The sequence below is a fragment of the Gordonia sp. YY1 genome, assembly GCF_009872315.1.
GTDB classification, from domain to species: Bacteria; Actinomycetota; Actinomycetes; order Mycobacteriales; family Mycobacteriaceae; genus Gordonia; species Gordonia amicalis.
On the sequence record NZ_WXYI01000002.1, the window covers coordinates 221,235 to 336,577 of the forward strand.

At 67.6% G+C, this 115,343-nt stretch carries 110 protein-coding genes, 2 tRNA genes and 1 pseudogene (2 of these 113 cut by a window edge); 82 read left to right on the forward strand and 31 right to left on the reverse strand.

Translation table 11 applies throughout. The features are described from left to right. On the forward strand, nt 1-5 hold the final stretch of the coding sequence (locus tag BPODLACK_RS04165) for an acyl-CoA thioesterase (protein ID WP_159404780.1). 466 nt of this gene lie to the left of the window's left edge; only the last 5 of its 471 coding nucleotides appear in the window; its start codon lies off the left edge, out of view; its stop codon occupies nt 3-5. Beyond that, nucleotides 5-691: a hypothetical protein gene (locus BPODLACK_RS04170; protein ID WP_024498342.1), complete on the forward strand. Its 687-nt coding sequence runs from the start codon at nt 5-7 to the stop codon at nt 689-691. The genes BPODLACK_RS04165 and BPODLACK_RS04170 overlap by 1 nt, the downstream gene beginning before the upstream one ends. Nucleotides 692-698: 7 nt before the next feature. Here the strand turns inward: BPODLACK_RS04170 and BPODLACK_RS04175 are convergent, their stop codons facing one another. Both BPODLACK_RS04175 and BPODLACK_RS04180 read right to left on the reverse strand, forming a co-directional pair. Beyond that, nucleotides 699-2,663 carry a glycoside hydrolase family 13 protein gene (locus BPODLACK_RS04175; protein WP_024498343.1) on the reverse strand — a complete coding sequence of 655 codons (1,965 nt, stop codon included), beginning with the start codon at nt 2,661-2,663 and terminating at the stop codon, nt 699-701. A 101-nt stretch (nt 2,664-2,764) separates the two neighbouring features. Next, a complete protein-coding gene (locus BPODLACK_RS04180; protein ID WP_159404781.1) occupies nt 2,765-3,193 on the reverse strand; it encodes a globin in 429 nt (142 codons plus the stop codon). Between the two features lie 150 nt (nt 3,194-3,343). Between BPODLACK_RS04180 and BPODLACK_RS04185 the strand changes: the two genes are divergently transcribed. From BPODLACK_RS04185 to BPODLACK_RS04195, 3 genes are all read left to right on the forward strand, one after another. Beyond that, nucleotides 3,344-3,943: an HNH endonuclease gene (locus tag BPODLACK_RS04185; RefSeq protein ID WP_024498345.1), complete on the forward strand. Its 600-nt coding sequence runs from the start codon at nt 3,344-3,346 to the stop codon at nt 3,941-3,943. Between the two features lie 163 nt (nt 3,944-4,106). Then, on the forward strand, nt 4,107-4,355 hold the full coding sequence (ctaJ, locus tag BPODLACK_RS04190) for an aa3-type cytochrome oxidase subunit CtaJ (RefSeq protein WP_024498346.1): 249 nt from the start codon (nt 4,107-4,109) through the stop codon (nt 4,353-4,355). After that, nucleotides 4,342-4,836 (forward strand): DUF5130 domain-containing protein, encoded by a 495-nt coding sequence (locus BPODLACK_RS04195; RefSeq protein WP_024498347.1) that lies wholly within the window; start codon nt 4,342-4,344, stop codon nt 4,834-4,836. Before ctaJ ends, BPODLACK_RS04195 begins: the two co-directional genes overlap by 14 nt. Nucleotides 4,837-4,916: 80 nt before the next feature. On the opposite strand, the gene BPODLACK_RS04200 is transcribed toward BPODLACK_RS04195, so the two are convergent. Beyond that, entirely contained in the window at nt 4,917-5,981 is a 1,065-nt protein-coding gene (locus BPODLACK_RS04200; protein ID WP_024498348.1) for a fatty acid desaturase family protein, read from the reverse strand. 169 nt (nt 5,982-6,150) lie between these two features. Continuing rightward, a complete protein-coding gene (locus tag BPODLACK_RS04205) occupies nt 6,151-7,578 on the reverse strand; it encodes a cation:dicarboxylate symporter family transporter (RefSeq protein ID WP_024498349.1) in 1,428 nt (475 codons plus the stop codon). Nucleotides 7,579-7,737: 159 nt separating this feature from the next. Between BPODLACK_RS04205 and BPODLACK_RS04210 the strand changes: the two genes are divergently transcribed. Both BPODLACK_RS04210 and BPODLACK_RS04215 read left to right on the forward strand, forming a co-directional pair. Next, the gene (locus BPODLACK_RS04210; protein WP_159404782.1) at nt 7,738-9,306 is read left to right on the forward strand and encodes a sensor histidine kinase; all 1,569 of its coding nucleotides are present in this window, start codon (nt 7,738-7,740) and stop codon (nt 9,304-9,306) included. Beyond that, nucleotides 9,303-9,980: a response regulator gene (locus tag BPODLACK_RS04215; RefSeq protein ID WP_024498350.1), complete on the forward strand. Its 678-nt coding sequence runs from the start codon at nt 9,303-9,305 to the stop codon at nt 9,978-9,980. Before BPODLACK_RS04210 ends, BPODLACK_RS04215 begins: the two co-directional genes overlap by 4 nt. Before the next feature lie 40 nt (nt 9,981-10,020). Here BPODLACK_RS04215 and pepN read toward each other — a convergent pair whose 3' ends face one another. After that, nucleotides 10,021-12,606, reverse strand: coding sequence for an aminopeptidase N (pepN, locus tag BPODLACK_RS04220; RefSeq protein WP_159404783.1), 2,586 nt, complete (start codon nt 12,604-12,606; stop codon nt 10,021-10,023). Between the two features lie 29 nt (nt 12,607-12,635). Then, on the reverse strand, nt 12,636-13,871 hold the full coding sequence (locus BPODLACK_RS04225; protein ID WP_159404784.1) for a TetR/AcrR family transcriptional regulator: 1,236 nt from the start codon (nt 13,869-13,871) through the stop codon (nt 12,636-12,638). Nucleotides 13,872-14,073: 202 nt separating this feature from the next. Here BPODLACK_RS04225 and BPODLACK_RS04230 point away from each other — a divergent pair, with 202 nt between their 5' ends. After that, entirely contained in the window at nt 14,074-14,697 is a 624-nt protein-coding gene (locus tag BPODLACK_RS04230) for a DsbA family oxidoreductase (protein ID WP_159404864.1), read from the forward strand. Nucleotides 14,698-14,787: 90 nt separating this feature from the next. Here the strand turns inward: BPODLACK_RS04230 and BPODLACK_RS04235 are convergent, their stop codons facing one another. Further along, nucleotides 14,788-15,813 (reverse strand): M48 family metallopeptidase, encoded by a 1,026-nt coding sequence (locus BPODLACK_RS04235; protein ID WP_159404785.1) that lies wholly within the window; start codon nt 15,811-15,813, stop codon nt 14,788-14,790. A gap of 22 nt (nt 15,814-15,835) precedes the next feature. Here BPODLACK_RS04235 and BPODLACK_RS04240 point away from each other — a divergent pair, with 22 nt between their 5' ends. The 4 genes and pseudogenes from BPODLACK_RS04240 to BPODLACK_RS04255 form a co-directional block, all read left to right on the forward strand. Then, nucleotides 15,836-16,315, forward strand: coding sequence for a ribose-5-phosphate isomerase (locus BPODLACK_RS04240; RefSeq protein ID WP_127962873.1), 480 nt, complete (start codon nt 15,836-15,838; stop codon nt 16,313-16,315). 3 nt (nt 16,316-16,318) lie between these two features. Further along, entirely contained in the window at nt 16,319-17,122 is an 804-nt protein-coding gene (locus BPODLACK_RS04245; RefSeq protein WP_159404786.1) for an Fpg/Nei family DNA glycosylase, read from the forward strand. 89 nt (nt 17,123-17,211) lie between these two features. Then, a complete protein-coding gene (locus tag BPODLACK_RS04250; RefSeq protein ID WP_024498356.1) occupies nt 17,212-17,649 on the forward strand; it encodes a hypothetical protein in 438 nt (145 codons plus the stop codon). Between the two features lie 83 nt (nt 17,650-17,732). Next, a pseudogene (locus BPODLACK_RS04255) lies at nt 17,733-18,659 on the forward strand (PE-PPE domain-containing protein); the annotation flags it as partial. Nucleotides 18,660-18,763: 104 nt separating this feature from the next. Here BPODLACK_RS04255 and BPODLACK_RS04260 read toward each other — a convergent pair. Together BPODLACK_RS04260 and BPODLACK_RS04265 are read right to left on the reverse strand one after the other, a co-directional pair. Then, nucleotides 18,764-19,498 (reverse strand): L,D-transpeptidase, encoded by a 735-nt coding sequence (locus BPODLACK_RS04260; protein WP_236577599.1) that lies wholly within the window; start codon nt 19,496-19,498, stop codon nt 18,764-18,766. A gap of 254 nt (nt 19,499-19,752) precedes the next feature. Continuing rightward, on the reverse strand, nt 19,753-19,938 hold the full coding sequence (locus tag BPODLACK_RS04265) for a hypothetical protein (RefSeq protein WP_081712409.1): 186 nt from the start codon (nt 19,936-19,938) through the stop codon (nt 19,753-19,755). Between the two features lie 214 nt (nt 19,939-20,152). Between BPODLACK_RS04265 and BPODLACK_RS04270 the strand changes: the two genes are divergently transcribed. Continuing rightward, nucleotides 20,153-20,428 carry a hypothetical protein gene (locus BPODLACK_RS04270; RefSeq protein ID WP_236577600.1) on the forward strand — a complete coding sequence of 92 codons (276 nt, stop codon included), beginning with the start codon at nt 20,153-20,155 and terminating at the stop codon, nt 20,426-20,428. Between the two features lie 93 nt (nt 20,429-20,521). Here BPODLACK_RS04270 and BPODLACK_RS04275 read toward each other — a convergent pair. Beyond that, a tRNA-Gly gene (locus BPODLACK_RS04275) sits at nt 20,522-20,595 on the reverse strand. Nucleotides 20,596-20,791: 196 nt separating this feature from the next. Here BPODLACK_RS04275 and BPODLACK_RS04280 point away from each other — a divergent pair. The 17 genes from BPODLACK_RS04280 to proB all read left to right on the forward strand — a co-directional run bounded on the left by BPODLACK_RS04280 (nt 20,792) and on the right by proB (nt 39,503). Continuing rightward, nucleotides 20,792-20,865, forward strand: a tRNA-Pro gene (locus tag BPODLACK_RS04280). Between the two features lie 85 nt (nt 20,866-20,950). After that, complete coding sequence (gene tig, locus BPODLACK_RS04285) at nt 20,951-22,315, forward strand: trigger factor (RefSeq protein WP_159404788.1); 1,365 nt, start codon at nt 20,951-20,953, stop codon at nt 22,313-22,315. Nucleotides 22,316-22,574: 259 nt separating this feature from the next. After that, on the forward strand, nt 22,575-23,174 hold the full coding sequence (locus tag BPODLACK_RS04290; protein ID WP_024498361.1) for an ATP-dependent Clp protease proteolytic subunit: 600 nt from the start codon (nt 22,575-22,577) through the stop codon (nt 23,172-23,174). A 55-nt stretch (nt 23,175-23,229) separates the two neighbouring features. Then, nucleotides 23,230-23,928 carry an ATP-dependent Clp protease proteolytic subunit gene (locus BPODLACK_RS04295; RefSeq protein WP_024498362.1) on the forward strand — a complete coding sequence of 233 codons (699 nt, stop codon included), beginning with the start codon at nt 23,230-23,232 and terminating at the stop codon, nt 23,926-23,928. A 197-nt stretch (nt 23,929-24,125) separates the two neighbouring features. Beyond that, nucleotides 24,126-25,406 carry an ATP-dependent Clp protease ATP-binding subunit ClpX gene (gene clpX, locus BPODLACK_RS04300; RefSeq protein ID WP_024498363.1) on the forward strand — a complete coding sequence of 427 codons (1,281 nt, stop codon included), beginning with the start codon at nt 24,126-24,128 and terminating at the stop codon, nt 25,404-25,406. Between the two features lie 73 nt (nt 25,407-25,479). Further along, nucleotides 25,480-26,127 carry a molybdenum cofactor guanylyltransferase gene (gene mobA / locus BPODLACK_RS04305; RefSeq protein ID WP_159404789.1) on the forward strand — a complete coding sequence of 216 codons (648 nt, stop codon included), beginning with the start codon at nt 25,480-25,482 and terminating at the stop codon, nt 26,125-26,127. A 1-nt stretch (nt 26,128) separates the two neighbouring features. Continuing rightward, nucleotides 26,129-26,341 (forward strand): hypothetical protein, encoded by a 213-nt coding sequence (locus tag BPODLACK_RS23880; RefSeq protein WP_236577601.1) that lies wholly within the window; start codon nt 26,129-26,131, stop codon nt 26,339-26,341. A 67-nt stretch (nt 26,342-26,408) separates the two neighbouring features. After that, entirely contained in the window at nt 26,409-29,081 is a 2,673-nt protein-coding gene (locus tag BPODLACK_RS04315) for a valine--tRNA ligase (RefSeq protein ID WP_159404790.1), read from the forward strand. Then, nucleotides 29,078-30,604 (forward strand): bifunctional tetrahydrofolate synthase/dihydrofolate synthase, encoded by a 1,527-nt coding sequence (folC, locus tag BPODLACK_RS04320; protein ID WP_159404791.1) that lies wholly within the window; start codon nt 29,078-29,080, stop codon nt 30,602-30,604. The genes BPODLACK_RS04315 and folC overlap by 4 nt, the downstream gene beginning before the upstream one ends. Next, nucleotides 30,601-30,990: a DUF4233 domain-containing protein gene (locus tag BPODLACK_RS04325; protein WP_024498368.1), complete on the forward strand. Its 390-nt coding sequence runs from the start codon at nt 30,601-30,603 to the stop codon at nt 30,988-30,990. The genes folC and BPODLACK_RS04325 overlap by 4 nt, the downstream gene beginning before the upstream one ends. A 204-nt stretch (nt 30,991-31,194) precedes the next feature. Further along, nucleotides 31,195-31,671 (forward strand): hypothetical protein, encoded by a 477-nt coding sequence (locus BPODLACK_RS04330; RefSeq protein WP_159404792.1) that lies wholly within the window; start codon nt 31,195-31,197, stop codon nt 31,669-31,671. Between the two features lie 38 nt (nt 31,672-31,709). Beyond that, nucleotides 31,710-32,126, forward strand: coding sequence for a nucleoside-diphosphate kinase (gene ndk / locus BPODLACK_RS04335; RefSeq protein WP_024498370.1), 417 nt, complete (start codon nt 31,710-31,712; stop codon nt 32,124-32,126). A gap of 425 nt (nt 32,127-32,551) precedes the next feature. Then, the gene (locus BPODLACK_RS04340) at nt 32,552-35,905 is read left to right on the forward strand and encodes a translation initiation factor IF-2 N-terminal domain-containing protein (protein WP_159404793.1); all 3,354 of its coding nucleotides are present in this window, start codon (nt 32,552-32,554) and stop codon (nt 35,903-35,905) included. Nucleotides 35,906-36,184: 279 nt separating this feature from the next. Then, nucleotides 36,185-36,496 carry a 50S ribosomal protein L21 gene (gene rplU, locus BPODLACK_RS04345; RefSeq protein WP_006437207.1) on the forward strand — a complete coding sequence of 104 codons (312 nt, stop codon included), beginning with the start codon at nt 36,185-36,187 and terminating at the stop codon, nt 36,494-36,496. A gap of 38 nt (nt 36,497-36,534) precedes the next feature. Continuing rightward, the gene (gene rpmA / locus BPODLACK_RS04350; protein ID WP_005198946.1) at nt 36,535-36,798 is read left to right on the forward strand and encodes a 50S ribosomal protein L27; all 264 of its coding nucleotides are present in this window, start codon (nt 36,535-36,537) and stop codon (nt 36,796-36,798) included. A gap of 96 nt (nt 36,799-36,894) precedes the next feature. Next, complete coding sequence (gene obgE / locus BPODLACK_RS04355; RefSeq protein ID WP_024498372.1) at nt 36,895-38,361, forward strand: GTPase ObgE; 1,467 nt, start codon at nt 36,895-36,897, stop codon at nt 38,359-38,361. Further along, a complete protein-coding gene (gene proB / locus BPODLACK_RS04360) occupies nt 38,358-39,503 on the forward strand; it encodes a glutamate 5-kinase (protein ID WP_159404794.1) in 1,146 nt (381 codons plus the stop codon). Before obgE ends, proB begins: the two co-directional genes overlap by 4 nt. Here proB and BPODLACK_RS04365 read toward each other — a convergent pair. The 6 genes from BPODLACK_RS04365 to ectA form a co-directional block, all read right to left on the reverse strand. Continuing rightward, nucleotides 39,494-40,195, reverse strand: a complete 702-nt coding sequence (locus BPODLACK_RS04365) for a hypothetical protein (protein ID WP_159404795.1) — start codon at nt 40,193-40,195, stop codon at nt 39,494-39,496. The genes proB and BPODLACK_RS04365 overlap by 10 nt on opposite strands. A gap of 2 nt (nt 40,196-40,197) precedes the next feature. Beyond that, a complete protein-coding gene (locus BPODLACK_RS04370; RefSeq protein WP_159404796.1) occupies nt 40,198-41,247 on the reverse strand; it encodes a ParA family protein in 1,050 nt (349 codons plus the stop codon). Between the two features lie 134 nt (nt 41,248-41,381). After that, nucleotides 41,382-42,257 carry a Sir2 family NAD-dependent protein deacetylase gene (locus tag BPODLACK_RS04375; protein ID WP_201450589.1) on the reverse strand — a complete coding sequence of 292 codons (876 nt, stop codon included), beginning with the start codon at nt 42,255-42,257 and terminating at the stop codon, nt 41,382-41,384. 55 nt (nt 42,258-42,312) lie between these two features. Beyond that, nucleotides 42,313-42,747 carry an ectoine synthase gene (locus BPODLACK_RS04380; protein WP_006437211.1) on the reverse strand — a complete coding sequence of 145 codons (435 nt, stop codon included), beginning with the start codon at nt 42,745-42,747 and terminating at the stop codon, nt 42,313-42,315. Further along, nucleotides 42,744-44,033, reverse strand: a complete 1,290-nt coding sequence (gene ectB, locus BPODLACK_RS04385; RefSeq protein ID WP_024498375.1) for a diaminobutyrate--2-oxoglutarate transaminase — start codon at nt 44,031-44,033, stop codon at nt 42,744-42,746. The genes BPODLACK_RS04380 and ectB overlap by 4 nt, the downstream gene beginning before the upstream one ends. Nucleotides 44,034-44,220: 187 nt before the next feature. Next, nucleotides 44,221-44,748, reverse strand: a complete 528-nt coding sequence (ectA, locus tag BPODLACK_RS04390) for a diaminobutyrate acetyltransferase (protein WP_006437213.1) — start codon at nt 44,746-44,748, stop codon at nt 44,221-44,223. A 164-nt stretch (nt 44,749-44,912) separates the two neighbouring features. On the opposite strand from ectA, the gene rsmD reads away from it, so the two are divergent. From rsmD to BPODLACK_RS04530, 28 genes are all read left to right on the forward strand, one after another. Further along, complete coding sequence (rsmD, locus tag BPODLACK_RS04395; RefSeq protein WP_024498377.1) at nt 44,913-45,473, forward strand: 16S rRNA (guanine(966)-N(2))-methyltransferase RsmD; 561 nt, start codon at nt 44,913-44,915, stop codon at nt 45,471-45,473. A gap of 60 nt (nt 45,474-45,533) precedes the next feature. Further along, nucleotides 45,534-46,022 (forward strand): pantetheine-phosphate adenylyltransferase, encoded by a 489-nt coding sequence (coaD, locus tag BPODLACK_RS04400; RefSeq protein WP_006437215.1) that lies wholly within the window; start codon nt 45,534-45,536, stop codon nt 46,020-46,022. Nucleotides 46,023-46,146: 124 nt separating this feature from the next. After that, nucleotides 46,147-46,995, forward strand: coding sequence for a DivIVA domain-containing protein (locus tag BPODLACK_RS04405; protein ID WP_006437216.1), 849 nt, complete (start codon nt 46,147-46,149; stop codon nt 46,993-46,995). A 42-nt stretch (nt 46,996-47,037) separates the two neighbouring features. Beyond that, nucleotides 47,038-47,739, forward strand: coding sequence for a YceD family protein (locus tag BPODLACK_RS04410; protein ID WP_191834432.1), 702 nt, complete (start codon nt 47,038-47,040; stop codon nt 47,737-47,739). After that, nucleotides 47,732-48,472, forward strand: coding sequence for a ribonuclease III (rnc, locus tag BPODLACK_RS04415; protein WP_024498379.1), 741 nt, complete (start codon nt 47,732-47,734; stop codon nt 48,470-48,472). Before BPODLACK_RS04410 ends, rnc begins: the two co-directional genes overlap by 8 nt. A 12-nt stretch (nt 48,473-48,484) precedes the next feature. Then, nucleotides 48,485-49,345, forward strand: coding sequence for a bifunctional DNA-formamidopyrimidine glycosylase/DNA-(apurinic or apyrimidinic site) lyase (gene mutM / locus BPODLACK_RS04420; RefSeq protein ID WP_024498380.1), 861 nt, complete (start codon nt 48,485-48,487; stop codon nt 49,343-49,345). A 187-nt stretch (nt 49,346-49,532) separates the two neighbouring features. Then, nucleotides 49,533-50,927: an HNH endonuclease signature motif containing protein gene (locus BPODLACK_RS04425; RefSeq protein ID WP_024498381.1), complete on the forward strand. Its 1,395-nt coding sequence runs from the start codon at nt 49,533-49,535 to the stop codon at nt 50,925-50,927. A 103-nt stretch (nt 50,928-51,030) separates the two neighbouring features. Further along, complete coding sequence (locus BPODLACK_RS04430) at nt 51,031-51,489, forward strand: OsmC family protein (RefSeq protein WP_024498382.1); 459 nt, start codon at nt 51,031-51,033, stop codon at nt 51,487-51,489. A 3-nt stretch (nt 51,490-51,492) separates the two neighbouring features. Then, nucleotides 51,493-51,774 (forward strand): acylphosphatase, encoded by a 282-nt coding sequence (locus BPODLACK_RS04435; RefSeq protein WP_024498383.1) that lies wholly within the window; start codon nt 51,493-51,495, stop codon nt 51,772-51,774. 44 nt (nt 51,775-51,818) lie between these two features. Further along, nucleotides 51,819-55,427, forward strand: a complete 3,609-nt coding sequence (gene smc / locus BPODLACK_RS04440) for a chromosome segregation protein SMC (RefSeq protein ID WP_159404798.1) — start codon at nt 51,819-51,821, stop codon at nt 55,425-55,427. After that, nucleotides 55,424-56,992, forward strand: coding sequence for a signal recognition particle-docking protein FtsY (gene ftsY / locus BPODLACK_RS04445; protein ID WP_159404799.1), 1,569 nt, complete (start codon nt 55,424-55,426; stop codon nt 56,990-56,992). The genes smc and ftsY overlap by 4 nt, the downstream gene beginning before the upstream one ends. A gap of 155 nt (nt 56,993-57,147) precedes the next feature. Beyond that, the gene (locus tag BPODLACK_RS04450) at nt 57,148-58,500 is read left to right on the forward strand and encodes an ammonium transporter (RefSeq protein ID WP_006438181.1); all 1,353 of its coding nucleotides are present in this window, start codon (nt 57,148-57,150) and stop codon (nt 58,498-58,500) included. Between the two features lie 50 nt (nt 58,501-58,550). Beyond that, entirely contained in the window at nt 58,551-58,889 is a 339-nt protein-coding gene (locus BPODLACK_RS04455) for a P-II family nitrogen regulator (RefSeq protein ID WP_004572306.1), read from the forward strand. A gap of 8 nt (nt 58,890-58,897) precedes the next feature. Beyond that, nucleotides 58,898-61,534 (forward strand): [protein-PII] uridylyltransferase, encoded by a 2,637-nt coding sequence (locus tag BPODLACK_RS04460; RefSeq protein ID WP_159404800.1) that lies wholly within the window; start codon nt 58,898-58,900, stop codon nt 61,532-61,534. A gap of 53 nt (nt 61,535-61,587) precedes the next feature. Further along, nucleotides 61,588-63,150 (forward strand): signal recognition particle protein, encoded by a 1,563-nt coding sequence (gene ffh, locus BPODLACK_RS04465; RefSeq protein WP_024498387.1) that lies wholly within the window; start codon nt 61,588-61,590, stop codon nt 63,148-63,150. Nucleotides 63,151-63,152: 2 nt separating this feature from the next. Beyond that, complete coding sequence (locus tag BPODLACK_RS04470) at nt 63,153-64,262, forward strand: amidohydrolase family protein (RefSeq protein ID WP_201450590.1); 1,110 nt, start codon at nt 63,153-63,155, stop codon at nt 64,260-64,262. A gap of 426 nt (nt 64,263-64,688) precedes the next feature. Further along, a complete protein-coding gene (gene rpsP, locus BPODLACK_RS04475; protein WP_006438177.1) occupies nt 64,689-65,138 on the forward strand; it encodes a 30S ribosomal protein S16 in 450 nt (149 codons plus the stop codon). Beyond that, complete coding sequence (locus BPODLACK_RS04480) at nt 65,135-65,377, forward strand: RNA-binding protein (RefSeq protein WP_006438176.1); 243 nt, start codon at nt 65,135-65,137, stop codon at nt 65,375-65,377. The genes rpsP and BPODLACK_RS04480 overlap by 4 nt, the downstream gene beginning before the upstream one ends. Before the next feature lie 27 nt (nt 65,378-65,404). Further along, a complete protein-coding gene (gene rimM, locus BPODLACK_RS04485; protein WP_159404802.1) occupies nt 65,405-65,938 on the forward strand; it encodes a ribosome maturation factor RimM in 534 nt (177 codons plus the stop codon). Further along, nucleotides 65,938-66,657: a tRNA (guanosine(37)-N1)-methyltransferase TrmD gene (gene trmD / locus BPODLACK_RS04490; protein ID WP_159404803.1), complete on the forward strand. Its 720-nt coding sequence runs from the start codon at nt 65,938-65,940 to the stop codon at nt 66,655-66,657. Before rimM ends, trmD begins: the two co-directional genes overlap by 1 nt. A gap of 36 nt (nt 66,658-66,693) precedes the next feature. Beyond that, entirely contained in the window at nt 66,694-67,032 is a 339-nt protein-coding gene (locus BPODLACK_RS04495) for a YbaB/EbfC family nucleoid-associated protein (protein WP_024498391.1), read from the forward strand. Further along, nucleotides 67,029-67,367, forward strand: a complete 339-nt coding sequence (locus BPODLACK_RS04500) for a hypothetical protein (protein WP_159404804.1) — start codon at nt 67,029-67,031, stop codon at nt 67,365-67,367. The genes BPODLACK_RS04495 and BPODLACK_RS04500 overlap by 4 nt, the downstream gene beginning before the upstream one ends. Then, a complete protein-coding gene (locus tag BPODLACK_RS04505; protein ID WP_159404805.1) occupies nt 67,364-68,380 on the forward strand; it encodes a hypothetical protein in 1,017 nt (338 codons plus the stop codon). Before BPODLACK_RS04500 ends, BPODLACK_RS04505 begins: the two co-directional genes overlap by 4 nt. 155 nt (nt 68,381-68,535) lie before the next feature. Beyond that, the gene (rplS, locus tag BPODLACK_RS04510; protein ID WP_004572295.1) at nt 68,536-68,877 is read left to right on the forward strand and encodes a 50S ribosomal protein L19; all 342 of its coding nucleotides are present in this window, start codon (nt 68,536-68,538) and stop codon (nt 68,875-68,877) included. Between the two features lie 18 nt (nt 68,878-68,895). Continuing rightward, the gene (gene lepB, locus BPODLACK_RS04515) at nt 68,896-69,750 is read left to right on the forward strand and encodes a signal peptidase I (RefSeq protein ID WP_159404806.1); all 855 of its coding nucleotides are present in this window, start codon (nt 68,896-68,898) and stop codon (nt 69,748-69,750) included. A gap of 22 nt (nt 69,751-69,772) precedes the next feature. After that, nucleotides 69,773-70,459: a ribonuclease HII gene (locus BPODLACK_RS04520; RefSeq protein WP_006438169.1), complete on the forward strand. Its 687-nt coding sequence runs from the start codon at nt 69,773-69,775 to the stop codon at nt 70,457-70,459. After that, nucleotides 70,456-70,767 carry a DUF2469 domain-containing protein gene (locus BPODLACK_RS04525; protein ID WP_005198978.1) on the forward strand — a complete coding sequence of 104 codons (312 nt, stop codon included), beginning with the start codon at nt 70,456-70,458 and terminating at the stop codon, nt 70,765-70,767. Before BPODLACK_RS04520 ends, BPODLACK_RS04525 begins: the two co-directional genes overlap by 4 nt. 111 nt (nt 70,768-70,878) lie before the next feature. Beyond that, nucleotides 70,879-71,301 (forward strand): YraN family protein, encoded by a 423-nt coding sequence (locus BPODLACK_RS04530; protein WP_159404807.1) that lies wholly within the window; start codon nt 70,879-70,881, stop codon nt 71,299-71,301. Here the strand turns inward: BPODLACK_RS04530 and BPODLACK_RS04535 are convergent. After that, nucleotides 71,292-72,623, reverse strand: coding sequence for a DUF4185 domain-containing protein (locus BPODLACK_RS04535; protein WP_159404808.1), 1,332 nt, complete (start codon nt 72,621-72,623; stop codon nt 71,292-71,294). The genes BPODLACK_RS04530 and BPODLACK_RS04535 overlap by 10 nt on opposite strands. A gap of 151 nt (nt 72,624-72,774) precedes the next feature. Between BPODLACK_RS04535 and BPODLACK_RS04540 the strand changes: the two genes are divergently transcribed. Beyond that, nucleotides 72,775-73,443: a GIY-YIG nuclease family protein gene (locus tag BPODLACK_RS04540; RefSeq protein ID WP_232513101.1), complete on the forward strand. Its 669-nt coding sequence runs from the start codon at nt 72,775-72,777 to the stop codon at nt 73,441-73,443. Here BPODLACK_RS04540 and bluB read toward each other — a convergent pair. Both bluB and BPODLACK_RS04550 read right to left on the reverse strand, forming a co-directional pair. Continuing rightward, complete coding sequence (bluB, locus tag BPODLACK_RS04545; RefSeq protein WP_159404809.1) at nt 73,433-74,071, reverse strand: 5,6-dimethylbenzimidazole synthase; 639 nt, start codon at nt 74,069-74,071, stop codon at nt 73,433-73,435. The genes BPODLACK_RS04540 and bluB overlap by 11 nt on opposite strands. Nucleotides 74,072-74,100: 29 nt before the next feature. Beyond that, nucleotides 74,101-75,801 carry an HNH endonuclease signature motif containing protein gene (locus BPODLACK_RS04550; protein WP_159404810.1) on the reverse strand — a complete coding sequence of 567 codons (1,701 nt, stop codon included), beginning with the start codon at nt 75,799-75,801 and terminating at the stop codon, nt 74,101-74,103. Between the two features lie 206 nt (nt 75,802-76,007). Here BPODLACK_RS04550 and BPODLACK_RS04555 point away from each other — a divergent pair, with 206 nt between their 5' ends. Both BPODLACK_RS04555 and dprA read left to right on the forward strand, forming a co-directional pair. Next, a complete protein-coding gene (locus tag BPODLACK_RS04555; protein ID WP_268895949.1) occupies nt 76,008-77,558 on the forward strand; it encodes a YifB family Mg chelatase-like AAA ATPase in 1,551 nt (516 codons plus the stop codon). Next, nucleotides 77,555-78,691 (forward strand): DNA-processing protein DprA, encoded by a 1,137-nt coding sequence (dprA, locus tag BPODLACK_RS04560; protein ID WP_159404812.1) that lies wholly within the window; start codon nt 77,555-77,557, stop codon nt 78,689-78,691. Before BPODLACK_RS04555 ends, dprA begins: the two co-directional genes overlap by 4 nt. Nucleotide 78,692: 1 nt before the next feature. Here the strand turns inward: dprA and BPODLACK_RS04565 are convergent, their stop codons facing one another. Further along, nucleotides 78,693-79,286 carry a TetR/AcrR family transcriptional regulator gene (locus BPODLACK_RS04565; protein WP_159404813.1) on the reverse strand — a complete coding sequence of 198 codons (594 nt, stop codon included), beginning with the start codon at nt 79,284-79,286 and terminating at the stop codon, nt 78,693-78,695. A 181-nt stretch (nt 79,287-79,467) separates the two neighbouring features. On the opposite strand from BPODLACK_RS04565, the gene BPODLACK_RS04570 reads away from it, so the two are divergent. Next, nucleotides 79,468-80,334 carry a siderophore-interacting protein gene (locus BPODLACK_RS04570; RefSeq protein WP_159404814.1) on the forward strand — a complete coding sequence of 289 codons (867 nt, stop codon included), beginning with the start codon at nt 79,468-79,470 and terminating at the stop codon, nt 80,332-80,334. An 81-nt stretch (nt 80,335-80,415) separates the two neighbouring features. Further along, on the forward strand, nt 80,416-81,300 hold the full coding sequence (locus tag BPODLACK_RS04575; protein ID WP_159404815.1) for a tyrosine recombinase XerC: 885 nt from the start codon (nt 80,416-80,418) through the stop codon (nt 81,298-81,300). On the opposite strand, the gene BPODLACK_RS04580 is transcribed toward BPODLACK_RS04575, so the two are convergent. After that, nucleotides 81,301-81,828 (reverse strand): M23 family metallopeptidase, encoded by a 528-nt coding sequence (locus BPODLACK_RS04580; RefSeq protein WP_159404816.1) that lies wholly within the window; start codon nt 81,826-81,828, stop codon nt 81,301-81,303. Between the two features lie 264 nt (nt 81,829-82,092). On the opposite strand from BPODLACK_RS04580, the gene rpsB reads away from it, so the two are divergent. Beyond that, nucleotides 82,093-82,911, forward strand: a complete 819-nt coding sequence (gene rpsB / locus BPODLACK_RS04585; protein ID WP_006438158.1) for a 30S ribosomal protein S2 — start codon at nt 82,093-82,095, stop codon at nt 82,909-82,911. A 54-nt stretch (nt 82,912-82,965) separates the two neighbouring features. Then, a complete protein-coding gene (gene tsf / locus BPODLACK_RS04590) occupies nt 82,966-83,790 on the forward strand; it encodes a translation elongation factor Ts (RefSeq protein ID WP_159404817.1) in 825 nt (274 codons plus the stop codon). Here the strand turns inward: tsf and BPODLACK_RS04595 are convergent. Continuing rightward, the gene (locus BPODLACK_RS04595; RefSeq protein WP_268895947.1) at nt 83,762-85,489 is read right to left on the reverse strand and encodes an MFS transporter; all 1,728 of its coding nucleotides are present in this window, start codon (nt 85,487-85,489) and stop codon (nt 83,762-83,764) included. The genes tsf and BPODLACK_RS04595 overlap by 29 nt on opposite strands. Continuing rightward, the gene (locus tag BPODLACK_RS04600) at nt 85,486-86,907 is read right to left on the reverse strand and encodes a condensation domain-containing protein (protein WP_159404818.1); all 1,422 of its coding nucleotides are present in this window, start codon (nt 86,905-86,907) and stop codon (nt 85,486-85,488) included. The genes BPODLACK_RS04595 and BPODLACK_RS04600 overlap by 4 nt, the downstream gene beginning before the upstream one ends. Nucleotides 86,908-87,212: 305 nt before the next feature. On the opposite strand from BPODLACK_RS04600, the gene BPODLACK_RS04605 reads away from it, so the two are divergent. The 4 genes from BPODLACK_RS04605 to BPODLACK_RS04620 all read left to right on the forward strand — a co-directional run bounded on the left by BPODLACK_RS04605 (nt 87,213) and on the right by BPODLACK_RS04620 (nt 90,587). Further along, nucleotides 87,213-88,238: an alpha/beta hydrolase gene (locus BPODLACK_RS04605; RefSeq protein ID WP_159404819.1), complete on the forward strand. Its 1,026-nt coding sequence runs from the start codon at nt 87,213-87,215 to the stop codon at nt 88,236-88,238. Between the two features lie 73 nt (nt 88,239-88,311). Next, entirely contained in the window at nt 88,312-89,082 is a 771-nt protein-coding gene (pyrH, locus tag BPODLACK_RS04610; protein WP_006438142.1) for a UMP kinase, read from the forward strand. 66 nt (nt 89,083-89,148) lie between these two features. Continuing rightward, nucleotides 89,149-89,706, forward strand: a complete 558-nt coding sequence (gene frr, locus BPODLACK_RS04615; RefSeq protein ID WP_006438141.1) for a ribosome recycling factor — start codon at nt 89,149-89,151, stop codon at nt 89,704-89,706. Further along, nucleotides 89,703-90,587, forward strand: coding sequence for a phosphatidate cytidylyltransferase (locus BPODLACK_RS04620; RefSeq protein ID WP_024498411.1), 885 nt, complete (start codon nt 89,703-89,705; stop codon nt 90,585-90,587). The genes frr and BPODLACK_RS04620 overlap by 4 nt, the downstream gene beginning before the upstream one ends. 10 nt (nt 90,588-90,597) lie before the next feature. Here the strand turns inward: BPODLACK_RS04620 and BPODLACK_RS04625 are convergent, their stop codons facing one another. After that, nucleotides 90,598-91,026 (reverse strand): LapA family protein, encoded by a 429-nt coding sequence (locus BPODLACK_RS04625; protein WP_024498412.1) that lies wholly within the window; start codon nt 91,024-91,026, stop codon nt 90,598-90,600. Nucleotides 91,027-91,056: 30 nt separating this feature from the next. Here BPODLACK_RS04625 and rlmN point away from each other — a divergent pair, with 30 nt between their 5' ends. Further along, nucleotides 91,057-92,163, forward strand: a complete 1,107-nt coding sequence (gene rlmN, locus BPODLACK_RS04630) for a 23S rRNA (adenine(2503)-C(2))-methyltransferase RlmN (RefSeq protein WP_024498413.1) — start codon at nt 91,057-91,059, stop codon at nt 92,161-92,163. A gap of 82 nt (nt 92,164-92,245) precedes the next feature. Here the strand turns inward: rlmN and BPODLACK_RS04635 are convergent, their stop codons facing one another. Then, a complete protein-coding gene (locus BPODLACK_RS04635; protein WP_006436372.1) occupies nt 92,246-92,527 on the reverse strand; it encodes a DUF2631 domain-containing protein in 282 nt (93 codons plus the stop codon). A gap of 114 nt (nt 92,528-92,641) precedes the next feature. Between BPODLACK_RS04635 and puuE the strand changes: the two genes are divergently transcribed. The 6 genes from puuE (at nt 92,642) to BPODLACK_RS04665 (ending at nt 100,156) form a co-directional block, all read left to right on the forward strand. After that, nucleotides 92,642-93,655 (forward strand): allantoinase PuuE, encoded by a 1,014-nt coding sequence (gene puuE, locus BPODLACK_RS04640; RefSeq protein WP_024498414.1) that lies wholly within the window; start codon nt 92,642-92,644, stop codon nt 93,653-93,655. A gap of 12 nt (nt 93,656-93,667) precedes the next feature. Continuing rightward, nucleotides 93,668-94,840 carry a 1-deoxy-D-xylulose-5-phosphate reductoisomerase gene (gene dxr / locus BPODLACK_RS04645; protein ID WP_035760349.1) on the forward strand — a complete coding sequence of 391 codons (1,173 nt, stop codon included), beginning with the start codon at nt 93,668-93,670 and terminating at the stop codon, nt 94,838-94,840. Between the two features lie 17 nt (nt 94,841-94,857). Continuing rightward, nucleotides 94,858-96,084: a M50 family metallopeptidase gene (locus BPODLACK_RS04650; RefSeq protein WP_024498415.1), complete on the forward strand. Its 1,227-nt coding sequence runs from the start codon at nt 94,858-94,860 to the stop codon at nt 96,082-96,084. A 64-nt stretch (nt 96,085-96,148) separates the two neighbouring features. Then, the gene (ispG, locus tag BPODLACK_RS04655; protein WP_006436376.1) at nt 96,149-97,336 is read left to right on the forward strand and encodes a flavodoxin-dependent (E)-4-hydroxy-3-methylbut-2-enyl-diphosphate synthase; all 1,188 of its coding nucleotides are present in this window, start codon (nt 96,149-96,151) and stop codon (nt 97,334-97,336) included. A 63-nt stretch (nt 97,337-97,399) separates the two neighbouring features. Then, on the forward strand, nt 97,400-98,236 hold the full coding sequence (locus BPODLACK_RS04660; protein WP_024498416.1) for a GNAT family N-acetyltransferase: 837 nt from the start codon (nt 97,400-97,402) through the stop codon (nt 98,234-98,236). 81 nt (nt 98,237-98,317) lie between these two features. Next, entirely contained in the window at nt 98,318-100,156 is a 1,839-nt protein-coding gene (locus BPODLACK_RS04665) for a penicillin-binding transpeptidase domain-containing protein (protein ID WP_035760350.1), read from the forward strand. On the opposite strand, the gene BPODLACK_RS04670 is transcribed toward BPODLACK_RS04665, so the two are convergent. From BPODLACK_RS04670 to BPODLACK_RS04680, 3 genes are read right to left on the reverse strand one after another with little or no spacing between them, the layout of a single operon-like run. After that, nucleotides 100,153-100,941 carry a heme ABC transporter ATP-binding protein gene (locus tag BPODLACK_RS04670; RefSeq protein ID WP_024498418.1) on the reverse strand — a complete coding sequence of 263 codons (789 nt, stop codon included), beginning with the start codon at nt 100,939-100,941 and terminating at the stop codon, nt 100,153-100,155. The two genes, BPODLACK_RS04665 and BPODLACK_RS04670, sit on opposite strands and share 4 nt — an antisense overlap. Next, the gene (locus tag BPODLACK_RS04675; protein WP_024498419.1) at nt 100,938-102,038 is read right to left on the reverse strand and encodes a FecCD family ABC transporter permease; all 1,101 of its coding nucleotides are present in this window, start codon (nt 102,036-102,038) and stop codon (nt 100,938-100,940) included. Before BPODLACK_RS04675 ends, BPODLACK_RS04670 begins: the two co-directional genes overlap by 4 nt. Beyond that, nucleotides 102,035-103,042, reverse strand: a complete 1,008-nt coding sequence (locus tag BPODLACK_RS04680) for a heme/hemin ABC transporter substrate-binding protein (RefSeq protein ID WP_159404866.1) — start codon at nt 103,040-103,042, stop codon at nt 102,035-102,037. The genes BPODLACK_RS04675 and BPODLACK_RS04680 overlap by 4 nt, the downstream gene beginning before the upstream one ends. Nucleotides 103,043-103,186: 144 nt before the next feature. Between BPODLACK_RS04680 and map the strand changes: the two genes are divergently transcribed. Next, the gene (map, locus tag BPODLACK_RS04685; RefSeq protein WP_006436382.1) at nt 103,187-104,050 is read left to right on the forward strand and encodes a type I methionyl aminopeptidase; all 864 of its coding nucleotides are present in this window, start codon (nt 103,187-103,189) and stop codon (nt 104,048-104,050) included. Nucleotides 104,051-104,067: 17 nt separating this feature from the next. Here map and BPODLACK_RS04690 read toward each other — a convergent pair whose 3' ends face one another. After that, a complete protein-coding gene (locus BPODLACK_RS04690; protein ID WP_159404820.1) occupies nt 104,068-106,266 on the reverse strand; it encodes a protein kinase domain-containing protein in 2,199 nt (732 codons plus the stop codon). Between the two features lie 143 nt (nt 106,267-106,409). On the opposite strand from BPODLACK_RS04690, the gene BPODLACK_RS04695 reads away from it, so the two are divergent. Then, entirely contained in the window at nt 106,410-107,987 is a 1,578-nt protein-coding gene (locus BPODLACK_RS04695) for a cobyric acid synthase (protein WP_201450591.1), read from the forward strand. Between the two features lie 13 nt (nt 107,988-108,000). After that, on the forward strand, nt 108,001-108,804 hold the full coding sequence (locus BPODLACK_RS04700; protein ID WP_006436386.1) for an alpha/beta fold hydrolase: 804 nt from the start codon (nt 108,001-108,003) through the stop codon (nt 108,802-108,804). On the opposite strand, the gene mtr is transcribed toward BPODLACK_RS04700, so the two are convergent. Both mtr and BPODLACK_RS04710 read right to left on the reverse strand, forming a co-directional pair. Further along, nucleotides 108,801-110,198, reverse strand: a complete 1,398-nt coding sequence (gene mtr, locus BPODLACK_RS04705) for a mycothione reductase (protein WP_159404822.1) — start codon at nt 110,196-110,198, stop codon at nt 108,801-108,803. The genes BPODLACK_RS04700 and mtr overlap by 4 nt on opposite strands. After that, the gene (locus BPODLACK_RS04710; RefSeq protein WP_159404823.1) at nt 110,195-111,271 is read right to left on the reverse strand and encodes an alpha/beta hydrolase; all 1,077 of its coding nucleotides are present in this window, start codon (nt 111,269-111,271) and stop codon (nt 110,195-110,197) included. Before BPODLACK_RS04710 ends, mtr begins: the two co-directional genes overlap by 4 nt. Nucleotides 111,272-111,421: 150 nt before the next feature. On the opposite strand from BPODLACK_RS04710, the gene mqo reads away from it, so the two are divergent. The 3 genes in view from mqo to BPODLACK_RS04725 are tightly spaced (at most 32 nt apart) and all read left to right on the forward strand, a layout consistent with a single transcriptional unit that may run on beyond the window. Then, nucleotides 111,422-112,948 (forward strand): malate dehydrogenase (quinone), encoded by a 1,527-nt coding sequence (gene mqo / locus BPODLACK_RS04715; protein WP_159404824.1) that lies wholly within the window; start codon nt 111,422-111,424, stop codon nt 112,946-112,948. A gap of 32 nt (nt 112,949-112,980) precedes the next feature. Next, nucleotides 112,981-113,472 (forward strand): GNAT family N-acetyltransferase, encoded by a 492-nt coding sequence (locus tag BPODLACK_RS04720; protein ID WP_024498426.1) that lies wholly within the window; start codon nt 112,981-112,983, stop codon nt 113,470-113,472. After that, nucleotides 113,469-115,343, forward strand: the 5' portion of a protein-coding gene (locus BPODLACK_RS04725) for a VWA domain-containing protein (protein WP_159404825.1). 18 nt of this gene lie beyond the right edge of the window; the window shows 1,875 of its 1,893 coding nt (coding positions 1-1,875); the start codon lies at nt 113,469-113,471; its stop codon lies off the right edge, out of view. Before BPODLACK_RS04720 ends, BPODLACK_RS04725 begins: the two co-directional genes overlap by 4 nt.

The window sequence follows — 115,343 nt, forward strand, 5'->3', positions numbered from 1 at the left end:
GCTGATGGAACGGTTCATCCAGATCGCGGAATCGGATCGGTCCAACGCATCGGCGTTCCTCGCGCATGCCCGAAGGCTCGACGACGCCGCCGTGGTGCGGGTCGTGGCGCGCTCCGACGGCCTGGTCGGCCTCTGGACCCACACGGGGTTCGAGGTACTCGCGACCCGCGCGGTCTCGGGACGCGTTGCGCCGGCCGACATCGTCTGCGATGCCGCGTCGTTGCACTCGGCGCTCGCCGTCGCACCCGCGGGCGCGCAGATCGATCCCGGGTTCTCCCTCGACAGTGCCTGGCGCGGTGCACTTCCCGCATCCGCCGGCTACCGGCACGTCGACGACGTGCCCGCGCGCAGCATCGTCGGTCTGGCACGTGACGGTGCCCGTGTGGCGCGCGACGAGGGCAGCGCTCATGGACCCGCCACGGGATTGCTCGACCAGGACGTGCTCGAGGTCTCGACCGAGGACGGCGCGTTACACGCGGCGGTCACCATGCGGTCGCTCTTCGCCCTGACCGGGATGGGGTTCATCCGTGACCGCGAAGGGCGCGCGGTCACCGAGACCTCGCCCGTCGAGGACATCGATGCTGCCGAGCCGGTCCGGATCCGATTGTCGGCGGCGTGGATCCGGATCGACGCCCGGTACGGTTCGGTGTACCAGCGTCGTCATCGCGACCTGTCGGTCACGGTTCTCTGACCGGTCCTCAGACCAGCCAGGCGGCGGCGTCGGGTGCCAGCATGCCGTCCACCAGCGGCGAACTGATCAGCAGCAGTTCACCCGGTGGCAGCGGCACCGGCACCTCGCCCGCGTTCAAGGCGCAGATCAGGAATCCCTCGGACCGCCGGAATGCCAGGCAGCCCTCCGGGGCCTCGTACCATTCGATCGATTCGCCGGCGAATTCCGCTCGGTCATAACGCAATTCGATGGCTGCCCGGTACAGCGACAGCATCGAGCCGACGTCCTCGAGCTGTGCCTCGGCGGTCAGCGAATGCCACGACTCCGGCATCGGCAGCCAGGTGTCGGCCGACGAGCTGAAGCCGAATGGTGGCTCGGTGCCCTGCCACGGCAACGGGACACGGCATCCGTCGCGGCCGCGTTCGGTGTGACCCGACCGCTCCCACACCGGATCCTGGAGGACCTCCTCGGGTAGGTCGTCGACGTTGGGGAGGCCGAGTTCGGAGCCGTTGTAGAGGAAGATCGTTCCGGGCAGGGCCATCTCGACGACGAGCATCGCCCGCGCACGCCGCGTCCCGCGTGCGAGGTCGGGTTCACCGGTCTCCGGGTCGACGGGGGCGTAGCGCGTCACCTCTCGTTCGACGTCGTGGTTGGACAGCGTCCACGTCGGGGTGCCGGACACCGAGAGGACGGCGTCGAGCGAGTTCTCGATGGCCTCGCGGATGGCGCCGGACTCGAAGGGCGCCTTGGCGAGACGGAAGTTGAAACCAAGATGCAGTTCGTCGGGACGGAGGTACTCCGCGAATCGTTCGTTGTCGTTGACCCAGATCTCGCCGACGTTCGCCGCGCCCGGGTACTCGTCGAGCACCTTGCGGATCTTGCGGTGGATGTCGTGTACCGCATAGTTGTTGAACCGCGGATCGTCGTCGTCGTTGGTGAGCAGAGCGGTGGTGGTGAGATCCATGTCGGGCAGATCCGCGGGCTTTGCCATCCCGTGCGCCACGTCGATCCGGAAGCCGTCGACGCCGCGGTCCAGCCAGAACCGCAGCGTCTTCTCGAGATCCTCGAAGACCTCGGGATTCTCCCAGTTCAGGTCGGGCTGTTCGGCGGCGAAGATGTGGAGGTACCACTGTCCGGGGCTGCCGTCGGCCTCGGTGATCCGGGTCCATGCCGGCCCGCCGAAGATGCTGTGCCAGTTGTTCGGTGGCTCGTCGCCGTTCTCTCCGCGACCGTCCCGGAAGATGTAGCGGGCGCGCTCCGGACTGCCCGGACCGGCGGCCAGTGCTGCGCGGAACCACTCGTGCTGATCGCTGGTGTGGTTCGGGACGAGGTCCATGGTGACGCGGATGTCGCGCTCGTGGGCCTCGGCGATGAGCGAGTCGAACGTCGCGAGATCGCCGAAGAGCGGGTCGATGTCGCGCGGATCGGCGACGTCGTACCCGTGGTCGGCCATCGGCGAGGTCATGATGGGACTCAGCCAGATCGCGTCGATGCCCAGCAGCTCGAGATATCCGAGTTTGCCGATGACACCGGCCAGATCGCCCACGCCGTCGCCGTTCGCGTCGCAGAACGACCGCGGGTAGATCTGGTAGAAGACCGCGGACTTCCACCAGGTGGTGTCGGTCGGGTCCAGCTGCGGCACGATCGCCGGCGCCAAGTCCTCTTGTGGGTCCGCGGATTCCGCGGCCTCGGTCTCGAACGGTCCGGCTGCCGCGTCGGTTTCGGCGTCGGGATCGAGTTCGGCGTCGGCCTCGGCCTCGATGGCCTCCTCGTCGAGGGCCTCGGGATCGGTCGTCGCGGGATCGATCACCTCGACACCGGCCACGGCATCCGGTGTGTCTCCGGCGATCTCGGGGGTGTCGTCCGACGAGTCACTCACGTTGCCCTCGGTATCCGAGGTCTCCGGTACGACGGTGTGTGCACCGTCGGGCTGACCCCCGTCAGATGGCTCGGCGGGGACAACATCTGGTGTCTCATCGCTCACCGTGGTCATTCTGCCTTACCTGAGTTTTCGGCGAGAAATCCAGGTCAATCGGCGCGTCGTCGGCGTGTCGAGAGTTCGGGTGGCGAACGGCAGAAGGTTTCTGCGAGACCTCAGATCGGCGAGTTCATCATCGACTGGGCGGCCATCTCCATGTAGTCGACGAGCGCCTGCCGATGCGGCGGGTCGAGGGTCTCGTCGTCGATGGCGGCGATCGCGGTGTGCATGCACCGCAGCCAGGCGTCGCGCTCGATCGGGCCGACGCGATAGGGGGTGTGGCGCATGCGCAGCCTCGGATGGCCGCGTTCGTCGGAGTAGGTCCGGGGGCCGCCCCAGTACTGCTCGAGGAACATCCGGAGCCGTCGCTCGGCGGGTCCGAGGTCCTCTTCGGGGTACAGCGGGCGCAACACCTCGTCCTTCGCCACCTCGGTGTAGAAGACCTCGGTGAGCCGTCGGAATGTCTCCGCGCCGCCGATCTCCTTGTAGAAGCTGCGCGGGGACGGGTCGGGGGAGTTGCCGGATTCGCCAGTCACAGCCGCCATTGTCCCCACGACCGCGGAGTGCCTCAACGTGACGCGCTGCCGGACTGGTCCCCGGCAGGCCGTCTTGCGTCGGATTTTCCCTGCACGACGTCGGCGTCCGTGGTGAACTGTGCAGGTCAACCTGTTCACGCGGGCCTGGCGGGAGGTCGAATGACGCACAGGTCACATTCCACGACGACCGAGGTGACGAGGCTCCACGGCGGACCGGCCTCGCAGGCGGCCGGGTCACGAACGTGGACACGCCGCCGGGTGCTGCTGCTCAACGCCACGTACGAGCCGCTCAGCGCGGTTACCGTCCGCCGCGCCGTCGTCCTGATCCTGCGTGGGCGTGCCGACATGGTCCACGCCGACGAGTCCGGGGGAGCGTTCCACTCGCCCGCGACGGCGGTGCCGGTGCCGACGGTGATCCGGCTGCGGACCTATGTGCGGGTCCCGTACCGCGCGACGGTGCCGTTGACCCGCTCCGCGCTGATGCACCGTGACCGGTTCCGCTGCGGATACTGCGGCAGACCCGCGACCACCATCGATCACGTCGTCCCACGTAGCCGGGGCGGCGCGCACAACTGGGAGAACTGCGTCGCCTGCTGTGCGTCGTGCAATCACCGCAAGGCGGACCGGTTGCTCGGCGAACTGGGCTGGGCGTTGCGGACGCGGCCGATCGCCCCGAGAGGCCGGCACTGGGGCCTCATCGCCGCGGTCAAGGACATCCATCCGGCGTGGATGCAGTACATCGACGCGGGTGCCGCATGATGAGGGGGGAAGCCACTCGAAACGCCGGCCGGAATGTCACCGGGAAGCGTCTACGACGCGCTGTAGGGGCCCCTGCACCGGTCGGTCCGATGTGGGCTAGATTGATCAACGATGACCTGTGCCGACAACCGGCCGGGTCCGGCGCGACCATCGAAAGGGTGACATGGACAGCCTGATCGTCCCCATCGGAGTGCCAGTCACGATCGTGACGGTGCTCTTCGTCGTGCTCTGCGTTGTCGCGATGGTGTTCTCCGGCGGGGTCAAGTACCCGAAGGTCAAGGAGTACACCCTCGACAAGCAATGGGAGCATGCACCGCTTCTCTTCAGTGCCACCGACATCGAACCGATGGCACTTCCGCGGCACGCGGAACCCGGCGACGTTGATGGGAGCTCGGCAAGTGGCAAGTGGTGAGGTTTCGCACGCGAACGTGAGTGCAGAGGTCGCGGCCCGTTCGGCCGCGGAACTGCCGCTGGGCACCGTGATCACCAATAGCGGACGTATCTCGGCGGCCCGCTACCCGGGTGATGCGCCGACGACGCCGCCCTTCAGCAAGAGGGATCTGATCGCTCTCGACGACACCCTGAAGGCCGCGAGCGAGAAGGCCCTCGTGCGTTTCTCGATCTATGTCGGTGACCTCGACGGTGACCTCGACGCGAGTGCCCGCGCCATCCTGGCGAAGGCGCCCGAGCCCGCGCACGGCACGCTCATCGCGGTGTCGCCGAACACGCGCGACGTCGTCATCGTCTCCGGTCGCGAGGTGTCGAGCCGCGTCAACGACCGGGTCGCCGCACTCGGCGTGACCGCTGCGGTCACCGGCTTCCGTCAGGGCAACCTGATCGACGGCCTGATCGCGTCGCTGCGTGTGATGGCGACCGCCGCCGCAGCCGGCTGATCCCACCGGTACAAGAACCACAGACGAGGCCGCCCCACCTTTCGGTGGGGCGGCCTCGTCTGTGTTGTGCGGGTGGCTGATCAGCGATACATGCGGACCAGCGGGCAGGTGAACGGGTCGCGATCACCGAGTCCGACCTGGTTGAGGTAACGGATGACGATCCCGTAGGACGCGATCAGTGAGGTCTCGGTGTACTGCACGCCATGACGCTCGCAGTGGGCACGGACGAGCGGCTGCACCTTGACCAGGTTGGGTCGCGGCATGCTGGGGAACAGATGGTGTTCGATCTGGTAGTTCAGGCCACCCATCATGAAGTCGGTGACCCGTCCTCCGCGGATGTTGCGCGACATCAGGACCTGGCGACGCAGGAAGTCGACGCGCATGTCCTTGGGCACCAGCGGCATGCCCTTGTGGTTCGGGGCGAACGAACCGCCGAGCAGGAGTCCGAACACCGCGAGCTGCACCGCGATGAAGGCGATGGCCTGCGCCGGCGACATCACGATGAACGGAACCGCGACACCCAGGGCGAGCCGGAGCACGATCAGCGAGATCTCGACGGCACGGTGTGGAACGGCGTTGCGTGCGGCGAGACCTTGAAGACTCGCAACGTGGAGTGCGGCCCCTTCAAGCGTCAGCAGCGGGACGAAGAACCATCCCTGACGGCGGGTGAACCAGCCGTACAGGCCCGACCGCTCCTCGGCGACCTCCGGCACGAAAGCGATGGGGCCGTCGGCGATGTCGGGGTCGATGCCCACCTGATTCGGGGCCTTGTGGTGACGGTTGTGCTTGTTCCGCCACCAGTGGAACGACAAGCCGGCTCCGGCGGCGGCGAGGATCCGCGCGCTCCACTCGTTGGCGCCGGCCGAAGAGAACATCTGACGGTGGGCGCCGTCGTGGCCGAGGAAACCGAACTGGGTACTCACCACGGCGAGGACGGCGGCCGGCACGAGCTGCCACCAGGTGTCGCCGAGCACGATCACCGCTGCCCACACGCCGATGAACGCGAGGACGGTCAACGCCATCCGGGTGACGTAGAAGCCGCGGCGACGGTCGAGTAGGCCCGATGCGCGGACTTCCGCCGCCAGTTCTGTGTAGGAACTGACGAATTTCGTGTCGCGGGCATGCGACACAGATGAAAGGGACAAGAGTGCGTACCTCTGGCCTTCTGATTGTTGCCAGGTACGCCGGAGAGATCAGCTTTCGGAGCTGAGGCGCGTCACGAGAGACATGAACCGTAATTGCGATGCATCAAGGGGCGACGCCCATCATGCCAGAGTTCCGGCCCGCGCCATCGGTGCGCGGGCCGGCCGCAGCTCAGGACCGCGTCGCAGACCCCTCGAGCACCTTCTCGTGCGCTCCCGTCCCGGCGTGGTCGAGTTCATCGTCGACCATGTTGGTCTCGTCGAACGGGGCGCGTCCCGAGAGCACCTCGTCGACCCGGTGCTTGTCCATGGTGTGTGTCCACGAACCGACGAGCAGGGTGGCCACTGCATTGCCCGAGAAGTTGGTGACCGCACGCGCCTCGGACATGAACCGGTCGATCCCGACGATCACCCCGACGCCGTCGAGCATCTCCGGCCGATGGGCCTGGAGTCCGCCCGCTAGGGTGGCCAGGCCGGCGCCGCTGACGCCCGCAGCCCCCTTGGACGCGATGATCATGAACGCGAGCAGACCGATCTGTTCGCCGACCGAGAGCGGATCGCCCATCGCATCGGCGATGAAGATCGAGGCCATCGTCAGGTAGATCGCGGTGCCGTCCAGGTTGAACGAGTACCCGGTGGGCACCACGACACCGACGGTCGTCTTCTCGACACCCAGGTGCTCCATCTTCGCGATCAGTCGTGGCAGTGCCGACTCCGACGACGACGTCGCGAAGATCAGCAGGTATTCGCGGGCCAGGTAGCGGACGAGACGGAAGATCGACACGCCCGCGATCGTCCGGAGCATCACCCCCAGAACACCGAAGACGAACACCAGACAGGTCAGATAGAACGCGAGCATCAGGGTCACCAGCTGCTGCACGGCAGCCCATCCGGTCTGTCCGACGACGTTCGCGATGGCGCCGAACGCGCCGATCGGCGCCACCCACAGCACCATCGTCAGGACCTTGAAGACCAGCTTCTGGAAGTACGAGACCGCGGTCAGGATCGGTTCTCCGGTACGACCCATCGCCTGGATCGCGAATCCGACCAGCAGTGCGACGAACAGTGCCTGCAGGACGCTGCCGTCGGTCAAGGCGGACAGCATGGACTCGGGGATGATGCCCTGGATGAAGTCGACGGTTCCGCCCGACTCGTGGGCTTCTTTGGCCAGTTCCTCGCCCTTGCCCGACATCGACGAGATGTTCAGACCCTCCCCGGGCTGGATGAGATTGCCGACGACCAGTCCGATCGCGAGCGCCACCGTCGACATCACGAGGAAGTAGACGAAGGCGAGGCCGCCGACCTTGCCCACCGTCGCCGCTTTACGCACCGATCCGATGCCCAGCACGATGGTGCAGAAGATCACCGGCGCGATCATCATCTTGATGAGGCTGACGAACATGGTCCCGAGCACGCCGAGTTCTTTGCCGACCGACGGGGCGACGAGTCCGACGACGACACCGGCCACCACCGCGATGATGACCGCGATGTAGAGCCAGTGCGTGCGATCGCGCTTGGCCGGCGGGGCGGCGTTCGTGGCGTCACCCGCCACCTTGCCGTCATCCGCCGGACCGTCACCGGCCTTCTGATCTGTGTTCATCGGCAGTTCTCTCCTCGTGGGCAGGGGACATCGGTGGTTAGGATTGTCAACCGGTGTGGTGGCGCCGGTCACGATTCTGTTCATTACGTTCAGGGGATCCGGCGAGAGATATCCCCCAAGGGGGTCTGTCGAAACACGGTGAGGAATCGAGGGCCGGGAATGCGGTGGTATCCGCGAACGCTGGCCGGTCAGGTCGCGGCTCTCGCGCTGGTCGTCGTGGCGGTGGTGGTCGTCGCGGGCAGCCTCCTGGCTGCGGTCGACGCGCGTGTCGACGGGGACCGGGCCGCACGTGCCGAGGTCACCGCCGTGGCCGTCAGCCTGGCGGAGTCACCGTCGACGGTCTCCGCGCTCACCTCGCCGGACCCGAGCGCGATCCTGCAGCCGGTCACCGACCGGATCCGGAAGGCGACCGGCATCGCGTTCATCACGGTGCTCGGTCCGGATCGCACCCGCTACACCCACACCGATCCGGCTCTGATCGGCGCGGCCTACATCGGCAGCATCGACGCGGCCCTCCGCGGTGAGACGATGACCGAGACGTACACCGGGACCCTGGGCCCGTCCGTCCGCACCATCGCGCCGGTGCGGACGACCGACGGTCGTGTCGTCGGCATGGTGGCGGCGGGCATCACCCAGCGTTCGCTCACGTCGACATGGCGCGGGGAGCTGCCGCCGATCGCGGTCACCGCGTTCGCGGCACTGGTGACAGCCGTCGTCGGCGTCTGGTGGATCCGGCGGCGCCTCCTGCGACAAACCGGTGGGCTGGCACCGGAGGAACTCCGGCTCATGTACGACCACCACGACGCGGTGTTGCGCGCGGTCCGCGAGGGATTGATCGTCGTCGAGGACGGCCGACCGGCTCTGGTCAACGACGAGGCGCGACGCCTCCTCCGAATCGGGACCGACACGCCCGCAGGCGATCTGCCCGCGTTCCTGACCGGTGCGGATGCTTCGGCCGCCGACGAGCTCTATGCGGAGGGCGGGCGGGTGCTGCTGGTGAGCCGGTCGCCGGTGTCCGGGCGACGCCGCTCGTCGGTCGTCACGATCCGCGACCGGACCGAGTTGGCCGAGATCACCGGCGAACTGGACTCGATGACACGATTCGCCGAGGCGCTCCGGTCCCAGGCGCATGAAGCTGCCAACCGACTCCACACGCTGGTCGCGCTGGTCGAGATGGGGCGGCCGGAGGAGGCGATCCGGCTGGCGACGACCGAACTCGAACTGTCGCAACACCTCATCGATCGCATGACCCAGGCGGTGGCCGAGCCCGCGCTCGTCGCGCTGCTCCTGGGGAAGAGTGCCCAGGCGGCCGAACGGGGAATCTCGTTCTCGCTCACCGAGGATTCCCAGGTGACTGATGACGCCACCCAGATCCTGTCGCCGGGAGAGATGGTCACCGTGGTGGGCAATCTCGTCGACAACGCCCTCGACGCGTGCGATCCGGCCGACCCGTGGGTCGAGGTCGGTGTCACCGGGGACCAGGAAGCGCTCGAGATCGTCGTCGCCGACAGTGGTTCCGGCATGGATGACGATCTCTTCCGCCGGGCGACAGCCCGCGGGTACTCCACCAAGTCCGGTGGCGACGAGGCGGGCCGCGGACTGGGTCTGGCACTCGTCGCCCAGGTGGTCGCGCGACACCATGGGACGTTGACCGCGGAGAACACCTACGGTTCGGTGGTCACGGTGCGAATACTGGCGGTGCCGTCACGGGCGGGGGCGACGCAGTGATCCGGGTGCTGATCGTCGAGGACGAACCGCTCATCGCCGCGGCGCACCGTGACTATCTCGGCCGCATCGGCTGTTTCGACGTCGTCGGAGCGGTGACCACCGCTCAGGAGGCGTTGCGCACCGCGCGAACCCATGTCGTCGACCTGGTGCTTCTCGACCTCGGTCTGCCCGACGCCCGGGGCACCGACCTCGCCTCCGCGCTGTCCGGGGTGCGTCCGGCTCCCGACATCATCGCGATCACCGCACAACGCGACCTGCAGACCGTGCGCGACGCGATGTCCCGCGGGGTGTTGCTCTACCTGCTGAAACCCTTCACCTTCGCGGCCTTCCGCGAGAAGATCGAGCAGTATCTGCGGTACCGGGAAGCGCTCGCCGGTGATACCGATGCGGTCAGCCAGCGCGATGTCGACCGGGCGCTGGCGCAGCTGCGCGCCGTGGACCTCCGGGGGTCGGCGAAAGGGTCCGCGCCGCAGACCGAGGACGCGGTCCGCCGCGCGGTGCGTGACAGTGTCGACGGGCTCACCGCTTCGGAGGTGGCCCGCGCGCTCGGCTCGTCGCGGGTCACCGCGTGGCGATACCTGGAGCGGCTCTCCGACGACGGTGTGCTCGATCGTGACAGCCAGTACGGATCGGCCGGACGGCCGCAGGTGCGGTACCGGTGGCGCCGACGCTGACCAGCGCCACCGAGACCACAGCCACCGATACCGCGAATCCTCAGCCCTGCGCGTCGAACTCGCGTGCCCGCAGCGAACGCGCGACGCCGTCACGGCCTTCGGAGATCAGCCGCTTGAGGGCGGGCGGATGATCACCGGCCAGGAACTCCTCGGCGAGATCGAGGGCCCGCTGGGTCATCGCCCAGCTCGGGTACAGGCCGATGACGACGGTCTGGGCGACCTCGCTCGAGCGTCGGGCCCACACCTGCGGGACCGCCTCGAAGTACTTCTCGACATACGGCTCGAGCAGCTCGCCCTGGCCCGGACGTGCGAAGCCCTCGATCATGGTGCGGGTGTAGATGTTCGACAGCGAATCGTCGTCGATCGCCTGCGACCAGGCGTCGGCCTTGGCCTCGGCGAGTGGTCGCGACGCGCGTGCCGCGGCGGCCTGACGGGTGCCGGTGGCGGTGTTGTCGCGCTGAGCCTCGGCGTCGATGATCGGCGTCGAATCGGCTTCCGGATCGATCGCACCGGCGGTCGCCAACGCGCGCACCAGTTTCCAGCGGAGGTCGGTGTCCACGGCCAGCCCGTCGAGACCGTGTTCGGCCGGGTCCGCTCCCTCGAGGAGGGCACCCGCCACGTCGGTCTGGTCGTCGTTGAGCTTGCCGGCCAGCCAGGTGTTGACGAAGGCGAGCTGATGGTCGGACCCGGCATCGGCTCCCCGGGCCAGTTCGAGCAGGCGGGCGCTGAACGCGGGCCGGCCGGTCGTGGCCGCCCAGTCGGGATCGGCGTAGGACTCGATGGCGGTGGTCGCCTGCATCAGAACACGCTGCACCACGCCGATCTCGGTCTCGGAAGCGATACCGCGCTGCACGAGTTCGACGAAGTCGCGGGCACGCATCTCGGCCTGTCGGGTCATCTCCCAGGCCGCCGACCACACGAGAGTGCGCGGCATCGAGTCGGTGATGTCGCCGATTCGGGCGGTCGCGGTGGCCAGCGACTCGGAATCGAGCCGGATCGAGGCGTAGGTGAGGTCACCGTCGTTGAGCAGCACCAGATCTCCGCGGTTCACGCCGATCAGGCCGGGCACGTCGGTGCGCTCGCCGTCGACGTCGAGTTCGACGCTGTGGGTCTGTTCGATCGCACCCGAACCGTTGTCGGCGTAGACGCCGACGCGCAACCGGTGCACGCGGGTGTCGCCCGCGCCCGGGGCGGCGCCGTCCTGGACGATGGTGAACCGGGTGAACGCCCCGGACCCGTCGACCTCGAAGTCGGGACGCATGACGTTGATGCCCGTGGTGCGCAGCCACTGGTCGCCCCAGTCCGACAGGTCGCGACCGGACGAGCGCTCCAGTGCGCCCAGCAGATCCGAGAAGGTTGCGTTGCCGAACTTGTGGGCGGCGAAGTAGTCGCGCAGGCCGGCGAGGAAGTCCTCCACGCCGACGTAGGCGACGAGTTGCTTGAGCACCGAGGCGCCCTTGGCGTAGGTGATGCCGTCGAAGTTGACCTCGACGGCGGCGATGTCGGGGATGTCGGCGGCGACCGGGTGGGTCGAGGGCAGCTGATCCTGCCGGTAGGCCCACGACTTCTCGACGTTCGCGAACGTCGTCCAGGCGTTGGTGTACTCGGTGGCCTCCGACTGGCAGAGCACCGAGGCGAAGGTGGCGAAGGATTCGTTGAGCCACAGGTCATCCCACCACTGCATGGTGACCAGGTCGCCGAACCACATGTGCGCCATCTCGTGCAGCACGGTCTCGGCGCGACGTTCGTAGAGGTACTTGGTGACGCGCGACCGGAAGACGTAGTCCTCCAGGAAGGTCACCGCGCCGGCATTCTCCATCGCGCCCGCGTTGAACTCGGGCACGAAGAGCTGGTCGTACTTCCCGAAGGCGTAGGGGATGCCGAAGTTCTTGTGGTAGAAGGCGAATCCCTGCTTGGTCTCGGTGAACAACCGGTCGGCGTCCATATGCTCGGCGAGCGAGGCGCGGCAGTAGATGCCGAGCGGGATGTCGCCGTGGTCGTCGGAGTAGACGTCGGTCCACTCGGCGTACGGTCCGGCGATGAGCGCGACGAGGTAGGTGCTCATGGGTGCGGTCTCGCGGAAGCGATGGATTCCGGGTTCGGCGGCGACGGTCTCCACGTGTGCGGCGTTGGAGATGACCTTCCAGTCCTCCGGGGCCGTGACCGTGAGCGTGTAGGTCGCCTTCAGGTCGGGCTGGTCGAAACAGGCGAACATGCGCTTGGCGTCGGCGGTTTCGAACTGGGAGTACAGGTACACCGAGTCGTCGGACTGGTCGACGAAGCGGTGCAGTCCCTCACCGGTGTTGGAGTAGGCGCAGTCGGCGACCACGGTGAGGGTGTTCTCCGCGGCCAGGCCGGGCAGCACGATGCCGGCGGATTCGTCGAAGCCGGAGACGTCGAGCTCGACGCCGTTGAGGGTCGCCGAGTGCAGCGTCGGTGCGACGAGGTCGATGAAGGTCTCGGCGCCCTCGGTCGCGGTGAACGTGACCGTGGAGGTGGAACGGAACGTCTCGGTGCCGGGCGCACCCTTCCCGTCGGTGAGGTCGAGTTCGATCCGGTAATTCGACACGTCGACGATCGCGGCGCGTTCGCGGGCCTGGTCTCTGGTGAGGTTCGGAGCAGTCACACCGGCCAGCTTATCGAGACCGACGGTGCTCAGCCGTTCGACAGCAGACCGACAGGCTGCAGAATCGTCTTCGACAGCGTGGCGAGGTCGTCGGTGATCCCGGGACGTGCGCGCAGATCCGGGGCCTGGACGATGTCGTCGGCCACTCCGATGAACGCCCGGGTGAGGGCTGCGGCGTCGGCCTCGGACAGTTCCGGCGTCCGGGCACGGATCGCGGCGACCCATTCGGCGATGTACGCGCGCTGGGCCGAACGCAACGCATCCTGGTCCGCCTCGGGGAGGTAGACGATGTCGCGGGTCCAGACGGGGATGGTCCGCCCGTGGACACCGAGTGCCTGCTCGACATGAATCGAGATCAGCACGTCGAGGGCGTCCCCGGGATCGACGCCCGTGAGGGCGTGGGTCGTCAGATAGAGCATGCCCTCGACTCCCCGGACCAGGACTGCCCGCAGGATCTCGGTCTTGCCCGGAACCTGCTGGTAGAAGGTGGCGACGGAGATGTCGGCCGCCCGCGCGATGTCGTCGATCCGGACGTCGTGGAAACCGCGCTCGGCGAACAGATCCGTCGCCGCGTCGAGGATGCGTTCATGTCGGCCGGCCGGACGCCGCGTGACCGGAATCGCCGGAGTGGCGTCCGGTTTCGTCGCGGGCAGTGAGCAGTTGATGATCGAATGCGCGACGGCGCGCTGGATCTGCATCACATGTACAGGTGCCATCGTCCCGCGGATGACGGAGGTGTTGGAGTACAGGCTCAGGACGGCGAAACCGAGTAGCCGTCCGTCGTCGAATGACAGATCCGGCCGCGCGGCGGCGACCTTGTCGGCGATGTAGTCGCTGAACCTCGTGAAGTAGCTCCGCATCTGCTCGAGCTGGGTGGGGCGGAGGTGGCGTTGCTCCCGGCGCCAGAGGATGGACACGTCCTGGTTGGCGGTCAGATCGCCGAGGCGATCGAGAAACCGCCACAGTTGGGCCTCGGGTGTGCCGGCATACTCGTCGGCCTCGCGCACGAGTTCATCCATCAGGTCGACCTGGGTGAGCAGCGCTTGCACGAGGATGTCGTGTTTGCCGGGGAAGTGGCGGTACACCGCGGGTCCGGTCAGACCAACGGCGGCACCGATCTGTTCGATGCTGACATTGCGGTACCCGGCGTCCTGGAAGAGGGCCGTCGCAGCCCGGATGATCTGTTCCGCCCGCGGACCCCGGGGACTGGAACGCCCGCCCGCCGGCCCGGGACCGGAGTCCGGATCGAGCGGCGGCGACGACATGGACGTTTCCTCTCCGAGAACGGTGGCAAAATCGTCCCCCCCCGAGAAACCGTAACCGGATTCGTCGCGAATTTTCGCCGCACACATCACAAACGGGGAACAGCCGGGCCCCTATGGCTGTTGAGCCGGGTTGGCGGTGCCGCCGGTACGGTCGAGCTCGACCACAACTTCTGAGAGGACGCCGAGGATGTCAGAGCAGACGATGTCAGAGCAGGGCCAGTCCACCACCGATCGTGTCGACTTCTGGTTCGACCCGCTCTGTCCGTGGTGCTGGATCACCTCACGGTGGATTCTCGAGGCCGAGAAGGTCCGGCCGATCGACGTGAACTTCCACATCATGAGCCTTGCGGTTCTCAACGAGGGCAAGGACATCCCCGAGGAGTATCGCGAGGCACTCAAGGGTGCGTGGCGCCCGGTCCGCGTCATCGCGGCCGCCGCGGCACAAAAGGGCGACGAGATCCTCGCCCCGCTCTACACCGCGATGGGCACGCGCATCCACAACGCGGGGAACAAGGACTTCGACCAGGTCATCGCCGGCGCGCTGGCCGAGCTCGGACTCGACGCCTCGCTGGCGCAGGCCGCCGACTCCGAGGAGTTCGACGACGCCATCCGCAAGAGCCACCACGAGGGCATGGACAAGGTCGGCGACGACGTCGGCACACCCACGATCCACGTCAACGGCGTCGCCTTCTTCGGTCCGGTGCTCTCTCGCATCCCGCGTGGAGAGGACGCCGGCAAGGTGTGGGACGGTGCGCTCGCACTCGCCTCGTACCCGCACTTCTACGAACTCAAGCGCAGCCGCACCGAGGATCCCGAGTTCGACTGACCCTCGACGGCGCCCGGCCGGCGCAGAACTGGAACCAGGGTGGCGGGAGGGAATGAGTACCCGGTCCCGCCGAAGTCCTCCCTCGGCGCTTCAGAACCGGGGCGGGAGCTCGAGACCGTTCGGGAGCGAACCGGGCGGCACCGAGGCCGGGTGCGGTGGCGGCGGCACGGTCACGACGTTCCCGCTGCCGACGCCGCGGACGATCCGGCGCGGCCGGAGCAGCATCGCTCCGGCCCGGGTGCGGTCACGGAGAGCCGCGGCGCGCCAGGTGAGGACCGGATGGGTCGAGATCGCGTTGACCAGATGCACGAAGAATCCGCGTTCGTGGGTGGCGCGGTCGGCGAACTGGTCGAAATCGACCGCGGACAGCATGTACTTTCCGGCGGCCAGGACACCGATCGCCCCCGGTGCGCCCACCGGCTTCGCGTAGTAGCCGTAGTTGTCGGCGCTGTACTCCTGTGCTCGCGAGAGGGCGCCGCCGAGCAGCGGGATGCTCGTCCCGAGGACCGTCGCCAACTGACGCCAGTACGACGTGTGACCGGCTGCGATGTGTCCGACCTCGTGGCCGATGATGAACTCCAGCGCCTCCGGGCTGCGGGCGGCACCGCCGACCTCGAACAGGTCGGAGTAGACGACGACGAATCGCCGGAACCCGTGGCCGGAGGCGAAGGCATTGACCTGCCCGTTGCCGAGTACGACGTAGGCGTCCGGCACGTACTCCAGACCGAAGCGGGCGGCGGCCTCGACCACCATCCGATGGCCCTCCGGGAACTGGGTGGGCGTCATCTGCACACCGTTCACCCGCGGCGTCGCATAGGTGAGACCGCGGATCACGAACAACACCAACGGAAAGGCCAACGCGCCCAACAGGATCTGGTTCACCATGCCGAGTGCGACGAGGATGATGATCGCCGCGTAGAGCACCGTCGTGGTCAGGATGACGAGGATCAGGACGGGGATCTCCCAGGGATGCAGTTGCGGGCGCACGGCGAAGCGGGCCGCTCGCAGCCAGTGTCGTGACGGATCGGGAGCCGTTTCCGGGAGGGGATCGACGACCCCGGGCACGTTCGGGATCGGGTTCATCGACGCTCGGGGGATGGGCGCAGGCGTGTCCACGCCCTCAATCTATAGTGGCGCCATGCGTGTCTATCTCGGTGCCGACCATGCCGGATTCGAACTCAAGAACCAGATCGCCGACCATCTGAAGGCGAACGGCCACGAGGTGGTGGACTGCGGCGCCCACGTCTACGACGCCCTCGACGACTATCCGGCCTTCTGCATCGACGCCGCGGCTCGGACCGTGGCCGATCCCGGCAGCCTGGGCATCGTGCTCGGCGGTAGCGGCAACGGCGAGCAGATCGCGGCCAACAAGGTGCCCGGCGCCCGCTGCGCACTGGCCTGGAGCGTGGAGACCGCGCAGCTCGCCCGCCAGCACAACAACGCCCAGCTGATCGGCATCGGCGGGCGCATGCACTCAACCGAGGAAGCCCTCGCCATCGTCGACGCCTTCCTGGCCACTTCGTGGTCGGAGGAGCCGCGTCACCAGCGCCGCATCGACATCCTCGCCGAGTACGAGCGCACCGGCGTGGCTCCCGAGGTCCCGCAGCCGCCGGCCTGACCGGTGCCCGAGGGCCACACCCTGCACCGGCTCGCCCGCCGGCAGCAGCGACTCTTCGGGGGTCGCCGGGTCCGGGTGAGCAGCCCTCAGGGGCGATTCGCCGACGGCGCGGCCGCCGTGGACGGGATGACCTTCCACGCTGCGGAGGCGTGGGGCAAACACCTGCTGCACCGCTATCGCGACGGTCGGACCGAGCGGATGGTGCACATCCACCTCGGCCTCTACGGTGCCTTCACCGAGCTGACCGCACCGTTGCCCGAACCGGTCGGACAGGTTCGGCTGCGCATCGAGAGCGAGGAGACCGGTACCGATCTGCGCGGTCCGACGGCGTGTGAGCTCTACCACCTCACCGACCTCGACGCTCTGATCGCGAGGCTGGGTCCGGATCCTCTCCGCCGTGACGCCGACCCGGAACGGGCGTGGGCGGCCATCTCCCGGTCGTCGCGCCCGATCGGTGCGCTGCTGATGGACCAGAAAGTCATCGCGGGCATCGGGAACGTGTATCGCGCCGAAGTTCTCTACCGTGCCGGGATCGATCCCATGCGTCCCGGAAATCGGCTTCTCCGAAGCGAATTCGACGAGATGTGGCACGACCTCGTGGCGTTGATGAAGGTTGGCGTGCGTCGGGGACGTATCCATGTGGTCCGTCCTGAGGACGACCACGGAGCGCCGGCGTATGCGGCGAACCGTCCCCGGACCTATGTCTATCGCCGGGCAGGGGAGCCGTGTCGCATCTGCGGTACACCGGTCCTGCTCGCCGAACTCGATGCGCGCAAGCTCTATTGGTGCCCCGTCTGTCAGACGTGACGCGAGGCCGAATAGAAAGGCTAGGCAAACCTCAGTAATATCTCGGGAAGATCGGGGCAGGGCGCCCCATGCCGAGACTGGGGGAAAGTGTGTCGATAGCCGAGGACTCCCGTGTCCACGCGGGTCTGATCTCACGCGGTGAGATCTCGCCACTGAAGGACGTGCCGTTTCACGGCGCATCCCACGCACCGGTCACCCGACGCGTGCTCGCCGGGGGCGATCTGTTCCCCGAAGCCGAGAAGCGCGTCGTCGCCCACGAGATGCGGGCCGTATCGGCCGGGAACCGCGATTACTGCGAACCGCACGTGCACGACTGTCCCGAGATCAACATCCTCCTGTCCCTCGATCATCTGGTGTACGAGATCACCTTGGGCGACGAGTCGTATGTGGTGGAGGCGCCGGCGAGTATCTACATCCCGGCCGGACTGGTCCACAGCGCGAACGTGATCGAGGGGAGCGGATTCTTCATCGCGATCATCGAGACGGCCGACTACGTCGCCAAGCCGCCACCCGGCGGCATGCTCTGATCCTCCCCGTCGTGGGACGCGCTCGCGGATCTCAGCGAACCCACAGCGTCGTCTGACGTCCGCTCACATGTGCGGCCGCCACGATGGATGGGGTGTACAGCGACGACCAGGCCCGCGATCACGTCGTCGATGACGGCGCGCCGGCGGGTATCACGGTGTTCGTGGTGGGTGGAACCGGTGAGTCGTACCCCGGCGATGTCCGTACCGAGGTCGTCGGTCTTCTCTCGGCGGTGACCGACGAACTCGACGAACGATTCGACTCCCGCTGGGTCGCCTACCCGGCGAGCTACGGTCCGGCACCCCACCCCGGCGGCATGAGCTTCGCCGACAGCGTGGCGATCGGCGCCCGACGACTGTCCGGGCTGCTCGAGCGGACGGCGGGACCGGTTGCCCTGCTGGGCTATTCGCAGGGAGCCGTGGTGATCCGGGCTGCGCTCGCCGGGTTGTGGACGCGGGGTGATCCCGTCGTCACGCGTCTTCTCGGCGTCGGACTCGTCGCGGACCCGCACCAGCCGCCCGGTGCGGCACCCGGCTGCGACGGATGGGGTGTCGCGGGTCCCGGTGCGGAATTGCCGCCAGGACTCCCGGTGATGTGGGTGGGCGCTCCCGACGACGTGATCTGCAACGCGCGTGCCGACTCACTCGTCCGTGACTTCGCCGACCTGACGCGGGCGATGACCTTCGCCGCACTGGGCCGGTGGGGATGCAATGCGTGGGAGGTACTGCGCCGCAATGCTTTCCAGAACGCGCGCCGCACCGCGGTGCGCCCGTCGCAGTGGCGGCGCGACGTTCACCGACTGGCCTCGGCGTGGTGGGAGATCCGCTGCTATCTGCCGTCGATGATGCGGATTCTCGGGATCGTGCTGACGAACTCGCCGGGCGGACGCCACACCTCGTACCAGTACGAGCCGTACCGTCGCGGGTCCGTCACCGATCCCGCCTCGACCGGATGCCAGGTGATCGCGGGTTGGCTCCAGGTGCAGGCGACCTTCGCCGGTGAGGTCCCCGCTGCTTCCCCGGCCCCGTCCGGGCCGCATGAGGAACCCATACGACGACGAGGGCCGGTCACCGTGTCGGTGACCGGCCCACGTCGGAGTCGGATGCGGGGGAGAGGTCAGTCGCCCTGGTACTGGCCGCCGACGGTGTTGCGCACCACGATCGGGGTCCCGCGCGGAACGTTGTCGTAAACCCACTTGCCGTACTCGGTCGTGACGTTGATGCAGCCGTGGCTCACATTGCTGTTGCCCTGCTGTGCGACCGACCACGGTGCGGCATGGATGAAGATGCCGTCCCAGGACATGCGGGTCGCATACTCGACGTAGGTGCGGTAGCCCTCGGCGGAGTCGACCGGCACGCCGTACGTGGACGAGTCCATGTACATGTCGCGGTACTTTTCCTTGGTGTGGTAGACGCCGTTCGGGGTGGGGTGCTTGTCCGAACCCATCGAGATCGGCATCTTCTTCACGACCTCGCCGTTCTTCCACCAGGTGATGGTGTGGGTCTTGTCGTCGGCGAGTGCGATGTAGCCGGTCGGGGTCTTCACGTTCGGGATCGCCGGGTCGGCCGGCTTCTCCGGAGTGGTGCTGCTCGACGGCGGTTCCGGAGCCTTCGGAGCGCTCGGTGCCGGCGGAGTGGGCAGACCGGGGATCACCGGGATCTCCACCGGGGGCAGACCCGGGATCACGGTGACCGGTGCAGCGTTCGCGACGCCGGGGAGGGCGAGAGCCATGGCGAGGACGCCGACGGCGATCCCGGTGAGGCGTCGAGTCGAGCGTCGACGAGACCGCGTGATCGGCTCAGTATTGGTCTGCACTAGTCGTACCTTCGGTTCGATGAATGTCTCGCGCATAACATCTGAAAGCGCGAATCCATCGTTACACAACCGTTGTCGGGCGGCCAAAGAATGCCGCCCCCGCACGGGTGCCGCGATCGCAAACAGCGGGTGCGGGCTGGCAAAAACCCGTGGTGAGCGCATCGACCGTGCTGCATGTGACGGTCGTCACAAATCGGCGGCGCTTGGACCGATCATCTCGACGACGTACATCATCGTCCCTGTCGCGATGGTGTCAACCCGGTCGCTTGTCCCAGAGCGGCGTCGGAGGGTCAGGCGGGTTGCGGGTGCTCGGTGCGGAGGTGGCGCACCGGCTGGGTGCATGCCTCGTCGCGACAGACGAGCATGACGTCGACGCGGCTGACGCCGATCTCGGATTCGGTGGTGTCCCTGCGTAGATACAGCGGCGCCCCGCAGGTCGGACACTTTCGCTGGGTTTTGGTGTGTGAAGAGGGCATGGCCCCACCTTACGCGGGATGTGTCGTGGGTCACAGCCTGGTTTCAGGTTCGCGAAGCTTGCCCGATCTCGCGGCCCGGGGGAGCAACGTATAGGACGGCACTCGGGAAGGACGGGGCGCGTGAACGGGGGAGGGCACGCAGGTCGGGAGACATTTCCGCGCGGAGGGGGGTGCTGAGCTTCGGTGAGAGATCAGACCCATGAACCGAGCTTTGATGGGGTCGACCGTCGCTCTTGCTGCCTTCGCCGGCGTCCTCGTCCTGGGCGCCGGATCTGCAGTAGCGGAAGACAAGCCCTGCCAGATGTACATCGAGAACGGTCAGTACGCGCCGTGTCCTCCGCCGGTCATCTCGACGGGCCCCGGTGACGACTCACCGGATTCGACCCCCGGGGTGGAACGATCCCGTCCGCAGGACTACGAGTACCCGTGGCACTACTACCGTCCGTACCCGTATTGGTACGAATGGGAGTTTCACGACTACCGGTACTGAACGCACCCGACGGATCGGCGAATGCACGCGGACTCAGGCGGTCGGCGTGCACTCTCGTCGAGGTTCGCCGTCGGAGCCGGCGTGGCCTCGTTGTGGAGCGGGTGACGGGAATCGAACCCGCGTAGCTAGTTTGGAAGACTAGGGCTCTACCATTGAGCTACACCCGCGTGCTCGCGATCACCGGTGACCCGGTACGCCGCGTGCGATGAGTGACTGTACCTGGCGGCGCGCCGGATCTGGAAATCGGGGTGGGCGTCGGTGCGGTGGGCACCCGTTGGTCGTGGCGCTGGAGGCGCCCCGTACTATCTTCTGTTGGCCCTGATGCGCGGTCGGCCATGAGGCCTACACCGCGACCACGGACCGCGGGATGTGGCGCAGCTTGGTAGCGCATCCGCTTTGGGAGCGGAGGGTCGCAGGTTCAAATCCTGTCATCCCGACTTGTCGATGTGACCGCGTAGGTCGCGGCGGCACAACCGCCGAACCGAACTTTCATCACCACCGCAGATATAAGGAGCACCAGGCGTGAAGAGCACTGTCGAGCAACTCACCCCGACCCGAGTGAAGCTCAACGTCGAGGTCCCGTTCGAGGAGCTGTCCGCAGACTTCGACCGGGCGTACCGGTCGTTGGCCCAGCAGATCCGGATTCCCGGCTTCCGTCCGGGCAAGGCGCCCGCCAAGCTGATCGAGGCCCGCGTCGGTCGCGACTCGATCCTGGCGCAGGTCGTCAACGACGCCATCCCCGCCAAGTACTCGGAGGCCGTCGCCGAGACCGAGACCAAGGCCATCGGCCAGCCGGAGATCGATCTGTCGGAGCTGAAGTACGGCGAGTCCGTCACCTTCAGCGCCGAGGTCGACGTCCGCCCGGAGATCACCCTGCCCGACTACTCGACCCTCTCGGTCGAGGTCGACGCCATCGAGATCGACGACGCTGCCGTCGACGAGCAGCTCGAGGGCCTGCGCGCCCGCTTCGGCACCCTCAAGGGTGTCGAGCGCGGCATCGAGAACGGTGACTTCGTCTCGATCGATCTCGAGGCCACCGTCGACGGCGAGGCTGTCGAGGAGGCGACCACCGAGGGGCTCTCTCACGAGGTCGGCTCCGGCCAGCTCATCGACGGACTCGACGACGCCCTCATCGGTCTGAAGGCCGGCGAGAGCAAGGAATTCACCACCAAGCTCGTCGCCGGCGACCACGCCGGTGAGGAGGCCCTGGTGAAGGTCACCGTGCAGTCGGTCAAGGAGCGCGAGCTCCCCGAGGTCGACGACGAGTTCGCCCAGATGGCCAGCGAGTTCGACACCGTCGAGGAGCTGCGTGCGAGCCTGGCGGAGCGCGTCGAGCAGTCGGCGAAGCTCGAGCAGGCCAACAAGATCCGCGACGCCGTGCTCGAGAAGCTGATCGAGACCGTCGAGGTCCCGTTGCCGGAGAAGGTCGTCGAGGAAGAGATCGAGGGCCAGCAGCACCAGATCGTCCACGCTCTCGGCCACGACGACGAGCAGGTCGCGAAGTTCCTCGAGGCGCAGGGCAAGACCCGCGAGGAGTGGGACGCCGAGGCCCGCGAGGAGGCCGAGAAGTCGGTCAAGCAGCAGCTGCTCCTCGACGCGATCGCCGACCAGCAGGAGACCGAGGTCAGCCAGGACGAGCTGACCCAGCAGATCATCTTCACCGCGCAGCGCTACGGCATGCAGCCGCAGGAATTCATCCAGCAGCTGACGCAGGCCAACCAGGTGGGCGCGGTCTACGCCGACGTCCGTCGCGGCAAGTCGCTGGCGGGCATCGTCGGCGAGTTCACCGTCACCGACACCACGGGCGCGACCGTCGACACCTCCGAGTTCTTCGGGGGCAAGGACGAGGACGGCGATTCGGACGAAGCCGCCGACACCGACAACTGAGTCGGCCGGAGCCTCCACTCCCACCACCGATCGCCGGTCCCCGTTCGCGGGGGCCGGCGATCGTCGTCAAATCCGTCGAACTGCATTCGCCATTCACTGTGATGGCCCGTTCTGCTCTCAGCGAATAGACGTGTCCTCGGGAGTGCCGGGGGGTGTGGATTGGTTAGTGTCGGTGAGGACGTCATCAGACAGATCGGAACGTGTGCGACGCCCGAGACGGCGCGCACAGGTCATGACAACAAGGCAAAGGTAGGAACCCGTGAGTGAGCCGACCATCCACACACCCTCGATGAGTTCGGGTGTGGCTGGGTTGAACCTGACCGATTCGGTGTTCGAGCGTCTGCTGCGCGAACGCATCATCTTCCTGGGTACCCAGGTGGACGACGACATCGCCAACCGGCTGTGCGCGCAGATCCTGCTGCTCGCCGCCGAGGACCCGACCAGGGACATCCACCTCTACATCAACTCGCCCGGTGGCTCGGTCACCGCGGGCATGGCCATCTTCGACACCATGCAGCTCGCCGAGTGCGACGTCGCCACCTACGCGATGGGCATGGCGGCATCGATGGGGCAGTTCCTCCTCGCGGCCGGCGCCAAGGGCAAGCGCCACGCCCTGCCCCACGCGCGGATCATGATGCACCAGCCGTCGGCCGGTATCGGTGGTACCGCCGCCGACATCGCCATCCAGGCCGAGCAGTTCGCGCTCACCAAGAAGGAGATGAACCGGCTCAACGCCGAGTTCAGTGGTCAGCCGCTCGAGAAGATCGAGGCCGACGCGGATCGCGACAAGTGGTTCACCGCGGAGGAGGCCAAAGAGTACGGCTTCGTCGACAAGGTGATCTCGCGTCCGGGGCAGTGACCCGGCCCCGAGCACCCCGCCACCTCCGAGCCACACCTACTCATTGGAGCAACAGATGACCAACTCCCTTTCCCTGGACGGCATGCCCGCCGAGGTCGCCGCCGGAATCCCCGCGTCGGCGTTGGCGCTCAAGAACATCGAGGCGCGCTACATCCTGCCGCAGTTCATCGAGCACACCCCGAACGGTCAGCGCCAGTACGACCCCTACGCCAAGCTGTTCGAGGAGCGCATCGTCTTCGTCGGCACCCCGATCGACCAGGTCGTGTCCAACGACGTGATGGCCCAGCTGCTCGTCCTCGAGTCGCAGGACCCCGATCGCGACATCACGATGTACATCAACTCGCCCGGCGGCAGCGTGCCCGACATGCTCGCCATCTACGACACGATGCAGTACGTCCACTGCGACATCGTGACCGTGTGCCTGGGTGAGGCCGCCTCGGCGGCGGCGATCCTGCTCGCGGGTGGCACCCCGGGCAAGCGCGCCGCGCTGCCCAACGCGACCGTCCTGATCCACCAGCCGCGCACCGGCGGCGCCTACCAGGGCCAGGTCTCCGACCTCGAGATCCAGGCCGCCGAGATCGAGCGCATCCGCGACCGGCTCGACGAGATCCTGGCCGGCCACACCGGCCAGGACAAGGCGAAGATCCGCAAGGACACCGACCGCGACAACATCCTGACCGCCGCGGCGGCCAAGGAATACGGAATCATCGACGAGGTCTTCGAGTACCGCAAGAAGTCGATGAAGAAGTCCTGACGGCAACGCAAACAGCACAGGAGTCGCGGGGATTTTCTGTCGCGACATTTGGCCTTATCGGTCGAAGTTCGAGCGGTGCGCGGGTACCGTCGGGTTACTGGGCATTCGGATGTCGTTCAGATGACCCGTGCCCGGCTGCGTGCGACGCGACGGACCATGACGACAGTCCGGCAACGAGGAAGTAGGTACTACGCGAGATGGCACGAATCGGAGACGGCGGCGACCTGCTGAAGTGCTCTTTCTGCGGGAAGAGTCAGAAGCAGGTGAAGAAGCTCATCGCCGGTCCCGGCGTGTACATCTGCGATGAGTGCATCGACCTCTGCAACGAGATCATCGAGGAGGAGCTCGCCGAGAACGGCGACGTGAAACTCGACGAGCTCCCGAAGCCCGCGGAGATCCGCGACTTCCTCGAGAAGTACGTCATCGGTCAGGACACCGCCAAGCGCACGCTCGCGGTGGCCGTCTACAACCACTACAAGCGCATCCAGGCGGGGGAGAAGAAGGACTCCCGCACGGGCGAGACCGTCGAGCTGATGAAGTCGAACATCCTGATGCTCGGCCCGACCGGATGTGGCAAGACGTACCTCGCGCAGACACTGGCCAAGATGCTGAACGTGCCGTTCGCCATCGCCGACGCGACCGCTCTCACCGAGGCCGGTTATGTCGGTGAGGATGTCGAGAACATCCTGCTGAAGCTGATCCAGGCCGCCGACTACGACGTCAAGCGCGCCGAGACCGGCATCATCTACATCGACGAGGTCGACAAGATCGCCCGCAAGAGCGAGAACCCGTCGATCACCCGCGATGTGTCCGGCGAGGGCGTTCAGCAGGCTCTGCTGAAGATCCTCGAGGGCACTCAGGCGTCGGTGCCGCCCCAGGGTGGGCGCAAGCATCCGCATCAGGAGTTCATCCAGATCGACACGACCAACGTGTTGTTCATCGTCGCGGGTGCGTTCGCGGGTCTCGAGAAGATCGTGTCCGAGCGAATCGGCAAGCGGGGCTTGGGCTTCGGCAACGACGTGGCGAGCAAGGACGACGTCGACACGACCGATCAGTTCGCCGACGTCATGCCCGAGGACCTGATCAAGTTCGGCCTGATCCCGGAGTTCATCGGCCGTCTGCCGGTCGTCGCGTCGGTGACCAACCTCGACAAGGCCTCACTGGTGAGCATCCTGTCGGAGCCGAAGAACGCACTGGTGAAGCAGTACACCCGGCTGTTCGAGATGGACAACGTCGAACTCGAGTTCACCCAGGACGCTCTCGAGGCGGTCGCCGACCAGGCGATCCATCGGGGCACCGGTGCTCGTGGTCTGCGCGCCATCATGGAAGAGGTGCTGCTTCCGGTGATGTACGACATCCCGAGCCGGGACGACGTCGAGAAGGTCGTCGTCACCGGTGAGACGGTGCGCGACAACGTATTGCCGACGATCGTGCCGCGCAAGGCGTCGAGCGACGAGCGTCGCGACAAGACCGCCTGACGCACAGGCTTCGTCGTGGGGCATGATGACCATCTCGCCTCGCCGCGGTGACGGATCACGCACACTGGGAGCTGTGACTCAAGACACGGGATCAGACGGTTCGAAACTCGCGGCGATCGTGCTGGCTGGCGGGCGCTCACGGCGCATGGGCAGCGACAAGGCGGCATTGGACTGGGAAGGCGAGCCGATGCTCGCCCGCGTCGTGCGGGTCGTCGCGCAGCGGTGCGACCCGGTGCTGGTGGTGGCCGGCGAGACGTCCGCGGCCTTCCGCGGCATCGATGACATCCGCGACCGCGCCGCCCCCGGCATCGACCGGTCCAAGGTGCACTGGGTGACCGACGAACAGGAGGGGACCGGCCCTCTGGGTGGCCTGGTCGCGGGCCTGGCCAAGGCCGCGGCCGCAGGCGCCGGCCTCGCCTTCGTGTGCGCCACCGACATGCCGCTCATCGCCCCCGAGCTCATCGACGAACTACGTCGGGGGCTGACCGGCTCGACCCAGGCGGTGATCGCCCGCGACGCACAGCGCGACCATCCGATGGCCGGGATCTACCGGACCGACGCGGGCCCGGTGATCGCCGATCTCGTGGCCGGCGGCGAACGGCGGATGCTCGGTGCGATCGACGCCCTCAACGCTCACCGAGTGGGCGTCTCCGACGCCGACTGGCTCGTGAACGTGAACGCGCCCGAGGACGTGCACCGGCTGCGTGTGTCGACGAGTTGACATGCGCGGCCGGGTCGCCGACACCTCCTGCCGGGCGGGCGGCACGGCGCTCTACGCGCCATACGTCGCCGGCAAGTGGGCCGTTCGTGGTCTCCCGAACGGCAGCGCTCGAGTGTTCCTCACGTCGTCCGACGCGTCGTTCATCACGGGATCGGAGTACGTCATCGACGGCGGACTTCTCCTCGGACCGGCCCTTCCGGCCGAGACCGCATGAACCGACGCGCCGCTGCCGGGTACTGACGTGAGGTCCGGGGCGAGGTCACACCCGGCGGAAACATAGAATGGCGGCCGTGACATCACTCGACCCCACATCCGCGCCGCCCGAGAACGAGTTGCCGAAATCCTGGGACCCCGCCCAGCACGAGGCGACGCTCTACCAGGGCTGGGTCGATGCCGGCTACTTCACCGCCGACGCCAAGAGTGACAAGCCCCCGTTCTCCATCGTGATCCCGCCGCCCAACGTCAACGGGTCGCTGCACATGGGCCACGCGTATGAGCACGTCCTCATGGACGCGTTGTCGCGCCGTCGCCGGATGCAGGGCTACGAGGTGCTGTGGCTGCCCGGCATGGACCACGCGGCGATCGCGATGCAGACGATGGTCGAGCGCAAGCTGGCCACCGAGGGCAAGACCCGCGACGACCTGGGCCGCGAGGCCTTCATCGAGCGCGTCTGGGCCGAGAAGGCCGAGATCGGCGGCAACATCGGCGAGCAGATGCGTCGCCTCGGTGACGGCGTCGACTGGTCCCGCGAGCGCTTCACGATGGACGAGGGTCTGTCACGCGCGGTGCACACCGTCTTCAAGAAGATGTTCGACGACGGGCTGATCTACCAGGCCGAGCGTCTGGTCAACTGGTCTCCGGTCCTCAAGACCGCGGTCAGTGACATCGAGGTCAGCTATGCCGACGTCGAGGGTGAACTCGTCAGCTTCCGGTACGGCTCCCTCGATGACTCCGAACCCCACATCGTGGTGGCCACGACGCGTCTGGAGACGATGCTCGGCGACACCGCGATCGCCGTGCACCCCGACGACGAGCGCTACGCGCATCTGGTCGGCACCGAACTGCCGCACCCGTTCCTCGATCGGAAGATCCCGGTCGTCGCCGACGACTACGTCGACCCCGAATTCGGCAGCGGCGCAGTGAAGATCACCCCGGCGCACGACCCCAACGACTTCGCGCTCGGCCAGCGGCACAACCTGCCGATGCCGACGATCATGGACGAATCGGCCCGAATCGCCGACACGGGAACTCAATTCGACGGCATGGACCGTTTCGAGGCGCGGGTCAAGGTCCGCGAAGCCCTCGCCGAGCAGGGGCGCATCGTCAAGGAGGTGCGTCCGTACCTGCACAGCGTCGGACACTCCGAGCGCACCGGTGAGCCGATCGAACCCCGCCTGTCGATGCAGTGGTGGGTCGACGTCTCGTCGCTGGCGCAGGCCGCCGGCGACGCCGTCCGGGACGGGTCCACGGTGATCCACCCGAAGTCGATGGAGCCGCGCTGGTTCGGCTGGGTCGACGACATGCACGACTGGTGCATCTCGCGTCAGCTGTGGTGGGGACATCGCATCCCGATCTGGTACGGCCCGGACGGTGAGGTCGTGTGCGTCGGACCCGATGAGGAGGCGCCGGAGGGATACGTCCAGGAAACCGACGTCCTCGACACCTGGTTCTCCTCGGGCCTGTGGCCGTTCTCCACCATGGGCTGGCCGGAGAAGACCGACGATCTCGAGAAGTTCTATCCCACCTCGGTTCTCGTCACCGGATACGACATCCTGTTCTTCTGGGTGGCGCGGATGATGATGTTCGGGACCTACGTCGGCAAGGATCTGGGTCCGGGTAACGAGATCCCGTTCCACAATTTGTTCCTGCACGGCCTGGTCCGCGACGAGCACGGCCGCAAGATGTCGAAGTCGAAGGGCAACGGCATCGATCCGCTCGACTGGGTCGAGCGCTTCGGGGCCGACGCGTTGCGCTTCACCCTGGCTCGCGGTGCCAACCCGGGCGCGGACATCTCGGTGGGCGAGGATCACGCCCAGTCGTCGCGCAACTTCGCGACCAAGCTGTACAACGCGACCAAGTTCGCGCTGATGAACGGCGCCAAGGTCGCCCAGCTGCCCGACGCGTCGGTCCTGACCGACGCCGACCGGTGGATTCTCGGCCGTCTCGACGAGGTGCTCGCCGAGGTCGACGCCGGCTTCGAGTCCTACGAGTTCTCCAAGGCCTGCGAGTCGCTCTATCACTTCGCCTGGGACGAGGTGTGCGACTGGTACCTCGAGCTGGCCAAGGTCCAGTTCGCCGAGAATGACGAGAAGCGTTCGGAGACAACATCTGTCGTGCTCGGTGCGGTTCTCGAACCGCTGCTGCGCGCGCTGTCGCCGGTGATGCCCTTCGTCACCGAGGTGCTGTGGAAGACGCTCACCGGGGGCGAATCGCTCGTCATCGCCGAGTGGCCGACCCCGTCGGGACGCGACTGGTCGACCGATTCGGCGGCTCGCATCGCCGATCTGCAGCGCCTCATCACCGAGGTGCGCCGCTTCCGCAGCGACCAGGGACTGCGTCCGGGGCAGCGGGTCGCCGCCCAGTTCGACGGACTGGGGGAGTCCGGCCTCGAGCCGTTGCTGCCCTACGTGCAGTCGCTGGCGCGTCTCGATGCCGCCGGACCCGGCTTCGGGGCCACCGCGACCATCGAGGTCCGCCTGTCCGTCGCAACCGTCACCGTCGCCATCGACACCTCCGGAACCGTGGACGTCGAAGCCGAACGGAAGCGTCTCACCAAGGACCTGGCGGTCGCCGAGAAGGAACTGGCGACCACCTCGGCCAAACTCGGCAACGAGCAGTTCCTGTCCAAGGCTCCCGACCAGGTGGTGAGCAAGATCCGGAACCGCCAGCGGATCGCCACCGAAGAGGTCGAGCGGCTGAACGCGAAGCTGGCGAGTCTGGCCGGCGGCGCGTGAGCGACGAGACCGGCTTCCCGGAAGAGGATCCCGCCGTCGTCGGCGAGGATCCGCTGGGATTGTCGGAGCTACTCGACGCCGAGGAACGAGCGGCGGACGCCGAGACCGACCGGCCGCCGCTGACCGTCCACGACAGTGCAGACGATCTCGCCGAACTCGCCGAGGTCGAGGCCGAACTCGACACCCGTTGGCCCGAGACCAGGATCGAACCGTCGCTGACGCGCATCGCGGCCCTGATGGACCTGCTCGGGTCGCCCCAGCACAGCTACCCCGCGATCCACGTCGCGGGCACCAACGGCAAGACGTCGGTGACGCGGATGATCGATGCGCTGATGACCGCCCTGCACCGCCGGACCGGCCGGATCACGAGCCCGCACCTGCAGCGGGTCACCGAGCGGATCTCGGTCGACGGCAAGCCGATCCGCGCGCGGACCTACATCGACACCTACCGCGAGCTCGAGCCGTACATCACGATGGTCGACGACGGCTCGACCGCCGCGGGCGGCCCGCGGATGAGCAAGTTCGAGGTGCTGACCGCGATGGCCTACGCGGTCTTCGCCGAGGCCCCGGTCGACGTCGCGGTGGTCGAGACCGGCATGGGTGGACGCTGGGACGCCACCAACGTCATCGACGGAATCGTCTCGGTCATCACGCCGATCGCGATGGACCACGCCGACTACCTCGGCGACACGCTCACCGCCATCGCGGGGGAGAAGGCAGGGATCATCAAACCCGGCGAGCCCGGCGCACTCGGCGCCGTCGACCCGGTCACGATCATCGCCGAGCAGAGCCCCGAGGTGATGGACGTACTGCTGCGCGCTGCCGTCGAGGCGGGCACGGTCGTCGCCCGTCAGGGTTCGGAGTTCGCGGTTCTCGACTCGGCCACCGCCGTCGGCGGCCAGATGCTGAGAATCCAGGGACTCGGCGGCGTCTACGACGAGGTCTTCCTGCCGCTGCACGGCGCCCACCAGGCCGCCAACGCGTCTCTGGCCCTCGCCGCGGTGGAGGCATTCTTCGGTGCCGGCCCCGATCGCCAGCTCGACATCGACGCGATCCGGAGCGGGTTCGCCGCCGTCGGCAACCCCGGACGGCTCGAGCGGCTGCGCAGCGCACCGACGGTCTTCGCCGACGCCGCGCACAATCCGCACGGCGCGACCGCATTGGCTCAGGCGCTGGCCGAGGAGTTCGACTTCCGCCGCCTCATCGGCGTCATCGGAGTGCTCGGCGACAAGGACGCCCGAGGACTACTCGAGGCTCTCGAGCCCGTGTTCGACGCCGTCGTCATCACCAACAACGGTTCGCCGCGTGCCCTCGACGCCGAGACGCTCGCAGAGTACGCACACGCGGTGTTCGGCGAGGAACGGGTCGTCGTCAAGCCGTTCCTGCCCGACGCCGTCGAAGAAGCCATCGCCCTCGCGGAGGACTCCGAAGGTCAGCGTGTCTCGGGTGCGGGAGTGGTCATCACCGGGTCGGTCGTGACCGCCGGCGCCGCCCGCACCCTGTTCGGTAAGGAACCCTCATGACCCGGTACACGCCGCCCACAAACGACCCGTGGAAGGGCCTGCGCGGGGTGATGGCCGGGACGATGATCCTCGAGGTCATCGTGATCATCCTGGCGTTCCCGATCGTCTGGCGACTCGGCGGCGGCCTGACCTGGCTGTCCGGCGGATACCTGACCCTCCTCGTGCTCGCGATGATCGCGGCCGCAGGGATGCAGGGCCGCCCGTACGCGCTCAAGCTCGACCTCGGCCTGCAGATGGCGGTGATCGTCGGTGGCATCTTCCACTGGTCCATCGCCGTCGTCGGTGTGGTCTTCGGATCGGTCTGGCTCTACATCGTCTACATCAAGCGAGATGTGGAGAAACGCGTCGAACTGGGCATGCTCCCCGGTCAGGAACCGATCGACTGACGCGCGTCCCACCTGGGGAGTCAACGCTGTCCCGACAGCGGTTTGGTGGTCGCAAGACCTGTGTCCGGACCGTTATCGGCGAACGGGAGCGGACCGCGAGGGTTGCTGCAACAATGGCGCAAGCCGTGGGGAGCCGGCGAGTTCCCGCCTGGCTTCATCCCACCGCAACCCGCCATCGTGACGACATCCAACGTGAGGACGTACGTGCAGTTCCTGTTTTCCCGGACCCCCGCCGGTTCTGATCGCCCCCGCACCTCCGCCCGAATCGGCCGCTCGGCCGGAATGGCCCTCGCCGGTGCGGCGGCATTCGCTCTGGCCGCGCCCGCCGTCGCCTCGGCGGCACCCGCACCTGAGCAGACGCCGCCGGCCCTGGAAGCGTTCGCGGTACCCGAGGCAGGCGCTCCGGTGCCCGTCTCGCAGGGAGAGTTCAGCTACCTCGCGACCCACTCCGTCACCAAGCGCGCGGCGGGTATGAAGGCGCCCGAGGCCATCGCGACGTTGCCGGTGCCCGCCCAGTACCGTCCGGCGAATCTCGCTCTCGCGCAACAATTCGACCTCGCTCTCGCCGGTGCGTTGGCCTCGCCCGGTGGGTGTCTCCAGGTCGTCGTCGACCCGCAGTCGCGGTCGGGCAGCCTGTTCAACTACGGCTTCTTCCCGGTCGCCGGTGAGTACTGCTCCTGACCGTCGGAATCCGGTCGCCGGTCGTTAAGGTGTGAGGCGTGACTGAACGCACTCTCGTACTCATCAAGCCGGACGGCGTCCAACGCTTGCTCGTCGGCGACATCATCAGCCGCATCGAGCGCAAGGGGCTCACTCTTGTGGCTCTCGAGCTCAAGACCGCAAGCGACGAGGTCGCCCGCGGCCACTACGCGGAACACGAGGGCAAGCCCTTCTACCCCTCGTTGCTGGAGTTCATCACCTCCGGCCCGCTGGTCGCGGCCGTCCTCGAGGGCCCGCGCGCCGTCGCCGCCTTCCGGCAGATCGCCGGCGGCACCGATCCCGTCGATAAGGCGGTGCCGGGCACCATCCGCGCGGACTACGCCTTGAACACCCAGTACAACCTGGTCCACGGCTCGGACTCGCCGGAATCGGCCGAGCGTGAGATCGCTCTCTGGTTCCCCGAACTCGCAGGCTGACCGGGGTTCCCTCGGTTCGACGCGCGGCTCAAACGCGCATACTTTGCGGTCATCCGACCACCGTGTGGGATACTTGCAGGGTTATCGCCGGCACACTTTGTCGACGATGGCCGGATGACGCGCCCTGGTTCGGCGCGTCGCGGTGCGGTAGATCCGCATCGCGACGCCCACAACCACAGCTGATCCCGCCGAGGTTCGTACTGCTGCCAGCAGCCGAACACTCAGGCTCTGCCCTGTGCCCGGTGGCGTGGAAGGCGCCCGGGATGCGGTCATCGACACAGCAAGAGCGTTCTCTGCTGAACCGACTCTCGGATCAGCGTGATGACGCGGAGACCACACAACACCGGTCATACGTGACCGGGACACAGAGCAGACCCTCGCGTGGCCGCGTCAGCCCGACGCGCCCGGGGGTTCGAGGAGACTGAGTGACCGACAACGGGTCACCGGCTGACGCGAACGCAGCGTCAGAACCGGTGGAAGAATTTCCCAGCAAACTTCGTGTGCACGCACTGGCCCGCTTCCTGGGCCTGACGAGTCGGCAGGTGCTGGCGCACCTGGCCAATCTCGGGGTGCAGACGCGCAGCCCACAATCCAGCGTCGACCGTGAGTTGGCGCAGGCCGTGGCCGAACGGGTGCGGGCCAACGTGGAAGCGGACGAGGCGGTGACGCCGGTCCCGGCCGAAGAGGCCACCCCCGCGGCGCCGCAGGTCGAAGCGCCGGCCCCCGAGGCGCCGAAGGTCGAAGAGACCACCCCCGAGGCTTCGAAGGTAGAAGAGCCGGTCGCCGAGGCTTCGAAGGTGGAAGAGCCGGCCGTCGAGGTTCCGAAGGTCGAGGAGCCGCCGAGTCTGTTCTCGGCCGCGGCCACCCGCTACGACGAGCCGGTCGCGGCGCAGGCCGCCGAGGACGACACGTCCTTCGGCACCCAGCCGCTGTTCCTCCAGCCACAGGCGCCCGCCGAGAAGCCGAAGACCGCGCGCGCGGCGAAGCAGGCCGAGAAGCCGGCGCAGCCCGAGAAGCCAGCGCAGGCGGAGAAGCCGGCGCAGGCGGAGAAGCCGGCGCAGCCCGAGAAGTCAGAGCAGCCCGACAAGCCGGCGAAAGCCGAGAAGAAAGCGCCGTCGACCGGCGCACCTTCTGCCGACACCTCCGCTGACGACCAGGCTCCCGAAGAGGACGCCGACGAGACCGACACCGACAGCACCGACGCCGACGACTCGGGTTCGGGTCGTAGCCGTCGTCGCCGTCGCGGACGTCGTGGTCGTGGTCGCGGCCGCGGCGACCAGGGCGAGTCCGGCGATTCGTCGGATGACACCGAGTCGGACGAGACCGGTGACCGCGCCGAGGACTCGGCAACCGACTCCGAGTCGACGGCCGACGAATCCGGCGACGAGAACAAGACGGATGAGTCGCAGTCCGAGGAGTCGGGCGCCGGTGATGGCGAGCCGACCGGACGCCGACGTCGTCGCAGCCGGCGGTCAGCCGGAGAGAACTCGGAGGAGGCCGATCAGAAGGAGGCCGCTTCCGCGGATGTGTCGGAGGGCGACTCCTCGACGGCCACCGATTCCGGTGACGACACCGAGTCGGACGACGGTGAAGGCGACGACTCGGATGAGGCGTCCTCGACCCGCCGTCGGCGTCGCCGCCGCCGGCGCAAGGGCGGGGGAGAACCCGACGAGGGTTCGCCGGACGATCCGCCGAACACGGTGGTCCACGAACGTGAACCCCGGAGCAAGCGTGCGCGCGACGAGGTGCAGGGCATCTCCGGTTCGACCCGACTCGAGGCCAAGCGTCAGCGCCGTCGCGACGGACGCGACGCGGGCCGTCGACGCCCGCCGATCCTGACCGAGTCGGAGTTCCTCGCCCGTCGCGAGGCCGTCGACCGCGTGATGGTGGTGCGCGAGCGCAGCGCCAACAGCAGCATCTCCGACGGCGACGGCCACGAGCTCGCCGCGGTGGAGGACTACACCCAGGTCGCGGTGCTCGAGGACGGCGTCCTCGTCGAACACTTCGTCACCACGGCGACGTCGTCGTCGATGGTGGGCAACATCTACCTCGGCCGCGTGCAGAACGTGCTACCCGGCATGGAGGCGGCTTTCGTCGACATCGGCCGCGGCCGCAACGGTGTGCTGTACGCCGGCGAGGTCAACTGGGATGCTGCCGGACTCGACGGCGGCTCGCGGAAGATCGAGCAGGCGCTCAAGCCCGGCGACAACGTGCTGGTGCAGGTCAGCAAGGACCCGGTGGGACACAAGGGTGCCCGCCTGACCACGCAGATCTCCCTGGCCGGCCGGTACCTCGTCTACGTGCCGGGCGGGTCGTCGACCGGTATCAGCCGCAAGCTGCCCGACGTCGAGCGCAAGCGTCTCAAGCAGATCCTGGCCAAGCTCGTGCCCGACGAGGCCGGAGTGATCATCCGCACCGCCTCGGAAGGCGTCAGTGCCGAGGAACTCGGTGCCGACATCGCTCGTCTCGAATCGCAGTGGAAGTCGATCGAGGAATCGGTCGCGCAGGCCAAGAAGGGTGGCTCGTCGGCTCCGCGTGCACTGTACGAGGAGCCCGACCTGCTGGTTCGCGTGGTGCGTGACCTGTTCAACGAAGACTTCAAGAAGCTCGTCGTCGAGGGCGACAAGGCGTGGAACCTCGTCGAGGGTTACGTCAGTTCCGTCGCACCCGACCTCATGGAGCGGGTCGAGCAGTTCAGCAAGCCGCACGCCGATGCACCCGATTCGTTCGTGGTCCATCGCATCGACGAGCAACTCGCAAAGGCGCTCGACCGCAAGGTGTGGCTGCCGTCGGGCGGCACGCTGATCATCGAGCACACCGAGGCCATGACGGTCGTCGACGTCAACACCGGCAAGTTCACCGGTTCGGGAGGCAACCTCGAGGAGACGGTCACCCGCAACAACCTCGAGGCGGCCGAGGAGATCGTGCGGCAGATGCGCCTGCGCGACATCGGCGGCATGATCATCGTCGACTTCATCGACATGGTCCTCGAGTCCAACCGTGACCTGGTGCTGCGTCGCCTCACCGAGGCCCTGGCTCGGGACCGTACCCGCCACCAGGTGTCGGAGGTGACCTCGCTCGGCCTGGTGCAGATGACCCGCAAGCGTCTCGGCACCGGTCTGCTAGAGGCGTTCTCGACCCCGTGCTCGACGTGTGGCGGTCGCGGCCTGATCGTGCACACCAACCCGGTCGAGGTGCGCGGCGACGACTCGGCGCGTTCGGACAGCGCCGGCTCCAAGCGTTCGCGCCGCGGCAAGAAGAAGTCGGAGGCACCCGCCGAGACCAAGGCGGCGCCGCAGCCGGCACACAAGCCCGCTGCCGAACACCCGTTGTTCCGGGCCATGGCCGCACACAACCACGACGACGAGCACCCCGAGGGCGAGTACCACGAGGGTGATCACCCCGAGGGCGCGCCCGAGAAGCCGGAGACCCCCGAGCCGGTGGCCGAGACCGTGTCGGGACCGGAAGCGGCGGAACCGGAAGCGGCGGAAGCGGAACCGGTGAAGGTCGAGGAACCGGTGAAGGTCGAGGAACCGGTCCTGTCGACCGACGGGCAGGCTCCCGCGGTGGCCAAGCGCCGCCGCCGGGTGGTCCGGCGCCCAGCGCAGACCACCACCGCACCGGAGAACGTGGTGATGACGGCCGTCGACGCGGCACCGGAGGCGCCCAAGACGACCTTCGGTCCGGTCTCCACCGGGGAGTCCGTGGTCGCGGTACGCCGGCGCCCGCGGAAGCGTACGGCGGGCCGGCCCGCCGGACCGCCGCCGACCGACAGCTGATCGCCGAGGGACGGGCCGGCGGGGCTGGTTTGACCCGGCCACCGCCGTTCCCGTAACCTTGGAAAGTCGCCTCCCGCGGAGGGTCTGCGCTGTTCTGTGTGCCACGTGCACCGGCAGCGGCGCGAATCCCGTGGCAGGCCCTCTGGTGTGATCTGCAGCCACTCCCGGTCAGCTGACTGGGTCGACTGCGGCCCGCGCCGGGATGCACTACACGAACGCCTTCGAGAGCGCCTCGGCGCTGGCGAGGGCCCGACCAGACGAGTAAGAGGAAGAACTTCGATGGCAACGTACGCGATCGTCAAGACCGGCGGTAAGCAGTACAAGGTCGCTGAGGGCGACATTGTCAAGGTCGAGAAGATCGACGAGAAGGTCGGCTCCACGGTGAGCCTGCCGGTCGCGTTGGTCGTCGACGGCTCGACCCTGACCACCGACGCCGACAAGCTGGCCAAGATTTCGGTCACCGGCGAGGTCGTGGAGCACGTCAAGGGCCCCAAGATCCGCATCCACAAGTTCAAGAACAAGACCGGCTACCACAAGCGCCAGGGTCACCGTCAGAAGCTGACGCTCCTGAAGGTCACCGGGATCAAGTAGTTCGACCAGCTTCGCGAAGACCTCAGGAGGACTGACACATGGCACATAAGAAGGGCGCATCGAGCTCGCGCAACGGTCGCGATTCCAATGCCCAGCGACTCGGCGTGAAGCGCTTCGGCGGCCAGCAGGTGAGCGCGGGAGAGATCCTGGTTCGTCAGCGCGGCACCAAGTTCCACCCCGGCGTGAACGTCGGTCGCGGTGGCGACGACACCCTGTTCGCGCTCGCCGCAGGCGCGGTGGAGTTCGGCAGCAAGCGTGGCCGCAAGACGGTCAACATCGTCCCGGAAACCGCTCAGGTCTGACCCGAGCTATCCGGCACGACAAGCCTTTTCGCAGGGCGGGCAGGGTCATCACGTACCCGGCCCGCCCTGTTCTTTTTTGGATGGAAGAAGGATTCGATGTCACGGTTCGTCGACCGCGTGACCATTCACGTCGCGGCGGGCAACGGTGGCCACGGCTGCGCCTCGGTCCACCGGGAGAAGTTCAAACCTCTCGGCGGCCCGGACGGCGGTAATGGCGGGAACGGCGGGTCGGTGCGCCTCGTCGTCGACCCGCAGGTGCACACTCTGCTCGACTTCCACTTCCGTCCGCATGCCAAGGCGAGCAACGGCAAACCCGGTGCCGGCGACAACCGTGACGGCGCCAACGGCGAGGATCTCGTCCTCAAGGTGCCCGACGGTACCGTCGTGCTCGACGAGAACGGCACCATTCTCGCCGACCTGGTCGGCGCCGGAACGACTTTCGAGGCGGCACAAGGCGGTCGAGGAGGCCTCGGCAACGCCTCGCTCGCGTCGAAGGCCCGCAAGGCCCCCGGCTTCGCCCTCCTCGGTGAGGATGGCCAGGAACGTTCCCTCGTTCTCGAGCTGAAGTCCGTGGCCGACGTCGGCCTCGTCGGCTTCCCTTCGGCGGGCAAGTCGTCGCTGGTGTCGGTGCTGTCGGCGGCCAAGCCGAAGATCGCCGACTATCCGTTCACCACCCTCGTGCCGAATCTCGGTGTGGTCCAGACCGCCGGTGAGGTGTTCACCATCGCCGACGTGCCCGGCCTGATTCCAGGTGCGTCGACCGGCCGTGGTCTCGGACTCGAGTTCCTGCGCCACCTCGAGCGGTGCGCCGTCCTCGCGCATGTCGTGGACTGTGCGACCCTCGAACCCGGTCGCGACCCGGTGTCCGACATCGATGCCCTCGAGGCCGAACTCGCCGCCTACCGCCCGGCGCTCGACGCCGATCACGGTCTGGGCGACCTGGCCGAGCGTCCGCGTGTGGTGATCCTCAACAAGATCGACGTCCCCGATGCCGCCGAACTCGCCGACCTCGTCGAACCCGAACTCGCCGAACGCGGTTGGCCGGTCTTCCGGATCTCGGCCGTGGCCCACGAGGGTCTGCGCGAACTGACCTTCGCACTGGCGAAGATGGTCCGCGAGTACCGGGAAGCCCAGCCCGCCAAGGTGCCCCGCCGCGCGATCATCCGTCCGAAGGCGGTCGACGACACCGGGTTCACCATCATCCGCGATCCGGAGATCGAGGGCGGTTTCATCGTCCGCGGTTCGCGTCCGGAACGCTGGATCGCGCAGACGCAGTTCGACAACGACGAGGCCGTCGGCTACCTGGCGGACCGCCTCAACCGGCTCGGCGTCGAAGACGAACTGGTGAAGCTGGGTGCGGAGCCCGGTGCGCCGGTCACCATCGGTGCGGTCACCTTCGACTGGGAGCCGAGCACGCCCATGGGTGACGACGTCCCGGTCACCGGACGCGGCACCGACATCCGACTCGACCGCAACGATCGGGTGGGCGCCGCCGAACGTAAGCAGGCGCGCCGGCTGCGCCGCGGGCTGCCCGTCGAGGACGGAGAGCAGGACCAGTCGTGACCGCGGAAGCCCGCATCGAGGTTCGGGGCGTTCGGGCACAGATCGCGCACGCGCGCAGCGTCGTGGTGAAGATCGGCTCGTCGGCTCTGACCGACCTGACCGAGGGACTCGATCGGGATCGGCTCGATGCCCTGGCCGACGCGCTCGAAGCGCGGATGCGTGCCGGCTCCGATGTCATCGTGGTGTCGTCGGGCGCGATCGGCGCGGGTATAGCCCCGCTGGGTCTCAAGAAGCGTCCGACGGACCTCGCAACCAAGCAGGCTGCGGCAAGCGTCGGACAGCTGGCGCTGGCGCACGCCTGGGGGACCTCGTTCGCCCGCTACGGCCGCACCGTGGGGCAGGTCCTGCTGACCGCAGACGACATCTCCAACCGGTCGCATCACGCCAACGCCCAACGCACGCTTGATCGTCTGCGGTCGTTGGGTGCGGTGGCCGTGGTCAACGAGAACGACACGGTGGCGACCAACGAGATCAGGTTCGGCGACAACGACCGGCTCGCCGCCCTCGTCGCCCACCTCAGCGGCGCCGACGCGCTCGTGCTGCTCTCCGATGTCGACGGACTCTACGACGGCGACCCGCGCAAGGTGGGCGTCGACGGCCGACGTGCCCGTCTGATCCCCGAGGTGAACGGGCCGGAGGATCTCGACGGCGTCATCGCCGGGTCGGGGGGAGCGCTCGGTACCGGCGGGATGGCCTCGAAACTGGCCGCGGCCCGCCTGTCCGCGGATGCCGGTGTCCCGGTCCTGCTGGCCGCCGCCTCGTCGGCGGCGCAAGCTCTCGCCGACGCATCGGTGGGTACGGTGTTCGCCGCCCGCGAGGAGCGGTTGTCCGCCCGCCGCTTCTGGGTGCGTCATGCCGCGGACGCGCGGGGTCGGATCGTCCTCGACGACGGTGCGGTGGCTGCGGTATCCCATCGGCGTCGTTCGCTTCTCGCCGCCGGCGTGGTCGGCGTCGAGGGCCGGTTCTTCGATGGCGACGTCGTCGAACTGGTGGACCAGCGCGGGGCGGTGAAGGCGCGCGGCGTCGCCTCGTATGACTCCGACGACGTCACCTCGATGATCGGCCGCCAGACCGACGAACTCCCGGCCGAACTGCAGCGGCCCGTCGTGCATGCCGACGACCTGGTCGTCCTTCAACCGTGAACTGCGCGAGCGGTGAAATAGCCCACGAGCGCGTTCCCGATCTCCTTCAGAGCCTCTAGCTCGTCGCCACTCACAGGTTCTCTTGCGTTTGATACTTCCGTGTCAGCCTCAAGACTCCGCGATTCGACTGATAGGCGATGCACAACTAGATGCCTACTCTTGGCGAGTCGGTCAAAGAGCGAGCATGCCTCCGCGGCAGGTACGTTGCCCGGACCGTAATCGCGAAGACAGACTTTGAGCTTTGGCCCGCCAAGACTTCGCAACGCACCACTGATCGCGCTCGCGCTCTGGAAATTGTCACGGTCGTACTCGCGCATAATTGCGGTTTGCGTAAGGGTCGGAAGGAGTCCGACGGCGATGTCGTCCCCTCGTGCTAGGGCGTCCATTAGCGTCCGAGCTGCAGCGATCGGAATCGAGGCTCTGATTCGATCGAGCGGACAATAGTCGCCGGTGAGATAGCCAATCAGGGCGTCGCAATACAGAGACTTCATCAATTCGTCCAGTGAACCCACTGCGGCGACGAGTGAGAACAGGGCTAAGTCGCGTGCGAGTTCATCAGGAGTGATTGGATCATCAGCTTTATGATCCGATAGAATTGAAGACTCTGACAGATCTTTGAACCCGATCGCACGATTCAGATTATAGTCAAATATCCGCTTTCGTTGGCGAATTCTGAATTTGTAGTCATACATGACTATTGGGTAAGGTTAATGATTCGTTTGGCCAATTTCGTGAACATCTCATCAAACTGCTCGATCTTCTCGAGTTGTCCTTCCGCGGCCGCGCCACCAGTGTTAAGGTCGCTCTGCTGCAATTCGAAGACCGGCTTGTGCTTATCCTGCGATGTGGCAATTAGCGAGTTAAAATCAGGTATCTGTGCAAGCTTGTATGCGTCGGTGTGCTTCTTATACATCTCATCGTCGAGCGTTAGGCCTATCTTCTGAATCTCCGGGATCAGTACGTCCTCGACTGCGTCGTCCAGATGATTGAAATACGAATCAAAGGACTTTGAAGGCATGCCGTTCCGGAGGCGGTAGCGTTGAACGACGGTGCCCAGAAATTTGGGCGCTCTGGGGGAGAAATTGTATAGGATGTCCTCGTCCTCGAACATTCCCAGCTGTTTAACGCGGTTCATCCAATCTATCCAACGCGGGATTGCTTGGGACAGGCTGTCCACTGCCATGACCGAGAAGATATCGGGCATCATTGGAACTATAAAGTAATCCGCGCTTAGGAAGTTTATTTGATTGATGGCTCCGAGACTGGGGCTCATGTCGACGAGGATGTAATCTGCATCGTAGCGCTCACCCGCGAGCTTATAGAGCTCAGAGAAACTGCCTGGGACATTTTGCATCGCGGGCATCATCGAGCCCATATTCATCGCGGTTGCAAGCTGCGTTTCGACTTCGGCCATCTTAACGCTTCCGGGAAGAAGGCGAAGGTACTCGTTGCCCGAGATTGGATTGCAGTCGGGCGACTCGATCTTCTTTCCCATGCTCTTCATGACAGGAAGGAGGGAGTTATGAAGGTTGACCTTCTCGAATTGTTGATACGAGTCTGGGAGGACCCCTCCATCGCTTACTTCTAGTGAGAGCCCGGTCAGGTTGCACTGGGGGTCTGCGTCGACGATAATTACGCGCTTACCAAGTTGGGAGAGTTTCCAGCCAACATGAAAGCACGTCGTTGTCTTGCTGACTCCGCCCTTATTGTTAAAGAACGCAATCGTCTTTGCACCTTGCCCCATTGCGCGGCGTCCCCTCCGAGTTTGTGTATGAGGCGAAGCCATCCGGTCGCCGGTGCTCCACTCTAGTGAGTGTCGAGACCGGTGGGCAGACGCCACGCTGGATTGCACTCAATCGGCGTCATGAACGGATTCTCTTAGATCGTCAGGGCCGGCAGCACGACCCCGGCCCGATGGTCGATCTTGAGCACGGCCAGCTCGTCGGCGCGGGTGTGTCCGCGGTTGACGATGATCAGCGGCTTACCGGCGCGATGGGCCCGGCGCGCGAACCGCAGGCCGGACATGACCGTCAGTGACGACCCGACCACCAGCAGCGCGTCGGACTCGTCGACCGCGGAGAATGCCTGGGCGACAAGTGGTTTCGGAACGGTCTCGCCGAAGTAGACGATGTCGGGTTTGAGGATGCCCCCGCAGTGCGGGCAGTCGATCATCACGAAGTCCGAGGTGTCGGAGAGTGTCGCATCCGCATCGGGTGCCACCTCGATGGCGCCGCGTCCCGCGACCCGGTCGGCGAAGCTGGTGTTGACCTCCTCGAGCTCCTCTGCGAGCCGGTGCCTGGAGATCCGCCAGTCGCAGGTCAGGCAGCGTACGCGCCCATAGCAGCCGTGGAGTTCCAGCACGCCCTTCGTCCCGGCCTTCGTGTGCAGCATGTCGACGTTCTGAGTGATCACCGTCGAGACCGAGCCGCGGCGTTGCATGTCGGTGAGCGCCAGATGCGCCGCGTTGGGTAGTGCGGCGTCCATGTGACGCCAGCCGAGGTGATTACGCGTCCAGTAGTGCCGGCGGAACTCGGGGGAGGACAGGAACATCTCCAGGGTCATCGGCGTGCGTGGCGGTGAACCCGGGCTGCGGTAGTCGGGTATCCCCGAGTCGGTGGAGATGCCGGCGCCGGTCAGGACCGCGACGCGACGCCCGGCCAGGATGTCGGACGCGAGCTCGATGCGCTCGGCGACATCATCGTCGAGGGGCGTGTGTTCGGCCGGGGCCTGGCCGAGTTGAAGACGAGTGCGCACCCTGCCCAGGATAGGCAGGGTGCGCACTCGGAATGCTCTTCTGAGATGGCGTCCGTCAGGACACGACGGTCTCCTCGGCATGCTTGCCGGCCGGCTGCGGCACGGCGACCAGCGGGTACACGCCGTTCTCGTCGTGCACCTCGGTGCCGACGACCGGCGGATTGAACACGCACAGCATCCGCATCTGCGTGTCGGCGGTGACCGTGTGCCGTTCGTGACCGTTCAGCAGGTACATCGTGCCGGGGGCCAGCGGATAGGTCTCGCCGGTCTCCCGGTCGAGCAGGGTGCCGGTGCCCTCGACGAGCCAGACGGCCTCGATGTGATTGGCGTAGTGGAATTCGTTCACGCTGCCGGCGGCGATGGTGGTCTCGTGGAACGAGAACCCCACGCCGTCGCCGCCGAGGACGATGCGCTTGGAGACCCAGTTGCCCTTGGGGTCCGCCACATCGCGATCGGTACCGGTGATTTCCTGGGTGGTTCGGACGATCATCCGATCACCTCCTTGACTGCGTCGGAAAGGATGGACAGGCCGCGGTCGAGGTCCTCGCGGGAGATGGTCAGCGGCGGGAGCAGCTTGACGACCTCGTCGGACGGACCCGACGTCTCGGCGAGCAACCCGGCGCCGAAGGCCTGCGCACAGACCTTCCCGGCTGCCGTGTGATCGTCGAACGCCAGGCCGCGGACCATGCCGCGACCGCGGGTCGAGATGCCTTCGTAACGGTTGCAGAGGTCGGAGAAGACCTCGTGGATGCGCTCACCCTTCGCGTGGATCTCCCGGGTCAGGGTGTCGTCGGACCAGTAGGTCTCGATGGCCCTGGCGGCGGTGACGAAGGCGGGGTTGTTGCCGCGGAAGGTGCCGTTGTGTTCGCCGGGGGTCCAGACGTCGAGCTCGGGCTTGAACAGGGTCAGCGCGAAGGGCAGACCGTAGCCGCTGATCGACTTGGACAGCGTAACGATGTCGGGCTTGATGCCGGCCTCCTCGAACGAGAAGAACTCGCCGGTCCGGCCGCAGCCCATCTGGACGTCGTCGACGATGAGCAGGATGTCGCGGCGCTCGCACAGGTCCGACAGCGCGCGCAGCCACTCGGCGCGTGCGACGTTGACGCCGCCCTCGCCCTGCACGGTCTCGACGATCACCGCGGCGGGGCGGTTCAGGCCGCTGCCCGAGTCGTCGAGGACGCGCTCGAACCAGGCGAAGTCCTCCATGACGCCGCCGAAGTAGTTGTCGAACGGCATCGGGGTCGCGTGGACCAGGGGGATACCGGCACCCGCGCGCTTCATCGAGTTGCCGGTGACCGACAGCGAACCCAGGGTCATGCCGTGGAAGGCGTTGGTGAAGCTGATGATCGACTCACGGCCGGTCACCTTGCGGGCCAGCTTGAGGGCCGACTCGACGGCGTTGGTGCCCGTCGGACCGGGGAACTGGATCTTGTAGTCGAGTCCGCGCGGCTGAAGGATGTGCTGGTGGAACTTCTCGATGAAGTTCCCCTTGGCGACGGTGGCCATGTCGAGACCGTGGGTGATGCCGTCGGACTCGATGTACTCGATCAGAGCCTTCTTCAGCTCGGGGTTGTTGTGGCCGTAGTTCAGCGAACCGGCGCCCGCGAAGAAGTCCAGGTACTCCCGACCGTTCTGGTCGGTGATGTAGGAACCCTTGGCGGTGGTGAAGACCGCAGGCCAGTTGCGGCAGTAGCTGCGCACCTCGGATTCGTGGGTCGTGAAGACGGAATCGTCGAAGGACTTTTCCAGAACGGGGGTGGCGTCGAGAAGTTGCATATCGGTGCTTCCTTCTATGGGTGACAACGTGAGTTCGGTGCCCATCGGCGATATGAACTCGAAAAGCGGCGTCGCGCAGCGACGCTGTGGTGGATCAGTGCCAACGATGTTGCGGCACTGCGCATCCGGAAACCGTCGGTCAGGGGCTATGCCGCGGTCCGGGGGTGCTGAGGGATCACGCGCGAGCTCAGGGCTCGGGGATCTCCGGTTCCAGCATGTAGAGGTCCTCGGGCTCGTGCGAGTCCGGGAAAGCGTTGGCGGCGAACAGATCACGGCGTTCGAAACGCAGGCCGCGAGCCTTCGCCACCGACTCGAACAGTCGCTGCGACGGAATGTTGTCGGGACTGATCGTGGTGTGCATCGCCACCATGCCGAGGCGGTTCACGCGATCGAAGAGGTGGTGCAGCATGGACCCGGCGATGCCGTGTCCGCGCATCGAGTCGTCGACGGCGACCTGCCACACCATGAGGGTGGATGGATCGTTCTGGCGACGATATCCGGTGACGAAACCGACCGGACGGCCGTCGACTTCGGCGATGATCGAGGTCTGGGCGAAGTCGTGACACCACAGCACATAGGAATACGACGAGTTGACGTCGAGAACCTTTGAGTCCGAGGCGATTTCCCAGAGACGGGTACCGTCGGCGACAGTCGGCATCCGATAGTCGACGGTAAGGACAGTTGTTGGGGCCGTTCTTGTTTGTGAAGGGCTCATAACGCCATCGACGTTAACAACGCGTGTCGGGGAAGTCACCCACCTGCGGAAATTGCCTCGTCGAACCCCTACCTTCTACCTGATCAGACATGCAATGTGAAGTGAGTCACAAGAGTGTCACCCACGGATGTCATCGGGGCTTCACGGGAGGGCAGAATGGCCCCATGACGAGGATCATCGCGGGCGAGCTACGGGGGAGACGGCTCCGCGTTCCGGGCGAGGGAACTCGTCCCACTTCCGATCGTGTGCGGGAGTCGGTCTTCAACATCCTCGACGCCCGATTCGATCTCGACGGGCTCTGGGTTCTCGATCTGTACGCCGGTTCCGGCGCCCTCGGCATCGAGGCGGTCTCGCGAGGAGCGGCCGGCGCGACCTTCGTCGACTCGGCACGGAAGGCGGCCGCGGTCATCGGGGCCAATGTGCAGGTCTGTGGCATCGCCTCGTCGACCACGGTACTGACGAGACCGGTGTCCGCCTATCTGTCCTCGCCGCCCGAACGGAAGTACGACCTCGTGTTCTCCGACCCGCCGTACGCGGTCGACGCGTCGGCGCTCTCCGAGGACCTGACCAGACTGGCCGCGACACGGCTCGCCGAGGATGCCCTGGTGGTCGTGGAGCGCTCCGCCCGCTCGACCGGCCGGATCTGGCCCGCCGGCTTCGAGGTGCTGGTGGACAAGAACTACGGCGACACCCGGGTCGAGGTGGGGGAGTTCACCGGTGCCTGAGACGCTGCCGCGCAGCTCCTGACGACACTGACGCGCAGGACCTGACGGTAAGTTCAGGCCATGACGACGGCAGTGTGTCCCGGTTCCTTCGATCCCTTCACCCTTGGCCACCGATACGTGGTCGAACGCGCCGCGGCGTGTTTCGACGAGGTGGTCATCACCGTGGTGGTCAATCCCAACAAGCGCGGGATGTTCAGCGTCGAGGAGCGCATCGCGCTCATCGAGGAGGATTGTGCCGATCTGCCCGGCGTGCGGGTCGATCGCTGGGAAGGGCTTCTCGTCGACTATCTGAAGCAGGAGTCGATCCACACGATCGTCAAGGGCCTCCGGTCGGCGGTCGACTTCGACTACGAGGTTCCGATGGCCCAGATGAACCGCGCGCTCGCAGATGTGGAGACGGTCTTCCTTCTCACCGATCCCCGGTTCGCGCATGTCTCGAGTTCGCTCGTCAAAGAGGTGGCCAAGCTCGGTGGCGACGTCGCGCCGTTCTTGTCGTCGCACATCCACAAGCGCCTCACGGCAAAGCTGACCGGCGAGCGGTCCGTCTGACGAATCACCTGGGGAAATCTGCGACACACCCCACGCGCTTCACTAATCACAGGCGCAACATTCGGCACAATAGTCACAGATTCACCAACTGTTGCAAACAGGCAAGCGCCGGATTGGGGTGGCTGTGTACCGGGTATTTGAGGCTCTCGACGAGCTCGTGGCGATTGTCGAGGAGGCGCGGAGTGTGCCGATGACCGCGGGTTGCGTCGTGCCGCGTGGTGACGTGCTCGAACTCCTCGACGACATCAAGGACTCGATCCCGGGCGAGCTCGACGACGCTCAGGATGTCCTCGACCAGCGCGACACGCTCATCGGTGATGCGCGTGAGCACGCCGAGACCACGGTCGCCAAGGCCGACTCCGAATCCGAGGCCGTCCTCGCCCACGCCCGGGCCGAGGCCGATCGCATCCTGTCCGAGGCCAAGGCTCAGGCCGATCGCATGGTCGACGAGGCGAGCTCGCACTCGCACTCGCTCGTCGAGGATGCCACCGAAGAGGCACGCCGGCTCCAGACGAGTGCTGCCCGCGAATTCGAGGCCGTCACCGGGCGCGCACGGGCCGAGGCGCAGCGCACCATCGACGCGGCGAACAACACCTACGACAAGTCGGTGGCCGACGGCATCGCCGAACAGCAGCGCCTCGTCTCCGAGACCGAGGTCGTCGGCGCCGCCAAGTCGGAGGCCGAGCGCATCATCGACGCCGCGCACGCCGAGGCGGACCGTCTGCGTGGCGACTGCGACGTCTACGTCGACGAGAAGCTGGCCCAGTTCGAGGAGATCCTCACCGGCACACTGCGTTCGGTGAACCGCGGACGGCACCAGCTGCGCACCGGTGCCGGCATGCACGACTACGTCGAGTACCCACGCAGCGTGGACGATGCGGCACGCGACTCGCGCGGCGACCACTCGCGGTCGCGCGAGACGTCGACCCGGAACTCCTACGACCGTGACCAGGGATCCCCGCTGGCGGTCTGACCGGTCGGGCGACCGACCCGGCACACACGGTGGCGTCAGTCGATGATTCGCGATCGCGAGCGTATGGTGCAGTTTGTGTCTGATCATGCTGTGACATCAGAACCGTCGCACGGTCCCGATTCCGCGCCACGGCGCGATCCCTTCGTCCTCGACGTCCGGTCGCTGGGTCGTCGCCCGGGCACCATGTCAGAGGTGCACCGGACGGTGGCGACCCCGGACAAGCTCGGAGTCGAGATGATCGGCATCCCGGCCGGCTCGGACGTCGATCTCGACCTCCGGCTCGAGTCGGTGAGCGAGGGAATCCTGGTGACCGGCACCGCGTGCGGCGAGACCGCGGGGCAGTGTTCGCGCTGCCTCGAGCCGATCGACGGCACGGTGACGGTGTTCCTCACCGAACTGTTCGCGTACCCGGACAGTGTGACCGAGCAGACTACCGAGGAAGACGATGTGCACCGCATCGTCGACGACCGCATCGATCTCGAACAGGCGATCATCGACGCGGTGGCGTTGGAACTCCCGATGTCGCCGCTGTGTTCACCGGACTGCCCCGGGCTCTGCCAGGTGTGCGGTATCCGGTTGGCGGTCGCCGAACCCGGCCACGCGCACGAGCTGATCGACCCTCGGTGGGCCGGTCTCGCGAACAAGTTCTCCGAGCTCACCGGCGACGACAAGCCGGACGGCGACACGTCGGACGGGGACACGTCGGACGGGGACAAACCGGGCGATCAGGAACGTCGTGACTGAGACCACTCGCGAGGACGGTCGTCGTGCCGCGCTACTCGCCGCTCTCGACACCGACATCCCCGAACACCTTCTGACACTGGCGCTCACGCACCGCTCCTACGCCTACGAGCACGGCGGGCTGCCGACCAACGAGCGCCTCGAGTTCCTCGGGGACTCCGTTCTCGGTGTGGTGATCACCGAACGCCTGTACCTCCGATTCCCGGACCGCCCGGAGGGTGAGCTCGCCAAGATCCGTGCCAGCGTGGTGAACATGCACGCGCTCGCCGACGTGGCGCGGGGGCTCGGCGACGAGGGCGGCCTGGGCAAGTACCTGTATCTCGGCCGCGGCGAGGAGATGACCGGCGGCCGCGACAAGGACTCGATCCTCGCGGACGGCCTCGAATCGCTGTTCGGCGCAGTGTTTCTCAGTCACGGGCTGGAGACCTCGCAGCGGATCATCCTGCGGCTCTTCGACGAACGCATCGAGAAGGCCGGGCAACTCGGCGCGGGGCTGGACTGGAAGACCTCGCTGCAGGAGCTGAGCTCGGAACGCGGTTACGGCCCGCCGCAGTACCAGATCTCGTCCACCGGACCGGACCACAACAAGGAGTTCACCGCGATCGCGATGGTCGCGGGGGAGAACCTGGGCGAGGGCGTCGGACGCACCAAGAAAGAGGCCGAGCAGCAGGCGGCGGCCCTCGCGTGGACGGCACTCACCGAACGCGCTGCCGCGTCCGACACCGCTGCGTCCTGAGATTCGGCGTACATGCCTGAACTACCCGAGGTCGAGACCGTGCGAATGGGTCTCGAGAAGCACCTGACCGGGCGGACGGTGACGTCGGTCGAGGTACTGCACCCGCGTGCCGCCCGTCGTCATGTCGGCGGTGAACCCGATCTGATCGGACGTCTGGCCGGCAAACACGTCACCGGGGTGCGGCGCCGCGGCAAGTACATGTGGATCGACCTCGCCGACGACGCCGATCGTGTCGCCCTGGTCGTACACCTAGGCATGAGCGGACAGATGCTCATCGCCCGCAATGGGGCACCCGACCACACCCACCTCCGCATCCGCGCCACCCTCGACGACGACAACGAACTGCGCTTCGTCGACCAGCGCACGTTCGGCGGATGGCATCTCGACGATTATGTGGACGACATCCCGGTGTCGGTCGCGCACATCGCGCCCGATCCGTTCGATCCCGCCTTCGACGCGGCAGCAGTGGTGACCCGGATGCGGGCCAAGCACTCCGAGATCAAGCGCGTCCTGCTCGATCAGACCGTCATCTCCGGGGTCGGCAACATCTACGCCGACGAGGCGCTGTGGCGTGCGCGACTGCACGGCGCACGTATCGCGGAGACGATCTCGCGCAAGAAGCTCCTCGAACTGATCGATGCGGCGACCGCGGTGATGACCGAGGCGGTAGAGGTCGGGGGTACGTCCTTCGACGCGCTGTACGTCAACGTCAACGGCCAGTCGGGCTACTTCGAACGCTCGCTCAACGCCTACGGACGCGAGGGGCTGCCGTGCCGCCGGTGCGGGACGCTGATGCGCCGGGAATCGTTCATGAACCGCAGCTCTTACTTCTGCCCGAAGTGCCAGACCGTGCCTCGGCGCCGTGCACGTTGAGTCACTGACACTTCCTGCGCAGCTCTGACGCGTCCGGTGAAACGTGATGAGCGTTCCGCGGAACGCGCGACGCGACGTGACCAGCTGTTTTGTCGGTGGGCGCCGCTAAGTTGTTCGCATATCCGTTCGAACAGCTGGGGGGCTTGGGGTGTCTGTTTCGGTATTGCACGGTGAGAATGTGTCGTCGATGTTCGATGGCGCGGATCCGGCGTCTCTGTCCGATGAGGCGTTGGAAAGCAGAGTGCTGGGTTATGCCGCGCAGATCACCGCGCTCACGGCCGAGTTCTTGTCTCTGGTTGCGGAGTTGGATGAGCGGCAGTCGTGGAGGGGGCCGGGTATTCATTCGCTCGCACACTGGTTGTCGTGGAAGGCGGGTGTCTCTCAACGCACAGCGCAGGAGCAGGTCCGGGTGGCGAAGGCTCTGACGGAGTTACCGCTGATTCGGCAGGCGTTCGGTGCGGGGCGGTTGTCGTATTCGAAGGTGCGGGCGCTGACGCGGGTGGCGACCCCGTTGCGTGAGAAGGAGCTGGTGAACCTGGCGTCGTCGTGCACGGCGTCGCAGCTGGAGCGGGCGGTACGTGCGATGGGACAGATCGATCGGGATCGTGGCATCGAGCCGGAGAATCGCACCCCGGCGGAGTCGACGGGCCGGTGCAAGTGGAATGCGGATGGCTCCTTGTCTGTGTCGCTGAGGTTGTCTCCGCTTGATGGTGCCCGGTTCCTGGCCGGTGTGGTCCGTGCCGAGTACGAGCGCACCCGGACCTTCGACGATGCGGATCTGCCCGCGGTGTCGAGCGTTCCGCGGAACGCTGCGGGTGAGTTGGAAACCGTGGATGGTGAACGGGACTCCGAGGTCAGGCCGGCGAATCGCCGGGACCTGTGGCGGAATGTGCCGTCGAATCTGGCGCCGGCGGTGGTGGCGATGGCCGACATGGTGCACGACGGGATCGCGATGCCTGATCTCGCGCCGGGAGCCGAGATCCTGATCCATACCGACGAGGGTGGAGAACAGGCCCACCTCGATGACGGGCCGGCGCTGTCGGAGGCCGAACTGGAGGAGGCGCACTGTGGTGCTGCGGTTCGGAAGGTGTTGTCCAGCAGGGTGTCCGGAGCTCCAGGGAAGTTGGCGTTGCTGGGGCTGGGGCGTAAGTCGCGAACGCCGAACAGGGCACTGGTCAGGGCGTTGTTCGTGAGGGACCGGTGCTGTCAGATGCCCGGCTGTGAACGCACACGGCATCTGCACGCCCATCATGTGGTGTTCTGGTCAGCCGGTGGGGAGACCGGGTTGGACAACCTGATTCTGTTGTGTGGAAGCTGTCACCGTGCGCTGCATCGGGGTGAGTTCAGCATCACCGCTCATGGGTCGCAACGTTTTTCGTTCCACGGGCCGGGTGGTTCGGTGATCGACGTGAGCCCCGCGACACGCGCGCCGGGGCAGTGGTCGCCGGACGAGCGGGTGGCGGCGGATGCGACGGTGCCTGTGGGTGGCGGCAAGCTCGACCTCGGGTATGCGACCGAGGTGATCTACGCGGTGTGGGAATGGAAAGAACGCAACGCGAGCCGAGAGGCGGCAGCTGCCTGACGACGTCGGGCGCGACTGGTTGGGGAATCTTTACTGATCCCCGGCTCTTACTATGGTCTGCGGTGCCAGCGCCGCCCCGCCGCCTGAGAGGACTCATCCCAGCATGACGATCGAACAGAACACCGCCGCCCCGGCCCAGGCTGCGGAGCCCGCGCGCACCGACCTCTGGGTCGAGCGCACCGGGACCCGCCGGTACACCGGGCGCAGCTCGCGCGGTGCCGAGGTGCTGATCGGCTCGCAGGACGTCGACGGCGTCTTCACGCCGGGCGAATTGCTCAAGATCGCCCTCGCGGCCTGCACCGGCCTGTCCTCGGACCGGCCGCTGTCGCGCCGCCTCGGCGACGACTACGACGCCACCATCCGGGTCAGCGGCGACGCCGACCGCGAGAACGAGGTGTACCCGCGGATCGAGGAGATCCTCGAGGTCGACCTCTCCGAACTCGACCCCGATGCCGCACAGCGGCTGCTCGTCGTCGTCGAGCGCGCCATCGACGCGGTGTGCACGGTCGGCCGCACCATCAAGGCCGGCGCCGAGGTCGACCTGAAGATCGTGACGGACTGAGTCATGAGTGCCGACCCCGTCCGGTTATCCGCGTTCGTGCACGGACACGTCCAGGGCGTGGGGTTCCGGTGGTGGACGCGGTCACGGGCGCTGGAGCTCGGTTTGGTTGGTTACGCGTCCAATCAGCCCGACGGACGCGTGCACGTCGTGGCCGAGGGGTCCCGCGACAAAGTCCTGGAGCTGCTCGACGCGCTCCGGTCGGGAGAGACCCCGGGGCGGGTCGATCTCGTCGTCGACAGCCTCGACCCCGCGCGCGGAGACCTGACCGGCTTCCTCGAACGGTGAGCGTTGCCCGAAACCCATCGCGATGGTGAGTACTCTGTACCGTCGTGCACCTCAAAAGCCTGACCCTGAAGGGCTTCAAGTCGTTCGCCTCGGCGACGACCCTGCGCTTCGAGCCGGGTATCACGTGCGTCGTCGGCCCCAACGGCTCCGGTAAGTCCAATGTCGTCGACGCCCTGACCTGGGTCATGGGCGAGCAGGGCGCCAAGGCGCTGCGCGGCGGCAAGATGCAGGACGTGATCTTCGCCGGCACCTCCGGACGTCCGCCGCTGGGACGTGCGGAGGTGACCCTCACCATCGACAACGCCGACGGCGCGCTCCCGATCGAGTACTCCGAGGTCTCGATCACCCGCCGCATGTTCCGCGACGGCGCGGGCGAATACGAGATCAACGGCAGCACCTGTCGCCTCATGGACGTTCAGGAACTGCTCTCCGATTCCGGTATCGGCCGCGAGATGCACGTCATCGTCGGTCAGGGTCGTCTGTCGGCGATCCTCGAGTCGCGTCCCGAGGACCGTCGCGCGTTCATCGAGGAGGCGGCCGGCGTCCTCAAACACCGCAAACGCAAGGAAAAGGCGGTCCGCAAGCTCGACGCGATGCAGGCCAACCTGGCGCGCCTGACCGACCTCACCGCCGAACTGCGACGCCAGCTCAAGCCGCTCGGCCGGCAGGCGGAGGTCGCCCGCCGCGCGCAGACCGTCCAGGCCGACCTCCGCGACGCCCGATTGCGCCTCGCCGCCGACGACCTGGTCATCCGTCGCGCCGAGATGGCCGAACACGCCGCCGTCGAGGACGAGGTGCGGCGCCGCCAGGACGAGGTGGCCGCGGAACTCGACCGCGCCAATGCCGAGGTGACCGAACACGAGCAGCATCTCGCCGAGGTCACCCCGGCGGCCGCGGCGGCCAGCCGCGCCTGGTTCCGGTTGTCGGCCCTGGCCGAGCGCGTCGACGCGACCCGGCGGGTCGCCGCCGAGCGCAGCCGCTATCTGAGCGAAGCCGCCACCGAGGCGACCGGACCCGACCCGGAGGAACTCGAGGAGCAGGCCCTGGAGGCCGCCGAAGTCGAGGCCGAACTGACCGAGGGCGTCGAGATCGCCGCCGAACAACTCGAGACGGCCCGCGAGGTGCTCCGCGAGCGCGAGTCGATCGCCGAGGCCGCGGAGGCCGCCCATCTCGCCGCCGTCCAGGCGATCGCCGACCGTCGGGAAGGACTGGCCCGTCTCGAGGGACAGGTCGACAACCTGCGAACGCGTTCCGAGGGGGTCGACGCCGAGGCCGACCGTCTGACGGCCGCCATCGCCCACGCCACCGAACGCGCCGAAAGCGCTGCCATGCAACAGGATTCGGCAGCGGGGGAGCTTGCACAGCTGGAGGCGTCCGAGCAGGCCCTCGACGAGCACCACGAGCGGTGCGTCACCGCGCTGAACCTGTCCAACGAACGTGTCGCGACCCTGCAGGCGCAGCACCGCGAGGCCGAACAGTCCATCGCCTCACTGTCGGCGCGGGTCGAGGCCCTCGCCATGGGCCTGGAACGCAACGACGGCGGCGCCTGGCTGCTCGACAACGCGCCCGACGGCCTGCTCGGACCGATGTCGGAACTGGTCACCGTCGAACCCGGCTTCGAGACCGCGATCGCCGGTGCGCTCGGCCCGGCGGTCGACGGCATCGTGACGGTCGACGGCATGGCGGCCATCCGCGCGCTCGAGGCCCTCAAGTCCGGCGACGGGGGACGGGCCGCCCTGATCTGCGGCGGCCTCACCGACTCCGTACCGCAACGAGACGCTGCCTTGCCCGAAGGCGCTCGCTGGGCATCCTCAGCGGTGACCTGTGGTCCGGAGATCCGCACCGCGATCGACACCGTCCTCGCCGACACCGTCATCGTCGACGACCCTGCCCGGGGCCTGGAACTGGCCCGCAGTCTCGGCGTGCGCGTGGTGACCCACGCCGGTGACCGCATCGGTCCCGCCTCGATCGAGGGTGGATCGTCGCGGCGTCCGTCGACGCTCGAGGTGCAGTCCGCCATCGACGCCGCGACCGAGGACCTGGCCGCGACCCGACGGCGCGTCGAAGAGCTGGAGGCCGCACTCGACGGGGCACTCACCGAACAGCGGGAACGTCGGGAAGCGGCCGAGGAGGCACTCGCCGCGCTCCACGAATCGGATTCCAGTGTCGGCGCCGCGTATGAGCAGATGGCCCGGCTGGGCCACGAGATCCGCACCGCCCGGGCGGAGGCCGATCGCTTCACCCGTCAGCGCAACCTGCTGGAGAAAGGTCGCGCCGAGACCCTGGAGTCCCTCCGCGAACTGGAGGAACGGCTGCGGCTGGCCCGCGACGAGTCGGACTCGGGTCCGGAGATGGCCGCCGACGACTCCGAGCGGTCGACCGCCGCGGCGGCCGTCGGGATCGCCCGCGGTACCGAGATGGAGGCGCGTCTGGCACTGCGCACCGCCGAGGAACGCCTCTCGTCGGTGCGTGGCAGGGCCGATTCGCTGCGTCGCGCCGCCCAGCGTGAGCGGGAGGCCCGCGAGCGGGCACGTCGTCAGGACGAGATCCGGCGACAGGCCGCGGGGGTGGCGGTGGCCGTCGAGCGGGCCGGCGCTCAGGTCGCCGAGCGTCTCGCGGCGGCGGTCGCGTCGGCGCAGGCAGGGCGCGACGAGCTCGAGGAGCTCCGGGTCGCGCGCTCGGCGACCCTCGACGAGCTGCGCCTGAAGTCCGGGGAACTGACCACCACGCTGAACTCCTTACGCGACACCGTGCATCGTGACGAGGTGGCCCGTGCCCAGGTGGCGCTGCGGATCGAGCAGCTCGAGGAGCAGATTCTCGAGACGTTCGCGATGTCGCCGGACGACCTGATCGCCGAATACGGTCCGGACGTCCCGATGCCGCCCTCGGCCCTGGAGATGCAGGAGTACGAGGAGGCCAAGGGCCGCGGCGAACAGGTGGTGGCCCCGGCACCCATGCCGTACGACCGCGCCACCCAGGAAGCCCGGGCGAAGAAGGCGCAGAAAGACCTCAACACGCTCGGCAAGGTCAACCCGCTCGCACTCGAGGAGTTCGCGGCGCTGGAGGAGCGCTACAACTTCCTGTCCTCACAACTCGAGGACGTCAAGGCCGCACGCAAGGACCTGCTCGACGTCGTCGAGGACGTGGACGCCCGCATCCTGCAGGTGTTCACCGAGGCCTACGCCGACGTCGAGCGCGAGTTCGGCCAGGTCTTCCAGACGCTGTTCCCCGGCGGTGAGGGTCGCCTCGTGCTGACCGAACCCAACGACATGCTGACCACCGGCATCGAGGTGGAGGCCCGGCCGCCGGGTAAGAAGGTGAAGAGGCTGTCGCTGCTGTCGGGCGGGGAGAAGTCCCTGACCGCGGTCGCGATGCTGGTCGCGATCTTCCGCGCCCGCCCGTCGCCGTTCTACGTCATGGACGAGGTCGAGGCGGCGCTCGACGACACCAACCTGCGCCGTCTCATCAAGCTGTTCGAGCAGTTGCGGGAGAAATCGCAGCTCATCGTCATCACCCATCAGAAGCCCACGATGGAGATCGCCGACGCCCTCTACGGCGTCAGCATGCGCGGGGACGGCATCACGACCGTCATCTCGCAGCGCATGCGCGGCGTGAACATGCCCGTGGCTCAACAGGAGGACACCAGCCAGTGAACACCGGAATCATCATCGGGATCGTCGTCGCGGTGCTCGTCATCGCCGCGCTGATCGCGCTCGGACTGGTGCTGGCGCGTCGTCGTCGCATCTCGCTGTCCGATACGACGACGCAGCCGGAGATCGTCGACGGCAGCAAGCCCCAGGTCGACCGATCCGGGGGCTATCAGGCGGGGTCGGGCTTCAGTTTCAGCCGAGGTGACACGGCCCTGGCCGAACCGCCGGAGCGCAAGCCGGCACCGGAGCGCAAGCCGGAGCCGCCGGTCCGGCCGGAACCGCCGGTCCAGCCGGTCGAGGAGCGCACCGACGTCGACGGTCAGCCCACGGTCGGCGACGACGCCGCGGTGCCGCGCGACTCCCACCGCCGCGGGATCACCGAGGTGTCCCTGCCCGACGTCATCGAGCCGGTAGAAGCCGAACCCGAGACAGCCGAACCCGAGACAGCCGAACCCGAGACAGCAGAGCCCGAGACAGCAGAGCCCGAGGCAGCAGAGCCCGAGGCAGCCGCACCCGAGACAGCGGCGCCGGAGACCGCAGCACCCGAGGTCGCCGAGCCGGACGTCATCGCGCCCGAGGTGACCGCGCCCGAGGTGGCTGCACCCGACGACGCGTCCGGCGCGGTCACGGCACCGCCGCGCGAGGAGATCGCACCGACCGCCGGCCGTCTGGGTCGGCTGCGTGGCCGGCTGTCCCGGTCGCAGGGCGCGATCGGCAAGAGTGTGCTCGGTCTGCTCGGCGCCGGTGACCTGGACGAGGACAGCTGGGAGGAGATCGAGGACACCCTGGTGATGGCGGACCTCGGTACGGCGACCACCACGACCGTCGTCGAGACCCTGCGGTCCGAGCTGGCCGCGAACCCGGTCAAGTCGGCGGCAGAGGCCCGCGCGCTGCTGAAGCGGGTGCTCGTCGAGCAGCTCGACCCGACGTTGGACCGTTCGATCCGCGCGCTGCCGCATGCGGGTCGTCCGGCCGTCGTGCTGGTCGTGGGCGTCAACGGCACCGGCAAGACCACGACGACGGGCAAGCTGGCCCGCGTTCTCGTCGCCGACGGACGTCGCGTGCTCTTGGGTGCAGCCGACACCTTCCGCGCGGCCGCCGCCGACCAGCTGCAGACCTGGGGCGAGCGCGTCGGTGCGGAGATCGTTCGCGGCAAGGAACAGGCCGATCCGGCCGCGGTGGCGTTCGACGCGGTCGACCGCGGCATCGCGTCGGGCGTCGACGTCGTCATGATCGACACCGCCGGTCGCCTGCACACCAAGACCGGTCTGATGGACGAGCTGGGCAAGGTCAAGCGCGTCGTGGAGAAGAAGGCACCGGTCGACGAGGTGTTGCTCGTGCTCGACGCGACAGTCGGGCAGAACGGGCTGATGCAGGCGCGGGTGTTCGCCGAGGTCGTCGACATCACCGGTGTGGTGCTGACCAAGCTGGACGGCACCGCCAAGGGCGGCATCGTCTTCCACGTGCAGAAGGAACTGGGCGTGCCGGTGAAACTGGTGGGTCTGGGCGAGGGCGCCGATGATCTGGCGCCGTTCGAGCCGGAGGCCTTCGTCGACGCGCTGCTGTGATCGCCACACTCCGAAACCTGGTGTTTTACACCCGCGAAATATAAATCGCTCATCGGGTTACGTACCCGAAACGTGAAGGCACCACTGCGGAAACCGAGTGCCGACAATCTCTTTGCAGGCGCCGAGCCGTCGGTGCATCTGAGGAGGTTTTCGTAGTGGATTTGGCTCTGTTGCCAAACGAATCGTTTGGCCCCATCGACACGGGCAACACGGCATTCATGCTCGTGTCGGCCGCGCTCGTCCTGCTGATGACCCCGGGCCTTGCCTTCTTCTACGGGGGGTTGGCACGCGGCAAGTCCGTCCTGAACATGATGATGATGTCGTTCGGCTCCCTGGCGACGATCAGCGTCGTCTACGTGCTGTGGGGCTTCTCGATGTCCTTCAGCGACGGCATCACCGGCGAGAACGACATTCTCGGCATCTTCGCGAACCCGTTCGCGCTGTTCGGTTCCGACCAGCTCATGAGCACGATCGGTGAGGGCGATTCCGAGCAGTACGTCACCGGCGGGCTGTCAATCCCGGCGATCGTCTTCATGGGCTTTCAGCTGACCTTCGCGGTCATCACCGTTGCCCTCATCAGCGGTGCCCTCGCCGAACGCGTGAAGTTCTCGACCTGGATGGTCTTCACCGTTCTGTGGTCGACGATCGTGTACTTCCCGCTGTCCCACATGGTCTGGGGCGGCCTGGTCGGCGGCGGCGGTCTGCTCGGTGCGGGTGAGGACGGTCTGGCGGCCAAGATGTTCGGCACCGACGACGAGGGTGCGGCGGTCGTTGCGCCCATCGACTTCGCCGGCGGCACCGTGGTCCACATCAACGCCGGTATCGCTGCTCTGGTCCTGGTTCTCATCATCGGCAAGCGCGTCGGCTTCGGTCGCACCGCCTACCGTCCGCACAACATCCCGTTCGTCATGCTCGGTGCGGCACTCCTCTGGTTCGGCTGGTTCGGGTTCAACGTCGGCTCCGAGCTGGGTGCCGACCTCCTCGCCGGCCAGGTGTGGGTCAACACCACGGCCGCGACGGCAGCCGCGATCATCGGCTGGCTCATCGTCGAACTCATCCGCGACAAGCACGCCACCAGCGTCGGCGCCGCCTCGGGCATCGTGGCCGGCCTGGTCGCGATCACCCCGGCCTGTGGTGCGCTGACCCCGGTCGGCTCGCTGATCCTGGGTCTCATCGCCGGTGCCCTGGCCGCGGTGGCCATCGGCCTGAAGAACAAGTTCGGCTACGACGATTCGCTCGACGTCGTCGGCGTCCACCTCGTCGCCGGCCTGTGGGGCACTCTCGCCATCGGTCTCCTCGGCAAGGACGTCGGTCTCCTCTGGGGTGGCGATTACAAGCAGCTCGTGGTCCAGGCGGTCATCGCCTTCTTCGCCCTGGCGTTCACCGCCGTGCTCACCGCGATCATCGCCTTCGCCCTCAAGCCTCTCGGCTGGCGCGTCAGCGACGAGGACGAGAAGAGCGGCATCGACGAGGCAGAACACGCTGAGACTGCCTACGAGCTGGCATGACGATCGAGTCCAATCGCTACTACGCTGACACCCGTGGAGAGGGATAACTAATGAAGCTGATCACTGCAATCGTCAAACCGTTCACGCTCGAGGACGTCAAGGCCGGTCTGGAGCAGGCGGGCATCCTGGGTATGACCGTCAGCGAGGTCCAGGGTTACGGACGCCAGAAGGGCCACACCGAGGTCTACCGCGGGGCCGAGTACTCGGTCGACTTCGTGCCGAAGGTCCGCGTCGAGGTCGTCGTGGACGATGCGGCCGTGGACAAGGTCGTCGACGTCATCGTCGAGGCCGCCCGTACCGGCAAGATCGGTGACGGCAAGGTGTGGGTCTCGCCGGTCGAATCGGTCGTGCGTGTTCGCACCGGCGAGCGCGGCGGCGACGCTCTGTAAGTGAGCTCGTGCCCTTTCTGAACCCCAAGCGCGGCCCCGCGTCCGACGACCAGTCGGGCGCGGGGCCGCACCGTTCAACCCCCGAGACCGAGGAGGCTCCCGTAGCCGCGACCGATCTGGCCAAGACCCGCCGGCAGCTCACCGAGTCGAGCCGGAACGGGAAACTCGACGCACCGGCGTTGCGCCAGGTGCTCGTCGACCTGCACGAGTTCTGGCTGACCAGCAAGGGCGCCGAACTCGGCATCAAACCCCACAGCGGATTCGCGATCGTCGCGGTCGGCGGACTGGGACGCGGCGAACTGCTGCCGTACTCCGACCTCGATCTGATCCTGCTGCACGACGACATGCCCCTCGAGCGGGTGTCCGAGGTCGCCGACGGACTCTGGTATCCGTTGTGGGACGCGAACATTCCGCTCGATCACAGTGTCCGGACCGTTCCGCAGGCGCTGCGGGTCGCCGCTGAGGACGTCACCGCGGCCCTCGGATTGCTCGAGGCCCGCCACATCGCGGGTGACGAGGATCTGTCGAATCTGCTGATCGGTGGTGTGCGCCAGCAGTGGCGCAACGACATCCGTCATCGGTTCCCCGATGTGGTCGCCCACGCTCAGGATCGCTGGCGCCGTGCCGGCGACATCGCGCATCGCGCCGAACCCGACCTGAAGAACGGTCGGGGAGGGTTGCGCGATGTACAGCTCCTCGGTGCTCTGGCGATCGCCCAGCTCACCCACGGGATGGCCGGTCTGCGGCCGGATTCGCCGGGCGCCGGACCGCAGGTCGCCTACGCGCGGCTCCTCGATATCCGGACCGAACTGCACCGCATCGCGGGCCGTCCGCGCGAACAGGTGCGCGCGCAGGACGCCGACGAGATCGGGGCCGCCCTGCGAATCGGGGACCGGTTCGATCTGGCGCGTGTCATCAGTGACTCGGCCCGCACGATCAGCTATTCCATCGACGTCGGTCTGCGGACCGCGGGCAACGCACTCCCGAGGCGCGGCCTGGCCAAGTTGCGCCGGTCCCCGCTGCGCCGCCCGCTCGACGAGGGCGTGGTCGAGCACAGCGGTGAGATCGTCTTGGCGCGCAACGCTATTCCCAGCAAGGACCCGGGACTCATCCTCCGGGTCGCGGCCGCGTCGGCGAGGACGGGTCTGCCGATCAGCGCGTCGACCCTGAGCCGGCTGGCCGACTACGCACCCGAACTGCGGGAACCGTGGCCGGCGGAGGCGTTGAGCGACCTGTTGGTCCTGCTCAGCTCGGGTCATCACATGGTGGACCCGATCGAGGCGCTCGACCGCACCGGACTCTGGGGCCGGCTGCTGCCGGAATGGGGTGCGGTGCGCGACCTTCCGCCGCGCGACGCGATCCACACCTGGACCGTCGACCGTCACCTCGTGGAGACCGCGGCGTATGCGAGTTCGATGACGACGCGGGTATCGCGGCCCGATCTTCTCGTTCTCGGGGCGCTCATCCACGATCTCGGCAAGGGACGCGGGGCCGACCACAGCATCGTCGGCGCCGAACTCGCCGTCCAGATCGGCAACCGGTTCGGCCTGTGGCCGCAGGACGTGACGACCCTGTCCGACATGGTGCGGCACCACCTGTTGCTGCCGCAGGTCGCGACGCGTCGCGACCTCGACGACCCGGCGACCGCCGACTTCGTCGCCACCGCACTGGGACACAACCGCGTCCTGCTGGAACTCCTTGCGGCACTGGCCGAAGCGGATTCGCTGGCGACCGGCCCGGGCGTGTGGGGCGAGTGGAAGGCCTCACTGATCGGTGAACTCGTCCGGCGCTCGATGAGCCACATCGACGGCATCCCGCCGTCGGTACCCGAACCGCTGACACCCGAGCAGCTGGCGATCGCCGCCGAGGGGGACTACGCGGTTCGGCTCGTGCGCGCCGACGGTCCGCACACCTACGACGTCACGATGGTCGCGCCGGATCAGCCCGGGTTGCTGTCGAAGATGGCCGGAGTGCTCGCGCTCGGCGGGCTGCGTTCACACAAGGCCTGCGCGCAGAGCCACGACGGCAAGGCCGTCAACTCCTTCATCGTCGTGCCGATGTTCGGCAGTCCGCCGGACGCAGGTCTGCTGCGCCAGCAGCTCATCGCCTCGGTCAACGGCAAACTCGATGTGCTCGCGCGTCTCGATGCACGGGAACGGGAGTCGCCGATACCCACCATCGGCTCGGTCAGCACCCCGCCGGGGACGATGGTGACTCTCGGGGCGAGCGCCGGCAGCACCGACCCCGACGTCGACGGTGCCGGTCACCCCAAGAACGCGGTACCCGCCCTGTTCGCGGTTGCGCCGCCGCGGGTGACCTGGCTCGACACCCCCGAACCCGACGCCACCGAGGGGACGGTGCTGCTCGAGGTCCGGTCGGACGACCGGATCGGGCTGCTGAGCCGGGTGAGCGCGGTCCTGGAGAAGCACGGCGCCGACATCCGCTGGGCGAAAGTCTCCACCCTCGGCGCGACCGTCGTCGACATCTTCAGCCTGCGGTTGGCCGAGGACACCGAGGAGATGCGTGCGACGCTCACCGACGCGATCATCGCGGTGTGCCCGCCGCCGCAGCCCAAGCGGGACGAGGACGGTGACGGGCCGCAGCCCTCCGGCGGCACCGGCCGGTCGGGGGTGCCGATCTCCTAGATGTGAGGTCCCAGCCCCCGAGGTTCCCCGACCCACATGGAAGGATGGGACCCATGTTCGATTCCCTCTCCGACCGGTTGACCGGTGCCCTGAAGGACCTGCGTGGCAAGGGGCGGCTCTCCGACGCCGACATCGACCGCACCTGCCGCGAGATCCGGCTCGCCCTGCTCGAGGCCGACGTCTCGCTGCCGGTGGTTCGCGCCTTCATCGCGCGGATCAAGGAACGGGCGAAGGGCGCCGAGGTCTCCGCGGCGCTGAACCCGGCCCAGACGGTCGTCAAGATCGTCAACGAGGAGCTCATCGGCATCCTCGGCGGCGAGACCCGTCGGGTGCGCTTCGCCAAGAACCCGCCCACGGTCATCATGCTGGCGGGTCTGCAGGGCGCCGGTAAGACGACCCTCGCCGGCAAGCTGGGCAACTGGCTCAAGCAGCAGGGCCACACGCCGCTGTTGGTGGCCTGTGACCTCCAGCGTCCGGGCGCCGTCTCGCAGCTGCAGATCGTCGGCGAGCGGGCCGGCGTCCAGGTCTTCGCGCCCCACCCGGGCACCAGCGTCGGCGGTGAGGGAACACTCGGCGTCACCTCCGGTGACCCGGTCTCCGTCGCGCGCGCCGGTGTGGAGGAGGCGAAGAACAAGCACTACGACGTCGTCGTCATCGACACCGCGGGCCGCCTCGGTATCGACGCCGAGCTGATGAAGCAGGCTTCCGACATCCGTGACGCGACCGCGCCCGACGAGGTGCTGTTCGTCGTCGACGCGATGATCGGTCAGGACGCGGTCACGACCGCCGAGGCCTTCGCCGACGGCGTCGGCTTCACCGGTGTGGTGCTCACCAAGCTCGACGGCGACGCCCGCGGCGGTGCCGCCCTGTCGGTGCGCGAGGTCACCGGTCAGCCGATCATGTTCGCGTCCTCCGGTGAGAAGCTCGAGGACTTCGACGTCTTCCACCCCGACCGCATGGCCAGCCGGATCCTCGGCATGGGCGACGTGCTCAGCCTCATCGAGCAGGCCGAACAGCACTGGGACGCCCAGCAGGCCGAGGCCGCCGCGGCCAAGATCACCCAAGGTGACCTGACCCTCGAGGACTTCCTCGACCAGATGCTGATGATCCGCAAGATGGGGCCCATCGGCAACATCCTCGGCATGCTGCCCGGCGCCGGCCAGATGAAGGACGTGCTGAGCCAGGTCGACGACAAGCAACTCGACCGGGTCCAGGCGATCATCCGCGGCATGACCCCCGCCGAGCGGGAGAACCCGAAGATCATCAACGCCTCCCGCCGGCTGCGTATCGCCAACGGTTCCGGCGTCACCGTCAGCGAGGTCAACCAGCTGGTCGACCGATTCTTCGAGGCCCGCAAGATGATGGCCCAGATGTCCGGTCGCATGGGCATGGGCGGGATGAACCGGAAGTCCAACCGCAAGGGCAAGAAGGGCAAGAAGGGCAAGGGGCGCGGTCCCACTCCGCCGAAGGTGCGCGGTGGTTTCCCGGGGATGCCGGGCGGCATGCCCGCCGGGTTCCCGGACCTGTCCAACATGCCCGCCGGACTCGACCAGCTGCCGCCGGGACTCGAGGGCATCGACGTCTCGCAGTTCCAGCAGCCCAAGAAGAAGAAATAGCGATGAGTAGCCCGGCAATGGATGGCCCAGCACCGGATGGCACCGCCCGCCACTATCGGGGCACCGATCCGCTCACCGGCGAACCGATCGAGTTCTGGGTCTCCGGTGAGACCATCAGCCACACACCCGTCGCGGACGCCGAGACCGCTGTCGACGACGGCTGGATTCTGCCGGGACTCGTCGACGCCCACAACCACGTCGGCATCGCGCCGGGGCTCGGCGTCGACATCGAGCAAGCCCGTGGTTACGCGTACGCCGACGCCCGGGCCGGGACGCTCCTGATCCGTGAGGTCGGGTCACCGCTGGACACCCATCCGCTCGACGACGACCCCGCCTGTCCGCGGTTCATCCGCTCGGGTAAACACATCGCCCGCCCGAAACGCTATCTGCGTGACTACGGCGTCGACCTCGACGATCCCGACGAGCTGGCGGCCGAGGTGGCGCGACAGGCGGAGGCCGGTGACGGCTGGGTGAAGATCGTGGGGGACTGGATCGATCGCGAGGTCGGCGACCTCGCGCCGCTGTGGACGCGGGACCAGATCGAAGCCGCGGTCGCCGTCGCGCACGAACACGGGGCCCGGATCACCGCACACGTCTTCGGGACCGACGCCCTCGTCGACCTCATCGGAGCCGGTGTCGACTGCATCGAACACGGCACCGGACTCACCGCCGACTTGATCGATCAGCTCGTCGAACGCTCGATCGCATTGGTACCCACCATGATCCAGGTGGAGAACTTCCCCGGGATCGCCGACGGCGCCGAGCGCTTCCCGACCTACGCGGCGCATATGCGGCAGTTGCACGCCGACGCCCCGAAGGTCTTCGAATCCGCGCGCGAGGCAGGCGTGGCGATCTTCGCGGGCACCGATGCCGGCGGCTTCGTCGAGCACGGCCGCATCGTCGACGAGATCGAGGCGCTGTCGAAGGTGGGACTGGGGAACGCCGGCGCCATCGCGGCCGCGTCCGTGCAACCCCGCCGCTGGCTCGGCGCAGACCTTCTCGGTGACGGCGACCGCGCCGATTTCGTGGTCTACGGCGAGAACCCGTGCGAAGACCTGGGCGTCCTGCGCCATCCGGTAGCAGTGGTGTCGTCGGGTCGCCACCTCGTGTGAGCAACGCCACAAGGTGGACTCTGGTTGCAGTTACCTACTGACACGTAAGGTAGCAACCGCGTTGCAGAGGTTCGTGTGGGGACGAACCGATCAGCTCAATGCAGACCCTGCCGAAACCGGGGGTGAGGACGGGGTTTCGGCAGGAGTCGCGCAAGCCTGGGGAACCGATTCTTCGGTAGGCGAGTGGCGTTGGCGACGTACGGCATGTGGTTGTTCTCGCGGGGTGGACAACCACATGCCGGATCTCCGTCCGGGGCTACATGCCGGATTTCTTTCTGAAGCCGCTGTTCTGGCAGAATGGCTCGACGGTTCGTCGGATACGGTCACGGCCGCCCGACGGTCACACCGAAACAGACGCAAAACCGGGTCCACCATTCCGGGTGGGTCGCAGAATTGCGCAGTGACCACACGAAAGTAGAAGTAGACATGGCTGTCAAGATCAAGCTCACGCGGCTCGGCAAGATCCGCAACCCGCAGTACCGCATCGTCGTCGCCGACGCTCGGACCCGCCGCAACGGCCGGGTGATCGAGACCATCGGCAAGTACCACCCGAAGGAAGAGCCCTCGCTGATCGAGGTCGATTCCGAGCGCGCACAGTACTGGCTGGGCGTCGGCGCGCAGCCGACCGAGCCCGTGGCCGCGATCCTCAAGGTGACCGGTGACTGGCAGAAGTTCAAGGGCCTGCCGGGCACCGAGGGCACCCTGAAGACCGCCGAGGCCAAGCCCTCGAAGCTCGACCTGTTCAACGCCGCTCTCGCAGCTGCCGACAACGAGCCGGTCGCCGCGGCCACCACCCCGAAGAAGAAGGCCGCCAAGAAGGACGAGGCCCCGGCAGAGGCTGCCGCCGAGGCTCCCGCCGCCGAGGGTGACGCGTGAGCGCAGTCGTCGCCGACGCGGTCGAGCATCTCGTCCGCGGAATCGTCTCGAACCCGGACGACGTCCGGGTCGACCTCGTCACCGGTCGTCGCGGCCGGCTCGTCGAGGTCCACGTGAACCCCGAGGATCTCGGTAAGGTCATCGGCCGCAACGGTCGTACCGCCACCGCCCTGCGCACCCTCGTCTCCGGTATCGGCGGACGCGGCATGCGCGTCGACATCGTCGACACCGACCGCTGACGGTCACGTCGTAGGACGAAACGCATCGTGGATCTCGTCGTCGGGCGCGTGGTGAAATCGCACGGCATTCGTGGCGAACTCGTCGTCGATGTCCGTACCGACAACCCCGACCTGCGTTTCGCTCGCGGTTCTGTGCTGCGCGGCCGACTGCCGCGCGGTGGCGGCGAACGTGAATTCACCGTGACAGCCGCCCGGGAACACTCCGGGCGGCTGTTGGTGTCTCTCGACGGCGTCGCGAGCCGGGATGCGGCCGATGCCCTGCGCGGCACGTTGTTCCTCATCGACTCCTCGCTGGTCGAACCGTCCGACGATCCGGACGAGTTCTACGACCACGAACTCGAGGGGGTTCCCGTCCAGCTCACCGACGGGACCGAGGTGGGCGTCGTCGAGTCGGTGCTGCACATGCCCGGCGGTGAGCTGCTCGCGGTGCGCACCCCCGACAAGCGTGAGGTCCTGATCCCGTTCGTGCGGGAGATCGTGCCGACGGTGACCCGCGAACTGATCGTCATCGACCCGCCCGACGGCCTTCTCGACCCGGACTCGGCCGACGGCGCGCAGTGATGCGCCTCGACATCGTCTCGATCTTCCCCGAGTACCTCGATCCCCTTCGGGTTGCCCTGCTGGGCAAGGCGATCGACGCCGGACGCATCAGCGTCGACGTCCACGATCTGCGGAACTGGACGCATGACGTGCACCGCAGCGTCGACGACTCGCCGTACGGCGGCGGGCCCGGCATGGTCATGAAGCCCGAGGTCTGGGGTCCGTGTCTCGACGACGTCTGCCCCGACGACGCGCTCCTCGTCGTCCCCACCCCGGCGGGAGTGCCGTTCACCCAGGCGACGGCACAGCGGTGGAGCACCGAGAAGCACCTCGTCTTCGCCTGCGGCCGCTACGAGGGCATCGACCAGCGTGTCTTCGACGACGCGGCCCGCCGAGTGCGCGTCGAAGAGGTCTCCCTCGGTGACTTCGTCCTCATCGGCGGTGAGGTCGCGGTGATGGCGATGATCGAGGCGACCGTCCGGCTGATCGATGGCGTCCTCGGGAATCCTCGCTCGCACCAGGAGGATTCGTTCTCCGACGGGCTCCTCGAAGGACCGAGTTACACGCGTCCGGTGAGCTGGCGCGGGCTCGACGTCCCGCCGGTCCTCCTCAGCGGCGACCATGCGAAGGTCGCGCAGTGGCGACACGAGCAGGCGCTCGAGCGGACCCGCGCCCGTCGACCCGACCTGCTCGCCGACCCTGTGAAACCAACCGGTGACCGCGGGCCGGATTCCGGCTAGGATTCGGCACGACTCGAGTCGCACGGTGGGAGGGCTATGCAGGGCTATGAGGCCATGGTCGACGAACTCGACCGTCAGCGTGCCGAACTCGCGCGGACCCGTGCGGCGTTGTCGGAGCTGACCTCCCGAGCCATCAGCCGGGACCGCCTTGTCGCGGTCACCGTCAACGCGCGCGGGCTCGCTGTCGACATCTCGATCGATCCCACCGCCCTGCGTCGCTACCGTGCCGATCAGCTCTCCGAGCTCCTCACCACCCTCATTGCCGAAGCAGATCGTGCGCTCAGTTCGCGGCGTGGTGAACTCCTCGCTGCCGCAACGGTTTCCGGTGTTGACTACGCCGACGCACGCCTCGAGCCAGAACGGACGTCCGGATGACCTCTGGTGGCCGCTCCCGCAACCGGGTCGCCGCCGACGTGGGCACCGCGGCGGACCTGTCCGCGCGTCTGGCCAATGCCGAGACACGGTTGGGCACGGTGCATTCCGAACTCGTCGAACTGCTCGCCGACATCGACTGCGCGGTCGGGGTCGGGGAGGGGGCGGTGGCATTTCGTCGGGGTTTCGGGCCCCCGAGCGCCGAAACGGGTGACCTCCTGCGGTCCGTGATCGTGCGCCTTGCCGAGCACCGGCAGGCCCTCACACACGGCGTCGAATCGCTCGCCGAGGCCGATGTGGATGCCGCCGGCGCCGTCGATTCCGGTGACACGCGATGAACTCCTCGGCGAGGCGGATCGCGGATGAACTCGCGCCGGGTGTGTGGCCTGGCGCGGATCCGGTGTCGCTGCGCGAGGCCGCGCGGCGGGCGCGGGCCCTGGCCGAGTCCGTGGAGCGGGTGACCGACGTGGTCGTCTCGGCGACCGCCGCCTACGCCTCGCCGGCCATCGGTGGCGTGGCCGTGGAGGGGGAGTTCGGCGACGCCCTCGTCGACCGGCTGGCCCAGATCACCGGTGCCGGTCCGCAGTCGTTGCCGCACGTCGCCGGGCGGCTCCGCGTCATGGCCGCGTCGCTGGAGACCTTCGCCGACGTCGTCGTCGAGACCGAACAGCAGATGACGACCATCGCCCTCGTCGCCGACCGTGACCGGAGTCGGGCCGAGGTCTTCGCCGAGGTCGGTGACGACTCGTGGCGGGTGAGTGCGTCGAGTGCGGGCCGTCTGGCCCTGACGGCCGCCGGCGACGACTACACGCAACGGTCGGAGGAGGCGGGGCAATCCGCCGGCGGAGCCCCGCCCGCGGCGACCAGCGGGATGATGCCGTTCGCCCCGATGGGTGCGCTGGGCGGTGCGGGAGCCCTCGGTGCCGGATTGGGGGCCGCCGGACTGGGCGCGGCGATCGGCGCCGCCGGGTCGCGAACCGACCGGGACACCACCGGCGGAGATCTGACCTGGCTCCGCCGGCGCGCCGAGAACTTGCAGGCGAGCGTGCCGCCGGCCATCGCCGGGTGGTTCCGCACCTCGGTGGGGGTCGGTGTGGGAGCCCGTGGACGCCGGGTGGTGGTCGTGGGGACCAACGATCCGCAGCCGTACCAGCGCGCGGGACTCGAACTCGCCGACGACGAGGCCCTGACCGCGAACGGCCGGGCACCCGAACTCGCGATCGTCGAACACATGACCGCCTCGGGGATCACTCCCACCGCGATCGCCGCGGCGACCCCGATGGAGTCGGCCACACTCTCGGCTCTCCGGGCCGCAGACATCGTCGCGGTGGGGCCCGGTTCACGCCCCTGACCGGCGATTTCGTCGGACCGGGGTCTCTCTGGCACAATAGTCGGGTTGCCTGTCCCGCTGACGGGCACCGACGACTCGGAGTACGAACCGGTTCGAAGCCCGACGGCCCGCCAGGTTCCTCTGCTCAACGTTCACGCCAGACAAGGACCCAACCAATGAACACGCTCGACTTCCTCGACAAGCAGTCCCTCCGCGACGATGTCCCGGACTTCGGCCCCGGCGACACCCTCGACGTCCACGTGAAGGTCATCGAGGGCAGCAAGGAACGCGTCCAGGTGTTCAAGGGTGTCGTCATCCGTCGCCAGGGTGGCGGCGTCCGCGAGACCTTCACCGTTCGCAAGGTGTCCTTCGGCGTCGGCGTTGAGCGCACCTTCCCGGTGCACAGCCCGAACATCGCCAAGATCGACGTCCTCACCCGCGGTGACGTCCGTCGCGCCAAGCTCTACTACCTGCGTGATCTGCGTGGCAAGGCCGCAAAGATCAAGGAAAAGCGCTGACGCGTCTACCCTGACGAGGTGGCCGACACACAGCGACCCAGCGACGATCGCGACCTTGACACCGACGGCGACGACGGTGCGAAGCGTCCCTGGCGGTTGAAGTCCGATCCGGACGAGACCGAGGACGGCAAGCGCAAGTCGGGATCCGGCTCGCTCTTGCGCGAGGTCGTGATCATCGTGGGGTGCGTCCTGCTCCTCACCTGGCTGCTGCAGACCTTCATCGGACGGCAGTACGTCATCCCGTCGGAGTCGATGGAGTCGACTCTGATCGGCTGCGACGGGTGCACCAACGATCGCATCGTCATCGACAAGATGGTCTACCGCTTCGGTGACCCCCAGCCCGGTGACGTCGTCGTCTTCAAGGGACCGTCCGAGTCCTGGAACGGGTCGTGGGTGTCCCCGCGATCGACGAACCCGGTCATGCACAAGGCGCAGGATGCGTTGTCGTGGTTCGGTTTCGCCCCGCCCGACGAGAACAACCTCGTCAAGCGGGTGATCGCGACCGGCGGGCAGACCGTCGAGTGCCGCAACGACGAAGGTGTCGGTGTGAAGGTCGACGGCAAGCCGCTGCGCGAGCCGTACATCAACATGGAGCTGCAGCGCGAGACCGTCGCCGCATTCGGTCCCGGTGTCGCCGGCCCGGGTGAATCGGTCCCGCCGTGCCTCGGCCCCGACTTCGGCCCGATCAAGGTGCCCGAGGGCAACGTGTGGGTGATGGGCGACAACCGCCTCAACTCGCAGGACTCGCGTTACCACGTCGAGGACCGGTTCCAGGGCACCGTGCCCACCAGTGACATCCGCGGCAAGGTCCGAGCCATCATCTATCCCTTCTCCCGGATCGGTGGTGTCGGTTCGATCAATCCCCAGCAATGATCATGTGGGGACTGCACACACCATGAGTCGATGGCCACCGCGCTCACCCGTCCGTCGTGCGGCGGGACTGCGGACTTTCGAATTCGCGCTCTACCGGCAGGGCCTCGGCCCGGTCGCGGGGGTCGACGAGGCCGGTCGCGGTGCGTGCGCCGGCCCGCTGGTGGTGGCGGCGTGCGTGCTGAAGCCGACGCAGTTGGCGTCGCTCGCCGAACTCGACGACTCCAAGCGGCTGACCGAGAAAACCCGGGAAACGCTGTACCGATCGGTGACCAGGTATGCCGACGCCTGGAGTGCGGTCGTCATCGACGCCGCCGAGATCGATCGGATCGGCATCCATGTCGCGAACATCGAGGGCATGCGCCGAGCGGTCGCAGCGCTCGACGTGACGCCCGGATATGTGCTGTCCGACGGTTTCGTCGTCCCCGGGCTGACCGCGCCGTCGCTGCCGGTGATCGGTGGGGACGGGGCCGCGGCCTGCATCGCCGCCGCGAGCATCATCGCGAAGGTGACGCGGGATCGGATCATGGTCGCGATGGACTCCGACCTGCCCGGTTACGACTTCGCGATCCACAAGGGCTACAGCACGCCACTTCACATGTCCCGCATCGATGCGGCGGGACCGTCACCACAACACCGCATGTCGTACCGGAACGTCGCGGCACGAGTGGTCTCCAGCGCAAACGACAACAGGGATAGGCTTACAGGATGAGTGCTGAGGATCTCGAGAAGTACGAAACCGAGATGGAACTCTCTCTGTACCGCGAGTACAAGGACATTGTCGGGCAGTTCACCTACGTGGTGGAGACGGAGCGGCGCTTCTACCTTGCCAACGCGGTCGAGATGATTCCCCGCAACACCGATGGTGAGGTGTACTTCGAGCTTCGGATGAGCGACGCCTGGGTCTGGGACATGTACCGGCCGGCGCGCTTCGTCAAACAGGTTCGGGTGATCACGTTCAAGGACGTCAACATCGAGGAACTCGAGAAGCCGGAACTGCGGCTTCCCGACGAACCCTGAACTCTTCTCGGGTGAGCACCTCAGTGTGCAGAACCCGATGGTTGTCCACAGATACGGCCGCGGCGGGTGAAGTCCCACCGCGGCCGTGCTGTGTTCGGCGAAGCTCAGGGCATGAGCGATCCCGTTCCGTCTGCCGGTCGTCCCGTCAATCGTCGCGCGCACGTCGGCAGGCTGGGGGAGGACATCGCCGCCGACTTCGTCGGATCACTGGGTTGGATTGTCCTGGAACGTAACTGGCGCAACCGATACGGCGAACTCGACCTCGTCGCCGTCGACCCGCACACTACGGACGGCCCGACGCTGGTGGTCGTCGAGGTCAAGACCCGTGCGAGCCGGACCTTCGACGATCCCGTCATGGCGGTGACGCCGGACAAGCTCGCCCGGATGCGTCGGCTTGCGCGCACCTGGCTCGCCGGGCAGGAACGACGATGGCGTCAGATCCGGTTCGACGTCATCAGCGTGCAGCTCGACGGCTTCACCCCGGACGATCCCGCACGTGCCCGGGTGAGACATCACCGGGGCGTCTACGACTGAGTGGTCTGTAGCTTGCTGAGATCGGAGCGGATCAGCATGACGTTGTAGTCGCTCCAGCGTGAGGCGTTGAAGTACAGATCTTTACCCGTGCCCATCAGCGCAGGCGAGTTCGGCAGCATCATCGGTCCGTACACGACCGGGTTGCCGGGTGCCACGATGGTGCGCGGGCCGCTCCAGGGGCCTTCCGGATGGTCGGCGGTGCGAAGCCGAATGCCGTTGTCCCCGTCGAGCATGACGTATTTCTTCAGATACGGGCTCCACGAGACCGACAGTTCGCTGACGGGCTGGCGGGCGACGACACCTTCGGTGTCGTGGATGTCGCTGATGCTGTCCACCCAACCGATCCGCTCGCCCGACCAGTACTCGTACTTGCCGAGGTCGAGGATGTCCTCGGGTTTGAATCGCGCCAGGAATGCGGCGCCGAAACGGCCGTTGGGCGTGCCGAACTGGTAGACGTAGTCCGCTTCGTCGGATCCGGGGCGCCCGCGCATGTACGCGTTCTGCTGGAACTTGCCGTTGTTGACGTCGACCGCGCGGAGGTTGCCGGGCAGGGCGAGGTCGATCGGCGCGTTGATGAGGATGGTGTCGGGGTCGCTGGTCCAGGTTTGACCGTTGTTGTCGGAGTAGGCGATGCCCGAGTAGTTGGTGACCCAGTTGCCCGGCGAACCCCACGACCGTACCGACATGTAGTTGATGTACTGGCGGAAGCCGTCGCCGCGGGGGAGCGAGATCGCCGCGGTCGGGATCGTGGTGACCTCGATGTTGGAGATGCCCAGCGACGGGATGAGTTCCTGGGCGAAGTTCGGCCGATCTCCGATCACGGTGCCCGAGTTGATGTCTCCCGCCACTCCGTTCGGCACCTTCAGCCCGTCGGCCAGGTCGTTGTCGTTCGAGCGCAAGAGGACATTGTGCCGCCACTCTTGTCTCGGGGCGTTGCAGTTGCCGAAGGTGTCGCCGAAGGCCATGAGGGTCTGGCCGCGACCGTTGTCCCAGGCGATGCCCAGATCTGTGCCGCCGATGCCGAAGCGGTCGTAGGTGTCGTTCTTGCTGTACGGGCCGGTCACCCAGCCCACGCTGCGGGAGATGGACCCGACGTAGGGGATGAGCGGTCGCTGAGGTCCCGGGTTGGGGACGTTAGAGCCGGAGCCCGAACCCAATGAGCCCGACGAGCCGAATCCGAGGAAGCTCGAACCGTTTCCGGAATTCCCGCACGGCGCGGCCTCGGCGATGCCGGTACCGGCGGTCAGGACGATCGCGGTGGTACCGATTGCGAAGGCTCCCGCCAGCGCCAGTCGGACACCTTTGGTGAAACGGCTGGGCACGCAGACCTCCGTGTGACAGGTGTTTCTGGAGTTATTGACGTGACTATTGTTACTGGAGTTGGGTCACAGCAGTGGTCGACCTGGGTCACGATCTGGTGTCGGGTACATCCGGCGGTGCCTTGAGCCGTAGTGGCGCTGCTACACGGGACAAGTGAGCGACAGACGTGGCGTCGACGGGGACGATGGCTTGGGCCGTCTGGAGGAGTTCCTGCGCGGTGCGCGTCATGCGCGCGGCCAAGTGCTTGCGGGTGACGTTCCGCAGCGTGCAGGGATTTATGCGTGGTGGTTTCGTGATCTGCCTTCGGATCGGATTGACCCCTCGGCATGTGTGAAGCGCGATGGTCTCACCCTGCTGTACGTCGGGATCAGCCCCAATAAACCTACGACGTCCGGACGATCCCGACGTAGTCAGAACCTTCGCAAGCGTCTGCGCAATCACTACCGTGGGCGGGCCTCGACCTCGACACTACGTCTCAGTCTCGGTGTCTTGTTGGCGGAACAACTGGGAATCGAACTGCGCCGGTACGGGAATGCCGGTAAGCGGCACTTCGGTTCAGGTGAATGGGACCTCGATCGATGGATGGATACCAACACCGTGGTGTCGTGGATCGAGTCCGATGAGCCGTGGCTACTCGAGGATGTGTTCGTCTCCCACCTCGACGTGCCGCTGAATCTCCAGGGAAACTCGCGCAACAAGTTCTACGGCGAACTAAGGGCACTGCGGTCACGTGCCGCGAAACGCGCCGACGAACTGCCGGCGCTTCCGAATCGCGGTCGGCACCACGATCCTGGCGCCGGGGCGGTTCCGCCTAGCGGATGAGATACCGCTTCTCCGACTCGGTGCGCGACTGCCAGCCGACGCGTTCGAGTTCGGGGATGTCGTTCTCGTGTTCGGGATATCCGACGCAGAGATAGGCGACCAGTTTCCACGTGGCCGGAACCGCGAGTGCTTCGGTCACTGCGTGGGGTTCGAGAATGGACACCCAACCGATGCCGACGCCGCGGGCCCGGGCCGCCAACCACATCGTGGTGATGGCCGTGACGACCGAGTATTCGAGCGTCTCCGGCACGGTCTGGCGACCGAGGCCGTGGCCCTGCTCGGCGTCGGGCGCGCAGAAGACGGCGAGATGGACTGGTGCGTCGTTGAGGCCGGCGAGCTTCAGTGACGAATACAGGTGTGCGCGTTCGCCGGTGTAACCGTTGAGTGCCTCGGCGTTGCATCGGATGAAGCTGTCGCGCACGGTCTCTCGCACCGACGTTGTCCGGACCTCGACCCATCGCCACGGCTGACTGTTGCCGACCGACGGAGAGAGCTCCGCGGCCTCGAGGATCTCGGGGAGGAGGTGTGGTTCGAGGGGTTCGCGGCTGAATCGACGGACGTCGCGTCGCCAGCGGAAGAGTCGGTTCAGGTCGCCGACGAACGCCTTGTCGAAAGTTCCGTCACTCATCGGTTGTCGAGCCTAGCGTGGGTGACCGATCAGAACGGTGCGGGGCCATCCTCGACCTGCCGACGTTCGCGTTCGCGTTTGTTGCGGGCACGTTCGGCTCGCCGCCGGGCGTGTTTCGCGGCGGTTCGATCGGTCGGCGGCGGCGCGTCGTCGCCGGTGATGACCCGGGGTTTCGGTGGGGCTTGGGCAGGTTGTTCGAACCGGATACGCCGGAGGTTGGGGAAGAGGTCTTCCAGGGTTTCGGCGTCGCCGCGGATGCGGTAGCCCTCCGGGGTGATGTATTCGGTGACCAGGCGGCCGTCCTCGTCGCGGTACTGAACGTCGACCCAGTCGCCGAAGGTCTTGTGCAGGTGCCCGAACCGGCACTTCGCGTTGAGGTTCTCACTCGAGGTGAGACCGCCGCGGGTCGGGCGCTGACGGTCGAACTCGGTGACGTGGTCGAGGTCGCAGTCGAACGATGACTGCTCGCAGCCGGGTTCGGTGCAGTACCCGTCCCGGATACGGACGAAGTCCGCACACGCCGTGGTCGGGCGGTACGGATCCGACGGCTGGGAACCCGGGTAGATCACGACGACCTCCGACGACGGTTCTGCCTCCTCGTGCGTGGCGTTCGCCGCAGTCGTAGCGTCAGACGCTGTCGAATTCGGACGTGTCCGTTCATGTTTCGCGTCGTTGTCGTCGTTGTTCTCGGCGGCCACCTGCGTGGGTGGGGTGCGGACCGGGGTGACGGGCTTGATCGCGGCGTCGGGCCGGGTGGCGAGGTCGCGGACATGCTCACCGGAGATGACACCATGCCCATCGACCCAGCCGATCCCCGGAGCGCCGTTGAGCGTCGCCTGATCGGTGACGACGTGAATGACGACCTCGCTGCGCACCGCCGCGACCACTGCATCCGGTTCGGGAACCTCCGCGGTGCAGTCCTCGCGATCACATAGGCACTCGAACTCGGTGCCGGTCAGCAACGCGAACATGGCATCCGAGTTACGTTGACCTGCCGTGCGGCCGTCGTGTTTGCACACCGAATCGGCGAGCACGCGAACGGCTTTGGCCGCGATACGTACGTTCTCCGCAGCCATCACCCCGGTGAGCTCGGCGGTCCCGTCGTCGAGGGTGTGCGTATACATGCCACGGTTATCGAGCGCTTCTTTGCGGCGTTCGCGCACCAGGTCGGGATCGTGGCGGAAGACGAGGCGGTCGACCATGTCCCGTAGCCGGGCCCGCGTCCACGAGCCTTTCTTCGATCGCAGGGTGGCGGCGATCTCGGCATCGAGGGTCGGGGTGATCGAGGAGTCGTACGGTACGAGGGCGGTGCGGGACAGGATCACCTGCAACTGCCACCGGGTGGTGATCCCGTCGCGGAGTGTGTCGAGGACCTCGGGCAGCGATTCCCGCAGGCCGATGGCCTCGTCGACCAGGATTTCGGCTTGGCGCCGGGTGAGGGAGAGTTGCCGCGCCACTCGGATGACGCAATCAGTGTCGCCGCTGACGACGATCGCACCATCCAGCGTGCTACGCACCGCGATGCAGCGCTCGGCGATGGCGTTCACCGCTTCGTAGCGCCGCCAGTCCTCATGAGACTGGCGGCGTTGCGACTGCGCCAGCTCCTCCATCAACTCGTACATGCCGGCCTCGTACGGGTTGGCAGGATCGACCCCGGCGAAAGACTCGCCCGGTAGATCGACCCGATCGTCCGACACCCTGCCCCCAGAAGTGTTGCAGATCCGGCACATTCGACCGGATCACTTGCTGACTACCAATGTAGACCCGATCACCGACAAAATCTGATTCGTATCCACAGGGTCCGGCTGTCAGGTATTGCGCGACAGTCGAATCCGCCGGATTGATATCGCGTGCGACTTCGTTCCGTAGAAACCCAGGCCATAGTCCGGCCGCTGAACAACTCGACGTTCATCCACAGATCACCCGTCCGCCGGTGGTGACACGGTTCCGGACCGGGCTCCTCGACCACACTGTGCCCATGCTGGGGCAAACACAGGCGGTGGGGCTCAACGCCTTTGCGGCGCATGTCGTCGACGTACAGGCGAGTGTGGGGTCGGGATTGCCGGGTTTCTCGGTGACGGGTAGCCCGGATGCGTCGGTGCGGGAGGCTCGGGACCGGGTGCGGGCGGCGATCAAGAACTCGGGGTTCACGTTTCCCGACCTGAAGGTGACGGTCGCGTTGTCGCCGGCCGACATGCCGAAGGTGGGTTCGGGATTTGACCTGTCGATGGCGGTGGCGATTCTGGCTGCGACAGAACAGGTGTCATCGGAGAAGCTGGTGTCGACGATCTTCCTGGGTGAACTCGGTCTCGATGGGAACGTGCGGCCGATCCGGGGTGTGTTGCCGGCGGTGATCGCTGCGCGTCAAGCCGGTTATCGACGTGCGGTGGTGCCGATCGAGACGGTGGCGGAGGCCGCGCTGGTCGAGGGGATGGACGTCGGTGGCGCGTCGAGCCTCAAGGAGGTGGCGGCCTGGCTCGCGGGTGACCTCGTACTCGACAACTTCCACCGGACGGCACCCACGAAGCCGCCGCCGATCCCGGACATGGCCGACGTGGTGGGTCAGCACGAGGCGCGGCATGCACTCGAGATAGCAGCGGCCGGAGCGCATCACGTCCTGATGACCGGATCGCCGGGCATCGGCAAGACCATGCTCGCGCGACGACTGCCGGGCATCCTCCCGCCGTTGGGTCTCGAGGATTCCCTGGAGGTGACGGCGATCCATTCGCTGGTCGGGGAGCTGTCAGCAGGGCGTCCGCTGATCACCGAGCCGCCGTTCGTAGCCCCGCATCACAGTTCGTCGACGACGGCCCTCCTCGGTGGCGGAACCGGGTTCGCCCGTCCCGGTGCCGTCTCCAAGGCACACCGCGGAGTTCTGTTTCTCGACGAATGCGCCGAGATGAGCGTCAAAGTCCTGGAATCGCTGCGGGAACCGCTCGAAGACGGCGAGGTGCGAGTGCCGCGCCGAGACGGGGTCGCCGTCTATCCCGCGCGGTTCCAGCTCATCCTCGCGGCGAACCCGTGCCCGTGTGCACCCGCACACGACGTCGACTGCGTGTGCACCGCGGCCGTACGACGCCGCTACCTCGGCAAGTTGTCCGGACCACTGTTGGACCGTGTTGACATCCGCGTCCGCATGGACCCGCCGGGAAATGCCGCGCTGATGAGTGGGGCGGGGGAGTCGAGTGCCGAGGTTCGCGCACGGGTCACTGCGGCGCGTGCAGCCGCGGTCGAGCGGTGGTCGGAATTCGGGTGGCGCACCAACGCCGAGGTACCGGGATCGGCCTTGCGGCAGAAGTTCCGGCTACCTCCCGACGTCCTCCGGCCCATCGAACTGTTCCTCCGCGACGGGCGGGTGACGGCACGCGGCGCCGACCGTGCGTTGCGCCTGGCCTGGACCCTCAGCGATCTACGCGGCACCGACGCTCCCGTCGAAGACGATGTCGCACAAGCACTTCTGTACCGAGACCGAGGAGCGACCTGGTGAGTGACAAGTACCCGGCGGAGCTGTCGGCGTGGACCTACCTGGCGCGCGTGGCCGAACCGCCGTGTGCGGACGTGATCGCGCTCGTGGACGAGGTCGGTGCGGTCGAGGCGGCGTCGGCCATCCGCGGGCGCACGGTGCCCGACGGTCATGAACCGGTGCTGGACGCTACCGCGGCACGATGCGATTCCGACTGTGCGGCCGAAGACCTCGATGCCGCCGCCGCGATCGGGGCGCGGTTGGTGACCCGTTCCGATCCCGAATGGCCGGCGTGGTCGCTGCTCGCGTTGAGCCAGGCCGACACCGCCGCTCGCGGTGGTGAACCCCTGGCACTCTGGGTCCGCGGACCGGCCCGCCTCGACGATCTCGCCGCCGCCTCGATCGCCCTCATCGGCTCCCGCGCGGCGTCGTCCTACGGCGAACACGTCACGCAGATGCTGGCGTCGGGTCTCGTCGGTGAGGGATTCGCGGTGATCTCCGGTGGCGCCTTCGGCATCGACGGTGCCGCCCACCGCGCCGTCGTGGCCGCCGGCGGGGTGACCGCGGCCGTGATGGCCTGCGGGATAGACCGCGACTATCCGGCCGCGCATTCGGCGCTCCTGACCGAGATCGCCCGGACCGGCGCGGTCATCAGCGAGTATCCGCCGGGGACGACCGCGGCCAAACACCGCTTCCTGACCCGTAATCGGCTGGTCGCATCACTGTCCGGGGCAACCGTTGTCGTCGAAGCGGGCCGTCGGTCGGGTGCGGCGAACACCGCTGCGTGGGCGCGCAAGCTCGGCCGTCCGCTGGGCGCGGTCCCCGGACCGGTGACGTCGGCGACCTCGGTCGGAAGTCATCGGATGATCGCCGACGGATTGGCGGTTCTGGTGTCCGACGTCGCGTCGGCGGTGAACCTCGTCCGGCCCGACGGCGGGGGAGACATTGGCCGGGGGCGGGTGAAGCCAACCGATGGGCTCAGCGCCGATCAGTTGCGGGTACACGACGCGATCCCGGGTCGGGGTGGTGTCGGGATCGAGGAGATCGCCTTCGCAGCCGGGCTCGAGGTACCGGCCGTGCGGGCGGCTCTGGCGCGACTGGACATCGACGGGCTCGTGGAGAACGTCGGCGGTCAGTGGCGACTCGCCACCGGGTGACTCACTTCCGCGTGAGGATGTCGAGGAAGATGCGGAGGTCGTCGGGCGTCGCCTCGCCGAGGCGTCCGTGGGCGTGGACGAAGCCGATACCGGCGTAGAGCAGCGTGGTCGCGCGGGCATGGGCCTCGGCCTCGTCGAAGCCGAGTTCACGCATCGCCTGATGGGCGATCTGGAAGATGTGACCGTCCAGCTCCGAAATCGAGTCCGCGATCGACTCGTCGGTCTCGGCCCACCTGCGCATCGCGGCCTCCATGCGCCAACGCCGGGGGTCGGACATGAGCCGCGTCATGCCCTCGATCCGCTCGATCGGAGGGAGCTCCTCGAGCTCCGCGATCTGTGCCACGGCCGCTGCCTGAACCTTCTTGCAGTGGTCGGCGAGCTCGGACTTCATCGTCGCGATGTCGGTGAAATGCCAGTAGAAGCTGCCCTTGGTGACGCCGAGCCGGGCACTGAGGTGGGAGATCTTCAGACCGTCGATCCCGTCCTCGAGAAGGACCTCCACCGCCGCGTCGAGCCAGTCGTCGGCGCCGAGGCGCGATGCGCGCGTCGGAGCACCCTCTCGGGTCGGTTGGGGCTCCGCGGGGTGGTCCGGCATGGAATCGCCTCTGGTCGGGTCTCGCGACGTCGGATCTCAAGAACTGCAAACTCTCGGATCACATCGCTTGATCGTGAGAAAACCTTACAAGCGCGTACCGCGAGTTCGCCGGAATGAACCGAAACCATCGCTTAGGTAGACCTAAGTAAGAAGCGTAAGGTGGTCGCGACAAGGAGGTTCCATGGCCAAGCGCGTGAACACGATGACGGTGCTCCGACGGGAACAGATCAGCCCGCACTTCGTCCGCCTCTACCTGGGCGGAGAAGGGTTCGACGACTTCCAGGAGGCGGTCGGCGCACCCGGTGACGCCGACACCGACATGTACGTGAAGTTCGTCTTCGCGCCGGGCGGGGTGACCTACCCGGAGCCCTTCGACCTCCAGGAACTGCGGACGACGCTGCCCCCCGAACAGCAACCCGTCCTGCGCACCTACACCGTTCGCCGTGTCGATCCCCAGGCCCGGGAGATCCTCGTCGATTTCGTCGTCCACGGCACCGAGGGCATCGCCGGCCCATGGGCCGCCTCGGTGGAGCCGGGCGAAACCGTCCGGTTCATCGGACCGGGCAGCGGGTATCGGCCGAAGTCCGACGCTCCGTGGCACCTGCTCGCCGCCGACGAGGCGGGACTGCCCGCCGTCGCCGCCGCACTCGAGGCGCTGCCCGCCGACGCGGTCGCCAAGGTGTTCATCGAGGTCGCCGGGCCGGACGACGAACTCGACCTCACCGCGCCCCCGGGCGCGGAGATCGTCTGGGTGCACCGCGGCGGACCGGCCGGGGAGGTCGACGACTCGGTCGCCGGCGACAACGCACCCCTCATCGCCGCGGTCCGCGAGGCGCAGTGGCTCGACGGCGAACCCCACGTCTTCATCCACGGCGAGGCCCAGGCCGTCATGCACAACCTGCGCAGCTACATCCGCAAGGAGCGCAAGGTGAGCGCGGGCAACGCCTCGATCTCCGGGTACTGGCGCCGCGGCCGCACGGAGGAGGGCTTCCGGAAATGGAAGGCCGAACTGCGCGCCGCCGAAGAGGGCGCCGGTGTCGGTCGGTAGAGCCGGCCGGTAGGCATCGATCCGGCCGCGGCACCGCGTGTGGGGTTGCACCCGCCCCCGCCGCACGCTGTGCTGACGGACATGCTCGACGACTTCGCCGATCACCTGCGCCTGGAGAAAGGTCGCAGTGAACACACCATCCGCGCATACGTCGGTGGTGCACGGGCGCTGCTGTCGTTCGCCGGCGCCCGCGGAGTCGGCGCGGCGGACATCGACCTCGCCCTCCTGCGCGCCTGGCTGGCCGAACTGACACGCCGCGGCGCCGCCCGCACGACGATCGCGCGGCAGGTCTCCGCGGCGAAGACCTTCTGCACCTGGGCGGTTCGCGAGGGCATCATGGCCACCGATCCGTCGCAGCGACTCAAGGCTCCGAAAGCACATCGCACCCTGCCTGCGGTGCTCGCACCCGGACAGGCCGACGCCGCGATCGATGCGACCGCTCAGGACCGCGACCCCGGGGACCCGATCGCACTCCGAGATCGCCTGATCCTGGAGTTGTTGTACGCCAGTGGAATTCGTGTCGGAGAACTGTGCGGGCTCGACGTCGACGACGTGGACACCGGGCGACGCATCCTGCGGGTGATCGGCAAGGGTGACAAAGAACGTGCCGTGCCCTACGGCGAACCGGCGGCCAAGGCCATCGACGACTGGCTGCGACGCGGGCGTCCCGCGCTGGCCACCGCCACATCAGGAGCCGCGCTGCTCCTCGGGGCACGCGGCGGCCGGCTCGACCAGCGGATGGCGCGGTCGGTCGTGTCCCAAGCGGTCGCGGCCGCCGGCGGCCCGGCGATGGGACCACACGGCCTCCGGCACAGCGCGGCGACACACCTCCTCGAAGGTGGAGCCGACCTACGCGTCGTGCAGGAACTGCTCGGGCACTCGTCGCTGGCGACGACGCAGATCTACACCCACGTGAGCGTCGAACGCCTGCGGGCGGTGCACCGCCAGGCACACCCCCGCGCCTGATCACGGTGGTGGCCCCGGCTTCAGCGGTTTGAGCCGGACCCGCACCGCTCCGAGGAGGCCCAGCGGGTTCAGGTACTCCGCATCGCGTCCGACGCCGCGTCGAGCGCCCCAGTGCAGGCACGCCGGCACCGGACAGCCCGGATGCCCGGCGACGAGCGTGCCGATCAGCTCGCCGCGAGACACATGGTCGCCCTCGTCGACGGCGGCCTCGACCGGTTCGTACGTCGTGATCACCCCGTCCGGATGCTGCACCGAGACGACCGGGCGTCCGGCGACCCGGCCCGCGAACCGCACGCGACCCGCTCCCGCCGCGGCGACCGGCACTCCGGGTGCGGCCGCGAGATCGACGCCCCGATGACCCCGTTGCCATCTCTTCTCCGGCGCATCGAAGCCGGTCACGACCGTCGGACGCGGAGACAGGGGGGCAGAATAGGGGCGCGGTGCGGCGGTACCGGCCTGCGGGGTCGGGCACAGGACGGCCAGCCACAACAACGCGGTGAGCACAAGGCGGGAACAAGCGGTCGGCACACCTCTTGGACGCAAGCGGCGCCGATCCGGATCCGTGGCCCGGGTCGGCGGCGGGAACGTTTTGGTTTTCGCTGGTCGACGCGCGTAAACTTTCGTCCGCACCTCATCGGTTGTTGATGAGGTGACTTCGCGCGCCTGCGAAAACACACGCCGAGTGGGCAGTCCCGGGCCTGGTCATCGACCGGTTCGGGTGGCACTCGCCGGCAGGCGCCAGGGTCGGCACCAACCCGGTGTCGACAGACAACTGCGACAAAAGGAAATCTCATGGCTGTCGTGACCATGAAGCAGCTGCTTGACAGCGGCGCACACTTCGGGCACCAGACCCGCCGTTGGAACCCCAAGATGAAGCGATTCATCTTCACCGACCGCAACGGCATCTACATCATCGACCTGCAGCAGACGCTGACCTACATCGACAAGGCCTACGAGTTCGTCAAGGAGACCGTCGCCCACGGCGGCACCATCCTGTTCGTCGGCACCAAGAAGCAGGCTCAGGAGTCGATCGCCGCTGAGGCAACCCGCGTCGGCATGCCGTACGTGAACCAGCGTTGGCTCGGTGGCATGCTCACCAACTTCAACACCGTGCACAAGCGTCTCCAGCGCATGAAGGAGCTGGAGACCATGGAGCAGACCGGTGGCTTCGAGGGTCGCACCAAGAAGGAAATCTTGATGCTGACCCGCGAGAAGAACAAGCTCGAGCGCACGCTCGGCGGTATCCGCGACATGGCCAAGGTTCCCTCGGCCGTGTGGGTCGTCGACACCAACAAGGAGCACATCGCCGTCGGTGAGGCGCGCAAGCTGAACATCCCGGTCATCGCGATCCTGGACACCAACTGCGACCCCGACCTGGTCGATTACCCGATCCCGGGCAACGACGACGCCATCCGCAGCGCCGCCCTGCTCACCCGCGTCGTGGCCTCGGCCGTCGCCGAGGGTCTCCAGGCCCGCGCCGGTGCCGCCGGTGGCGACGCCAAGCCGGAAGCCGGCAGCGAGCCGCTCGCCGAGTGGGAGCAGGAGCTGCTGACCCAGGCCGCAGCTCCCGCCGGTGGCGAGGCAGCCACCGACGCCCCGGCTGCTCAGTAACACCGCCGCAGCAATTCGGTCCCACCACACTCTTTCGAAGGAGGCTCGCCAACGATGGCGAACTACACCGCAGCCGATGTGAAGCGTCTTCGCGAACTCACCGGTTCTGGAATGCTGGACTGCAAGAACGCGCTGGCCAACAACGACGGTGATTTCGACAAGGCCGTCGAGGAGCTGCGCATCAAGGGTGCCAAGGACGTGGGCAAGCGCGCTGAGCGCTCCACCGCCGAGGGCCTGGTCGCCGCCAAGGGCGGCGCCATGATCGAGATCAACTCCGAGACCGACTTCGTCGCCAAGAACGACGAATTCCAGAAGCTCGCCGATGACATCGTGGCCGCGGCCGCCGAGGCCAAGACCAACGATGTCGAGGAGCTGAAGAAGGCTGCTCTCGGCAGCGGCACCGTCGACGAGGCCATCGCCGCTCTCTCCGCCAAGATCGGCGAGAAGCTCGAGCTCCGTCGCGTCGTCTACTACGACGGCCCGGTCGCCGTGTACCTGCACAAGCGTGCTTCGGATCTCCCGCCCGCCGTCGGCGTGCTGGTGTCCTACTCCGGTGAGGGCGAGGGTGCCGACGAGGCCGCTCGCGGCGCCGCCATGCAGGTCGCAGCTCTCAAGGCGCGCTACGCAACCCGCGACGAGGTCCCCGCGGACGTCGTCGAGAACGAGCGTCGCATCGCCGAGCAGACCGCCAAGGAGGAGGGCAAGCCGGAGCAGGCTCTGCCCAAGATCGTGGAGGGTCGCGTCAACGGCTTCTACAAGGACGTCGTGCTGCTCGACCAGCCGTCCGTCCAGGACTCGAAGAAGACCGTCAAGGCCCTGCTCGACGAGGCCGGCGTGACCGTCCAGGGCTTCACCCGCTTCGAGGTCGGCCAGGCCTGATCGTTTCCCGGGTCTCCCCGGACGACGACTCGACCGCCCCGTCTCCCATCGTGGAGGCGGGGCGGTTGTCGTTTCGCCGCAGCACCAGCGTCAGGCAGCCGACACCGATCGCGAGTGCGGCCAGAACCCACAGCGTCGTGCGGAATGCACCCAGGAAGGTGCGTGCGGTGACCGCGCGTGCCGCACTCTGGGTCCAGGGCTGCGCCTCGGCGGCGACCGCCGCGACCGTGCTGTTCGCCGGGGTGCCCGCACATCCGGTGGCAGGTCGTTCCGGATGTGGCGAGGTGAGCTGTCGTGTCGCGCACCAGGTGAACCGGTCGGCCACCGTCGGCCGGAACATCGGATCGACCGGCGAATCCTCCAGTGCGACGGCGAGTTCCGCGTGCACCGCGGGCACGCTCGTGTCGGTCTGCCCGGCCACCTGTCCGAAGAAGAACATCGTCACGAGCGCCAGCCCGATCGATGCACCGATCTGTTGCACCGTCGGGATCGTGCCGCTGGCCGACCCGACCGTCTCCGCCGAGGTGTCGGAGAGGATGACCGCCTGCAGGGGTGCGACGAACGATCCCGTACCGACACCACCGAGGACCAGGGGAGCCAGGATCGCCACCACCGGAAGGGTTTCCGACGACGGGTCGAGGACCAGCGCGATCCAGGCGAAAGCCACCCCGACGGTGAGAACACCGCCGAGCAGAACCCGTGGCGCGCTCACGCGGGCGACGGCCCACGGCGAGGCGACCGATCCCACGGCCGCCCCGCAGGCGAACGGCAGAGCGAGCAGTCCGGTCTCCAGCGCTGAGTACCCGAGGCCGAACTGCGCCGTGATCGACACGGTGAAGAAGAAGCCCGCGAAGACGCTGAAGAACAGCAGCGACATGCCCAGTCCGACCGCGAACCGGCGGGAGGAGAAGAGATCCATGCGCAGCAACGGTGTTCCGCCCCGAGCCGCGAGCCGCTTCTGCTGCCACACGAAGGCGACCGACAGGACCACGGCGGCGCCGAGCATGACCCACAGGAGTGCCGGCCACTGTTGTTCCCGGCCCACGGCCAGTGGGTACAACAGCAGGAGCAGCGCGGTCGCCGAGAGCATCATCCCGACGATGTCGGGCCGGTCGGGGTCGGGGTCGAGGGCGGCCGGAAGTCGACGCCACGCCAGCACGCAGGCAACGATCCCGAGCGGCAGGTTGACGAAGAAGATGGTGCGCCAACCCCATCCGGCGACGTCGGCGTGCACGAGCAGTCCGCCGACGACGGGACCCAGGATCGCGGCGAGACCCGCCACGGCGCCGTAGATCCCGAAGACCAGCCCGTGGCGTTCCCTCGTGAACAGGGCGGCGATCAAGGCCAGCGTCTGTGCGGACATCAGCGCCGCGCTGATGCCCTGCGCACCGCGGAACACGATGAGCATCACCGGATCCGTTGCCAGGCCGCACAACATCGAGGTGACGGTGAAGGCGATCATCGCGATCAGGAACAAGCGCCGACGCCCGTACCGTCCGCCGAGGGTGGCCGCGGTGAGCAGCGTGCACGCGAACGACAACGTGTAGACCGTCAGCACGAGAAGTTGCTGCGAGGTCGACGCCCCGAGGTCGACCGTCAGGTCGGGGAGCGCGATGTTGACGATCGTCGTGTCCAGCATCTGCATGAACACGCCCAGCAGACACCCGGCAAGGGCCAGCCACGCCGGGCCTGCGGTCACGAGGTCAGTGCGGGCAACGAGGCTCGATAGTCACCCTGCTCGGCCACCGTGCTGATGACCTCGACGAAGCGTTCGACGTAGCGCTGCACCGATTCCCGCGCGATGTCGGTGTTCGGGTACAGGAATGTGATCGAGGTCGTGGTGGGGAAGCGGTTCACCCACATGTAGACCTCTTCGCTGCTACCGCGGTTGCCGAACAGGCAACCGTTTCCGGCCTCGAAGATCTCCACACCCGGCAGCTTGCGAACGTCGATGTAAGAGATCATCGGCACCGACCAGCCGGGCACGACATCGAGTCCGTCCGCGGGTTCGGCCAGCTCCAGCACCCGGTGGAAGGAGATGTCGGTCAGCTCTTTTCCGGCGGCGTAGCTGCGTGCCGCCTGCGGTGCGAGGCTGCGGAACGTCGTCGTGTCGTCGACCGTCAGAGGTACCGGGATGAGGCTGGTGAACCAGCCCACCGAGTTCATCTCCTCGGCGCCGGACCTGGTGCTCTTCGGTGTCATGCCGAAATACTCGTTCTTGCCGGTGAATTCGGCGTAGACCAGGGCGGCGGTGGCCATGACCCCGGAGATCACGTTGGAACCCAGTTCGCGGCAGACGTCCTCGAAGCGCTGGGCGGCAGCCTCGTCGAACACCGTCGCGTTGAGAAGCGCACTCCGCGTGTAACCTTCGTCGCCGGTGCCGAGGGGGAGCGGGAAGCTGGGCAACCTGCCCTCGTTGGCCCGGACCAGTTCGATCCACCGTTCGACGTGCGGCGAGCGCCGGGTGAGCTGCCGGGAGATGGCGCGTTCACGTGCACAATAGTCGATATAGCTTCCCACGGAGGGGAGTTCGGCCCCGGCGCCGAACGCGGCGTTCAGGTAGAGCGTCATGAGCTCCAGGCAGGTGGACGTCTGGGAGATGCCGTCGGTGTTGAGGTGGTCGACGGCGGCGTAGATCGTGAAACCGCCATCCCATTCGATCGCACCGAAGGTGAAGCAGTCCCAGTTGAACGGACCGGCCGTCTCCTCCTGGACGAGAGTGCAGAGACGCTCGGCGTCGAGATCGCCGTGGTCGACGGGCACCATCTCGATGTCCTCGGTCGGCACGAGATGACGAAGCACCGAACCGTCGTCCTCCATCGAGAACCACGAACGGAAACTGTCGTGACGCCGGACGAACTCGTTGACCGCCGTGGTCATCGCCTTCACATCCAGCGGGGCCGTGACGTCGAATGCCATGAGGCACAACCGGGCGAACCGGAAACCGGCGGATTCGTTGCGCCACGCAACTTTCAGGTATTCCTCCTGCTGATGCGACGCGGGGACGGGATGCACTGGCGCCTGTCCAGCGGCGGTGACCGAGGCGAGTGAGGCCACCCAACTCGTCAGATGACCGGGGCGCGGGTCCCACTCCTCGATCAGTCCGAACTTAATCATCGTGTGACCACCTCTTTGCTGAAGGGGATTTGATACCGGGTGAACCAGGTCTCGAGACGCTTGTCATCCAGGTGACTCAAGGCGCTTCGACGGTCGCCCGGACGCTACCTGACATTCGTCGGTGATGTAACGGTGTTCCGACGGATGGGCCTCGTTTTGGTGAAAATGTCGGGCTTCCTGGACAATTGACCACATCTGATGTCAGTTGGTTCGTGGTGGACACCGTCGCTTTCGTGCGGCAGACTGCCTCCGCATCGCCTGTGATGCGGATCGCGTCGCTGTGGTGCTGTGGGAAAGCGGAGTGGATGAACGGACAAGGTCTCACCGGGGTGGACGGTCGCCGCATGTTCGGTGCAGTGGGTCTCGTCGCGCTGTCGGTGCTGGCGATGATGGTCGGTCTGCCGAGTCGTTCTGCCGCGGAGCCGAATCCGGCGTCGATCGTCGCCGAATACGTGCAGCCTGCGGGCGAGATCGACCTGGCGGTGCGGTCGACGGCGATGCGTCAGACGGTGACCGTCAAAGTTCTTCCCGCACGAGGGGATCGGCCGGCTCCCACGCTGTACCTGCTGAACGGCGCCGCCGGCGGTGACGGCGGCAGCAGCTGGTTCGACCGCACGGACATCCGGACGTACTTCGCCGATCAGAACGTCAACGTGGTCGTACCCATGGGTGGCGCCGCGAGTTACTTCACCGACTGGCAGCATCCGGACCCCGCGCTCGGGGTGCAAAAATGGGCCACGTTTCTCACCTCGGAACTGCCCGCGGTGATCGACCGTCGTCTCGACGGGAACGGCCGCAACGCGATCGCGGGCATCTCGATGGCCGGCACCTCGGTGTTCCAGCTCTCGCTGCACGCCCCCGAACTGTACGAGGCGCTCGGCTCGTTCAGCGGGTGTGCCCAGACCAGCGACCCGATGGGCCAGGCGGTCGTGCGAATGGTCGTGGAGGGACGCGGCCACGGCAACACCCTCAACATGTGGGGACCGCCGACGAGTCCGGCATGGCGGGCCAACGACCCGTATGTGCACGCGGCGTCGTTTCGCGGCAAGTCGATCTATGTGTCCAACGGTTCCGGCACACCGGGGCGCTACGACACGATCGACGGCCCGGGCATCGACGGGAACGGCTCCAAACTGTTCGATCAGCTCGCCGTCGGTGCGGTGATCGAGACCGCGACGGCCGAGTGCACGCGCAACCTCCAGCGCCGGCTGCGCGAGGTCGGGGTGCCGGCGACCTTCCACCTCTACCCCGGCGGCACCCACTCGTGGCCGTACTGGCAGGACGAACTGCACCGCGCCTGGCCCCAGTTCCGCGCGGCGCTCGCACTCTGACACCTACGCGTGTCGCGGGTCGCAATCGGTGAGGACGTACCATAGTTCTCCGAACCGACGAGTGAGGAAGCGAATGAGCGAAGCGCCCGATCCCACCCCATCCGATCTCGACAAGTCCGAGCGTTCCGGGTCCGGGCGTTCCGGATTCCATCGAGTCCTGTTGAAGCTGGGCGGTGAGATGTTCGGCGGGGGAGAGGTCGGTCTGGACCCGGACGTCGTCGCGACCGTGGCCGATCAGATCGCCGACGTCGTCAACTCCGGTGTCCAGGTGGCCGTCGTCATCGGCGGCGGCAACTTCTTCCGCGGCGCCGAGCTGCAGCAGCGTGGCCTCGACCGTAGCCGTTCGGACTACATGGGCATGCTCGGGACCGTGATGAATTGCCTTGCTCTGCAGGACTTCCTGGAGAAGCGCGGCATCAGCACACGCGTGCAGACCGCCATCACCATGGGTCAGGTCGCCGAGCCGTACCTGCCGCTGCGCGCCCAGCGTCACCTCGAGAAGGGACGCGTGGTCATCTTCGGCGCCGGCATGGGCATGCCCTACTTCTCCACCGACACCACCGCCGCCCAGCGCGCGCTGGAGATCAAGGCCGAGGTGGTCCTCATGGCCAAGGCCGTCGACGGGGTCTACGACGCGGACCCGCGTACCGACCCGAACGCCCGTATGTTCACCGAGATCACCCACCGCGAGGTCCTCGACAAGGAACTCAAGGTCGCCGACGCGACCGCCTTCAGTCTGTGTATGGACAACAAGATGCCGATCTTGGTGTTCAATTTGCTCCAACAGGGCAACATCGCCAGGGCGGTGGCCGGAGACCGGATCGGCACGCTGGTCAGCACCTGACAAACACCCGCGCCCCGCACGAGAACACCGCCTCGCCAGGCCCTACCGAACGGAACAAGGACGAAGATGATCGACGACGCGCTGCTCGACGCCGAGGAGAAGATGGAGAAGGCGGTCAACGTCGCCAAGGAGGACATGGGCTCCATCCGCACCGGACGGGCGAATCCGTCCATGTTCAACAAGATCAACATCGAGTACTACGGCGCGATGACCCCGGTGACCCAGGTCGCGTCGATCAACACTCCAGAGCCGCGCCTGGTCGTCATCAAGCCGTACGAGGCGTCGACGCTGCGTGACATCGAGACCGCGATCCGCAACTCTGACCTCGGCGTGAACCCGACCAACGACGGCACGATCATCCGCGTCGCCATCCCGCAGCTCACCGAGGAGCGTCGTCGCGACCTGGTCAAGCAGGCCAAGGGCAAGGGTGAGGATGCGAAGGTCGCCATCCGTAACGTGCGTCGCAAAGCCGCCGACGAGCTCAAGCGCATCCAGAAGGACGGCGAGGCCGGCGAGGACGAGGTCACCCGTGCCGAGAAGGAACTGGACAAGACCACGGCCACCTACGTGCATCAGATCGACGAGCTGGTGAAGCACAAAGAAGACGAATTGCTCGAGGTGTGAGCGAGAAGGCATCCGACCCCGAGAAGAAGTCCGGGCCCGAGGAGAAGTCCGGGCCCGAGAAGAAGTCACGGGCAGGTCGTGACCTCCCGGCTGCGATCGCAGTCGGAGGCACGCTCGGGGTCAGCATCATCCTGATCCTGCTGTTCGCGCCGATGCTCTGGTATGGCCTCGTCGCCGTCGCGTTCGCGATCGCCACCTGGGAGGTCACCAAGCGGCTGCACACCGCCGGGTACAACGTCGCCTTCTGGCCCCTGCTCATCGGCGGTCAGGTCATCATCTGGATCAGCTGGCCGTACGGGCCCACCGGAGTGCTGGTCGCCTTCGTCGCGACCGTCCTGGTGTCGATGGTGTGGAAGCTGCTCGCCCAGGGCATCTCGAACGCACCGGAGGACTACCTCGTAGACCTGGCACTCACCGTGTTCGTGCTGGCCTGGCTGCCGCTCCTGGCATCCTTCGGCGTCCACCTGGTGACGCAGGAGGACGGTGCCGCCCGGGTTGCGACGCTCATGGTGGTCGTCGTCTGCTCCGACGTCGGTGGCTATGCCGCCGGTGTCCTGTTCGGCAAACACCCCATGGCGCCGGCGATCAGCCCCAAGAAGTCGTGGGAGGGCCTCGTCGGTTCGCTGCTCGTCGGCACGGTCGGCGCGGTCGGCTGCATCACGTTCCTGATCGGCAGCCACTGGTGGATCGGATTGATCCTGGGGCCCGTCCTGGTCGTGTGCGCGACTCTCGGCGACCTGGTGGAGTCACAGGTCAAGCGCGATCTCGGCATCAAGGACATGGGGACGCTGCTCCCCGGCCACGGCGGCATCATGGACCGCCTCGACAGCCTGCTGCCCTCGGCGTTCGTGGTGTGGGCGGTGCTGACCGCTCTCCTCTGAAACGCGGGCGCTAGCCGGCGGCCTTCTTCAATGCCCGGCGCAACTGGAGCATGCGCAGGCCGCCCACGAGGGCGACGATCAGCGCACCCGCGATCGCGGCGATCAGCAGGCTCACGCCGAGCGGGAGGTTGACCTCCCAGAAGATCAGTTCGATCCGCTGACTCTCCAGGTTCTGCACGATGAAGACCAGCAGCAGGACCAGGATGATCGCCCCGATGACCACGCCGAACCAGGCCGCGCGCGTACGGGTGTGCTCGACATCGGCGACGGTCTGCCGCAGGCGGTCGCGCTCGGCGAGTACGGCGTCGGGGGCGTCGCTCGCCGATGCCGGGGTCGGTGGCACGGGCGCGGGATCAGAGGCGGACGCGGAGCCGGGCTCTCCCTGCGAACCCCACTGCGGGACCGGATTTCCGCTTCGCCGGCGATCGGGTGTGGTCATGGGTTCATCATGACATGCGACAATGGGCCGATGACCGCATTACCGCTGGTGTTCGACGCGCCCAAACGCGGGCTGCCGCCGACACACTTCGCCGATCTCGACGCCGCCGGCCGCGTCGCGGCGCTGGCCGAATTGGGTCTCCCGAAGTTCCGGGCCAACCAGTTGGCCCGGCAGTACTACGCCCGCCTCAACGGCGACGTCGAGGAGATGACCGATCTGCCCGCGGCGTCCCGCGACGCCGTGCGCGAGAAGCTGTTCCCGCAGCTCCTGACGCCGGTCCGGCACATCTCGTGCGACGACGACTCCACCCGCAAGACGCTGTGGCGACTGCATGACGGCACTCTCCTGGAGAGCGTGCTGATGCGATACACCGAGCGCAACACCCTGTGCATCTCCAGTCAGGCGGGCTGCGGCATGGCCTGCCCGTTCTGTGCGACCGGCCAGGGCGGTCTCGACCGCAACCTGTCGACGGCCGAGATCGTCGATCAGGTCCGGGCCGCCGCCCGCGCCCTTCGTGACGGTGAGCTCGGCGAGCCGGGCCGCCTCTCGAACGTCGTGTTCATGGGTATGGGAGAGCCGCTCGCCAACTACAAGCGCGTGGTCAGCGCGGTCCGGCAGATCACCTCGCCGGCACCCGACGGGCTCGGCATCTCGGCGCGGTCGGTGACCGTCTCGACCGTCGGTCTCGCACCGTCCATCCGGCGTCTCGCCGACGAGGGGCTCGCGGTCACGCTGGCCGTGTCCCTGCACACGCCCGACGACGAGCTGCGCGACACGCTCGTCCCGGTGAACAACCGCTGGTCGGTGGCCGAGGTGCTGGAGGCCGCGCGCTACTACGCCGACACCACCGGACGCCGCGTCTCCATCGAGTACGCCCTGATCCGCGACGTCAACGATCAGCCCTGGCGTGCCGATCTCCTCGGGCAGAAGCTGCACAAGGCGCTCGGGTCCCTCGTGCACGTGAACCTCATCCCGCTCAACCCGACACCCGGCTCGGAGTGGGATGCCAGCCCCAAGCCGGTGGAACGTGAGTTCGTGCGCCGCGTCCGCGAGCAGGGCGTGTCCTGCACCGTGCGCGACACCCGCGGTCAGGAAATCGCCGCGGCGTGCGGGCAGCTCGCCGCCGAAGAGCGCTGAGCGGGCGAGACGCAACCAAGACACGAAAAACGCCGAGCGGCCAGGCCGCTCGGCGTTTCTCGGGGTCTTGGTCAGTGGTGGTTCAGGACCACTTGCCGCGGTTCATCCACCAGCCGCGTACGACGAAGAACAGGACGCCGGCCGCAAACGCGATGAGCCAGATGTCCTCGACATGACCGGTGTGGTTACCGATGAGCATGAACAGCAGGAAGGCCGCGAAGAAGAGGGCGGCACCGTAGAAGGTCTTCGTCGCCGATCCGAACCAGCCGAAGCGGGCCGACGGTGCATCGGCGGGCTCACGGCGCCAGCCGGTGTCGATGACCTCGGCGTGTCCGCCAGTGTGCTCCACATCGGTGCTTGCCACAGCCACTCCTCACAGCGCGGGTCGTCAGATGTCTGACGAACGGTAGTAGTTCCCGATCAGCATAGCGGCACAGTGATCTCGGAGACCGAGCCCGGTCGGTGATTCGATGACAGAATGCGGCTCATGGCTTCGTCCGACTTCCGCGCGGGCCCGAGCGCGGGCCGTTCCCTCGCCGACTTCCGCACCGAGAACTATCCCCGCGACATGGTCGGATACGGTTCCACGCCACCGGACCCGCAGTGGCCCGACGGCGCGAAGATCGCCGTCCAGTTCGTGCTCAACTACGAGGAGGGTGGCGAGAACAACGTCCTCGAGAACGACCGCGGCAGTGAGACGTTCCTGTCGGAGATGGTCGGTGCTCAGGCGTTCCCGAACCGGCACATGAGCATGGAGAGCATGTACGAGTACGGGTCGCGGGCCGGGGTGTGGCGCGTCCTGCGGACGTTCTCGCGCCGCGGGCTGCCGCTGACGATCTTCGCGGTGTCCCAGGCGATGGCCCGCAACCCCGAGGTGGCGGCCGCCTTCGTCGAGCGCGGCGACGAGATCGCCTGTCACGGATACCGATGGCTCAACTACCAGCTCATCGACCCCGAGGTCGAGCGCGAGCACATGCGGGCCGGCATCGAACTGCTGACCGAGATCACCGGCGAACGACCCCGCGGCTGGTACACCGGCCGGGATTCGCCGAACACCCGGCGGCTCGTCGTCGAGCAGGGCGGATTCACCTACGACTCCGACAGTTACGCCGACGACCTGCCCTACTGGGTGAAGGTCCCGCGCGGCGACGAACTCGTCGATCACCTCGTCGTGCCCTACACACTCGACACCAACGACATGCGGTTCGCCTCACCCGGCGGATTCCCGTCGGGTGAGCAGTTCTTCGCGCATCTGCGCGATGCCTTCGACGTGCTCTACCGGGAGGGCGTCGAGGGGGCGCCGAAGATGCTGTCGGTCGGACTGCACTGCCGGCTCGTCGGCCGGCCGGCACGACTGGCCGCACTGGAACGGTTCCTCGATCACATCCAGTCCCACGACGACGTCTGGATCACCCGACGCATCGACATCGCCGACCACTGGCGGCAGGTCCATCCAGCGGAGCACTGGCGGAAGGTGCACCCGACCGGCTGACACAATGGATACGTGCCCACACGTGTGTTGATCCTCGGCTCCACCGGTTCCATCGGCGTCCAGGCGCTCGAGGTGATCGCGGAACATCCCGATCGCTTCGAGGTCGTCGGCCTCGGTGCGGGCGGCGGAAATCTCGACCGACTGGCCGAACAGGCCGCTGCCTTCGGCGTCCCCGCCGCGGGGTTGGCCGTGGCCGACGCCGCCCGCGCCTCCGAACTGTCGGAGCGTCTCGGGGCGCCCGTGCTCGGCGGGCCAGACGCCATGTGCGACCTCGTCGACGCCGTCACCGCGGAGACCGGCGTCGACGTCGTGTTGAACGCCGTCGTCGGATCGATCGGCCTGGCACCCTCGCTCGCCGTGCTCCGGACGGGCGCGCGCCTCGCGCTCGCGAACAAGGAGTCGCTCGTCGCCGGCGGGTCGCTGGTCCTCGACGCGGCGGCGCCCGGACAGATCGTGCCGGTGGACTCGGAACACTCGGCGATCGCCCAGTGCCTGCGTGCCGGAACCGCCGCCGAGGTGGACCGACTGGTCCTCACCGCGTCGGGCGGACCGTTCCGCGGATGGAGCGCAGAACAGCTCGAGGAGGTCACCCCCGAGCAGGCCGGCCGCCATCCGACCTGGTCCATGGGTCCGATGATCACTCTCAACTCGGCGACGCTGGTCAACAAGGCCCTGGAGGTCGTCGAAGCGCATCTCCTCTTCGGCGTCGACTACGACCACATCGACGTGACCGTCCATCCGCAGTCGATCGTGCACTCGATGGTGACCTTCGTCGACGGTGCGACCGTCGCCAAGGTCTCCCCGCCCTCGATGAAACTGCCCATCGCGCTGGCGCTGGGCTGGCCGGATCGCGTACCCGGGGCGTCGACCGCCTGCGATTTCTCCACCGCCTCCGCGTGGACGTTCGAACCCGTCGACGACAAGGTGTTCCCGGCGATCGAGCTCGCCCGGACGGCCGGACGGGGCGGGGGGAGTCTGACAGCGGTGTACAACGCGGCCAACGAGGCCGCCGCCGAGGGCTTCTTCGCAGGTGCGATCCGATTCCCGCGCATCGTCGGGATCATCGGTGAGGTGCTCGGCGAGGCAGACCAGTGGCGTGTCGCGCCAGGTACTGTGGAGGAGGTCTTCGCCGCCGATCGGTGGGCCCGGGAACGCGCAGCTCAGCTGGTCGCGGCCGCTGTGTAGCTGGATGGAGTGAGTACGTGAGTTTCGCGATCGGTGTCACGCTCTTCGCGGTGGCGCTGTTGCTGTCGGTGGCCTGGCATGAGTGCGGTCACATGTGGGCCGCACAGGCCACCGGCATGAAGGTGCGTCGCTACTTCGTCGGCTTCGGACCCACGATCTGGTCCACTCGCCGCGGCGAGACCGAATACGGACTCAAGGCGATCCCACTCGGCGGCTTCTGTGACATCGCGGGCATGACCCCGCACGAGGAGCTCGCCGCCGACGAGCAAGACCGGGCGATGTACAAGCAGAAGGCCTGGAAACGCCTCGTCGTCCTGTTCGCCGGTCCCGCGCAGAACTTCATCCTCGGTTTCGTCCTGATCATCATCGTCGGCCTGAGTTTCGGACTGCCCGATCTCAGCCCGCCGCCGACCCCGGCCAAGGTCGCCGAGACCCAGTGCGTGTCGTCGACGATCACCATCTCCAGCGGTGAGCAGACCAACTCGCCGTGCACCGGCGGCGGTCCCGCGGCAGCGGCGGGCCTGCGGCCCGGGGACGAGATCGTGGCCGTCAACGGACAGCCCGTCGGCCAGGCCTCCGACCTGACCCCGGTCATCCGGGAATCGAAGGGCCCGGTCGTGCTGACCGTCGACCGCGGCGGCGAACGACTCGAGCTGACCATGACCCCCGAACCGGTCACGGTGACCGCGACCCGGTCCGATGGCACGACCGAGACCGTCAACTACAACATGGTCGGCATCGCCTACGACGCCCCACCGGCGATCAAGGACTTCAGCGGCTTCGACGTCATCCCGGGCGCCTTCGTCTTCACCGGCGACCTGATCAAGGAGACCTGGAACGCGCTCCTGTCGCTGCCCACCAAGATCGGCGCACTCTGGACCGCGGTGACCGGTGGCGAACGCGCCCTCGACACCCCGGTCAGCGTCTACGGCGCCTCGGTGCTCGGCGGCCAGGCGGTCGAACGGGGCCTGTGGGACATGTTCTGGATGCTGCTGATCAGCATCAACTTCTTCCTCGGCCTGTTCAATCTGGTCCCGCTGCTCCCGCTCGACGGCGGACACATGGCGATCGTCGGCTACGAGAAGGGCCGCGACACCGTTCGTCGCTGGTTCGGACGGGCCCCCGGCGCCGCCGTCGACTACTACAAACTGCTCCCGATCACCTACGCCGCGGTGGTGGTGATGGCCGGTTTCATGGTGCTCACGCTCACCGCCGACATCATCAACCCGATCAATCCGTGGTGACCTCCCACAACGAATCCCCAGCAGAGACCCGACAGCCCACACCCGAATCACAGAGGTGAATCAGATGAACGCCCCGACTCCTGCCAACGCCGTGCCGATCGGACTCGGCATGCCGGCCGGACCCCCGCCGGTGCTGGCTCCGCGCCGCAAGACCCGGCAACTGTTCGTCGGCTCCGTCGGCGTCGGCAGCGACCACCCGATCTCGGTGCAGTCGATGACGACCACGAAGACGCACGACATCAACGCGACCCTGCAGCAGATCGCCGAGCTGACCGCGTCCGGCTGCGACATCGTGCGCGTGGCGTGCCCGCGACCCGAGGACGCCGAGGCGCTGCCGATCATCGCCAAGAAGTCCAAGATCCCGGTCATCGCCGACATCCACTTCCAGCCGAAGTACATCTTCGCCGCGATCGACGCCGGCTGCGCGGCGGTGCGCGTGAACCCGGGCAACATCAAGGAATTCGACGGCCGCGTGAAAGAGGTCGCGAAGGCCGCGGGCGAGGCCGGCATCCCGATCCGCATCGGCGTCAACGCGGGTTCCCTCGACAAGCGCATCCTGCAGAAATACGGCAAGGCGACGCCCGAGGCGCTCGTCGAGTCGGCGCTGTGGGAGGCGAGCCTGTTCGAGGAGCACGGCTTCGGCGACATCAAGATCTCGGTCAAGCACAACGACCCGGTGATCATGGTCGAGGCCTACCGCCAGCTGGCCGCCCAGTGCGACTACCCGCTGCACCTCGGCGTCACCGAGGCCGGTCCGGCGTTCCAGGGCACCATCAAGTCCGCAGTTGCCTTCGGCGCGTTGCTGAGTGAGGGCATCGGCGACACCATCCGGGTGTCGCTGTCGGCGCCGCCGGCCGAGGAGATCAAGGTCGGCGATCAGATCCTGCAGTCGCTCAACCTGCGTCCCCGCAAGCTCGAGATCGTGTCCTGTCCGTCGTGCGGCCGCGCCCAGGTCGACGTCTACAAGCTGGCCGATGAGGTGACCGCCGGTCTCGAGGGCATGGAGGTCCCGCTGCGCGTCGCGGTCATGGGCTGCGTGGTGAACGGGCCGGGTGAGGCCCGCGAGGCAGACCTGGGCGTCGCCTCCGGAAACGGCAAGGGACAGATCTTCGTCAAGGGCGAGGTCATCAAGACCGTCCCGGAGGCGCAGATCGTGGAGACCTTGATCGAAGAAGCGCTGCGGATCGCCGAGGAAACAGGGGAAACTGGAGACGGCACGCACGTCGGCCCACCTGTGGTCACCGTCTCCTAGGCCCTACTTCTCGGACCGAACAGGCGCTGCGCGAGTCCCCTGTCAGGGAAGTGAGGAGCGGTGGTGCTGAAGCTACTGGGCGACAAACCGCTCGGCGCGCGTGATGCGGCTGCCGTCGAACGCGTGCTCATGTCCGATCCGGTCGCGATGTGCATGGTCGCCGCGAGGTTCGAGACGCACGGCATCAACCCGCGGCTGCTCGGCGGGGAGCTCTGGACCGCACAGGACCCGTCGACATCGCTGTGCTTCTCCGGCGCCAACCTGATCCCGCTGATCGGGTCCCCGGACGACCTCGACCACTTCTCCGACCGCGCGGTCGCCGCACCTCGTGCCTGCTCGTCGATCGTCGGCCGGGCCGACCTCGTGCTGCCGATGTGGCAGCAGATCGAACCCGTGTGGGGGCCGGCGCGCGAGGTGCGGCCGGTCCAGCCGCTGCTGGTTCTGTCCGGATGCCCGGCGGTCCCGTCGGATCCGGCCGTCCGGCTGGTAACCCTCGATGACCTCGACGCCTACATGCCGGCCGCGATCGACATGTTCATCGGCGAGGTCGGCGTCGATCCCACCGCCGGCGACGGCGGGCGCTCGTACCGCAGACGACTGTCCTCGCTCATCTCGGCACAACGGGTCTTCGCGCGTTTCGACGGCCCCGACGTCGTGTTCAAGGCGGAGATCGGGTCGCTGTCCCGGCGGGTCGGCCAGATCCAGGGCGTGTGGGTGTCGCCGGAACGACGCGGCGAGGGTCTCGGCCTGGGCGGCACCGCCGCGGTCGCCGAGGCGGTTGCCGCCCACGGGCGACTCCCCAGCCTGTACGTCAACAGCTTCAACGAGACGGCTCGAGCGGTGTACGACCGCATCGGGTTCACCGAGGTCGGCACGTTCGCCACCGTCCTCGTCGACTGATCCGATCCCGTCTCAGGTCACAGCGAGACCTCCCGCGTGGCTACCGGGGATCGGTGCGTCGCAGCCATAGACTCGACCGCGATGTGGCGCACGAGAACTCGATGGACCCCGGCGGTGATCGTCGCGGTCTGTGCTGTCGTGATCGCCGCCACCGCCGCCTGTTCCTCGTCGGAGGACGACGGTCCGCGCCGGGCCGCTGAACGATTCCTCGAGGCGTACTCGCAACAGGAACTCGACTCGGCCGCCGCCCTCACCGACGTGCCACAGACCTCGCGGTCGGCGATGGAGTCGGCGTGGTCGGGACTGGCCGCCGAAGAACTCGAGGCGAAGGCCGGTCGGGTACGCGTCACCGGTGACACGGCCGAGGTGCAGGTCGGCTACACGTGGACGCTCCCGCGCGGACGGGACTGGTCCTACGACGCGACCCTGCGCATGGGCCGATCCGACGCCGGCTGGGCGGTGCGTTGGGCGTCGACCGCGATCCACCCGAAACTCGGCGCCGATCAACGCCTCTCGCTGCAGATCATCGAGGCGCCGCGGGCGACGGTCAACGAGGCCGACGGTTCGGAGGTCATGGTCAACGGCACCGTCGTCGGCGTGAACTTCGATGCCGGGAAGGCCACCGAGCAGGGTGCTTCGGTGGCGACCTCGGTCACGAGCGCGGTGGGCGTGCTGCGCCGGTTCAACCCGGATCTCGACGAACAGCTGATCACCGAACAGGTCACCTCGAGTCGCCGGCAGTATCCGCTGGCCCGCCTGTCGCACGCCCAGTTCGACCGGCTCCGCGACCAGCTCGCGATCCCCGGTGTCGTCACCAACGAACAGGCCGAGCTGGTTCCCAAGGACCCCAAGTTCGCGCCGGCGCTGCTGACCGAGGTCAAGAAGGTCGTCGACGGCGAGGTCTCCGGCCGTGCCGGCTGGCGCGTGGTCTCGGTGAACCCCAACGGACTCGACGCCGCCGTGCTCGCCGACCACGACCCCGACCCGTCGCCCGCGGTGTCGCTCAGCCTGTCGCGGACCGTGCAGAACGCGGCGCAGCGAGCGGTCAACGCCTCCAACAGATTCCAGGTCGCGATGGTCGTCGTGCAGCCGTCCACGGGCCGCATCCTCGCCGTCGCGCAGAACCCCGCCGCGGACACCCAGGGCCCGATCGCGACGACCGGCCTGTACCCGCCCGGATCGACGTTCAAAATGGTCACCGCCGCCGCGGCGATCAACCACAAGCTGGCGACTCCCGACACCGTCGTGGGCTGCCCGGGGGAGATCCAGATCGGCCCGCGCCTGATCCCGAACTACAACGGCTTCGCGCTCGGTTCGGTGTCGATGCTGCAGGCGTTCGCCGCGTCGTGCAACACCACGTTCGCCAAGCTGGCGAGTCGGATGGGCCCGTCGGACCTGGCGCACGCCGCCGCCGCGATGGGAATCGGTCAGAAATACACGATCGCCGGACTCGACGCCGTGTCCGGGTCGGTGCCCATCGAGAACGAACTCGTCGCCCGCAGCGAGGCCGGCTTCGGTCAGGGCAAGGACCTGGTGTCGCCGCTGGGGTTGGCGCTCGTCGCGGCGACCGTCGCCAACGGGGTCAAGACCCCGGTGCCGCAACTGATCCTGGACAAACCGACCGAGATCGAGGGCCCGACCCCGACGATGCCGCCCGAGGTCTATCAGCAACTGCGGCCGATGATGCGGGCGGTGATCACCAGCGGTACCGCGTCGGTGATCGACGGTCGCGGAGCGGTCTTCGGGAAAACCGGTGAAGCCGAGTTCGACGGCGGATCGCACGCCTGGTTCGCGGGGTACCGCGGCGACATCGCCTTCGCGACCCTCGTGGTCCGTGGTGGCGACTCGAACAACGCCGTCGCCGTCACCCGTGACTTCTTCGACGGGCTGGGGCCGGGCTACGCGGTGCGCACGCCCTAACGGCGTTCGGGCAGGATCACCCGGCGGCCGCCGTGGTCGATGACCTCGACCGGATGGTCGTAGGTACGGCTCAACAGCTCGGCGGTCATCACCTCGTCGGTGGGGCCGACAGCCAGCAGCTCCCCGTGCTTCATGACTGCCACCCGGTCGGCGTAGGCGGCGGCGAGGGTCAGGTCGTGCACCACGAGCAGCACGGCGTTTCCGGCGTCGCGATGAACGCGCAGGATCTCGAGGACCTGTTCCTGATGGTGGATGTCGAGTGCGGCGGTCGGCTCGTCGAGCATCATGACCGGCGTGTCCTGGGCCAGTGCCCGCGCCAGCGACACCCGCGCCTGTTGCCCGCCGGACAGCTGGGCGAAGGGCCGGTCGACGATGTCGGCGAGTTCGCACAGGTCGACGGCGTCGGCGATGACCGCGGGGGAGTCGGCGGCCTTCGGGGTCCGCAGCCAGGGGTAGCGCCCCATGGCGACGACCTCGGCGACGGTGAACGGGGTGTCCACCCGGTTCTGTTGGGTGACCACAGTGCGATGACGCGCGAGCTCTCGCAACGAGGTGGTGGCGACGTTCCGGCCGTCGATCGTCACGCGGCCACTGTGCGGGCGGCGCGTACCTGACAACACCGACAGCAGCGTCGACTTGCCGCACCCGTTGGGCCCGACCAGCGCGACGAGCTCGCCGGGATGGACCTCGAGGGAGACGCCGCGCACGACCTCTCGCCCGCCGAGCTCGACGCGGATGTCCTCGGCCGCGATCCCCGGCGTACCGACGGCACGTGCGGCGGTCACCAGCCGGCTCCCGCGTGACGACTGCGGCGCAGCAGGATGAAGAAGACGGGCCCGCCGATCAGCGAGGTGAACATGCCGAGGGGGAGATCGGCGTCGCCGAGCATCGTGCGGGCCGCGAGATCGGCGCCGGTGATGACGAGTGCGCCGCCGATCACGCTGGTGGGCAGCAGGATGGAGTGTTTGGGTCCGACGATCAGCCGCATCACGTGTGGGACGACCAGGCCGACGAAGGCGATGATGCCGGCGAAGGCGACGGCCGCGGCGGTGAGGACCGCGGTCAGCACGATGGCCTGGCGTCGAACGGATTCCACGTTGACGCCCAGGGACGCCGCCTGGATCTCGCCGAGGGCGAGGAGGTCGAGTTTGTGGACGAGCAGTGCGCAGGCGGCAACACCTCCGATGACCAGGGGTGCCACCACCCAGATCTCGCTCCAGGTGCGGCCGGCCAGCGATCCCAGCTGCCAGAAGATGATCTGCTCGCGGGCGGCGGTGGAGGCGACGAAGGTCAGGAAGGCGATGACGCCCGCGGCGAAGGCGTTCACCGCGATGCCGGTGAGCACCAGCATGATCGCCGACGACGATCCATCGCGCAGCGAGAGGAGGTAGACCGCGGCGGCCGTGACGAGACCGAAGAGGAAGGCGGCCCCGGCCAGCGCCCAATTCCCCCCGGCCCCACCGACTCCCGCCGTGCCGCCGGCCAGGACGATGACCAGGCAGGCGCCGACGGCCGACCCGGAGGACACCCCGATGATGCTGGGTTCGGCGAGGGGATTGGCCAGTACGCCCTGCAACAGACAGCCCGCAGCGCCGAGGGCGGCACCGACGAAGAGTCCGAGTACGATCCGCGGGAACCGCACGTTCCACAGTGCTCCCTCACCGTTGGGGTGCGAGGGCAGCGGCCCGATCTCGAGATGGAAGTGGTGGGCGATGCTGCCGAGGACCTCCAGCGGCGGGATCTCCACCTGACCGATTCCGGCGGAGACGATCGCCAGCGTCGCGGTGGCGATCAGCATCACGACCACCACGGTGAGGTTGCGGACCCGGTGCGAGCGGCCGATGGGCGGCGCGGTCGTGGGGTCGGCGGTCTGGACGCTCACGTGTAGATCGCCTTCGCCAGGGCCGCGAGCACCAGGCCGACGTCGGGGCCGAAGGCGAGGATCTTGCTCTCGTCGATCTGCACGACGCGGCGGTTGCGACCGGCCTCGGTGTCGGCGACTCCGGGAAGGGTGAGCACTCCGTCCGGACCGCCTACCGTGTCCGCGCCCTGTGTCATGACGATCAGGACGTCCGGGTCGGCGGTGATCATCGCCTCCGCGGTGATGGCGGTGAAGGCGCCGGTGAGCTGCGCGGCCTCGCCGGCATCCCGGCCACGTAGTTCGGCGATCAGATCATCGGCGCCCGAACCGGGTCCCGCGAGGAGCAGGAGATTGCGGCCGCGGATGTAGAGAAAGGCCATCGTCGGGTCGCCGGAGGGGTCGGGGACGAGATCGCGGGCCGCCTCGATCTGTGTATCGGTGCGTTCGACGAGCTTCTCACCGGCCGCGGGGACACCGAGCGCCTTGGCGACCGACCGCATCAACGTGTCGTTGGACGCGAGGTCGCGGATGGCGGGGAAGACCACCACGGTGACACCGGAGTCGCGGATCTGATCCACCGCGGTCGCCGGGACCGTCGATTCGCTGACCAGCAGGAGCGTCGGCGCAAGCGCCAGAACGGATTCGGCGTTGAGGCTGTGGCCGCGGTTGGTCACCACGGGGAGACCGACCGCGGACGGGAACGCCGTCGAGGTGTCGCGGCCGACGACGTGGGAGCCCAGACCGAGCGCGAAGACGATGCTGCCGAGGGTTCCGCTGATGTCGGCGGCGATGATCCGGCTGGTGTCGGTGACGGTGACCGGTCCGTAGCGCACCGAGTCGACGGTGACCGGCAGCGCCGAGATCGGGTCGTCCTCGACGGGTGTCACGTCGGTGTCGTCGAGGACAGCCGTCTGTGGGCCGTTGCGCAGGTGGGCTCCGGGAGAGTGCCGGTCCTGTTCGATCGGGGTGACGAAGCACGCCGAGACGGTGAACGCGGTGAGGACCACCACCAGCCAGGCCCGCACCGATCTGATCGACGCGCCCACCGCCACCACCTTCGATTCGGGTTCCGACGCTCAACGGCGCGGATGTCTTAGGGCGAGCTTAGTTGTCGCGTCCGGGTCGTCCGCGCGCCGGTCCGCTTCGGAGGAGGTGGATAAAGTGGTCGCATGCCAGTTCGCAGCGCCCTGACTCCCGGTACCCCTACGCCGATCCGGACCGTGCCCGACTCCATCGAGCGGCCGGAGTACGTGTGGAAGCCGACGGTCGCCGAGGGACACGAACCATGGGTGCAGACCCCCGAGACCATCGAGAAGATGCGCCTCGCCGGCAAGATCGCCGCCAATGCGCTCGCCGAGGCGGGCAAGGCCGTCGCACCCGGCGTGACGACCGATGAACTCGACCGGATCGCCCACGAGTACATGGTCGATCACGGCGCCTACCCGTCGACGCTGGGCTACAAGGACTTCCCGAAGTCGTGCTGCACGTCGCTCAACGAGGTGATCTGTCACGGCATCCCGGATTCGACCGTCATCGCCGACGGCGACATCGTCAACATCGACGTCACCGCCTACATCGACGGCGTCCACGGCGACACCAATGCGACCTTCCTCGCCGGGGACGTCGAGCAGGAGGTCGTCGATCTCGTCGAGCGCACCCGCATCGCCACCGAGCGGGCGATCAAGGCGGTCAAGCCGGGTCGCGAACTCAACGTCGTCGGACGAGTCATCGAGTCGTACGCGAACCGCTTCGGCTACACAGTCGTCCGTGACTTCACCGGTCACGGCATCGGGGAGACCTTCCACAACGGGCTCGTCGTGCTGCACTACGACGAACCCAACGTCGACACCGTCCTCGAACCGGGCATGGTGTTCACCATCGAGCCGATGATCAACCTCGGCGGGCTGGCCTGGGAGATGTGGGACGACGGCTGGACGGTCGTCACCGCGGACCGGAAGTGGACCGCGCAGTTCGAGCACACCCTCGTGGTCACCGAGGACGGCGCGGAGATCCTGACCCTGCCGGACGCCTGATCCGGGGTCACGCCTGATCAGGCAGGGAAGCGCACGGCCTGCGGCTCGTTGCTCGTCGTGGTGGTGCCGTTGCCGAGCTGGCCCTTGCCGTTGAGTCCCCAGCAGTACATCCCGGAACCGGCGACGGCGCACACGTTGGCCGAGCCGGTGGTGATCGCGGTGACGCCGGACAATCCGTTGACCCGGTCCGGCGCGTGGTCGGGAAGCGCGCTCCGCGAACCCCAGCAGTAGACGGAACCGCCCGCCGCGACGCACGAGCCGTAACCCGCGGTCGAGACCTGCGTCACGCCGCGCACGTCGATCGGCGTCGGCTGCAGCCGGTTGACCTCGGTGCCGTCGCCGAGCTGCCCGGACTCGTTCTCCCCCCAGCAGAAGACGGTGCCCGAGGCGCCGCCCGAGCCGTCGGCGACCGCACAGGTCGAGTAGAGACTCGTGCTGATCGAGGTGGGGGAATCGAGGTCGAGCTTCGTCGGAACCGCCCGGTTGGTGGTGGTGCCGTCGCCGACCTGCCCGTCGGCGTTGTTGCCCCAGCAGTAGGCGGATCCCGCCGCGATGGCACAGGTCGTCGTGTGCGCGGACGAGACCGCCGTCACGTCGGACAGGCCAGCGACCCGCGTCGGCACCGGGACCGACGCGCCGGTGCCCGCGCCGGTCTGCCCGTTGAGGTTGTTCCCCCAGCAGTACAGGTCACCCGAACTGATCGCGCAGGTGGTGAGGCCGACCGACACCGCGCTCACGTCGCCGAGACCGGACACCTTGGTCGGCAGCGTGACCGGCCGGCCGGACTGCCCCGCGCCGTGGCCCCAGCAGTACAGGTCACCCGCGGCGATCGCGCAGGTCTTGCCGAGGCCACCCATGCTGACCGCCGACACGTCGTCGACGCCGGACACCTTCGCCGGTCGCGAGCGGTCCGTCGTGGAGCCGTCGCCGAGCGTGCCGTACTGGTTCCCGCCCCAGCAGAACAGCTCGCCGCCACGCACCGCGCAGGTGCTGTCGCCGCTGGAGGCGATGGACTCGAAGTCACCGCCCGAACCCGGTGTGGTGCTGGATGATCCGCCGGTCGAGGAACTCGCGGCCGTCGACGCCCCCGAGGCCGTGCTTGCGGGGGCGTCGTCGGAACCGAGAAGTGCGATCGCGGTGACGACGAGCGCCACGACGAGGACGAACGCACCCACCCCGACACCCACGAACAATCCCGTTCGCTTCTGCGGCCGGGGTGGGCCCCCCGGCGGCGGGGTGAAGCCGCCGGCGAAGGCCGGGGCGGGCGTGTGCGGGTTGTAGCCGAGCGGATGCGTCCGAGGGGGTTGCCGGGTCTGGGGGTAGCGCTGCGCGGGTGGCTGGGCCCGTGGTGGAAACGCCGGCGCCGGGGTGGTGGGCGCGGCTCGGCGCGGGCCGGTCGCGGCTGCCTGCTCGAGTGCGGTCGCGAACTCTGCGCACGACGCATACCGGTCGCCGGGCCGTTTGGCCAGCGCCCGGGCGAAGACCGCGTCGAGGTGTGCCAGTGCCGGATCGTGGTCCGAGGGCCGGGGTGCGGGCGAGTTCACGTGGCCGGAGATGAGTGCCATCGGCGTCGTGCCCGGGAACGGCTGACTGCCGGTGAGGAGCTGGAAGGTGGTGCAGGCCAGGGCGTACTGGTCCGAGGCGGGGATCGCGGCCTCTCCGGTGAGCAGTTCGGGAGCGGCGTAGGCCAGCGTGCCCACGAACAGGTTGGTCGCCGTCATCTTGTTCCCGTCGACGAGGCGGGCGATGCCGAAGTCGAGGACGGTCACGCGGCTGATGCGGCCATCCGGTCCGCGGGCGACGACGATGTTCGCCGGCTTGATGTCTCGGTGGATGACCCGCTGACCGTGTGCGTGATCGAGGGCGTCGGCCACGCGGCCGGCGATGGTGACGACGTCGTCGACGGGCATCGGACCGGCGCCGGTCAGGTCCTTGCCATCGAGGTAGGTCATCGAGAACCACGGGCTGCCGTTCTCCACACCGTGGGTGTAGACGGTGACGATGCCCGGATGATCGAGGGCCGCCGCGGTACGGGCCTCGTTGCGGAACCGCTCGTGGAAGCTCGGGTCCGAGGGGTTGGGCGAGATGATCTTCAGGGCCTCACGGCGGCCCAGTGTCGGATGTTCGACGAGCCAGACCTGACCCATGCCGCCGCGTCCCAGCAGAGAGATGACGCGATACCCGGCGAACGTCGCTCCGGGTTCCACGATCTGCACGCCCGACGACCCCCGTTCCCGACCTGCCCTGACGGGCTCTCCCGACCGCGCCCTCGCAGGCGTTGACGTCACTGTAACCAGCGTGGGCGGGTTGCGAGGCGAGTGGTGGTTCGTGTGAACGACGCCACCACTACGCTGTCGTGGTGGCCGATCTCGGTGGGGCGTTGCTGATTGGCGGGACCAGCAGTGACGCCGGCAAGAGTCTCGTCGTCGCAGGCCTGTGCCGTGCCCTGGCGCGCGACGGTGTCCGGGTCGCGCCGTTCAAGGCGCAGAACATGTCGAACAATTCCGTGGTCACCCCCGACGGTGGTGAGATCGGACGCGCCCAGGCGCTGCAGGCCTTCGCCTGTGGCCTCGAACCCTCGACGCGCTTCAATCCCGTCCTGCTGAAACCCGGCAGCGACCGTCGTTCGCACGTGGTGCTGCGCGGGCGTCCCGCCGGTGACGTCGGCGCGCGCGACTACCTGACCTGGCGGTCTCGGCTGCGTGAAGTAGTCGCCGAGGAGCTGGCCGCGCTCCGCCGCGACTTCGACGTCGTTCTCTGCGAGGGCGCGGGATCGGTCGCCGAGATCAACCTCCGCGACAGCGACATCGCCAACATGGGCCTCGCCCGAGCCGCACGACTCCCGGTGCTGCTGGTCACCGACATCGATCGCGGCGGTTCCCTGGCCTCGCTGTTCGGTACCACCGCGATCCTCGAACCCGCCGATCAGGCGCTGATCGCGGGTTACGTCATCAACAAGTTCCGCGGCGACCCGACGATTCTCGAACCCGGACTACAGCAGGTCCGGGCGATCACCGGGCGTCCCACACTCGGCGTCGTGCCGTTCGCCGACGATCTCTGGCTCGATGCCGAGGACTCCCTGTCCGCACCCGTCGGGCGGCGGGTCGGCCCCCCGCTCGAGCCGGCTCGTTCACGCGCGCGGCTCCGCGTTGCCGCGATCCGGTTGCCGCGGATCTCCAACTCCACCGATGTCGAGGCGCTCGCCTGCGAACCCGGCGTCGACGTCACCTGGGTCGACGACCCGGGTAGCGTCGCCGCGGCGGACCTGGTGGTGATCCCCGGTACCCGCGCCACGGTCGCAGACCTGACCTGGATGCGCGATCGCGGAATCGCCGACGCGGTCACCGACCGCGCGGCACGAGGTGCCCCGATCATCGCCGTCTGCGGCGGCTTCCAGATGCTGGCCCGCACCATCGACGACGCGATCGAATCCGGCCGTGGCCGCGTCGACGGACTCGGCGTGTTCGACCTCGACATCGCCTTCGCGGCCGACAAGACGTTGCGGCAGGTCACCGGCACCGGCGGCGGGGGAGAGGCCATCGGCGGCTACGAGATACATCACGGACGCGTCGTCGGGTCGCGGGAGGACACCTGGATCGTCGACGACGCCGCCGGGCCGGAGGGGGCCGTGCGAGGTGCGGTCCGCGGGACACACTGGCACGGACTGCTGGCCAATGACGCATTCCGCCGCCGGCTGCTCACCGAGGTGGCCGCCGAAGCCGGGGTCGCAGACTTCCGGGTCGCCGGGGACACCGAAGTGGAGGCGATCCGACGACGTCAGGTCGACACGATGGCGGACCTGGTGAGCGAGCACCTCGACCTCGACGCGGTGATGCATCTCATAGCGAACGGACCGCCGGTCTCGGCGCCGGTCATCCGCCACCGACTCGACGACCGCACCGGCCGGTCCCAGACGCTATCGTGGCCCAATGACTGAAGATCAGCGTCAGGTGACCGTCAACGGCCTCACCTTCGACGTCCGGATCGGGGGTCCGGATCAGGGCCCCTGGGTCCTGCTGCTTCACGGATTCCCGGTCAACGGAACCTGCTACGACGCGGTGCTTCCCCGACTCCACGAATCGGGTCTGCGCACGCTGGTCCTGAACCAGCGCGGTTACAGCCCGGGCGCGCGACCGCCGGCCGTCGAGGACTATCACCTCAGCCACCTGGTGTCCGACGTCATCGGGGTGCTCGACGAACTGAAGGTGGGCTACGCGATCCTCGTGGGACACGACTGGGGCGGCATCGTCGCGTGGCATCTCGCCGGCAAGTACCCCGACCGATTCACCGGGCTCGTGGTCGCGAGCACCGGCCATCCGTCGGCGATGCGGGACGCACTCGCGGCGAGCGATCAGCGCGAACGATCCTCGTACATCCTCGATTTCGTCGCCGATGGCGCCGAGGAGAAGCTGCTCGCCGACGACGGTGCGAAGCTGCGGGCCGCCGGTGTGACCGCCGACGAACTCGCCCCGTTGCGTGAACCGGGCGCGCTGACAGCTGCGCTGAACTGGTACCGGGCCAACTTCGTCGGCGACATCAAGGGAACCATGGCGTGCCCGCCGGTGGAGATCCCGACGACCCTGCTCTGGAGCGACGCCGACCCCGCGCTCGGCCGGGAGCAGGCGCAGGGCAGCGGCCGATACGCCTACTCCGATTTCCGGTTCTGCGAACTCGCCGGCGTCGACCACTGGATCCCGCAGAACGCCCCCGCGGCCCTCGCCAGCGAGATCGCCCTGCGGTCGACGGTGTTCTAGATCTCCAGGCCGAGGAGCGCGTTCTCGAGGACCTCGGGCATCGCCGGGTGAATCCAGTACTGGCCCTTGGCGACCTCGAGCGCGGTCTGGCCGAAGGACATCGCCTGGATGACGGGCTGGATCACGGTCGGCGCCTGCGGGCCGAGGATGTGCGCGCCGAGGATCTTGCCGGTGCCGCGTTCGGCGATCACCTTGCAGAACCCGGTGGTGTCCTCCATCGCCCAGCCGTAGGCGACGTCGCCGTAGGCCTGGACCTTCACCGTGATGTCGTACCCGGCGTCGCGTGCCTCGTCCTCGGTCAGCCCGACCGAAGCGATCTGCGGGTGCGTGAAGACGGCTGCGGGGACGAATCGATGGTCGAACTCGATGAGATCGTCGGCGTCCCACCCCTTCAGCAGGTTGGCCTGCACCACCCGCTCCTCGTGGTTGGCGACGTGCTTGAGCTGATACGGCGAGCTGACGTCGCCGAGCGTCCAGACCCCGCGCGCGGCGGTGCGGCCGTGGACGTCGCAGCGCACGCGACCCTCCTCGTCGAGTTCGACGCCGATCGAGGACAGATTGAGGCGGTCGCCGTTGGGCTTTCGGCCGGTCGCGACGAGCAGGACGTCGGCCTCCAGGTGGGCCCCGTCAGCGAGATGTAGGCGTACGCCGCCGTCGGACAGGTTCTCCGCACCCGAGATCCCGGCGTGGAGGTGGACGTCCCACTTGTCCTTGGCCACCTGCGTGAAGCGGTTGGAGATGTCGGCATCCTGCTTGCGCAGCAGGGCGGGTCCGCGGGCGATGATCGACACCTTGGCTCCGAGCGCGCCGAAGACGTGCGCGAATTCGGCTGCGATGTAACCGCTTCCGACGATGATCAGCCGCTCGGGCAGCTCCGGGAGCCGCATGACGTCGTTGTTGGTGTAGTACTTCACGCCGGAGTCGGCGATGACCGGCGGGATGACCGGCCGTGAACCGGCGGCCAGGACGACCTCGCGAGCGAGAACCGTCGCGCCGTCCGCGGTGACGAGACGGTAGCGGCCGTCCTCGTCACGGCCGTCGAACTCCACGTGCGAGCTGTAGACGGTGATGTTCTCGCACCGGTCGACGCGATACTCCTTGCCGCCCTCGGAGATCGGGTCGATCCGCCCGAAGACGCGCTCGACGATGCCGGGCCAGTCCACCGAGTCGACCTTGGCGTGCACGCCGAGCCGCGCGCCCTGCGTGGCGACCTCGGCGACCTCGGCCGCGTAGACGAACATCTTGGTCGGGATGCATCCGACGTTGAGACAGGTGCCGCCGTACACCCCCTCCTCGAAGATGGCGATCGTCGTGTCGGCGTAGCGCTCGTCGGGGATGGAGTTGCCGCTGCCGGAGCCGATGATGGCCAGGTCGACGACCTGCGTGGCGGTCATAGGAAGCTCTCTTTTCTGGTGGGTTCCGATGCGTCGGTGTCGGATGAGTCGGTGGCCGGACGGATGGTGTGCGTCAGCCAGGTGTCGACCTCGCGATAGGCCTGTTCACGTGCGTGCGTCACAGAGAGGAAAACGTCGTGGCGGGCGTCGGGGATGGGGACGGTCGACACGCGTCCCCCGAGGCATCCGCTCCAGCGGGCGATCTGCCGGACGTCGAGCACGGCGTCGGCGCGATCGGTGGACGCCGAATAGGTCTTCGCGAAATGTGTCTTGTCCGAACGTAATACGAGCGTCGGTGTGCCGACGTCGATACCGTGATGCAGGTGACGCTGCCCGCTGCGGACCGCGTTGAGAAAACCGAAGGTGACGGGGAAGCCGCCCATCGGTTTGAGGGCGAGGTCGTAGGTCCACTCGCCGTACGCACTCTCGTGGAGACTCTCGCCATATGCCGAGGACAGTTCCTGCGGGATCACCCGGGTCGGGGACACCGCGGCGATCGCCTTGATGAGCATCGTCACCGGCAGCGTCCGCAGCACCGCATCACCCTGGAGATCGAGCCACGGTGAGTTGAGCAGCAGGCCGTCGACGAGGGCGTGGCGGTCCGGGTTCTGCTCACGCAACCGGTCCAGCCACAGCGCGGTGATCAGGCCACCGGTCGAATGTCCGGCGATGATCATGCGGGTGTCCGCACCCACCTCGTCGGCGATCAGCGCCAGTGCGAGGCCGAGCTCCTCGTCGTAGCGGGCGAGATCCGTGGTGAAGTGGGCGGTGTGGTGCGCCTCCCGCGACCGTCCGCATTTGCGCAGGTCGATCGCATAGAACGCATAGCCGCGGTCGGTGAAGAAATCGGCCAGCGGCTCGTGGAAGAAGTAGTCGGTGAAGCCGTGGACATAGAGCACCGCGCCGGCCACGGGGCGGTGACCCGCGATCCGCGCACCCGTCTCGGCACGGCGGATCAGGGTCGCGGTGACGGGGGATTCCCCGTCCGGATCGTCGCCCAGCGAGATCGTGCGGAGTTGGTAGTGGTCCAGGAAGCGGTCGGGTTGCCAGCCGGTGCCTGTGGATACGCTCACAGCAGCCAGCTTAGTGACCTGCCCGCGGGTCCATGGGCCCGTCGGGGTGTCGCGGATACCACAGTTGAGCAGCTCGATTCTGTGACAGAACGTGCCATGCTGGACAATGGCCGATGAAAAGATCGTTGATCAGCTTGAAGTGGAGTCCAGGTGTCGAAAACGGTGATCAAGACCGATGTGGCGTTGGTGGGTGCGGGCATCATGAGTGCCACCCTGGGAGCGCTGCTCCGGCAGCTGCAGCCCGATTGGTCGATCAGCCTGTTCGAACGGCTCGACGCGGCCGCCGCCGAGAGCAGCGACCCGTGGAACAACGCCGGTACCGGTCACTCGGCGCTCTGCGAGCTCAACTACACCCCCAAGACCGCCGACGGCGACGTCGACATCACCAAGGCGCTCAACATCAACGAGCAGTTCCAGGTGTCGCGCCAGTTCTGGGCACATGCTGTCGACAACGGCATCCTGGGTGATCCCTCGGAGTTCATCAATCCGATCCCGTACGTCGCCTTCACCCACGGCGACGCCGGCGTGAAGTACCTGCGCAAGCGCTACGACAACCTCGCCGGCCAGACCCTGTTCGAGGGCATGGAGTTCATCGACGACCCCGCCGAGTTCACGAAGCGTCTCCCGCTCATGTCGGCCGGTCGCGACTTCTCCGACCCGGTCGCGCTGAACTGGTTCGACCAGGGCACCGACGTCGACTTCGGTGCGCTCACCCAGCAGCTGCTCAACTACGTCGCGCAGGGTGCCGACATCTACTTCGGTCACTCGGTGACCAACCTCTCGAAGCAGTCCGACGGCAGCTGGATCGTCAAGGTCCGCAACGGTCGCACCGGAGACACCCTGAAGGTCCACGCGAAGTTCGTCTTCGTCGGTGCCGGCGGCGGTGCGCTCCACCTGCTGCAGAAGTCGGGCATCAAGGAGGCCAAGGGCTTCGGCGGCTTCCCGGTGTCGGGTGAGTTCTTCCGCTGCACCAACCCCGAACTGATCGGCGAGCACCAGGCCAAGGTCTACGGTCAGGCCGCCGTCGGTGCGCCGCCGATGTCGGTGCCCCACCTCGACACGCGCGTCATCAACCACAAACCGGGTCTGCTGTTCGGCCCGTACGCCGGTTGGTCGCCCAAGTTCCTCAAGTCCGGCAAGATCACCGACCTCCCTGCCTCGATCAAACCGGGCAACCTGCTGCCGATGGTGTCGATCGCGCCGCAGGAGTTCGGTCTGCTCAAGTACCTCATCGGCGAGCTCGCCGCGAACAAGGCCGATCGCGTCAACACGCTGTCGGAGTTCGTGCCGCGTGCGCTCGGCGCGGACTGGGAGCTCATCACCGCCGGCCAGCGTGTCCAGGTGATCCGCAAGACGGGTGTCGGCGGCAAGCTCGAGTTCGGTACGGCCGTCGTGACCTCCGAGGACGGCACCATGTCCGGCCTACTCGGTGCGTCCCCCGGCGCCTCGACCGCGGTCCCGGCGATGCTGTCGGTGCTCGAGAAGTGCTTCCCGGCCGAGTACGCCGGCTGGTCGTCGAAGCTGACCGAGCTCATCCCGTCGTTCGGTCAGAAGCTCAATGGCAACCGTGACCTGTACCGACAGGTGTGGGACTGGACCAACAAGTCGCTGCGGCTGACCGGTCGTGACGCGAGCACCGTCGAGACCGACGCGCTCGCCCCCGCCACCGCGGGGTGATCCGCGGCGGCCATCTGTGCTAACCACGACACATGAGCCCGCAACCGCAGGAACATCAGCGACCACAGGTACATCGCAGTACGGCTGCCGACATCGACGCGGCGACGCTGTATCGCATCCTGAGGCTTCGGGTCGACGTCTTCGTCGTGGAGCAGGCCTGTCCGTACCCGGAACTCGACGGGCGTGACCTGGAGCCGACGACCCGCCAGTTCTGGATCACCGACAGCGCTGACGGTGACGTCGTGCTGGCGACCCTGCGCCTCCTCGACGAGCCGCCGGGTGCCGACGGTGGGCCCGTGTACCGGATCGGCCGTGCCTGTACGGAACGCGCGCATCGTGGCCGCGGTCTGGTCTCCCGGCTCCTGACTGCCGCGCTGGACGAGGTCGGCGAGCACCCCTGCCGGATCGAGGCACAGGCCTATCTGACCGAGATGTACGGAAAGTTCGGATTCGTCGCCGACAGCGACGAATACCTCGAAGACGGGATCCCACACGTGTCGATGCTCCGCCCCGGTTCGCGATGACCGAGATCTCCGAGCAGACCCCGGTACCGGTCCGCTACCCGTTCAGTGCGGTCGTCGGGCAGGACCGGCTCAAGCTCGCCCTCATCCTGTCCGCGATCTCACCGGGCATCGGCGGCGTCCTCATCCGCGGCGAGAAGGGGACCGCCAAGTCGACGATCGTGCGCGGGCTCGGACCGCTGATCGGTGGCGACGACCGGTCGGGGCGCGTCGTCGAACTGCCGATCGGGGCCACCGAGGACCGCGTGATCGGTTCACTCGACCTGACCTCCGTGCTGCGCGACGGCCGCGCGGAGTTCACCCCGGGACTTCTCGCCCGAGCGCATCGGGGCGTCCTCTACATCGACGAGGTCAACCTCCTCGCCGATCATCTCGTCGACGTCCTGCTCGACGCCGCGGCCAGCGGACGCGTGACCATCGAGCGGGACGGTGTTTCCCACACGCAGGCAGCAGATTTCGTGCTTGTCGGCACGATGAACCCGGAAGAGGGAGAGCTGCGCCCGCAGCTGCTCGACCGCTTCGGTCTGGCGGTCGACGTCGCGGCCGGTAAGGACCTCGACGAACGAGTCGAGGTCGTCCGGCGGCGGATGGCGTTCGACGCCGACCCGGCCGGGTTCGCGGCGGAACACCTCGCCACCGAACACGAACTCGCACAGCGGATCGACGAGGCCCGCCGAGCGGTGGGCGGGGTCGAGGTCCCGACGCGTGAGCTGCGCCGGATCGCAGGCATCTGCGCGCACCTCGACGTCGACGGGCTCCGCGGCGACATCGTCGTGGCGCGGACCGCCGCCGCACACGCGGCCTGGCGCGGGGCGACCACGGTGTCCGAGGAGGACGTGCGGGCCGCCGTCGAACTCGCCCTGCCGCACCGCAGGCGCCGCAACCCGTTCGACGAATCCGGCCTGTCCACCGACCAGCTCGACGACGCGATGTCGGCCGGTCAGGATGCCGCCGGTCCCGAATCCCCCGAACCTCCCGACGACGACCCGACCTCACCCGGGGGCGGCCCGGACGGTGGCGCGCCCGCGCCTGGTGATCCTTCGGAAACCTCTGAGGCGCATTCGGATTCGGAAACGCAGTCGCAACCGGCGCCGGGGCCCGCCTTCGGTGCCGCGCCGAGGCCGACGGGGCGTCGCGTACGCGCACTCCGCGTCTCCGGGGTGGGGGACGGAGACCCGGGACGCCGGTCGAAGGCGCGCAGCCGGCGCGGCCACACCATCCACGCGGTCGACTTCGAGGACGGCCGGCCGGTGCACCTGTTCGCCACCGTGCTCGCCGCGGCAGGTCGGGCACCGCAGTCGTCGGTCCGGATCGCCGCACCCGACCTGCGCTCCGCCGAGCGTATCGGACAGGAGGCGAATCTCGTTGTCTTCGTGGTGGACCTGAGCGGTTCGATGACCGCCCGGCGTCGGCTCACCGCGGTCGCGGAACTGTGCGTGGAGATGCTGCGGGATTCCTACACGCGTCGCGACCGGGTCGCCGTCGTCGTCGCCCGCGGCGGTTCGGCGACGCTGGCCGTGCCGCCCACCAAGTCGGTGGACATCGCGGTGCGCCGCCTCGCCGAGATCCGTACCGGTGGCCGTACGCCGCTGGCCGAGGGGCTGACGCTGGCCGGTGACGTCGTCGAACGCTGCCGGCGCACCGAGCCGAACCGGCGACCGCTCCTGGTGGTCCTCACCGACGGTCGGGCCACGTCGGGCCGGGACGCACCCGCACGCGCGCGGCTTGCGGCGTCGGTGATCCGGCGCCGCGGGATCGAGTCGGTGGTCGTCGACTGCGAGCAGGGGATGGTGCGACTCGGTCTCGCCGCCGACCTCGCCGGACACCTCGGCGCTGAGTTGCTGACCATGGACGAGCTGTCCGCGACCGCGCTG

Coding starts and splice junctions, on each gene's coding strand:
- BPODLACK_RS04170 (WP_024498342.1), top strand. CDS start 5: ATGGAACGGTTCATCCAGATCGCGGAATCGGATCGGTCCAACGCATCG.
- BPODLACK_RS04175 (WP_024498343.1), bottom strand. CDS start 2,663: ATGACCACGGTGAGCGATGAGACACCAGATGTTGTCCCCGCCGAGCCA.
- BPODLACK_RS04180 (WP_159404781.1), bottom strand. CDS start 3,193: ATGGCGGCTGTGACTGGCGAATCCGGCAACTCCCCCGACCCGTCCCCG.
- BPODLACK_RS04185 (WP_024498345.1), top strand. CDS start 3,344: ATGACGCACAGGTCACATTCCACGACGACCGAGGTGACGAGGCTCCAC.
- ctaJ (WP_024498346.1), top strand. CDS start 4,107: ATGGACAGCCTGATCGTCCCCATCGGAGTGCCAGTCACGATCGTGACG.
- BPODLACK_RS04205 (WP_024498349.1), bottom strand. CDS start 7,578: ATGAACACAGATCAGAAGGCCGGTGACGGTCCGGCGGATGACGGCAAG.
- BPODLACK_RS04210 (WP_159404782.1), top strand. CDS start 7,738: ATGCGGTGGTATCCGCGAACGCTGGCCGGTCAGGTCGCGGCTCTCGCG.
- BPODLACK_RS04225 (WP_159404784.1), bottom strand. CDS start 13,871: ATGTCGTCGCCGCCGCTCGATCCGGACTCCGGTCCCGGGCCGGCGGGC.
- BPODLACK_RS04230 (WP_159404864.1), top strand. CDS start 14,074: ATGTCAGAGCAGGGCCAGTCCACCACCGATCGTGTCGACTTCTGGTTC.
- BPODLACK_RS04240 (WP_127962873.1), top strand. CDS start 15,836: ATGCGTGTCTATCTCGGTGCCGACCATGCCGGATTCGAACTCAAGAAC.
- BPODLACK_RS04260 (WP_236577599.1), bottom strand. CDS start 19,498: ATGCGCGAGACATTCATCGAACCGAAGGTACGACTAGTGCAGACCAAT.
- BPODLACK_RS04265 (WP_081712409.1), bottom strand. CDS start 19,938: ATGCCCTCTTCACACACCAAAACCCAGCGAAAGTGTCCGACCTGCGGG.
- BPODLACK_RS04270 (WP_236577600.1), top strand. CDS start 20,153: ATGGGGTCGACCGTCGCTCTTGCTGCCTTCGCCGGCGTCCTCGTCCTG.
- BPODLACK_RS04295 (WP_024498362.1), top strand. CDS start 23,230: ATGACCAACTCCCTTTCCCTGGACGGCATGCCCGCCGAGGTCGCCGCC.
- clpX (WP_024498363.1), top strand. CDS start 24,126: ATGGCACGAATCGGAGACGGCGGCGACCTGCTGAAGTGCTCTTTCTGC.
- BPODLACK_RS23880 (WP_236577601.1), top strand. CDS start 26,129: ATGCGCGGCCGGGTCGCCGACACCTCCTGCCGGGCGGGCGGCACGGCG.
- BPODLACK_RS04315 (WP_159404790.1), top strand. CDS start 26,409: ATGGCGGCCGTGACATCACTCGACCCCACATCCGCGCCGCCCGAGAAC.
- BPODLACK_RS04325 (WP_024498368.1), top strand. CDS start 30,601: ATGACCCGGTACACGCCGCCCACAAACGACCCGTGGAAGGGCCTGCGC.
- rplU (WP_006437207.1), top strand. CDS start 36,185: ATGGCAACGTACGCGATCGTCAAGACCGGCGGTAAGCAGTACAAGGTC.
- rpmA (WP_005198946.1), top strand. CDS start 36,535: ATGGCACATAAGAAGGGCGCATCGAGCTCGCGCAACGGTCGCGATTCC.
- obgE (WP_024498372.1), top strand. CDS start 36,895: ATGTCACGGTTCGTCGACCGCGTGACCATTCACGTCGCGGCGGGCAAC.
- BPODLACK_RS04365 (WP_159404795.1), bottom strand. CDS start 40,195: ATGTATGACTACAAATTCAGAATTCGCCAACGAAAGCGGATATTTGAC.
- BPODLACK_RS04370 (WP_159404796.1), bottom strand. CDS start 41,247: ATGGGGCAAGGTGCAAAGACGATTGCGTTCTTTAACAATAAGGGCGGA.
- BPODLACK_RS04380 (WP_006437211.1), bottom strand. CDS start 42,747: ATGATCGTCCGAACCACCCAGGAAATCACCGGTACCGATCGCGATGTG.
- ectB (WP_024498375.1), bottom strand. CDS start 44,033: ATGCAACTTCTCGACGCCACCCCCGTTCTGGAAAAGTCCTTCGACGAT.
- ectA (WP_006437213.1), bottom strand. CDS start 44,748: ATGAGCCCTTCACAAACAAGAACGGCCCCAACAACTGTCCTTACCGTC.
- rsmD (WP_024498377.1), top strand. CDS start 44,913: ATGACGAGGATCATCGCGGGCGAGCTACGGGGGAGACGGCTCCGCGTT.
- coaD (WP_006437215.1), top strand. CDS start 45,534: ATGACGACGGCAGTGTGTCCCGGTTCCTTCGATCCCTTCACCCTTGGC.
- BPODLACK_RS04410 (WP_191834432.1), top strand. CDS start 47,038: ATGATTCGCGATCGCGAGCGTATGGTGCAGTTTGTGTCTGATCATGCT.
- mutM (WP_024498380.1), top strand. CDS start 48,485: ATGCCTGAACTACCCGAGGTCGAGACCGTGCGAATGGGTCTCGAGAAG.
- BPODLACK_RS04425 (WP_024498381.1), top strand. CDS start 49,533: ATGTTCGATGGCGCGGATCCGGCGTCTCTGTCCGATGAGGCGTTGGAA.
- BPODLACK_RS04430 (WP_024498382.1), top strand. CDS start 51,031: ATGACGATCGAACAGAACACCGCCGCCCCGGCCCAGGCTGCGGAGCCC.
- BPODLACK_RS04435 (WP_024498383.1), top strand. CDS start 51,493: ATGAGTGCCGACCCCGTCCGGTTATCCGCGTTCGTGCACGGACACGTC.
- BPODLACK_RS04455 (WP_004572306.1), top strand. CDS start 58,551: ATGAAGCTGATCACTGCAATCGTCAAACCGTTCACGCTCGAGGACGTC.
- ffh (WP_024498387.1), top strand. CDS start 61,588: ATGTTCGATTCCCTCTCCGACCGGTTGACCGGTGCCCTGAAGGACCTG.
- BPODLACK_RS04470 (WP_201450590.1), top strand. CDS start 63,153: ATGAGTAGCCCGGCAATGGATGGCCCAGCACCGGATGGCACCGCCCGC.
- rpsP (WP_006438177.1), top strand. CDS start 64,689: ATGGCTGTCAAGATCAAGCTCACGCGGCTCGGCAAGATCCGCAACCCG.
- trmD (WP_159404803.1), top strand. CDS start 65,938: ATGCGCCTCGACATCGTCTCGATCTTCCCCGAGTACCTCGATCCCCTT.
- BPODLACK_RS04495 (WP_024498391.1), top strand. CDS start 66,694: ATGCAGGGCTATGAGGCCATGGTCGACGAACTCGACCGTCAGCGTGCC.
- BPODLACK_RS04500 (WP_159404804.1), top strand. CDS start 67,029: ATGACCTCTGGTGGCCGCTCCCGCAACCGGGTCGCCGCCGACGTGGGC.
- BPODLACK_RS04505 (WP_159404805.1), top strand. CDS start 67,364: ATGAACTCCTCGGCGAGGCGGATCGCGGATGAACTCGCGCCGGGTGTG.
- rplS (WP_004572295.1), top strand. CDS start 68,536: ATGAACACGCTCGACTTCCTCGACAAGCAGTCCCTCCGCGACGATGTC.
- BPODLACK_RS04520 (WP_006438169.1), top strand. CDS start 69,773: ATGAGTCGATGGCCACCGCGCTCACCCGTCCGTCGTGCGGCGGGACTG.
- BPODLACK_RS04525 (WP_005198978.1), top strand. CDS start 70,456: ATGAGTGCTGAGGATCTCGAGAAGTACGAAACCGAGATGGAACTCTCT.
- BPODLACK_RS04530 (WP_159404807.1), top strand. CDS start 70,879: ATGAGCGATCCCGTTCCGTCTGCCGGTCGTCCCGTCAATCGTCGCGCG.
- bluB (WP_159404809.1), bottom strand. CDS start 74,071: ATGAGTGACGGAACTTTCGACAAGGCGTTCGTCGGCGACCTGAACCGA.
- BPODLACK_RS04550 (WP_159404810.1), bottom strand. CDS start 75,801: ATGTGCCGGATCTGCAACACTTCTGGGGGCAGGGTGTCGGACGATCGG.
- BPODLACK_RS04565 (WP_159404813.1), bottom strand. CDS start 79,286: ATGCCGGACCACCCCGCGGAGCCCCAACCGACCCGAGAGGGTGCTCCG.
- BPODLACK_RS04570 (WP_159404814.1), top strand. CDS start 79,468: ATGGCCAAGCGCGTGAACACGATGACGGTGCTCCGACGGGAACAGATC.
- BPODLACK_RS04575 (WP_159404815.1), top strand. CDS start 80,416: ATGCTCGACGACTTCGCCGATCACCTGCGCCTGGAGAAAGGTCGCAGT.
- rpsB (WP_006438158.1), top strand. CDS start 82,093: ATGGCTGTCGTGACCATGAAGCAGCTGCTTGACAGCGGCGCACACTTC.
- tsf (WP_159404817.1), top strand. CDS start 82,966: ATGGCGAACTACACCGCAGCCGATGTGAAGCGTCTTCGCGAACTCACC.
- BPODLACK_RS04600 (WP_159404818.1), bottom strand. CDS start 86,907: ATGATTAAGTTCGGACTGATCGAGGAGTGGGACCCGCGCCCCGGTCAT.
- BPODLACK_RS04605 (WP_159404819.1), top strand. CDS start 87,213: ATGAACGGACAAGGTCTCACCGGGGTGGACGGTCGCCGCATGTTCGGT.
- pyrH (WP_006438142.1), top strand. CDS start 88,312: ATGAGCGAAGCGCCCGATCCCACCCCATCCGATCTCGACAAGTCCGAG.
- frr (WP_006438141.1), top strand. CDS start 89,149: ATGATCGACGACGCGCTGCTCGACGCCGAGGAGAAGATGGAGAAGGCG.
- BPODLACK_RS04625 (WP_024498412.1), bottom strand. CDS start 91,026: ATGACCACACCCGATCGCCGGCGAAGCGGAAATCCGGTCCCGCAGTGG.
- rlmN (WP_024498413.1), top strand. CDS start 91,057: ATGACCGCATTACCGCTGGTGTTCGACGCGCCCAAACGCGGGCTGCCG.
- puuE (WP_024498414.1), top strand. CDS start 92,642: ATGCGGCTCATGGCTTCGTCCGACTTCCGCGCGGGCCCGAGCGCGGGC.
- ispG (WP_006436376.1), top strand. CDS start 96,149: ATGAACGCCCCGACTCCTGCCAACGCCGTGCCGATCGGACTCGGCATG.
- BPODLACK_RS04665 (WP_035760350.1), top strand. CDS start 98,318: ATGTGGCGCACGAGAACTCGATGGACCCCGGCGGTGATCGTCGCGGTC.
- map (WP_006436382.1), top strand. CDS start 103,187: ATGCCAGTTCGCAGCGCCCTGACTCCCGGTACCCCTACGCCGATCCGG.
- mtr (WP_159404822.1), bottom strand. CDS start 110,198: ATGACCGCCACGCAGGTCGTCGACCTGGCCATCATCGGCTCCGGCAGC.
- BPODLACK_RS04720 (WP_024498426.1), top strand. CDS start 112,981: ATGAGCCCGCAACCGCAGGAACATCAGCGACCACAGGTACATCGCAGT.